At 41.5% G+C, this 115,343-nt stretch carries 92 protein-coding genes, 2 tRNA genes and 1 pseudogene (1 of these 95 running past the window's edge); 7 read left to right on the forward strand and 88 right to left on the reverse strand.

From position 1 onward, the window contains the following. Positions 1–170: 170 nt before the first annotated feature. The 6 genes from radA to purM all read right to left on the reverse strand — a co-directional run bounded on the left by radA (position 171) and on the right by purM (position 7,808). A complete protein-coding gene (radA, locus tag DWX57_RS10470; protein ID WP_022216879.1) occupies positions 171–1,532 on the reverse strand; it encodes a DNA repair protein RadA in 1,362 nt (453 codons plus the stop codon). A 23-nt stretch (positions 1,533–1,555) separates the two neighbouring features. Then, complete coding sequence (locus tag DWX57_RS10475; RefSeq protein WP_022216880.1) at positions 1,556–1,972, reverse strand: hypothetical protein; 417 nt, start codon at positions 1,970–1,972, stop codon at positions 1,556–1,558. Between the two features lie 235 nt (positions 1,973–2,207). Further along, entirely contained in the window at positions 2,208–4,691 is a 2,484-nt protein-coding gene (locus DWX57_RS10480) for an ATP-dependent Clp protease ATP-binding subunit (RefSeq protein ID WP_120124070.1), read from the reverse strand. A 188-nt stretch (positions 4,692–4,879) separates the two neighbouring features. Next, positions 4,880–6,151: a phosphoribosylamine--glycine ligase gene (gene purD / locus DWX57_RS10485; RefSeq protein ID WP_120124072.1), complete on the reverse strand. Its 1,272-nt coding sequence runs from the start codon at positions 6,149–6,151 to the stop codon at positions 4,880–4,882. A gap of 11 nt (positions 6,152–6,162) precedes the next feature. Further along, the gene (gene purN, locus DWX57_RS10490; protein ID WP_022216883.1) at positions 6,163–6,789 is read right to left on the reverse strand and encodes a phosphoribosylglycinamide formyltransferase; all 627 of its coding nucleotides are present in this window, start codon (positions 6,787–6,789) and stop codon (positions 6,163–6,165) included. After that, complete coding sequence (purM, locus tag DWX57_RS10495) at positions 6,783–7,808, reverse strand: phosphoribosylformylglycinamidine cyclo-ligase (RefSeq protein ID WP_120124074.1); 1,026 nt, start codon at positions 7,806–7,808, stop codon at positions 6,783–6,785. Before purM ends, purN begins: the two co-directional genes overlap by 7 nt. Before the next feature lie 225 nt (positions 7,809–8,033). On the opposite strand from purM, the gene DWX57_RS10500 reads away from it, so the two are divergent. Beyond that, positions 8,034–10,343 (forward strand): diguanylate cyclase, encoded by a 2,310-nt coding sequence (locus DWX57_RS10500; protein WP_120124077.1) that lies wholly within the window; start codon positions 8,034–8,036, stop codon positions 10,341–10,343. Between the two features lie 91 nt (positions 10,344–10,434). On the opposite strand, the gene DWX57_RS10505 is transcribed toward DWX57_RS10500, so the two are convergent. From DWX57_RS10505 to DWX57_RS10570, 14 genes are all read right to left on the reverse strand, one after another. Next, the gene (locus DWX57_RS10505) at positions 10,435–12,540 is read right to left on the reverse strand and encodes an aminopeptidase (protein WP_120124079.1); all 2,106 of its coding nucleotides are present in this window, start codon (positions 12,538–12,540) and stop codon (positions 10,435–10,437) included. Between the two features lie 12 nt (positions 12,541–12,552). Beyond that, a complete protein-coding gene (locus DWX57_RS10510; RefSeq protein WP_015535076.1) occupies positions 12,553–12,867 on the reverse strand; it encodes a hypothetical protein in 315 nt (104 codons plus the stop codon). Beyond that, positions 12,854–13,318, reverse strand: coding sequence for a VanZ family protein (locus DWX57_RS10515; protein WP_022216887.1), 465 nt, complete (start codon positions 13,316–13,318; stop codon positions 12,854–12,856). Before DWX57_RS10515 ends, DWX57_RS10510 begins: the two co-directional genes overlap by 14 nt. 13 nt (positions 13,319–13,331) lie before the next feature. Beyond that, entirely contained in the window at positions 13,332–14,552 is a 1,221-nt protein-coding gene (gene coaBC, locus DWX57_RS10520; RefSeq protein ID WP_055223400.1) for a bifunctional phosphopantothenoylcysteine decarboxylase/phosphopantothenate--cysteine ligase CoaBC, read from the reverse strand. A 35-nt stretch (positions 14,553–14,587) separates the two neighbouring features. Then, positions 14,588–15,433 carry a pantoate--beta-alanine ligase gene (gene panC / locus DWX57_RS10525; RefSeq protein WP_120124082.1) on the reverse strand — a complete coding sequence of 282 codons (846 nt, stop codon included), beginning with the start codon at positions 15,431–15,433 and terminating at the stop codon, positions 14,588–14,590. Positions 15,434–15,447: 14 nt separating this feature from the next. Next, the gene (panB, locus tag DWX57_RS10530; protein WP_015535079.1) at positions 15,448–16,275 is read right to left on the reverse strand and encodes a 3-methyl-2-oxobutanoate hydroxymethyltransferase; all 828 of its coding nucleotides are present in this window, start codon (positions 16,273–16,275) and stop codon (positions 15,448–15,450) included. Further along, entirely contained in the window at positions 16,202–17,167 is a 966-nt protein-coding gene (locus tag DWX57_RS10535) for a Rossmann-like and DUF2520 domain-containing protein (RefSeq protein ID WP_120124084.1), read from the reverse strand. Before DWX57_RS10535 ends, panB begins: the two co-directional genes overlap by 74 nt. 127 nt (positions 17,168–17,294) lie before the next feature. Beyond that, a complete protein-coding gene (gene purE / locus DWX57_RS10540; protein WP_015535082.1) occupies positions 17,295–17,786 on the reverse strand; it encodes a 5-(carboxyamino)imidazole ribonucleotide mutase in 492 nt (163 codons plus the stop codon). Positions 17,787–17,859: 73 nt separating this feature from the next. Continuing rightward, positions 17,860–22,170 (reverse strand): hybrid sensor histidine kinase/response regulator, encoded by a 4,311-nt coding sequence (locus tag DWX57_RS10545; protein WP_120124087.1) that lies wholly within the window; start codon positions 22,168–22,170, stop codon positions 17,860–17,862. 26 nt (positions 22,171–22,196) lie between these two features. Next, entirely contained in the window at positions 22,197–23,576 is a 1,380-nt protein-coding gene (locus DWX57_RS10550) for an aminopeptidase (RefSeq protein ID WP_022216893.1), read from the reverse strand. A 15-nt stretch (positions 23,577–23,591) separates the two neighbouring features. After that, a complete protein-coding gene (locus tag DWX57_RS10555) occupies positions 23,592–25,262 on the reverse strand; it encodes a hypothetical protein (RefSeq protein WP_055223398.1) in 1,671 nt (556 codons plus the stop codon). Beyond that, positions 25,249–25,974: an ABC transporter ATP-binding protein gene (locus DWX57_RS10560; RefSeq protein ID WP_022216895.1), complete on the reverse strand. Its 726-nt coding sequence runs from the start codon at positions 25,972–25,974 to the stop codon at positions 25,249–25,251. Before DWX57_RS10560 ends, DWX57_RS10555 begins: the two co-directional genes overlap by 14 nt. 68 nt (positions 25,975–26,042) lie before the next feature. Beyond that, complete coding sequence (gene addA / locus DWX57_RS10565; RefSeq protein ID WP_120124300.1) at positions 26,043–29,885, reverse strand: helicase-exonuclease AddAB subunit AddA; 3,843 nt, start codon at positions 29,883–29,885, stop codon at positions 26,043–26,045. 4 nt (positions 29,886–29,889) lie between these two features. Next, positions 29,890–33,594, reverse strand: a complete 3,705-nt coding sequence (locus DWX57_RS10570; protein WP_120124090.1) for a PD-(D/E)XK nuclease family protein — start codon at positions 33,592–33,594, stop codon at positions 29,890–29,892. Positions 33,595–33,713: 119 nt separating this feature from the next. On the opposite strand from DWX57_RS10570, the gene DWX57_RS10575 reads away from it, so the two are divergent. Then, positions 33,714–34,196 carry a hypothetical protein gene (locus DWX57_RS10575; RefSeq protein ID WP_055146811.1) on the forward strand — a complete coding sequence of 161 codons (483 nt, stop codon included), beginning with the start codon at positions 33,714–33,716 and terminating at the stop codon, positions 34,194–34,196. A gap of 104 nt (positions 34,197–34,300) precedes the next feature. Here the strand turns inward: DWX57_RS10575 and DWX57_RS10580 are convergent, their stop codons facing one another. From DWX57_RS10580 to DWX57_RS10660, 17 genes and pseudogenes are all read right to left on the reverse strand, one after another. Continuing rightward, positions 34,301–34,990 carry a UDP-N-acetylglucosamine pyrophosphorylase gene (locus tag DWX57_RS10580; RefSeq protein ID WP_120124092.1) on the reverse strand — a complete coding sequence of 230 codons (690 nt, stop codon included), beginning with the start codon at positions 34,988–34,990 and terminating at the stop codon, positions 34,301–34,303. Between the two features lie 75 nt (positions 34,991–35,065). Then, positions 35,066–37,114, reverse strand: a complete 2,049-nt coding sequence (locus tag DWX57_RS10585; RefSeq protein ID WP_243106219.1) for a DNA topoisomerase — start codon at positions 37,112–37,114, stop codon at positions 35,066–35,068. A gap of 246 nt (positions 37,115–37,360) precedes the next feature. Next, positions 37,361–39,469 (reverse strand): glutamine synthetase III family protein, encoded by a 2,109-nt coding sequence (locus DWX57_RS10590; protein ID WP_120124095.1) that lies wholly within the window; start codon positions 39,467–39,469, stop codon positions 37,361–37,363. 168 nt (positions 39,470–39,637) lie between these two features. Beyond that, positions 39,638–40,321, reverse strand: a complete 684-nt coding sequence (locus tag DWX57_RS10595; protein WP_243106220.1) for a metallophosphoesterase — start codon at positions 40,319–40,321, stop codon at positions 39,638–39,640. Positions 40,322–40,383: 62 nt separating this feature from the next. Beyond that, positions 40,384–40,893, reverse strand: coding sequence for a CinA family protein (locus DWX57_RS10600; protein ID WP_055146826.1), 510 nt, complete (start codon positions 40,891–40,893; stop codon positions 40,384–40,386). A gap of 249 nt (positions 40,894–41,142) precedes the next feature. Then, positions 41,143–42,093 (reverse strand): DUF3137 domain-containing protein, encoded by a 951-nt coding sequence (locus DWX57_RS10605; protein WP_055146829.1) that lies wholly within the window; start codon positions 42,091–42,093, stop codon positions 41,143–41,145. A gap of 58 nt (positions 42,094–42,151) precedes the next feature. Next, positions 42,152–43,273: a hypothetical protein gene (locus tag DWX57_RS10610; RefSeq protein WP_118018070.1), complete on the reverse strand. Its 1,122-nt coding sequence runs from the start codon at positions 43,271–43,273 to the stop codon at positions 42,152–42,154. Between the two features lie 108 nt (positions 43,274–43,381). Then, positions 43,382–43,516: pseudogene (locus tag DWX57_RS14735) on the reverse strand (AAA family ATPase); the annotation flags it as partial. Between the two features lie 23 nt (positions 43,517–43,539). Next, entirely contained in the window at positions 43,540–44,067 is a 528-nt protein-coding gene (locus tag DWX57_RS10620; protein WP_207666519.1) for a CinA family protein, read from the reverse strand. An 86-nt stretch (positions 44,068–44,153) separates the two neighbouring features. Next, positions 44,154–44,276, reverse strand: coding sequence for a hypothetical protein (locus DWX57_RS14560; RefSeq protein ID WP_278321131.1), 123 nt, complete (start codon positions 44,274–44,276; stop codon positions 44,154–44,156). A gap of 39 nt (positions 44,277–44,315) precedes the next feature. Further along, positions 44,316–45,950, reverse strand: a complete 1,635-nt coding sequence (locus DWX57_RS10625; protein ID WP_120124099.1) for a hypothetical protein — start codon at positions 45,948–45,950, stop codon at positions 44,316–44,318. 153 nt (positions 45,951–46,103) lie between these two features. Further along, on the reverse strand, positions 46,104–46,346 hold the full coding sequence (locus DWX57_RS10630) for a hypothetical protein (RefSeq protein WP_120124101.1): 243 nt from the start codon (positions 46,344–46,346) through the stop codon (positions 46,104–46,106). Positions 46,347–46,521: 175 nt separating this feature from the next. After that, positions 46,522–47,346, reverse strand: a complete 825-nt coding sequence (locus DWX57_RS14245) for a transposase (RefSeq protein ID WP_207666520.1) — start codon at positions 47,344–47,346, stop codon at positions 46,522–46,524. Positions 47,347–47,726: 380 nt separating this feature from the next. Next, the gene (locus DWX57_RS10645) at positions 47,727–48,533 is read right to left on the reverse strand and encodes a gamma-glutamylcyclotransferase (protein WP_120124103.1); all 807 of its coding nucleotides are present in this window, start codon (positions 48,531–48,533) and stop codon (positions 47,727–47,729) included. 1 nt (position 48,534) lies between these two features. Then, entirely contained in the window at positions 48,535–50,085 is a 1,551-nt protein-coding gene (locus DWX57_RS10650) for an amidoligase family protein (RefSeq protein ID WP_120124106.1), read from the reverse strand. A gap of 74 nt (positions 50,086–50,159) precedes the next feature. Continuing rightward, positions 50,160–51,926, reverse strand: coding sequence for a type IV secretory system conjugative DNA transfer family protein (locus DWX57_RS10655; protein WP_120124108.1), 1,767 nt, complete (start codon positions 51,924–51,926; stop codon positions 50,160–50,162). 25 nt (positions 51,927–51,951) lie between these two features. Further along, positions 51,952–52,815, reverse strand: a complete 864-nt coding sequence (locus tag DWX57_RS10660) for a hypothetical protein (protein ID WP_120124110.1) — start codon at positions 52,813–52,815, stop codon at positions 51,952–51,954. A 163-nt stretch (positions 52,816–52,978) separates the two neighbouring features. Here DWX57_RS10660 and DWX57_RS10665 point away from each other — a divergent pair, with 163 nt between their 5' ends. Continuing rightward, the gene (locus tag DWX57_RS10665) at positions 52,979–53,599 is read left to right on the forward strand and encodes a Type 1 glutamine amidotransferase-like domain-containing protein (protein ID WP_120124113.1); all 621 of its coding nucleotides are present in this window, start codon (positions 52,979–52,981) and stop codon (positions 53,597–53,599) included. A gap of 83 nt (positions 53,600–53,682) precedes the next feature. Here DWX57_RS10665 and DWX57_RS10670 read toward each other — a convergent pair whose 3' ends face one another. After that, positions 53,683–56,433: a tetratricopeptide repeat protein gene (locus DWX57_RS10670; RefSeq protein WP_120124115.1), complete on the reverse strand. Its 2,751-nt coding sequence runs from the start codon at positions 56,431–56,433 to the stop codon at positions 53,683–53,685. Positions 56,434–56,647: 214 nt separating this feature from the next. On the opposite strand from DWX57_RS10670, the gene DWX57_RS10675 reads away from it, so the two are divergent. Both DWX57_RS10675 and DWX57_RS10685 read left to right on the forward strand, forming a co-directional pair. Then, the gene (locus DWX57_RS10675) at positions 56,648–57,628 is read left to right on the forward strand and encodes a hypothetical protein (RefSeq protein WP_120124118.1); all 981 of its coding nucleotides are present in this window, start codon (positions 56,648–56,650) and stop codon (positions 57,626–57,628) included. Between the two features lie 681 nt (positions 57,629–58,309). Further along, positions 58,310–59,101: a sigma-70 family RNA polymerase sigma factor gene (locus DWX57_RS10685; RefSeq protein WP_120124123.1), complete on the forward strand. Its 792-nt coding sequence runs from the start codon at positions 58,310–58,312 to the stop codon at positions 59,099–59,101. Between the two features lie 67 nt (positions 59,102–59,168). Here DWX57_RS10685 and DWX57_RS10690 read toward each other — a convergent pair whose 3' ends face one another. From DWX57_RS10690 to DWX57_RS10825, 29 genes are all read right to left on the reverse strand, one after another. Next, positions 59,169–61,919, reverse strand: a complete 2,751-nt coding sequence (locus DWX57_RS10690) for a hypothetical protein (protein ID WP_120124125.1) — start codon at positions 61,917–61,919, stop codon at positions 59,169–59,171. Between the two features lie 125 nt (positions 61,920–62,044). Next, a complete protein-coding gene (locus DWX57_RS10695) occupies positions 62,045–62,335 on the reverse strand; it encodes a hypothetical protein (RefSeq protein WP_120124128.1) in 291 nt (96 codons plus the stop codon). A 16-nt stretch (positions 62,336–62,351) separates the two neighbouring features. Further along, positions 62,352–63,104 carry a transglutaminase-like domain-containing protein gene (locus DWX57_RS10700; protein ID WP_120124130.1) on the reverse strand — a complete coding sequence of 251 codons (753 nt, stop codon included), beginning with the start codon at positions 63,102–63,104 and terminating at the stop codon, positions 62,352–62,354. Further along, a complete protein-coding gene (locus DWX57_RS10705; RefSeq protein ID WP_120124132.1) occupies positions 63,101–64,024 on the reverse strand; it encodes a hypothetical protein in 924 nt (307 codons plus the stop codon). The genes DWX57_RS10700 and DWX57_RS10705 overlap by 4 nt, the downstream gene beginning before the upstream one ends. Positions 64,025–64,041: 17 nt before the next feature. Continuing rightward, a complete protein-coding gene (locus tag DWX57_RS10710) occupies positions 64,042–64,662 on the reverse strand; it encodes a hypothetical protein (RefSeq protein WP_120124135.1) in 621 nt (206 codons plus the stop codon). A gap of 2 nt (positions 64,663–64,664) precedes the next feature. Beyond that, positions 64,665–65,942 (reverse strand): HesA/MoeB/ThiF family protein, encoded by a 1,278-nt coding sequence (locus DWX57_RS10715; RefSeq protein ID WP_120124137.1) that lies wholly within the window; start codon positions 65,940–65,942, stop codon positions 64,665–64,667. 15 nt (positions 65,943–65,957) lie between these two features. After that, positions 65,958–66,269 carry a hypothetical protein gene (locus tag DWX57_RS10720; RefSeq protein WP_120124139.1) on the reverse strand — a complete coding sequence of 104 codons (312 nt, stop codon included), beginning with the start codon at positions 66,267–66,269 and terminating at the stop codon, positions 65,958–65,960. A 24-nt stretch (positions 66,270–66,293) separates the two neighbouring features. Next, complete coding sequence (locus DWX57_RS10725) at positions 66,294–66,629, reverse strand: hypothetical protein (protein ID WP_120124142.1); 336 nt, start codon at positions 66,627–66,629, stop codon at positions 66,294–66,296. A gap of 108 nt (positions 66,630–66,737) precedes the next feature. Next, positions 66,738–68,138 carry a tetratricopeptide repeat protein gene (locus DWX57_RS10730; protein WP_120124144.1) on the reverse strand — a complete coding sequence of 467 codons (1,401 nt, stop codon included), beginning with the start codon at positions 68,136–68,138 and terminating at the stop codon, positions 66,738–66,740. Positions 68,139–68,265: 127 nt separating this feature from the next. Then, positions 68,266–68,889: a hypothetical protein gene (locus tag DWX57_RS10735; protein WP_120124147.1), complete on the reverse strand. Its 624-nt coding sequence runs from the start codon at positions 68,887–68,889 to the stop codon at positions 68,266–68,268. A gap of 13 nt (positions 68,890–68,902) precedes the next feature. Beyond that, complete coding sequence (locus tag DWX57_RS10740) at positions 68,903–69,340, reverse strand: hypothetical protein (RefSeq protein ID WP_120124149.1); 438 nt, start codon at positions 69,338–69,340, stop codon at positions 68,903–68,905. Between the two features lie 25 nt (positions 69,341–69,365). Beyond that, positions 69,366–70,403 carry an SPFH domain-containing protein gene (locus DWX57_RS10745; protein ID WP_120124152.1) on the reverse strand — a complete coding sequence of 346 codons (1,038 nt, stop codon included), beginning with the start codon at positions 70,401–70,403 and terminating at the stop codon, positions 69,366–69,368. Positions 70,404–70,503: 100 nt separating this feature from the next. Next, complete coding sequence (locus DWX57_RS10750; RefSeq protein ID WP_120124154.1) at positions 70,504–70,782, reverse strand: hypothetical protein; 279 nt, start codon at positions 70,780–70,782, stop codon at positions 70,504–70,506. 86 nt (positions 70,783–70,868) lie between these two features. After that, on the reverse strand, positions 70,869–71,399 hold the full coding sequence (locus tag DWX57_RS10755) for a hypothetical protein (RefSeq protein ID WP_120124156.1): 531 nt from the start codon (positions 71,397–71,399) through the stop codon (positions 70,869–70,871). A gap of 194 nt (positions 71,400–71,593) precedes the next feature. Further along, positions 71,594–71,746, reverse strand: a complete 153-nt coding sequence (locus tag DWX57_RS14165) for a hypothetical protein (RefSeq protein WP_165852794.1) — start codon at positions 71,744–71,746, stop codon at positions 71,594–71,596. Positions 71,747–71,862: 116 nt separating this feature from the next. Further along, complete coding sequence (locus DWX57_RS10760) at positions 71,863–72,069, reverse strand: hypothetical protein (RefSeq protein ID WP_120124159.1); 207 nt, start codon at positions 72,067–72,069, stop codon at positions 71,863–71,865. Between the two features lie 211 nt (positions 72,070–72,280). After that, positions 72,281–72,697, reverse strand: a complete 417-nt coding sequence (locus DWX57_RS10765; protein ID WP_120124161.1) for a hypothetical protein — start codon at positions 72,695–72,697, stop codon at positions 72,281–72,283. Between the two features lie 98 nt (positions 72,698–72,795). Next, on the reverse strand, positions 72,796–74,010 hold the full coding sequence (locus DWX57_RS10770) for a nucleoside-diphosphate kinase (protein ID WP_120124163.1): 1,215 nt from the start codon (positions 74,008–74,010) through the stop codon (positions 72,796–72,798). Between the two features lie 24 nt (positions 74,011–74,034). Beyond that, positions 74,035–75,015, reverse strand: a complete 981-nt coding sequence (locus DWX57_RS10775) for a radical SAM protein (protein ID WP_120124165.1) — start codon at positions 75,013–75,015, stop codon at positions 74,035–74,037. Continuing rightward, the gene (gene wecB / locus DWX57_RS10780) at positions 75,008–76,114 is read right to left on the reverse strand and encodes a non-hydrolyzing UDP-N-acetylglucosamine 2-epimerase (protein WP_120124168.1); all 1,107 of its coding nucleotides are present in this window, start codon (positions 76,112–76,114) and stop codon (positions 75,008–75,010) included. The genes DWX57_RS10775 and wecB overlap by 8 nt, the downstream gene beginning before the upstream one ends. A 2-nt stretch (positions 76,115–76,116) precedes the next feature. Next, positions 76,117–77,316 carry a nucleotide sugar dehydrogenase gene (locus DWX57_RS10785; RefSeq protein ID WP_120124170.1) on the reverse strand — a complete coding sequence of 400 codons (1,200 nt, stop codon included), beginning with the start codon at positions 77,314–77,316 and terminating at the stop codon, positions 76,117–76,119. Positions 77,317–77,318: 2 nt separating this feature from the next. Next, positions 77,319–78,899, reverse strand: a complete 1,581-nt coding sequence (locus DWX57_RS10790) for a CocE/NonD family hydrolase (RefSeq protein ID WP_120124173.1) — start codon at positions 78,897–78,899, stop codon at positions 77,319–77,321. 9 nt (positions 78,900–78,908) lie between these two features. Beyond that, positions 78,909–80,903, reverse strand: a complete 1,995-nt coding sequence (locus DWX57_RS10795) for an HAD-IIB family hydrolase (protein WP_165852795.1) — start codon at positions 80,901–80,903, stop codon at positions 78,909–78,911. Further along, entirely contained in the window at positions 80,884–81,831 is a 948-nt protein-coding gene (locus DWX57_RS10800) for a glycosyltransferase family A protein (protein ID WP_120124177.1), read from the reverse strand. Before DWX57_RS10800 ends, DWX57_RS10795 begins: the two co-directional genes overlap by 20 nt. A gap of 5 nt (positions 81,832–81,836) precedes the next feature. Beyond that, a complete protein-coding gene (locus DWX57_RS10805) occupies positions 81,837–83,459 on the reverse strand; it encodes a carbamoyltransferase C-terminal domain-containing protein (RefSeq protein ID WP_120124179.1) in 1,623 nt (540 codons plus the stop codon). 4 nt (positions 83,460–83,463) lie between these two features. Continuing rightward, a complete protein-coding gene (locus DWX57_RS10810; protein WP_120124181.1) occupies positions 83,464–84,606 on the reverse strand; it encodes a glycosyltransferase in 1,143 nt (380 codons plus the stop codon). Between the two features lie 10 nt (positions 84,607–84,616). After that, complete coding sequence (locus tag DWX57_RS10815) at positions 84,617–85,621, reverse strand: NAD-dependent epimerase/dehydratase family protein (RefSeq protein ID WP_120124184.1); 1,005 nt, start codon at positions 85,619–85,621, stop codon at positions 84,617–84,619. A gap of 15 nt (positions 85,622–85,636) precedes the next feature. Continuing rightward, on the reverse strand, positions 85,637–86,065 hold the full coding sequence (locus DWX57_RS10820) for an acyltransferase (RefSeq protein WP_165852796.1): 429 nt from the start codon (positions 86,063–86,065) through the stop codon (positions 85,637–85,639). A gap of 123 nt (positions 86,066–86,188) precedes the next feature. Beyond that, a complete protein-coding gene (locus DWX57_RS10825; RefSeq protein ID WP_120124188.1) occupies positions 86,189–87,154 on the reverse strand; it encodes a small ribosomal subunit Rsm22 family protein in 966 nt (321 codons plus the stop codon). Positions 87,155–88,262: 1,108 nt separating this feature from the next. Between DWX57_RS10825 and DWX57_RS14450 the strand changes: the two genes are divergently transcribed. Further along, positions 88,263–88,445 (forward strand): hypothetical protein, encoded by a 183-nt coding sequence (locus DWX57_RS14450; protein WP_243106227.1) that lies wholly within the window; start codon positions 88,263–88,265, stop codon positions 88,443–88,445. A gap of 212 nt (positions 88,446–88,657) precedes the next feature. On the opposite strand, the gene DWX57_RS10840 is transcribed toward DWX57_RS14450, so the two are convergent. After that, positions 88,658–89,380 carry a LytR/AlgR family response regulator transcription factor gene (locus tag DWX57_RS10840; protein ID WP_120124191.1) on the reverse strand — a complete coding sequence of 241 codons (723 nt, stop codon included), beginning with the start codon at positions 89,378–89,380 and terminating at the stop codon, positions 88,658–88,660. A 375-nt stretch (positions 89,381–89,755) separates the two neighbouring features. On the opposite strand from DWX57_RS10840, the gene DWX57_RS10845 reads away from it, so the two are divergent. Beyond that, positions 89,756–91,774 (forward strand): hypothetical protein, encoded by a 2,019-nt coding sequence (locus tag DWX57_RS10845; protein ID WP_133300885.1) that lies wholly within the window; start codon positions 89,756–89,758, stop codon positions 91,772–91,774. A 48-nt stretch (positions 91,775–91,822) separates the two neighbouring features. Here the strand turns inward: DWX57_RS10845 and DWX57_RS10850 are convergent, their stop codons facing one another. The 20 genes from DWX57_RS10850 to DWX57_RS10945 all read right to left on the reverse strand — a co-directional run. Then, positions 91,823–93,148, reverse strand: coding sequence for an MFS transporter (locus DWX57_RS10850; protein WP_120124196.1), 1,326 nt, complete (start codon positions 93,146–93,148; stop codon positions 91,823–91,825). Next, positions 93,141–93,755: a PBECR4 domain-containing protein gene (locus DWX57_RS10855; protein ID WP_242992616.1), complete on the reverse strand. Its 615-nt coding sequence runs from the start codon at positions 93,753–93,755 to the stop codon at positions 93,141–93,143. Before DWX57_RS10855 ends, DWX57_RS10850 begins: the two co-directional genes overlap by 8 nt. A gap of 289 nt (positions 93,756–94,044) precedes the next feature. After that, positions 94,045–95,265, reverse strand: a complete 1,221-nt coding sequence (gene tyrS, locus DWX57_RS10860; RefSeq protein WP_120124198.1) for a tyrosine--tRNA ligase — start codon at positions 95,263–95,265, stop codon at positions 94,045–94,047. A gap of 146 nt (positions 95,266–95,411) precedes the next feature. Further along, complete coding sequence (locus DWX57_RS10865) at positions 95,412–97,187, reverse strand: O-antigen ligase family protein (RefSeq protein WP_120124200.1); 1,776 nt, start codon at positions 97,185–97,187, stop codon at positions 95,412–95,414. 15 nt (positions 97,188–97,202) lie between these two features. After that, entirely contained in the window at positions 97,203–98,735 is a 1,533-nt protein-coding gene (cls, locus tag DWX57_RS10870; protein ID WP_015533874.1) for a cardiolipin synthase, read from the reverse strand. Between the two features lie 13 nt (positions 98,736–98,748). Further along, positions 98,749–101,301 (reverse strand): heavy metal translocating P-type ATPase, encoded by a 2,553-nt coding sequence (locus DWX57_RS10875; protein ID WP_120124202.1) that lies wholly within the window; start codon positions 101,299–101,301, stop codon positions 98,749–98,751. Between the two features lie 65 nt (positions 101,302–101,366). Then, complete coding sequence (locus DWX57_RS10880) at positions 101,367–101,702, reverse strand: metal-sensing transcriptional repressor (RefSeq protein ID WP_243106222.1); 336 nt, start codon at positions 101,700–101,702, stop codon at positions 101,367–101,369. 323 nt (positions 101,703–102,025) lie between these two features. Next, positions 102,026–103,597: a hypothetical protein gene (locus DWX57_RS10885; protein WP_119999979.1), complete on the reverse strand. Its 1,572-nt coding sequence runs from the start codon at positions 103,595–103,597 to the stop codon at positions 102,026–102,028. 76 nt (positions 103,598–103,673) lie between these two features. After that, positions 103,674–104,792: an ABC transporter ATP-binding protein gene (locus DWX57_RS10890; protein WP_308936782.1), complete on the reverse strand. Its 1,119-nt coding sequence runs from the start codon at positions 104,790–104,792 to the stop codon at positions 103,674–103,676. After that, positions 104,782–105,462 carry an ABC transporter ATP-binding protein gene (locus DWX57_RS10895; protein ID WP_015533878.1) on the reverse strand — a complete coding sequence of 227 codons (681 nt, stop codon included), beginning with the start codon at positions 105,460–105,462 and terminating at the stop codon, positions 104,782–104,784. The genes DWX57_RS10890 and DWX57_RS10895 overlap by 11 nt, the downstream gene beginning before the upstream one ends. Before the next feature lie 3 nt (positions 105,463–105,465). Continuing rightward, the gene (locus tag DWX57_RS10900) at positions 105,466–108,297 is read right to left on the reverse strand and encodes an ABC transporter permease (RefSeq protein ID WP_119999981.1); all 2,832 of its coding nucleotides are present in this window, start codon (positions 108,295–108,297) and stop codon (positions 105,466–105,468) included. 15 nt (positions 108,298–108,312) lie between these two features. Next, a complete protein-coding gene (locus tag DWX57_RS10905; protein WP_120124205.1) occupies positions 108,313–110,763 on the reverse strand; it encodes a biotin/lipoyl-binding protein in 2,451 nt (816 codons plus the stop codon). Beyond that, a complete protein-coding gene (locus DWX57_RS10910) occupies positions 110,763–111,794 on the reverse strand; it encodes an efflux RND transporter periplasmic adaptor subunit (RefSeq protein ID WP_120124207.1) in 1,032 nt (343 codons plus the stop codon). The genes DWX57_RS10905 and DWX57_RS10910 overlap by 1 nt, the downstream gene beginning before the upstream one ends. Before the next feature lie 138 nt (positions 111,795–111,932). Next, positions 111,933–112,016 (reverse strand) — tRNA-Leu (locus DWX57_RS10915). A 71-nt stretch (positions 112,017–112,087) separates the two neighbouring features. Continuing rightward, positions 112,088–112,171, reverse strand: a tRNA-Leu gene (locus DWX57_RS10920). Between the two features lie 83 nt (positions 112,172–112,254). Beyond that, the gene (locus DWX57_RS10925) at positions 112,255–112,560 is read right to left on the reverse strand and encodes a hypothetical protein (RefSeq protein ID WP_015533881.1); all 306 of its coding nucleotides are present in this window, start codon (positions 112,558–112,560) and stop codon (positions 112,255–112,257) included. A 165-nt stretch (positions 112,561–112,725) separates the two neighbouring features. Beyond that, the gene (gene rplT / locus DWX57_RS10930; protein WP_004849136.1) at positions 112,726–113,082 is read right to left on the reverse strand and encodes a 50S ribosomal protein L20; all 357 of its coding nucleotides are present in this window, start codon (positions 113,080–113,082) and stop codon (positions 112,726–112,728) included. Positions 113,083–113,104: 22 nt separating this feature from the next. Then, complete coding sequence (gene rpmI, locus DWX57_RS10935) at positions 113,105–113,302, reverse strand: 50S ribosomal protein L35 (RefSeq protein ID WP_004849138.1); 198 nt, start codon at positions 113,300–113,302, stop codon at positions 113,105–113,107. 39 nt (positions 113,303–113,341) lie between these two features. After that, on the reverse strand, positions 113,342–113,836 hold the full coding sequence (gene infC / locus DWX57_RS10940) for a translation initiation factor IF-3 (protein ID WP_015533882.1): 495 nt from the start codon (positions 113,834–113,836) through the stop codon (positions 113,342–113,344). A gap of 296 nt (positions 113,837–114,132) precedes the next feature. Next, on the reverse strand, positions 114,133–115,343 hold the 3' portion of the coding sequence (locus tag DWX57_RS10945; RefSeq protein WP_120124210.1) for an RNA degradosome polyphosphate kinase. Its footprint extends 910 nt past the window's final position; only the last 1,211 of its 2,121 coding nucleotides appear in the window; its start codon lies beyond the right edge, outside the window — the gene reads right to left on this strand; it ends in the stop codon at positions 114,133–114,135.

Raw genomic sequence — 115,343 nt, forward strand, 5'->3', positions numbered from 1 at the left:
ATGTTTCTGACACCGTCTCACGCGACAGCTTTTATAAGATACCACCATCATTTGGCAAAGTCAAGCACTTTTATTGAATTTTACACGAAATAATTTTGGCCACAATACCAAATGATACTGTGGCCATGCTCACCGCTATTATCGTGCTTTATATGATTGAATATTTTCTTCTATATATACTCCAGTGCCTGCTGTATATTTGCGACACCTACCACCTTCATATCTCCAAGGTCTTTCATCTTCTTCACATTGTCCAGATTGGATCTCGGTATGATACAGGTCTTAAATCCCATCTTTGCGGCCTCGCGTACTCTCTGCTCAGCACCTGACACTCCACGCACTTCGCCTGAAAGTCCCATCTCTCCGAACATGACCATATCAGAAGGTATGGCACGGTTCTTGAAGCTTGATACAAGAGCAAATACTATTCCCAGATCTGCCGACGGATCATCAAGGCGCATACCTCCGGCTATATTCACATATGCATCACAGCCCGCCATAACTATGCCGCCTCTCTTCTCGAGAACAGCAAGCAAGAGATTTACCCTGTTGTAGTCGAGTCCCACACTTGTTCTTCTTGGCAGATTGAAGCTTGACTGGCACACCAGAGCCTGGATCTCAAGCAATATCGGTCTTGTTCCTTCCATTGTACATACTACTACAGACCCGGATGTGTCATCAGGTCTTCCATCCAGCATAAGCTGTGACGGATTCTTCACCTCTGCAAGTCCGGTTCCCTTCATCTCAAATACACCGATCTCATTTGTCGAGCCAAATCTGTTCTTTACTGCACGAAGGACTCTAAACCCGGCATTACGCTCGCCCTCGAAATAGAGAACTGTATCTACCATATGTTCAAGGGTTCTTGGGCCTGCCACGGTTCCCTCTTTGGTAACATGTCCTACTATGAATATGGCGATCCCTGTCTGCTTCGCCATCCTCATGAGTCTGGCTGTAACTTCCTTTACCTGGGATACACTTCCCGGTGCAGACTCCACGTCATCCGTAACTATGGTCTGTATGGAATCTATAACAATGACCTTTGGAGTGTCCTTCTTGACATACTCCTCCACATCCTCGAGATTGTTGACACAGAGAAGCAGCATGTCCTTTGTAAAATTTCCGATACGCTCTGCCCTCATCTTTATCTGTGAAAGAGACTCCTCACCTGACACATAAAGTATCTTCTGTCCCATCTCTGACATATTCCTGCACATCTGCAGCAATATGGTGGATTTACCTATACCCGGATCTCCTCCCACCAGCACAAGGGATCCGCTCACTATCCCGCCGCCTAATACTCTGTTTAATTCGCCTATTCCTGTGGTAAAACGCGTCTCGTCGGTGGTCTCCACCTCCAAAATGCTTGTAGGCGCCACGACAGCCCTTCTACCGGACTGGCTCTTGGCGCCTACTGTCACTTTCTCCTCGCAAAATGAATTCCACGCTTTACAGCCGGGACACTGCCCCATCCATTTTGTCGATTCGAATCCACATTCCTGGCAAAAAAACACCTGTTTTCCTTTTGCCATAAATATCTCCTGTGTATGCTATATTAGTCAAATGCTCTCTTAACATCAACCTTGACTGGTCTGCCCTCTTCAAGATCTACGCTTATGCTCATCTTGCCACCGAGGTTGGTCTTGTTCTTGCCGACATATACATCGTCTACGTGAACCTTGTACTCTGTCTCAGGCTCAAGCTCAAGTGTGATGGACGCATTCTCTGGTCCCTCAACTACAAATGTAACATCGTTCTCATCAGCCTTGAAACCATGTACTGCTGTTCCCGGTACTGACTCATATACGAACATTCCGTTCTTCTCAAGCTTTGTGATCTCGTTGAAAGTCTTTATCTTGTAGATATCTCCCTGGAACTCAAAACCGTCCTTCTTGGTCTTTGCTCCAAGCTCATAATTACCGAATTCCAATGACTCCCCCTGTGCATTTATCAATTCATTTACTACTGACATTGATCTTATCCTCCTGTTGTTTTTGTATGATCTGAACTCTATCGCAATAATATCCTGATATATATCAATAATCTCTGTATACTATCCGTTAGTGATTTTCATTATACAGTAATGCATCCTTTTTTTCTACAAAATTATGCATTTTCACCAATATTTCATATTAATTTCTACTGCTATTTTTCCGCACTTGGCACTACTGTATATCATGCTCACATCACAAATATCTAATCCGACATCATTCCTCTGTCTTTTGTTTCGCTGTAAGTGATATTTTCTCAGTGGTTTTTCCGTCGGCTTCCTTCTTTTTCTTCGTTGACACTGTGACTGTATCACCTTTTTTGACATCACCTCTAAGCATCGCCTCCGCAAGCACATCCTCCACATATGTCTGAATAGCCCTTTTGAGTGGTCTTGCTCCATACTTCTTGTCATAGCCTTTTCCAAAGATATATTTCTTTGCATGGTCGGTGAACTTAAGCTCAATATCCATCTGTGTCTGGACACGGTTCTTAAGTTCCTTTAACATAAGTCCGGTTATATCCTTTACATTTGCCTCGCTCAGGGCATGGAACACGATTATGTCGTCTATTCTGTTCAGGAACTCCGGCTTGAAGGTTCTCTTGAGCTCATCCATTACATTGCTCTTCATCTTCTCATGTTCCTTTGTCTCATCGCTTACCGTGACAAATCCAAGCTGCTTAGGGTCAACTATACCCTGTGCCCCTGTATTGGAGGTCATGATTATGATGGTGTTCTTGAAATCCACCTTTCTTCCCTGGGAATCCGTTATATGTCCGTCATCAAGTACCTGAAGGAGAATGTTGAACACATCGCTGTGAGCCTTCTCTATCTCGTCAAACAGCACAACAGAATACGGATTGGTCCTGACCTTCTCGCTGAGCTGTCCGCCCTCCTCAAAGCCTACATAACCCGGAGGTGAACCTATCATCTTGGACACGCTGTGCTTCTCCATGTACTCCGACATGTCAACTCTTATCAGGGCATCCTCACTTCCAAATACTATATCTGCAAGAGCCTTGGAAAGCTCTGTCTTACCGACACCTGTAGGTCCGAGGAACAGAAATGATCCCATCGGTCTCTTCGGATCCTTAAGTCCGACTCTGCTTCTCTTGATAGCACGTGATACGGCTGTAACAGCCTCCTCCTGGCCAACTACCCTCTTGTGAAGTTCACTCTCAAGGCGTTCAAGCTTCTTTGACTCCTTCTCCGTGAGCTTGCTCACAGGGATCTTGGTCCACACGGACACAACATCCGCAATATCGTTCTCCTGAACTGTGATATTTCTCCGGCTGGAAGACTGCTTTCTTGCATTCTTCTTTGCAAGCTCCTTCTGTCTCGCGCTCACCTCTGCCGCCGCCTCTATATTGCCAGCCATGAGTGCCTTCTCCAGATCGTCGTTGAGCGTTGTAAGCTCAGCCTCCACAGCCTTTTTCTTCTCATAATTATGTCTGTCCGATGAGAATCCGAGCCTCTTTCTGGAGCATGCCTCATCCATAAGATCTATGGCTTTGTCCGGCAGGAATCTGTCTGTTATATATCTGATGGACAGATCCACCGCAGCTTCAACCGCATCATCGCTTATATCGACATTGTGATGCTGCTCATAGCATGGTCTGAGTCCCTTGAGTATCTCCACTGCCTCATCCCTTGTAGGCTCATCCACGTACACCGGCTGGAATCTTCTCTCAAGGGCCGCATCCTTCTCTATATACTTCCGATATTCGTTCAGAGTCGTAGCACCTATCATCTGGATCTCGCCGCGTGACAGGGACGGCTTCAGTATATTGGACGCATCTATTGCACCCTCGGCACCGCCTGCCCCTATGAGTGTGTGAAGTTCATCCACAAACAATATGATATTGCCATCCGATATGACCTCTCCGATGACCTTCTTTATCCTGTCCTCAAACTCTCCTCTGTACTTGGAACCGGCAACCATGCTTGAAAGGTCAAGCGAAAGGAGCCTTTTACCCTTTACAGTATCCGGCACTTCATCGTGGGCTATGAGATATGCTATGCCCTCCACAACAGCAGTCTTTCCAACACCCGGCTCTCCGACCATACATGGATTGTTCTTCATTCGTCTGCTGAGTATCTGCATGACTCTCTCTATCTCTTTTGTACGTCCGATGACCGGATCCATATTGCCCATCCGTGCTTCCTGTGTCAGATCTCTGGAATACTGATCCAGTGTAGGTGTGGATGTCTTGCTCTTATTTCTCGACTTTTTCAGTGCTGCATATTCTCTCTTTGCCGTATTCGCATCGCTTCCACAGGCCAGAAGTATGTCTGTGTACACCTTCTGGATATTTACATTCTCTGATGCCATAAGCTTTACAGCTACACAGTCTGTCTCCTTTATAAGTGCCAGAAGGATATGCTCTGTTCCCACCTCCTGGGAATTGAGTCTTCTCGCCTCATACTGTGAGTCATCGAGAATCCTTCTTGCGCTCATCGTATATTTGTCTCTCTCCCCTGTGACTACTCCACCAGGTTCCAATGTATACTTCAACGCATCTATGATCTTAACTATATCCAGACCATTCTCGTTCAGAATACTGTACGCTGTTGTATCTGCTACAGATGCCAGTGCAACGATAAAATGCTCGCTTCCGACAAAATTCTGTCCAAGCTTCCTCGCCACCCTGTTTGCCTCTTTTATAACTATGTCAGATTCTTTGCTGTACGGTAATTTCATTCAGTCCACCTCAAATCTAAATAATCTAGGATTTTATGCGCTTCATTATAGCATATGTCGTCGTGCGTAAGCGCGATGACCTACGCACGCATCAGCGTGCTTCATTATAACATATATATTACAGGAATACAAAAGAGGTTTTGAGACAAATTCTCTCAAAACCTCTTCCGTAAATATATATCTATAGATTACTGCTCGTCTATAGCCTTACCTATATCATGTCTCATGTACTTGTTGTCAAATGTGATCCACTCTGTCGCAGCATATGCATTCGCACGAGCCTCGAAAAGATCCTTGCCCTTTGCTGTAACACCGAGTACACGGCCGCCATTTGTCACGATCTGATCACCGTCAAACTTTGTGCCGGCATGGAATACAAAGTACTCATCCTTGCCGTCAAACTTCTCAAGTCCATGTATAGGATAGCCCTTCTCATATGATACAGGGTATCCGTCTGATGCAAGAACTACGCACACTGCTGCGTTGTCCTCAAACTGAAGATCGACCTTGTCAAGTGTTCCGTCGATACATGCCTCCATGACATCAATAATATCATTCTTCATACGTGGAAGAACTACCTGAGCCTCAGGGTCACCAAATCTTGCATTGTACTCGAGAACCTTAACACCATTTGGAGTCATCATGAGTCCGCAGAACAGAACTCCCTTGAACTCTCTGCCCTCAGCTTTCATGGCAGCCATGGTTGGCTTGTAGATGTTCTCCATGCAATACTCGTCTATCTCTTTTGTATAGAATGGACTTGGGGAGAATGTTCCCATTCCGCCTGTGTTGAGTCCCTGATCTCCATCCTTTGCTCTCTTGTGATCCTGCGCTGAAGTCATAGGCTTGATCGTTGTTCCATCACAGAAGCAGAGAACTGATACCTCACGTCCTGTCATGAACTCCTCTATTACCATGGTATTTCCGGCTGAACCAAAGTGCTTGTCAAGCATGATCTCCTTGACGCCTGCCTTTGCCTCCTCAAGGTCGTTACAAATGAGAACTCCCTTGCCGAGTGCAAGTCCGTCGGCCTTTAAAACTATAGGGAATGTAGCTGTCTCAAGGTACTTGAGTGCTGAATCTGCATCTGTAAAGTTCTCATAAGCTGCTGTAGGTATGCCATACTTCTTCATGAGATCCTTGGAGAACGCCTTTGAGCCCTCTATGATTGCTGCATTTGCACGAGGTCCGAATGCTCTGATACCGGCTGCCTCAAATGCATCGACCGCACCTGCAACAAGCGGATCATCCGGCGCAACAACAACCAGATCGACTGCCTTATCCTTTGCAAATGCAACCAGCTTATCAAAATCCATCACACCTATATCAACGCACTCTGCAAGTGCTGCGATACCTGCGTTGCCAGGTGCACAATATATCTTGGATACTTTATCACTCTTTGAAATACTTGTAACTATAGCATGCTCTCTTCCGCCGCTTCCTACTACCAATACTTTCATGGATATTCCTCCTAATCTTCTACAACTGCAATTCCATCTTCAACATGTACTTTGCCATGGGCGATCTTGTCTATAACCGCAGGCAGAAGCTTCCACTCAGCCTGTTCCATCACACGCTGCTGCAGAGCTTTCGGTGTATCACCATTCTGTACTGCAACTGCCTTCTGCATGATGATCGGACCTGTGTCAGTGCCTTTATCTACAAAATGGACCGTAGCTCCCACTACCTTGACACCTCTTGCAAGGGCTGCCTCATGAACTTTAAGTCCATAGTAGCCTGTTCCGCAGAATGCCGGTATGAGTGATGGGTGTATGTTGACTATCTTATTCGGATATGCATCTATCACTATCTCAGGTATGACCACAAGATATCCTGCGAGAACTATAAGATCCGCTCCGGTCTCCTGAAGCTTTGCGAGAAGTGCTTCGTTGAATCGAGCTCTGTCCGCGTAATCCTTAGGGCTTACGACCTCCGCTGCTATTCCCACCTTCTTCGCCCTCTCAAGAGCAAATGCATTCTTATTGTTGCTTATGACCGCAACTATCTCCGTATCTGTTATGACTTTATTATCTATGGCATCTATGATGGCCTGAAGATTGGTTCCGCCGCCTGATACCAGAACTGCAACCTTTAGCATAAGTCTACTCCCTTTTCACCAGCTACAACTGTACCGAGAACAAATGCCTTGTCGCCGGCAGCTTCTATAGCTGCAATAGTCTTATCTGCGTCTGCAGGGTCTATAGCAAGACACATACCAACTCCCATGTTGTATGTGTTGTACATCATATGCTCATCTATATCGCCTTTCTTTGCGAGAAGCTTGAATATAGCCGGTACCTCATATGAATCCTTCTTAACCTGAGCACGAACTCCGTCTGGAAGCATTCTTGGGATATTCTCATAGAATCCACCACCTGTGATGTGACTGCATCCCTTGATCGTAATGCCTGCATCCTTCACTGACTTGAGAGCCTTTACATAGATTCTTGTAGGCTCAATAAGTGCCTCACCGAGTGTCTTGCCAAGCTCGTCGTAATATGTATCAAGAGATTCCTTTGTCATCTCGAAAACCTTTCTTACAAGTGAGAAACCGTTGCTGTGCACTCCACTTGAAGCGATACCTATAAGTGTATCTCCAGGCTTAATGCTCTCTCCTGTAATAAGATCCTTCTTCTCAACAACACCTACTGCAAATCCTGCAAGGTCGTACTCATCCTCAGGCATAAGTCCCGGATGTTCTGCTGTCTCACCACCTACGAGGGCAGCTCCTGACTGGTTGCATCCCTCTGCAACGCCGCTTACTATAGTTGCAATCTTCTCAGGATAGTTCTTGCCACATGCTATATAGTCAAGGAAGAAAAGTGGCTCTCCACCAGAGCATGCGATATCATTCACACACATTGCCACTGCGTCGATTCCGATGGTGTCATGCTTATCCATAATATAAGCGAGCTGAACCTTTGTTCCACATCCATCTGTTCCTGACAGAAGTATAGGCTCTTCCATATCCTTGATCTTAACGAGACTGAAAGCTCCTGCGAATCCACCAATTCCGCCAAGTACCTCGGGTCTCATGGTTGTCTTGATATGCTTCTTCATAAGCTCCACAGACTTGTATCCAGCTTCAATATCTACTCCGGCATTCTTGTAATCCAATTTCTTATCCTCCTGTTATCTGTTTTGTACAAGGCGCACCGGCACCTTTTCAAATATTCCAATAAATTATAGATTATATCGAATACTTTGTAAAGATTGAGATGATTACAAATTGATAATGTGGTGAACGTGTGGTATAATCACAATATATTGTGATTATAGCTATCCGCAATATATAACAGTCGATTATACTACAGCAAAAGCAGTTACTAAAGGAGCACCCGCATGACCAACAACAGATTGAACATCGGTATTTTTACGTGTCATATTGATAACGATTACGCAACAGAGGTTTGCAAAGGAGCTGAATACGCAGCAAAGGAACTTGACTGCAATCTCATCATATTTCCGGGCATGTTTCTGAATGCCTCCTTTTATGATCCTGCCAATCAACTGTATGATTACCAGTATAATTCGATTTTCTACTATGCACATCCTGAGTGTCTGGACGCACTTATCATCTCCGTCGGAGCTATATCATCTCTGTTATCGGAGAAGGACATGAATTCTTTCCTTTCCCATTTTGATGGAATACCTATCCTCACACTGGAGGAGAAGCTTCCGGGATATCCATGCATCAGAACAGACAATTCAAGAGGAATGAGGGATGCCATAGAACATCTCATAAAAGAACACAAGAGAAAGCATATATGCTTTGTTGCCGGCAAGGATGACAACACCGACAGCAATCTCAGACTCAAGATATACAGAGAGGTTCTCTCTGAGAACGGACTCAGCGTTGAGGACCGCATGATAATACACGGCGACTTCGCAGAATACTGTCAGGAGGAGACTGCACAGCTTCTGGATGTCAACCCGGATGCCGATGCCATCGTATTTGCAAATGATCGCATGGCAATAGGCGGTTATGCAGAACTCAAGTCCAGAGGAATACGCATAGGAGAAACCATGTCAGTCATCGGTTTTGACGATTCACCATCTTCCGTCAACATGGATCCCCCCCTCACCACAGTCAATATCAATTCCTGTGAACTCGGTTTCCGTGCAGTGTATGCGGCGGTGAGACTTGCCCAGACCGGCAACATGAAATCCGAGACTCTGGATTCCAGACTTATAAACAGACTGTCCTGTTGCTGTCACCTGTGCACAGAGAGCGACCTGATAGATGCCGGCAGACATTTACTGGATCTTGACATACCGGACATCATCGATATTCTCGACGGACGACTCTTCGGAGAGATTGCAGATTCTTTCTTTGCCTCCAAAGTCATGTCCGCATACAACAGGATACTCATTGATATAGTATCCGTGATCAAGAGCGACATTGATACGGAGTATCCACAGAACAAGATCATCGATGAACTCAAATGTATTCTCGAATCTGACCTGACCGATTTTTATTCTGTCCAGAAAACAGCATACATGTTCCGTGAACTGGCTTCCATCTTCTCAAGCTGTAAATTGTCTGCAGCCAAGAGTCTCCAGTTCAACAGACTTAACACGACCATAACCAACACCATATCACTCTTCATCTCGAATCAGCTTTACAACACGATATACGAGAACAAGATGATGGGCTGGTCATCAATATACATAACCCGTGACACCCTGACATACGGCGAGGATCTTGGCAAGACATACACATCCATCCTCCACAAGCTTCAGGGGCTGAATTACGAAGGAGCTTACATCTACACCTACGACGATCCTGTGCGCATCACAGACACGGGAAGCTGGATCGTTCCAAAGTCAGTCTTCCTTCAGGCTTTCTTCAACCCGAACAATTGTCAGGTGCTTTTCGGAGAGTCCAGAAGGGTTCCTTCTGTAGAAATTTTTGACAACGAATATACATACTATGACAAGCGTTTTACATCCGTCATAGTTCCTATATTTACAAACGAGGATCACCACGGAGTGTTCATATGCAACACAGATGTGGCTCACTTCAGTTCCATATATTCCACCAGCCTGCAGCTCGGTGCAGCACTGAAATATATGTCGCTGCTCCGTGAGCAGAACATCACGCAGGAACAGCTCAGGATGTCTCTGAACGAGATCCACGAGAAGAACGAGCTTCTGAACCACCTGTCGACATCAGATGAGCTGACGGGTATATATAACAGACGTGGATTTATGGAGCGGGTTGAATACTATATCAACATTCCGTCAAACTGTGGAATGAAGGCCATACTTCTCTTCGCTGATATGGATTCACTGAAAGTTGTAAATGACAAATTTGGACACAAGGACGGTGACTTCGCCCTCAAGAACATCGCGAACATCCTGTCCCAGAGCTTCGGTCCACATGATGTCATCGGTAGAATAGGCGGCGATGAGTTCGTATGCTTTGCATTTATAGACAACTCCGATTACGTCACCGAAGTGCAGCGCAAGATCAAGGATTTCTCAGCCGAGCTGAACGCAACCTGTGGCAAGCCATACTTCATAGAGATGAGCGTTGGTGTTACTGAATTTGTCTGCGATGGAGAACAGACCATCGAGGATCTACTCTCACAGGCAGACACGGCACTTTACTCAAACAAGAGATACAAGAGAATGTCCATACTGAAGTAATCTTCAGTATCAGAACAAAGATATATACATAAAGAGAGACAGATATTTATTTCGACTGAAATAGATATCTGTCTCTTTTTGTCCTATAGGTCTACTTTGCCTGATCCAGCGCTTCATTGAGCTTCTCTGTTCCCGGCAGGACAAATCTGCCCTTCTCGATGATCGGAACTTCAGTTCCATCCGGATGAACGGAATATATTCCTCCTATCTCATCATAAGGTATTGTTATGTCTGTATGGCAGTTGAAATACGCCTTTGACACATCTGTTTTTCTCAGAATAGAACACTCATTGTCCTTTGCCACGATCTCCTTGCCATCAGGATTGTGGAGCACATTTTCCTCACTCCAGCTATAGCATGTATCTCCCACAGCAAAATGCGGTCCCATCTTCTCAACTATGAGGATAGGCAGTTTATACACTATGTCATATTTGTTTGCCATGACGTATGCTGTCGTATTTGTTCCTATTGCAAACTCTCCTATAGGAAGTGTATCCCTTCCGCCCAGAAGATTCTCCTTTATATACGCCTTGTTCTTCTCCGTATCCGGATAGTTGTCACATGTATAGTCCGCTATTTTTCCATCCTCAAATGTAAGCTTGAGATTCACATATTTCAGGCCGTCCAGGAATACTTCACTTACGTTTAATATTCCGTGGGTTCCGGTGAGCTTCGGTGAAGTGAACACCTCTCCAACAGGTATATTCACATCGGCTACGCAGTTCTCAAAGTTGGTCTCCTTCGATGGATCTGTCATCTCGTGCATCATAACGGTCATATCAGTCACATTTGCTCCCTGACCGACAACCCTCACGTGTTCAGCCTTATCAAGCTCATCTATCATACTCTGATGGATCGCCCTGAACAGATCATTGTCCAGTGTGTTGATCCTGACAGTATCCCTGAATATATCTCTGTATCTATCTCCGATCTCCGGCACAGGGTATGCTATTATAGTGAAGCTGCACTGATCCTGGGCTATATATTCATTTACGATCTGTGAACTCATTGTGCGGTATGAGATCGCAGCCTCCTGCTGTTTCTTGTCGAGCACAGGATTCAGTTCACTGTTCTCCGGCTCAAATGGGTTCTCGCCGAACACCTCGACCACCGCAGGGCCCGCATATACTGAAGCCTCATAGGCCATATTCTTGTATGCCTGTCTAAGCACCTCCAGCTTTCTCTCCATGAGCTTCTTGTCCATGAAGAGTGCCTCATCCATCCTGTGATCGTACTCGAGCTGTCTGTTAGGAACGCTTGACGAATAACCTATCCTGTGTATAAGTCTCCTGTTGATCCTGTTTGCCGCATATCGGTAGCATATCGGCCTCAGACCCATCTGCTCAAACTGCAGTATCGCGGCTCTTATCATCCTCTCCTGTCCAAGGAAATATCGGATATTTACAGTTTTCTTCTTCGAGAGATCTATTCCGGCAGCCTCGAATCCCAGTCTGTAGCCCTCGGTGAATGTTCTTGCCATGGCCTCTATCTCTGAATCCGGCAGGGTACTCATGAAAATCGCCGTGTCGATCTCATTTTTTCCAACATACTCTCCATATCTGTACAGATACGTGACATCGCCCAAATCGCTGTTCATAATGATATCCGTCGCAAATGTGAGATCAGGGTCAAGCTGCTCTCTTATCCTGTACGTGATCCAGAACTCGGCATAATCGTTCTCAAAATAATACACAGCGGATTCCAGATCCTTCACGGAAAAATCATCCTGAAACATGAAATATATCTGGACAAACAGCTCCGCAAACAAAGTTATGTCAACCACTCTGCCCTCAAATGCGTACACTGTCATTCCTCTTATCTCGTTGTACACAAATCCCAGAAGCTGGGCGATGCGCTTTATCTCCTCTTTGTCACGGGTGTAATCCTTTGAAAACTCACCCATGATATATCTGTAATTTGCATAGCTTCTATTGTAGTTGTCTCCCAGTATGTCGTTGTACAGCCCATGGTTCATCGCCTGAAGCTGATCAAGGCTCCTGTCTGGCAGTGCGTCATTTTTTACCAGTTCCAGAACATCTCCTATTCTAGCTATAAATCCGGCAACATGACTGAAATAATCTCTGTACGGCTCCTTTACCAGTGATTCATGGATTATCTGTCTCACACGTTCCATGATAAGCTCATAGCGCTCTTCTATATCATCATATTCTTCTGTAAGATTCTTATAATAATTCATCGCATGCCCTTTCTATAATCCCATCAATAAAAATATAACAGACGCTCCAAGAACTATAACATTAAGTATGATCGCCATCTTCTTGTTTGTTATACCTCCGTTGTCCGCCCTGTAGCCTATGGCCGAGAATACCAGGCCTGTAAATGCCATCAGCATCGCGCTGACCATGAGGACTCCGTACACCCTCTGTACCTTTCCCTGGGTAAGTATGGATTTTATGATGGATATGACCACAAACACTCCGCCAAATCCGCCCAGAAAGTATCCAATTATGGTGTCCGTCGGCAGACCCGGTGTCGAAACTTTGAATTCCTTACTTCTTTGCATGATATCTCCTGATAAGTTTTGCTGTAACGTAATATATACAATATCCTATGACTCCACCAAGCGTATTCATGATGATGTCATCGATGTCGAACACCCCCAGTTTGGTTATGTACTGCACCGTCTCTATGGCAAGTGTAAATCCCAGAGAGTACAGGAGAGCCTGTACAAATGTCGTGTTCTTATTTCTCGCCCATCTGAGCAGCATACCAAACGGTATAAATGCGATTATATTGCCATAGAGATTCAGAAATACACTCATTGGCGACATCTGATCACCGTATGTGATAAATCGCTGTATTTCCTGCAGAGGGTGAAGATTGTATCTGCGTTCATCATATCCCCCTCTGCCAAACATATCGCTGAAAATAAGAAAGTAAACGATACAGATTATATAAAGCACAAACAACACAGAGCACACAGCCCTGAGTTTTTTTCTATCTATCTGCTTCAAAATATTACTCCTGTCAGGACAGGTCTGCAACTTTACGCATCTCCATTATTCTGTCAAGAAGCATGTCTGCACACTCTTCCTTTGACATCATCGGAAGTTCACTGATACTGTCCCTTGTAATGAGAGTGAGAACATTGGTGTCAACACCAAATCCCGCCCCTGCGACCTTTAAATTATTTGCCGCAATAAGATCTATATGCTTTGAATCTATCTTCTTCCTTGAATTCTCTATGAGATCCCTCGTCTCCATTGAGAATCCGCAGATGATCTGATCCTGTATCCCCTTTTCAATTCTCTGATTTCCAAGTGCAAGCAGAATATCCTTCGTTCTCGAAAGCTTGATGCTCATGTCTCCATCAGCCTTCTTGATCTTGTGTTCTGCCACCTCTGCAGGCCTGTAATCAGCCACCGCAGCAGCCTTGATGATCACGTCCTGCTCTGTACTTCTGTCCATGACAGCCTCATACATATCCTGAGCCGATGTTATGTCAACCACATTGACAAATCTCGGCGGTTCTATCTCCACCTTGCCTGTGACCAGGGTGACGTCCGCCCCTCTGAGCATGGCCTGTCTGGCAATGGCATATCCCATCTTGCCTGTGGAGTGATTCGTTATATATCTGACCGGGTCTATGGCCTCACGGGTAGGGCCTGCCGTAACCAGAAGTCTCACCCCGGCCATATCCTTTTCTTTCGCTATGGCCTTAAGGATATAATCCTGAAGAACCTCCGCATCAGGGAGCTTGCCCTTGCCTGTGTCTCCACATGCAAGGTATCCAGTTGCGGATTCCACTATCTCATATCCATATGACTCAAGCTTCTTTATATTGTCCTGTACTATAGGATTCTCTATCATTCCGGTATTCATGGCCGGTGCTATGATCTTAGGACATTTTGCCGGCATGATCGTTGTGCTGAGCATATCGTCTGCTATTCCCCCCGCTATCTTGCCGATTATATTGGCCGACGCAGGTGCCACCATGAACACATCCGCCCTCTTTGCCAGTGCTACGTGCTCCACGTTGAACTGGAAATTCCTGTCAAATGTATCGACCAGGCATTTGTTGCCTGTGAGCGTCTCAAATGTGATCGGATTGATAAAGTTTGTTGCGTTCTCCGTCATGATGACATGCACATCCGCATGCTTTTTCACCAGCATACTTGCCAGATTGGCTATCTTATATGCCGCAATGCTTCCTGTGACTCCGAGAACTACTGTCTTCCCTTTTAACATACTGTGTATTTTATCCTTTCTTCAAAGGCTGTATTCTATAACTCAGCTATAAAGTTGTCAATCAGTCTCGCCTTGCCGAACTTGACTGCCATTGCACAGAGTACATGTCCTTCTGCCTTCTCTATGGACTGCATGGTATCCATGTTGACCATCTCTACATAGTCGATAGTTGCAAGCGGTTCAGCAGAGATGAGCTTCTTCATCTCACCAACGATCTTCGCTGCGTCTCTCTCTCCGTCAGCTATCATGTCCTGACCAAGCTTTACGGCCTTGCTGAGAACTACTGCAGCCTTTCTCTCCTCTGGTGTGAGGTAGATGTTTCTTGAGCTCTTTGCCAGTCCGTCCGCCTCTCTTATGATCGGACAGCCGACTATCTCTATATCAAAGTTCAGATCCTTGACCATTCTCATGATGATGGCAAGCTGCTGGGCATCCTTCTGTCCAAAGTATGCTCTGTCAGGTATAACTATATTGAAGAGCTTTCCTACAACTGTACATACACCCTTGAAATGTATTGGACGTGTAAGTCCGCAGAGTGCATTTGGAAGTCCTGTCATGTTGATGAATGACACGAAGCCGTCTGCGTACATCTCCTCAGGCTCCGGATTGAATATGATGTCTGCACCTGTGCTCTCACAGAGCTTTGCATCAGCCTCAAGATCTCTTGGATAGCTCTCAAGATCCTCGTTTGGTCCAAACTGTATAGGATTTACAAATACGCTTACAACTGTTCTGTCGTTCTGCTCCACTGACTTCTTGATAAGACTCTGATGTCCCTCGTGAAGATAACCCATTGTAGGAACAAGACCAACTGTAAGTCCCTGCTTCTTCCACTCTTTAACCTGCGCTCTTACCTCATCTATCTTCTTTAAAATTACCATGATCGTTTTCTCCTTTAGTATAACTTCTCTATTACTTCATCGTCTATCTTGTATGTGTGCTCAGGGCCCGGGAATGTTCCGGCATTTATCTCATCGATATAAGCCTTAACCGCACCTCTCATAACATCGCCCACATTTGCAAACTGCTTTACGAACTTTGGAACAAAGTCTGAATACATGCCAAACATATCCTGATTTACAAGCACCTGTCCATCGCAGTAACGGCCTGCGCCTATTCCTATGGTAGGGATGCTTACTGTCTCTGTGACTATCTTCGCAAGCTTCTCCGGTACGCACTCCATTACGAGCATGAATGCGCCTGCCTCCTCAACAGCCTTTGCATCCTCTATGAGCTTCTTGGCTGCAGCCTCTGTCTTGCCCTGCACCTTGAATCCGCCAAATGCGTTGATGGACTGTGGTGTGAGTCCAAGATGTGCACATACAGGTATGCTCGCCTTGACTATGGCGCTTATCTGCGGACACATGTCCTGACCGCCCTCAAGCTTCACCGCTCCGGCACGTCCTTCCTTCATGATCCTTCCGGCATTGACAACCGCGTCATACACGCTTGTCTGATAGGACATAAATGGCATATCTGTGATAACAAGAGCATTCTTTGCGCCCCTTGCCACCGCTGCACTGTGATGTATCATATCATCAACAGTTACAGAGATCGTGTCCTCATATCCGAGGATAGTGTTGCCCAGGGAATCTCCAACAAGAATAGTGTTGACTCCTGACTCATCCACGATCTTCGCCATGGTGTAATCATACGCTGTGATCATGGATATCTTCTTGTCCGTTCCCTTCATCTGCCTGAGTGTTGCCGTCGTGTTCTTCATAATTAAATTCTCCTATTCCGTTCAGTAGACGTATCAAACCGCTATAATCTCTGTCCGGGTGCTTTCTCTCTGCCACCGGCACAAGACATCTGGACACCGCAGCATATGCGCTCCGTTCATCTCCGCTCAATGCATTCAGATGCTTTCTCACAGTTTCTGTATCGCATCTCTCAACAGGCCCTGTCAGGCTGTCAACCGGTCCCCTGTCAGCCGCAGCTTTCGCATTGCCGAGGAACAAAGGCACTATAGCCCTCTGTGCCTCCTCCGCCGAGAAGCCGCACTGTGTCAGAAGCTCCTGTGAAACCGCCAGCAGCCCTGTTACCAGATTGCTTGCAAACACCGCAGCGCCGTGATACTTCACCTTGTCGGTACCATCAATGCGCACGCAGCTATTGCCGAGGGCTCTTATGACAGAACATACCTTATCGACATATCTGTCATCTCCCTCAACTGTAAAAAATGAATTGTCCAGTTCTTTATAGGATTCGTACTTTGAACTTATTGCATACATAGGATGAATCGAATAACCAAAGGCTCCCGCCTCTGTTATACCTGAGAAAATATCTGATGTCATCGCCCCACTGGCGTGACAAATGATCCTGCCACGAATGTCAAGATCCTTTATACTCTTCCACACCTCTCCTATCTGTCCGTCAGGAACAGTGAGAAAAATAATTTCACTATACTCACACAGCTGCTCCAGGCTGTCGTACACACAGGTCTCGGTAAACTCTGCTGCAAGCTCCGCACTCTGTCTGCTGGCGCTAAAATATCCACCAACATCCAGGCACAATGCTCCATCCGTTTTCTCTCTGACAAGCTCTCTCTTCTCTGCGATATACCTGCCAAATGTGAATCCGACTTTTCCAGCTCCAATAAATCCAATCCTCATACAATCACCTGCTTAAATCTGTTGTCAGTATCCGTGTATGCGCTTCCTGTGGAAGCATGATTCAGGTACAGCTTCTTTCGAATACCATCCATCCAACATACTAACATTCCACTTTTTAATTGTAAAGTTAGTACTTAAACTTTTCTATTACTTCTTCGTTAGCTTTCATGGCAGCCTTTTCCATGTCTCTACGCTCATCCTGAAGCTTTAATCTGACTGCCTCGTTGTTGACACCGATTATCTGAAGGGCAAGATATGCAGCATTCTTGCTTCCGTTTATCGCAACTGTTGCAACAGGGATTCCTGAAGGCATCTGAACGATAGAAAGAAGTGCATCCATTCCATCAAGAGTTGCGCCTGAGAGAGGTACTCCAATAACAGGGAGAACTGTCTGTGATGCCACAACTCCAGGGAGTGCTGCCGCCATTCCTGCAGCCGCGATTATGACCTCTGTTCCGTTATTGTTAGCTTCCTCGATGAATTCTGAAAGTCCTGCGTGTGCTCTGTGTGCTGAAAGGCATCTCACATCGACCTCCACACCGTAATTCTTAAGAATTGATACTGCCGGCTCAACCTTTGGCAGATCACTTGTTGATCCCATGATAATTGCTACTCTCATTTTTTCATTTCCTCTTTTCTTGTTTATTTATATTGCAGCGCAGGCTTATTTTGCCTGCGCACTTTATATAATGTTAGATACTGTTGAGATACTGGTCTATCATCTCACTGGAGGTCTGGTAATCTCCGGTTCCCACATACTCCTTAAGTGCAGTGAAGAACTCTGTGTCTATATCTCCGTAGGAGTACCTGTCAATATCACGTATAATGTCCTCCACAGGTTCGCTGTCCCCCGCTCTCAAGAATGCCCTGAGCTCCTTGAGCTTGCTCTTGTTTATTCCATCCCGGACTTCCTTCTCAGCAGTCTCCTCCACATGATTTATCTTTGACATGTACTTGTCTATCTGCTTGAAGAAGTCGTTCATCATAGCTATAAAATCGCGGGTATTATCGCGGGCATACTGCTGGTTTCCGATATTTATCGCAGACTCCAGGTTGGCCGCCTTGCGCTCGATTCCGTAAGCCCCGATATTTGCACTGCTGCTCTTGATGTCATGGATTATATTTTTGTACTTTCTCACATCGTCGTCTATATATTTTCTGAGCTGCTGTACCTCTTCCCGGTACTCATCCCTGTAATTTCTGACAAATGTGTTAAAGGTTCTGAAGCTTCCACCCATGGCTTTGACGGAATCTTCCACGGACACAAATCTTCCAAGCAGGACTGCATCCTCCATATAGTTGATATCATCATCGGACTGGGAAAGCTCTGTGTCTCTCTCCTTTATCTTGTCCTCCGATATATAAGTCCTCAGCATGGATTCTGCCTGATCGAGCTCTATCGGCTTAACTATGACATCGTTGAAGCCCGATGTGAGTATCTCCTCTCTGGATGTCTCGACCGTGTTGGCGGACAGCGCAATGATAGGCATCTTCTTGTACTCCTCACCGTCAAGATTTCTCATCTCCCTGACGGTATCCAGTCCATCCATGACAGGCATAACAGTGTCGATAAATACCATATCGTAATTCTCCACCATGACCTTATCAAGTGCATCAAATCCCGATGTGGCTGTGTCGCACGCCAGACCATATGTATCAAATATGGTCTTCTCCACCTGTAATGCAAGCTCTGAGTCGTCCACTATAAGTATGCGGGCATCCGGCAGCCACAGATGTGAATTGGCATTTCTTCTCGCCATTTCCTTGCGCTTTCTCTCATTGTAGTTGACATAACTATAATCAAACACTGACTGCTTGATGCTGAAGCGTATGGTCGTTCCTGCGCCATATATGCTCTCTGCGCTGATGCTTCCATCCAGCATACGCACAAGCTCCTTGGCTATGGCAAGGCCAAGACTGACTCTGAACATTCCTATATCTGATCTCTCATAGGAATCATCCAGCTCAAACAATGTTCCAAGTCTCTCTTCCTTAACTCCAAGTCCTGTATCCGATATCTTGAAGTCCAGATATATCTCATCGTGATCCCTGTCAAATATTCGGGATATCTCAGTCTCCGGTTCCTCTATGAGCTCCGAGAATTCACTGACTGTGTAATCCTCGACCTCCGCCTCATCTACATCCTCGTCAGCTCTTCTGGCTATACGCCAGTCAATGTCTATGCTTATATAGCCCTCTTTTGTAGTATTTGCGGACCATGCAAATATGTTCTCAAGAATCTCTCTCACCGCCGTCATATCTCCTATGAGTCCGTTCGGTATCTTGTCCTCAATGCTGACCTTGAGATCGATGAGATCACTGTTCACCATGGACTTGAATTCGTCGGAGAGCTCATCTATGAGATCCGAGGCAAAATACTGCTTGTACTCCGGCTCTATGATGTCGTCCTTGAGGTTTGAAAGCTTCGATATTCCATCGGACATATCGAGTATCTCTCTTCCCGCAGCATACATGGCACCGTACTGTGCATACTCATCACTCTGGGTATCCTGACAGTTTCTCATGGCAAGCTCTGAGATGGCGATTATGTTATTGAGTGGAGTTCTTATCTCATGATTAAGATAGTTTACATAATCATTCTTTGCCTGATTGGACTTCTCCGCCTCCTCACTCTTCTTGCTGAGCTCTTCCACCTGCTCGTTCTGTCTTCTGAGAAGCTTGAAGATACTTCTCGCAACAGCTATTCCCACTAAGATAAGAAGAACTATAAATATCACAATGAGCATCTTTGCCAGATTCGTCTCGAAAAAACCAAGTTCCTTGTCTATGACAAATGTAAGCGGCTGTTCACACTCCACGCCGTCCGCATTTTTTGCAGTTAACATAAAACGGTAAGTACCTCCCTCAAGATTGGTGTACTCGACCTCCATCTTGTCAGTTCCCGTGAGCGTTCTCTTCTCGCTCTCAAAGCCCTCAAGGTAATACTCCACTGATATGTCAGCACGGTTTACATAACTAAGGACTGAGAACTTGATAGTTATTCTGTTGGTGTTCTTCGGCACATCTATCTGTCCGTCCAGATCTGAGAACTGATGCTCAGTTCCATCCACCTCTATGGAGGCAATACGAACCCTAGGAGCTACCTCGTTCACATACTCTGAATTGAGATTTATCCTGCACAGCCCTTCATCGCAGCACACATACACAACGCCTGTCTTTGACACATAGTTGGTTGATTTCTCTGTTATGTTGGATATTATTCCGTCGTTCTTCGTAAAGCTTATATATTCAGGTGAGGCATTGCTCAGTATATCCTTCTCATAATATCTGTATAAACCTCTGGAACCAAACATCCACAGGTATCCCTGATCGTCCATTATGAGATCGTATATACCGTTGGTGTTATCCACGGTGGTGACCTGTCTGACGGTTCCCTCCTGATAATACAGACCATTGTCCGTTCCTATCCACAAACCGCTGCTTCCGCGGACCATACTTGACACAACGCTCATCTTCTGGGTATCATCCAGCTTCATCTTGCCGACAGTATAATCCGTGTCAACTATAAACACGCCAGCGCCGTTGGAACCGGCATACAGCTCGCCGGTCTCGTCTGCGTACAGGCTGATTATGTCAGGGTTATCAAGTCCATCCAGTCTCGATATGCTCTTTACGACATCATCGCCCTCTATCACAGATATACCGTTCTCTGTTCCAACCGCCACCGTTCCCGGCTTTATCTCAGTTATACAGTTCACGGCATTGCTTATGAGTGATGACTCTCCACGGCTGTAGCTCTTGTACTGCCAGTTTCGGCCCACCTTTATTACACCATATATCTTATATGTAGCTATCCACAGATGATCGTCCGAATCCACATACAGATCTCGTATACTTATACCGCTGAGCTTTGATACGAGCTCATTGTCCGCACTCATCACAAGCTTGCCATTTGAATCTACGATATACAGACCTTCATCAGTTCCTATAAACGTGTTGCCATTGTAGCTCGTCACACAGTTCACGATGGAGCTGTCTATGCCGTACTTCATGGTGACATTCTGGAACTTGCTCCTCTCCAACTGAAGAATACCTTTTCTGTATGACGTAAACCAGTAATTGCCCTCAAAGTCTATGATCATATCGCTCATCGACTCGTTAAAGCTCAGTCCCCCGATGGCTGTCACATTACCCTTTGATGAGATATATCCAACACCGTCATCGGCAAGCGCCCAGATGTTGTCGCCATCCGAATATATCTTGTTGATTCCGTGAAGGCTGCCCGTGTTGATGATCTCATTCTTGCCGTCTGTTCCTATCTTAAGGATGCTGTATCCGGCGGATCCATAATATCTGTTGCCATTCTCGTCAACATACAGTGAGTTTATATCGTCGACCCTGTACTCTGACTTGTTGGTTATGGAGACATGTCTTTCAGGATCAACGGTTATCAAAATATCATTATTGGCTATTGCATACACATAGTCCCCATGTCCTGATATATTTCCCACGCTGAGTCCTGACACGACATCATCAGCCAGAGCTTCCGCACCGTCAGATGACAGACGAAATATTCCCGACGAGGCCGCTATCCACAGATTCTTGTTATCGTCCTCGTACATGGCGTTGATGGTTGACACACCCAGATTGTACATCTCGGAAACTCTCTGAAAGGTTCCGTTATCATACATGTAGAGTCCATAGTTGTCCGTTCCAACATACAGCTTCTCATCACTTGTGAGATAAATGCAGTTGATCGAATATTTCGTGGCATCCTCGTCACCGTCCAGTGAGAACAGTGTAAATTCACTTCCGTCATACCTGTAAAGTCCGTTGTCCGTACCTATCCATATGTATCCACTCACAGACTGGCACACACAATTTGCCTCTCCACTGTCAAACCCATCGGTATCGGAGAATGTCCTCTGGTTATAATTTGATGTAAAATCCTCATCTGCAAACACACTAAGCCGTGGCCACATCACTGTCGCCACGGCAAGTATTATCACGTATATGATAAGTTTCTTTTGATGATCTCTCATTTTTTCCTCCGAAGATATGTCCGCTCCTACGCCTCTTTGAGGAATGCAACATATCCTTTCTTGGTCTCATATATATCTGCCTTAGATGTCACTTCCCATGGTGCATGCATGTTGAGTACAGCCACGCCACAGTCTATTACCTCCATACCATACAGTGAAAGTATATATGCGATGGTTCCGCCGCCACCGACATCTACCTTGCCGAGCTCGGCTGTCTGGTATGTGATCTCCGCATCATCCATGATCTTTCTTATAGCCGCCATGTATTCTGCATTTGCGTCATTTGATCCTGACTTTCCTCTTGATCCTGTGAACTTGTTAAATACCATTCCCTCACCGAAGATAGCCGCATTCTTCTTGTCAAATGCTGACTCAAATGTAGGATCAAAGCCCGCAGATACATCCGATGACAGCATCCTTGACGATGCAAGACATCTTCTGAGTGAGATCTCTGAGAAGCCACCCATGGCGTTCATGATCTCAGCTACAGTATTCTCGAAGAAGTGTGACTGCATTCCTGTTGCTCCAACACTTCCTATCTCCTCCTTGTCAGTGAGCAGACAGCAGGTCGTCTTCTCCGGATCGTCAGCCTCAAGCATGGCGACAAGGGATGTGTATGCACACACTCTGTCGTCCTGGCCATATGCCATGATCATACTCTCGTCTATACCGCAGTTCCTTGCCTTTCCTGCAGGAACGATCTCGAGCTCTGCTGAGAGGAAATCCTCCTCCTTCATATCGTACTTCTTCTCAAGGAGCGCAAGTACAGCTTCCTTTACAGCCTCCTTCTCCTTGCCCTCAAGCGGTCTGCTTGCAAACAGTATGTCAAGCTGCTCTCCCTCTATCACTGAATCCGCTCTCTTCTTGAGCTGCTCCTGAGAGAGATGTATGAGAAGATCTGTAACACAGAATACCGGATCATTCTTGTCCTCTCCTATGTTCACTGTCATAACGTCACCATTTGTCTTTGCAACAACACCGTGTATGGCAAGTGGGAGTGTTACCCACTGATACTTCTTGATTCCGCCGTAATAGTGAGTGTCGAGATATGCAAATCCGCCCTTCTCATAAAGCGGATTCTGCTTCACATCCATTCGAGGGGAATCAATGTGTGCACCGAGTATGTTCATGCCCTTCTCAAGCTTCTTCTTTCCTATATTGAACATGGCGACCGTCTTGTTCATCCACACGGCATACACTTTATCTCCAGCTGCAAGGCTCTCCTTGTTCTTAATGATCTTCTTCAGATCTCTGTAGCCGTGATCCTCTGCCTGTCTGACGATCTCTTTAACGCATTCTCTCTCTGTCTTGCCATTGTCAAGGAATTCCCTGTAGTCCTTACACAGGCTCTCCAGTTCCTTTATCTCATCCTTCTTGTATTTGTTCCACGCATTTTTCTGTGCCATTTTCATTGCCTCCTGTTAATAACTGTACACATCAGTGTCTATATTCCACGCACTCCTGCGCATAGTAATACTGCGCAGGATAACGAGTATAGCTCCCATTATTATAAAGAAAATAATATATACTGCATATGACGGGATCATTGTAAACTTGAAAACAAGATATCCTGCCACACACAAAACAATTGCTATAACAATTGCAATAGCCATATTAAAGAATGCATTCAGATTGCCTCTGAGCGCACCGTATTCATCCTCCCAGTCAAGCTTCGGATGTGTTGAATCGAGAAGCACACCTGTGTATGTGCAAATGCCCGAGCCGAGGATTCCCAGCACAACATAATACACACTGTCTATAACACTACACTCCATATATATGCAGAGGATAACCGTGGTAACCGCGATCGTCACTCCGCTGAACAGCATGCTAACCCAGACCTTTGCGCGGATCTGGAGATCATATGTCATCGGGATGTGCTTTATAAATGATATATGGCTTCCCTCTCTGGTGAACGCCGTGGATGCGATACTGTTCATCGCTGTTGCAAAGAATGCCAGGGCGATGACCGCAACCAGCATAACCATGTCAGCCAGGAAAAGCCCTCTTCCAAATGTGTCTCTGAATGCCCTGATTGAATCCGCAGTTGCAGGTATATTGAACAATGCCACAACGAGTATCGGCCATATCAGGTTGACCACAACGCAATACTTCCTGTATGCCGGAGTCCTCACCAGTGTCTTTATCTCCTTTGCCATATATGATCTGAACGGTGTCTTTATGGCAAAGTCCTGCAGCCCGACAACTTCCTTCTGGCGGCGTCCTGACCTTCCGGTGGATGACACAAGGTATACGCCCCTGAGGTACAGCAGATTTCCAAGGAAAAACAGAAGTGCCACACAGCCAGCGTTCACAAGCACAAAGAGCAACATATACACGATGTTGTTACTGCCCAATGCCTTCAGGAACAGCGGAACCGTGAAAAATATATTGTTCATTACCTTTATGAATATATTGTCACCATTTTTAAGGCTGTCTATGTAATTATTTATATTCACAGAGTCCATCTGTGCAAATGACCATATGAAAAGGCCTGCAAACACTACAACCGCAAGTCCCACCATGAAGTCCACATTTCTGAGCAGTTTGAGTCTGCTGAAAAACGCCATGACTATCAGTGCAAATATACCACAATACACCAGCGGCAGAACCGGAAGTAAAAATACGCCAAGTAATGAGGTTATCACGGATACCGGCTTTATCTCTGCGGCTACAAAGTAACCGATAAATCCACAGAAGAGAACCATAAACTCCATGACGCTTTCGGCAAAATATGCGTGTGTAAACTTGGCGGCCACAAGCTCTGCCGGTTTCACAGGCAGCGGCAGTAAATGATCAAGATCAGATGAAAAATAAAGCAGATTGAATATGACCATTATACTGAATATAACACCGAACACCGACATGAGCTGGATAACGAGGTTGAGTCCCTCTGTACAGCCTCCCGCCTCCATGAGTGCGGCAGTCATTATGTAAACTATAAATCCCACAACGATACAGCACGGGATCATTATACAGCACATGGCGATGATTCCCATGACCTTATATGCCTTTGCCTTGTCCCCGTGCTCCGGCATCTCCATATCATTATTCCTGCTTATCATACTGAGCAATATCCTAAAATTCTTCATGCGTCATCTCCACAAATATCTCTTCAAGAGATTTGTTCCTGTGCTGTGTCTCAAGCTCATCCAGAGTTCCCTGGTATATATCCTTTCCCTTTCTTATCATGATTATCTTGTCGCAGAGCTTCTCTGCAACCTCGAGAACATGTGTTGAAAAGAATACACAGTTTCCTGCGTCGGCATGTTCACGCATCATCTTCTTGAGCTCATATGCCGCATTCGGATCAAGTCCCGTCATAGGCTCGTCGAGTATCCATACAGGTGGATTGTGCACAAGCGCAGCTATGACCATCATCTTCTGGCGCATACCGTGGGAATAGCTGACCATCTGTCTGTTCAGGCTGTCCTCCATACCAAAGCGTTCAGCCATCTGCTCTATCCTCTGCTTTCTCTCGGTGGTCGATACTCCATATATATCAGCGATGAAATTGACATACTCAAGTCCCGTAAGTCTGAGAAATATATCAGGATTGTCGGCTATATAACCCATGGACTGCTTGGCCTCCATCGGCTTTTCTCTCATGTCGAAACCATTTATCTTTACTCTGCCCTCCGTCGGCATAAGTATACCTGTCAGCATCTTGATGGTAGTTGTCTTACCCGCACCATTCTGTCCAACAAATCCTACTATCTCACCCTTGTGTATATGGAAACTGAGATCATCAACTGATACAATGTCTCCGCCATACACCTTCTTAAGATTCTCCGCTATTATCATGCGCATGTCCTTTCATCACTATATCGTTTTTGCATACCCGGTCTTATTATATCAATTCAGCGTACGGTTTACAAGTTTACCGTTGTATCAAGACAGAATGAATATATGACCTTCTCCTTAACCTTCATGCCGGTGAGCTGTTCAAGCACATCGGCGTATTTGTCGAGCTGGACATGGTATCTCTTAACCAGCTCCGACGCATCCTTCACGCTGTCTGTCTTGTAATCCAGAAGAACTATGCCGCCATCCTCCTCGAAGTAGGCATCTATGATTCCCTGTACAACTATCGTCTCGTCTCCGCAGTCCTTAAGTGAGCTCATTATTTCTCCGGGCTCCATCATCATGTAGAACTGTCTCTCACGGTACAGTCTGTCCGACTTGCCCGCAGCCGCCATGCGCTGTCCTATCTCACTGTGTATCATCTTATATATCTTCTTTGGTCTTATCCGCTCTCTGTACACCTCATCAAATAACCCAAGCTCAAACACTCTGTCGACATCCTTCTCCGCATCCGCAACAGTTTTCCCTGAGAAGTCTGCAAGCTCCATGATCTTGTGATAAATGTTTCCTATCTCATTTCCATGGACTATCCTCTCCTCACTCATGAATGCTGGGATTGGGACCTCACTTCTGGCACTGTACTCCCTGCTGGTTAGGATATCCGGTGTAATGGCATCCTCACCGTGCGCCTGAAGTCTTTTTATCTCGGTTATGGACATCTTACTCTTAAGCCCCGAATGTCTGTAGCCATACCTGAATTCCAGTCCGTTCTTCACATGGTCATACAGTTCTTTGTCGAGCTTCGCTTCAGAGGCTTCCACTGTCATATTTTCTGCTTCATCCTGATCAGTCTCAGGAGACATAAAGCTGTCGGCCTCCACCCCGATGCTCTTCACATGATCGCACTCTCCCACATATCTGAGCGCGGTATATATCCAGGCGGCATAGCCATTTGCTTTCATGATAGATGCATAATTCATCCTGTCTCCGATTATATACATATCACAGGCTGCCTTGAATTTATCTGCATCCTTCACGCACCCGGTCATGTACAACTTTTCCTTTGCCCTGGTTAACGCCACATACAGGACTCTCATCTCCTCGGCATAGGTCTCCGCAACGATATTCTTACTCATTATCCGCTTGAAAAATGTCATTCTTCTGGCTCTTGTTCTGAGGTCGACCTGGTCGCACGCCAGATAATGATCCTGGTGGACAAGCACATTTGATCTGGTGTCCATCAGATTAAACTCCTTGCCGAGCCCAGACACAAATACAACAGGGAACTCCAGTCCCTTGCTCTTGTGCATGGTCATGACTCGGACGACGTCCTCATTCTCACTGACCACATCAGCCTCTGCAAAATCCAGATCATTTGTCTTGAGCTCATCAACATATCGGATGAAGTTGAACACGCCCTTGCTGTTCTCCTCGAAATCATCCGCCTTCTTGATGAGCATGTCGATATTCGCCTGGCGTCTTCTTCCCATCGGTCTGGCACCGACAAACCAGTAAAATCCGGTGGTGTCCAGCACGTATCTTATTATGTCGCTTATGGACATATAATTTTTATTCTTCTTGAGATAGTCAAGCATGTGAAGGAATTCCCACAGTCTGTCCACAGCGTGTTTTTTCTCGCCCACATGGGTGTCCATATAATCTATGACCTTGTCATAAAGTCTGGCGTTCCAGTCCGTGCCGTTCTTCTCGTATCTGCTGCGGTATTCACCCACTATAACCGCAAGTTCCTCCTCATCAAGGCCCACCAGTGGCGACCTTAGGACAGCAGCCAGGTCGTAATCCACGTAGCTGTTGTCCACTATGGATAGCATGCCGACAAGCGTCCGTATCTCAGCAGCATCAAAGTAACCACTCTCGCTCTCAATGTAAAGAGGTATGCCCTTCTCCTGAAATACCCTGTCAAATATGGTGGATGCTGTGGACACGCTTCTAAGAAGAATGACGATATCCTTATATCTGACAGGTCTCCTGTCATCGCCACTTCCAACATACAGAGGTTCACTTCCGTCAACAATATCACGTATCTTACCGGCGATATAATTCGCCTCAACCTCAGGATTGCCATACTCCTCAGATACATCCGCTTCTCTCATATTATTGTCTATGAGTATGAACTCTGATACAGGGCCATGATCCACGTCATCCGGCTCCGTCATCCCTTCTCCGTCACTTATGGCAAATCTAGAATTGAGCTTTGCGCCCTCATCGTACTCTATGTCTCCTATCTCTCGCCTCATGAGCTGGGCAAATATTGAGTTCACCGTCTTTAACACATTTATCTCACTTCGGAAGTTTCTGGTCAGCAGTATGCTGTTGCCATCTATGTCCGGGTCCGCTATGTCAGCATCACCCAGCCTGCGGTAGCTGTCATACTTCTCTATGAACAGATCCGGTCTCGCCATTCTGAATCTGTATATGCTCTGCTTAACATCGCCGACCATGAATGTGTTGTGGATATCCTCACCGTGTCCCGACACACTTGCCAGAATGTATTCCTGCAGAAAGTTACTGTCCTGATACTCATCTATAAGTATCTCCCTGTACCGCCTTGAGACTTCCTTTCCAATCTCTGAAGGAACGGCCCTGCCATCCTCTATTCCATCGCACAATATCCTGAACGCAAACTCCTCTATGTCGTGGAACTCGAACATATTCTTGTCCATCTTGACCTTCATGAGTTCATCCATGTAAAGCCCAGTGAGCTTCAAAAGTGATGATATCACTGGCTCAGTCATGGCTGCCTGCCTCAGAATGTCATCCACATCCAGGACGACCGAAACTATGTCGTCTATGATCGACTTATACACATCCCGCCTTGATTTGACAAATTCCTTCTTCTCCGGGTCAGCTCCACCGCCCGGGTTCACAAATCTGTCAAATGCATAGCATATACTCCGGCCCTGGGCATCCTTCTCCATCTTGAGTCCCTCCGGTCTTAACGACGTTCTGTATATATCCCTGAGTTCAAACAGATCAACGTGCAGGTCGTCTTCCCCGCCACAGCTTCTGAGCATGTGTGTTATCAGCTCAGCATCCTTGTCCACACGGAGGCCGTACGCCTCAAGGCCATATGCCTCAGTTGCATATTTCTTGCACTCCCTGACCATATCATCCGCAGTTCTGAGCATCATGTACACCCTGTCCGCAAATGTTCTGACCATCGGAAGTTCCATGACAGCTCTTCTTTTCTCCCCCTCAGTGGATGATGTGTCCACGGCAAATTTCATGGCATCCGCCGCCTGCGCAAGCCATTTCTTCGGCTCCGGATAGCTGGATATAACCTTTATTATCCTCTCAACTATATCCGGCACGGCACTGTCGCTCTCATTTCTCGCAAATGTCCTTATCAGCCTGTCGAAACCGGGCACGACCGATTCATCCTCATAGCACATCTCCATGACCTGATCCATCACGTCGTGCTTTATGATCTTCATCTCCGTGTCGTCCGCTATGCCAAATGCACAGTCGAGCTCCACCCTCGCAAAGTATTCCTTCACTATCCTAAGGCAAAAGCTGTCTATGGTGCAGATGTCAGCGTGGTTGATCAACGTCATCTGCTTTATAAGGTGCTCGTCATAGTCTCCCTGCGCCATCATCTCATCTATCTTTTTCTGCAGTGCCTGTCCTATCTTCTCCTTCATCTGGGCCGCTGCCGCATTTGTAAATGTAACGACAAGGAGCTCATCCACAGACACAGGCTCGCTACCCTCTATTCTGTCACCTTGCGAATTCCTTCCGGCCACCATCTCTATGATGCGCTCCACGAGAACCGCAGTCTTACCTGAGCCCGCCGCTGCAGACACAAGAAGATTGCCCTGTCTTGTGTCGATGACATGTGCCTGCTGGTCTGTCCACTTTATTCCATTGTCAGTCTTCATATCTTTTCCCATGCCATCATTCCTCACTTATCTCTATATCAAACTTTGCAGCTCTCTTCGCTATCTGTTCAGCCTGTTCTCGCAGCTCCTCAAGATGCGCCCTCTCCTCCGCAAGCTTCCTGCCGGTGCTCTCGAGAGTCTCCCTCATCTTCTGTGTTGCCTTATCGCCGCGGTCATCGACCTTCTTCTGTGCATCATCGTACTTTTTCTTGGCGCTGTCACATGCCTTAACAGCCTTCTCCATATCCCCCCTGACCTTCCTGTAGTCAGTCCTGATATTCTTTATATCCTCAGCTTTGCGGTTGTAATTTTCCGCCTCGCCCCTATAGATCCTGGAGTATGAATTGCCTGAATACTTGCTGTCAAATGCACATATGCCCTTAAAATCACAGTATTTGCACGCATTTGCCTTGCCCTCATTGACCGGATTTATCTCGATGCTTCCCTCAGCTATACTGCCGGCAAGCCTCTCTATGTTCCTGCGGTTCGCCTCCATGAGATCTGTTATAAGAGTCTCCTCAAGGCTCTGTCCGTTCTTGAGTGTCGCTGAGCTGTTGTCCATGACCTTCAGCGCCCTGTTATCTCCATTGTACAGGCCTGAATATCTGGACTCCTCAAGTATCTTCTTCTCGAAGGTGTCCACAAGCACTCCCCCGAACACCTCGTCATCGGCCGCAAATCCCATGCCGTCATCGGTGTATCTGATCTTATCTCCCATTGCCGTCACGTCACATGCCGGATTGTCAAAGGTATAATACAGAAGTCCGCCCACATGTATACCACCAGGTCTTCCAAGCTGTGCCATCCTGCGCTTTTCAAGCTCGCAGGCTATGGCGCCGTATGTCACGAGCTGCATCTGGAGTCCTCCGAGCACCTTGTCTATATCCAGCTTCTTATCAGATGACTTGTAATCTATGATCTTGAAATAAGCATCCCTGTCATCCGTAAATTCATCTATTCTGTCTATAACTCCCTTGAGGCTCATCGTGAGTCCATTTGGAAGATTGAATATATATCTGTCTATGTTGTCTGCATTTTCCGATGTGTTGAAGCGCCGCTCAAAATTCTCCGGGTCCATCTCCCCACATCTGATAAATGTGCGGAGCGTCCTGGCTGTCCTCGACGCAACATCCGCCAGAAGCTTTTTCATGTATGCCGCTCTTGAAGAATCCTCAAAGTACAGCCCGGCTTCATCCTCCGCAGATTCATTTGCAAATTCCACCGCCTTCTGTTCCAGCTCCGCCTCGTCCAGATGTACCCAGTCGTTGTCCCTGAACATCCTGACAAATGAGAATATCTTCTCCATGGTGCTGTGAAGTATATTACCAACATTTGCAGCGCCTATCCTGTATGTCTCCCTCTCTCTGAGCGAAAGTCCGTATGTCAGGAAATACTTGAACTGGCACTCAGCATACCGCTCAAGCTTGGACACACTCTCCACCAGATTCTCTCCATATATAAGGCGTACAGTATCTGGAGACAGATTTTTTGACGAGTTAACATAATTCTGCCCGAAGTTAATCGATCTGAGCTGTCTGCCATATCCCATCTTCGAAAGCAGTTTTCTGACAGCGTCCAGCGTCTCCCCGGCCTCAGCGTCATCAGAATGTCTGATGATGTATCTGAGCGCTCCCGCCGCAGTCTCCGGCATCTGACCGTCCACATCATACTCCTCCGTCCGTATATCCGGGAATATATTCTTTATCCTGTCTATCAGGTATGACGGCTTCATGGACTTGAGATCCTCTCCGATCTTTCGGCACAGCACATAGATCATATCCGACGCCTTGGTGAGTGTGGTGTATATATAGAACTGTTCTATATACGCATTTGTCTTATCTGATGGGGCCAGCTCTATACCGTAGTCCTCAAGGCTCTGGCGGTCTGCACCGGAGAGTATCCTGCCCTTCTTGGCCGGTTTCGGAATTATGCCTTCGTTCACTCCCGCCATGAACAGCACCTTTATATGGTTGAGCCTTGATCTCGTCATATCGCCGACCACCACGCGGTCTATAGTCGGAGGCACTATACCGATCTCCATATCCGCTATGCCTGCATCCAGGATTCCCGCATATTCTTTTACGGTAAGCTTCTCATCGCCGATTATAGCCTCCATCTTCTCAAACAGGGCAACAACCTTGTCAAATATCCTTCCGTATGCATCTCCCTCATCCCATCTCTCCTGCTCATACAGCACTTTCTTATGAGCCTCAAGCTTACCACACACATCAAGCTGCGCAAGGAAGCTGTAAAGAGATTCCGTATATGTTCTCACTGTGTTCTTGGAGCCAGGGCTTGCCGGCTTCCACACATCGATACATTTGTCCGAGAAAAGCTCCATGATCTGGGCTCTTATAGACTCCATGTCTGCCGCATAGTCAGGATTCCTGTCATCGGTTATCTCCTTCGTCCAGCTCCTGTAACCCCTGAGATTCCTGAGAAGCACATAGTTCTCCATCCTCTCAATGTCGTCCTGATCCACACCGGTCATTCCTGACTTTAACAGCCTGAACACGCTGTCAAATGAGAAGTTGTCCGTCATTACACCGAGGAAAGCCCTTATGGTGTCTGAGCACGGATCTCCCTTAAGAGATATATTTGCATCTATGAACACAGGGATATCGTATTCCTCCATCGCCTGACGGTAATACCTTGCCACATCCTGCAGATCACCCGCAACCACGGCTATATCCTTATAACGGTATCCCTTGTCCCTGACAAGCTCTCGTATTCTTCCCGCTATATACTCAGCCTCGTCTGCCGCCCTGTCCACAGCGACCACATGTATGTCTCCGTCATCGCCTGTGACTCTGCCATGGGGGTATCTGAACAGATTGGCCTCAAGTCCGGCAAGCTCCTTGCTTTTCTCGAATCTGTACGGTCTGCGATCCTGACACATAACGACATTATCCAGTATGTCCACCTGCTCATCACCCGCCATTCTCACAAGCGCCTGCACAGTCTCCTTGGTGAGTCTGAACAGCTCGTACTCCTTCGGCTTTGTGAAGCCTATCTGCGACGCATCTATCGTAAATACAAATATCATGCTCTCAACGCGTGTCATGAGCTTCCTGATAAGATCCATCTGTACCGGTGTAAATCCTGTGAATCCGTCAAGATACAGATGGCTGTGTGCCAGCATATCCGACCTGTCCACGCATTCAGCCAGCAATTCAATGAGCTGCTCCGCAACTATATAGCTGCCATCCCTGTTGTACTCCTCAAATCTCTTATATATAAGCCTGATGTCATGCATTTTTCTGTATACCAGACTGTCCTTATCCAGCTTGTCCATGACTGCGTCGATCGAATCCCTGTCAACCGCATACTGAAACAGCTCAGACATCATGGATTTCATCTCATCTATAAAACCCATCTTGTTGATATAGCTTCCATACACAAGGAGCTCGTCCTGTGACTCCATAAGTATCTTCTTGATGAGCATGCTCTTTCCAAAGTCCTCAAGAACCCTTCCCGGATTCACTGACAGCTCATCGAATACCCGGTACGCAAGCCTGTTGAAGCCTATGGCATCTATGTTCATTGTTCCATGCCTCGGATGCATGGTCACTATATCTCTCTGCGCCTCCATGGAGAACTGCTCTGGAACCACGTACAAATAATTCAGGTCTCCGTGAGCCATCGACTCCTCTATCAGCTTCTTTATCACATATTCTGTTTTTCCTGAACCGGCGGGTCCCAGTACAAACTGTATTGCCATCTGTATTCTCCTTACACCTCAATATACTGTTATCTATGCTGTTTTTTCATCTGCTAATAATTTTCTCATAAAATCGCTCTCTTGTGAATAAAATATATAAAAAACAGGGAGAGCAAATAATGTCATCAACTAAACTTATCGTATTAAAATCAAAAGAACTCATATACACCGCCATACTGCTGGCACTTGTGATCGTATTTGTCATTATACTTATCACCATGTTCCGCGGCAAAGATTCGGATGACACCAGTGGTTCAGCCAGGAGCATCGCAACCTCAGCCCAGACTGATCCGTCTCCTAAGCTCGACGAGATACATTACACACCGGGGACATACTCATCTTCCCTTGTTCTGGGAGAAAACACTCTGTCCGTCATGGTCACTGTGGATGAGGACTACATCACAGATGTGTCATTCAAACAGGTGGATGAGACTGTGACCACCATGTACCCACTTCTTGAAACGGCACTCGAGGATATCAATACTCAGCTTCACTACATATCTTCCGTGGACGATATAACACCTTCCGGAGACAGCACATACACTACCAGACTTATCATAGATTCCATACGAAACGCCCTGAAGGATGCCGTGATCAACTAGCTGTCACGGTGCTTTCCGCCAAAACAAAAGGACATATGACCGTATATATTTTGCATTATATACTGTCATATGTCCTTTATTTATCTCACCGTTTTATCCGTTCGTTACTGCTTTGCAACTATGTTGTCCTTATCCTTGAAAATACTGCCTCCCGGCACATATCCCCTGACTCTTGATACAGGATAGATGTTGCTGAATCTTCCTATAACTGTTCCAGGATTGAGGACGCTATTGCAGCCAACCTCAACATTATCTCCGAGCATTGCGCCAAACTTCTTAAGTCCTGTTGCTATGTCAAAGTTCTGTCCATTCACCTTTCCCTTAACGTGAACCAGAGTCTTGTCCGACTTCACATTGGATGTGATGCTTCCAGCCCCCATATGTGACTTGAAACCGAGAACTGAATCTCCAACATAGTTGTAATGAGGGACCTGAACATTGTTGAATATGATGACATTCTTAAGCTCTGTGGAATTACCTATAACACAGTTCTCTCCAACCAGTACGCTTCCTCTGATGAATGCCCCCGGGCGGACCTCTGTGCCTGCACCTATGATGGTCGGTCCAAGGATGGTCGCTGTTCCATACACCTTACAGCTCTTATGGATCCACACATGCTCATCCACCTCTTTGTATTCATCTTTATCCAGGCTCTTTCCAAGCTCAAGCACGAAACCCTTGATGAGTGGAAGTGCCTCCCATGGATAGGTAAGCTTCTCAAGAAGTGGCTTTGCCATGGTCTGATCCAGGCTGTAGAGCTCCTTTATTGTTACAACTGACTGTATATCTTCCATAATAATAGTCTCCTTTTCTATCACATACACATATAATACATACTATGTTATACACCTTTGTATACATATGTTCAATCACTGAGTATCTGCATTCTTCTCTGACTTTGAGCTTGTTCTGGCGGGAGCCTTGGCATCCTTATTCTGGGCACCTCCGCCCTTGGCGTAGAACACCTTCGTTTTGTCGAATACCCCTGTTATTCCATTCTGGTTCTGTATCTGCTTCACAAGGTTTGTGTATTTGGTGACAAATGTAGTCATCTTATCCGTGTATTCCTGCTTGGATATCTGACCTTCAGCGACACCCTCAAGCCCCTTTTCCCAGCTCGCCGTCAGGTCCGCTCTCAGCAGACCGTTGATGGAATAATATACTATATCGTATATTATCTCCCCAAGGAATGTCGGGGTCACTATCTGTGTCTTCTTGTTCAGCGATATATATTTGTTCTTCTCCAGTTTGGTGATGATCCCGTCTCTTGTGGCACTTGTTCCGATTCCAGCTCCCTTGATCTGCTCTCTGAGCGCCTCATCCTCTATGAACTGTCCGGCATTCTCCATGGTCAGGATCAGTGATCCTGAGTTGTATCTCTTAGGCGGGGATGTCTCGCCCTCCTTTATGTCGATTCCCTGGACGCTCAGCTTGTCACCCTTCTTTATCTTCGCAAGCCTTGCTATGAATTCAGGGCTGTACTTCACGTCATCCTTCTTCTTGGAAAAGCTGTTGGCAACCACCTTGAGGTAACCATCGTTTATCAAATATTTGAAGTTGGCAAATAGCTTCTCTCCATTCTTGGAGAGTGTCATTGCAACCTTCTGGTACTCTGCAGCAGGGTAAAATATGCTGAGGAATCTTCTGCATATGATCTCATATACCTTGAGAGCTGTAGGTGCCAGACTTCTAAGTGCTCCAAAGCCCTGTCCGGTAGGTATGATGGCGTAGTGGTCGGTGATCTGCTTATCGTTCACATATTTCGTCTTTGCGATTCCCTTATATGTGCCGCTCTCCATGGCCCCCTGTGCAAATTCTGCCACAGGCTGGAAATTCTTAAGTCCCGATATGTTCCGTCCTATCTCCTTTGCCACGGCCGTTGACAGCACTCTGGCATCTGTTCTCGGATAGGTTACCAGCTTCTTCTCGTAGAGCTCCTGGACTATCTTGAGGGTATCGGACGGACTGATCTTGAAAAGTGATGAACAGTCATTCTGAAGCTCCGCCAGATTGTACAGCATCGGAGGCTGTTTCTTCTCTTTCTTGCGCTCCACAGCCTGGGCCACAGCCTCGGGCTCCCCTGCCTTCAGCTCCGCCAGAAGCTGCTCCGCTGCGGGTCTCTCTTTAAATCCATTCTCCTTATACAGAAGAGGCGACTCGAAATACTTTGTGCCCTTCACTGCCTTCCATTCTGCATCAAATGTCTGTCCTTCCTCGCCCACATTTGCAACGAGTCTGTAGAACGGAGTCTTTACAAACTCCCTGATCTCACGCTCTCTCTTCACTATTATACCGAGGACACAGGTCATGACACGGCCCACGGCTATGACACATCTGTCCATGCCGAGATACCTCTGGACTACATTTGAAAACTTCAGCGACAGCGCCCTTGAAAAGTTGATACCCATAAGGTAGTCCTCCTGGGCCCTAAGGTACGCTGCGTCGCTGAGACTGTCGTACTCTGAGAGTGGCTTCGCCTCACGGATTCCCCTGAGGATCTCCTCCTCGGTCTGTGAATCGATCCACACACGGCGTTTCTCCTTGCCGGTTACGTGAGCCATGGAATCCACAAGCCTGTATATGTATTCTCCCTCTCGTCCTGAATCCGTTGCCACATAGATACAGCCTATGTCATCGCGGGTAAGCAATCCCGCAACGATATTGAACTGTTTCTTTGTGTCAGGAAGAACTTCATATTTGTATTCAGTTGGAATAAATGGAATAGTTGAAAGGCTCCACTTCTTAAGATTCGGATCGTAGACCTCCGGGTAGCTCATGGTGACCAGATGTCCGACACACCATGTGACAACCGCTGTATCCGACTCCAGGTAACCATTTCCCGCATTGCCCTTCACCCCCAGCACGTCGGCAAACTGCCTCGCCACGCTGGGCTTCTCTGCTATATATAAATTCTTCAAATTATGCTCCTATTCTTTCAGCATCCGCCACACACATGATCCTGTTTATGCCGTGGCCGGTGCAAAAATACATCACAACACATCTGTATATAATAGCAGAATTTGAAGTAAGGGGCAAGCTCTCGCATGTGCGCGCTTGACGGGATTTTAACGCGCAAAAGCACCCCGCCTGCGACATGCGCAGACAGGATGCCTCCAAGCTATTTTATATAGAATTTAGTAGGATTAGCAAACTCAATCTATGTTTTACTGCTCGAATAACAGCTGCTCGTATGTTGGGAATGGCCAAGCTGTCTTTGGAAGTTCCTTCTCAAGCTCATCAGCTGGCTTTCTCACTGTGTCAAATGCTGCAAATACTGTGTTGTGGAAGTACTTAGCCCAAGCCTCTGTATCTCCCTCGTAATCTGCTGCCTTTGCAACCAGCTCCTCAAGGACTACTGTAGCGCTCTTGAGCTCTGTAAGCTTCTCTGAGATGGTGTTCAGAAGTGATACCTGAACTGTAGGATCAATTCCGAGAGCCTTGATCTCAGCTGCGCCCTTTGCAAGCTCTGCCTGATATTCCATAACTGCAGGAATGATCTCCTCATTAGACATCTCTATCATAGTGAGTGCCTCGATGTTGATCTTCTTTGCATAGTTCTCAAGCATTACATCAGCTCTCGCCTCAAGCTCTGCCTTATCCATAACTCCAAGGTTCTCGAAGATCTTAACGCTCTTATCTGCTGCAAGATAAGGAACAGCATCAACCATGCACTTGATATTTGGAAGACCACGCTTTGCTGCCTCCTCAACCCACTCATCTGAGTAACCATTGCCATTGAAGATGATTCTCTGATGTGCTGTGAGTTCTCTTCTGATGAGTGCCTTGCAGGCTGTCTCGAAATCGTCAGCACCCTCAAGTTCATCTGTCATCTTCTTGATCTGATCTGCAACTATTGTATTAAGTACCATCATTGGGAATGCGATGGACTGTGTTGAACCAACCATTCTGAACTCGAACTTGTTACCTGTGAATGCAAATGGTGATGTTCTGTTTCTATCTGTGGCATCCATTGTAAATGTAGGAAGTGTTGATGCACCTGATACATATGTCTTGCCCTTTGGTGACTCTGTAGCCTCACCCTTCTCGATGATCTGCTCAACGATCGACTGGAGCTGCTCTCCAAGGAATGCTGAGATGATTGCTGGAGGTGCCTCATTTGCGCCAAGTCTGTGATCATTTCCTGCTGATGATGCTGAAAGTCTCAGGAGCTCAGCGTTGTTGTCTACTGCTGCAAGAACCGCTGCCAGGAAGAACTGGAACTGAAGATTTGTCTCAGGATGCTTGCCTGGATCGATGAGGTTCTCACCCTCATCTGTTGAGATTGACCAGTTATTGTGCTTACCTGAACCATTTACCCCGGCAAATGGCTTCTCATGAAGTACACACTCAAGGTCATGCTTTGCAGCAATCTTCTTCATGGTTGCCATAACCAGATGGTTCTGATCTGTGGCGATGTTGGTTGTCGAGAAGATTGGAGCAAGCTCATGCTGTGCAGGAGCGACCTCATTGTGCTGTGTCTTTGCAAGGATGCCGTACTTCCACAGCTCCTCGTTCAGCTCTGTCATGTATGATGCGATCTTATCCTTGATCGCTGCGAAATACTGATCATCAAGCTCCTGACCCTTTGGAGGCATTGCTCCGAAAAGTGTACGACCGCAGAGCTTAAGATCTGTTCTCTTTGCAAATTTCTTCTTATCTATCAGGAAGTACTCCTGCTCAGGACCAACTGATGAAGTAACCTTCTTGGCTGTTGTGTTGCCGAACATTGCAAGAGCCTTAAGGGCTTCCTTGCTGATGGCATCCATTGAACGGAGAAGAGGTGTCTTGTAGTCAAGTGACTCTCCTGTATATGATGTGAATGCTGCCGGGATACAGAGGATGCATGTTCCCTCATCTGTTGTCTTTACAAATGCTGGTGATGTACAATCCCATGCTGTATATCCTCTTGCAGCACATGTCTCACGAAGACCGCCTGAAGGGAATGATGAAGCATCCGGCTCTGACTTGATGAGCTCCTTGCCTGTGAACTGAAGGATAACGCCGCCATCACCGACTGTGCTTACGAATGAGTCGTGCTTCTCTGCTGTTGTCTCTGTAAGTGGCTGGAACCAATGTGTATAATGTGTTGCACCAAGCTCCATTGCCCATTCCTTCATGGCTGCTGCAACTGAATCTGCGATTGATGTATCGAGAGGCTCGCCCTTGTCAATAGTCGCCTTGAGTGACTTGTAAACTGCCTTTGGAAGTCTCTCTCTCATGACCTGATCTGAGAATACGTGTGAGCCAAATACGGCTGAAATTTTGTTCATCATAATTACTACTCCTTTTCCTGATTAAAATGAATCCTTAACGTATCCTCAAAAAAAGAGAAAGGTGTCCTCCTTATTGAGAACACCTTTGTCCATTTCGTATCATCTAATTGTTGAATATAAAATACTCCATATTCTTTCAAAAATCAACCCCTAATTTTAAAAAATTTATCAAACATATATTGCACTGTTCTCATCCACACAGTAGCACGCCAGCTTTCCGCCCCTGTATCTCTCCCCATTTCCGCAGTCGAGATCCATATAGTAAGGTGTCACGTAAACGTTGTAGGAATGATCTTCATTGAGTCTGTTCGTCGTCACATGTCCGCAGAACACATACCTGTCAAATGCTTTTTTATCTGAAAAAGGAACATTGTGGATATCAGGTGAGATGAGAAATCTGTATTCATCTCTTCTCACGGCATTCGTAATAGACTCGGTAATGTTGATCGTCCTGTCAGCATTTCTGACATACGAGCCACAATGAATGCCCGGATGGGTGACAACACAAACTCCGTACTTTGGCGAATGTATCTCTGTGTAATGTGGCAGATGAGCCAGATACCCGTGCAGCTTCATCTGTTCATCCACATTGAGCCTCTTGATATCTCTGACTGTTCCACCACCGCCGAATATGATCCACTGTCTCTCTGACATGCTTCCCTCTATGTACATCTGGGCAAACAGCTCATGATTACCCTTTATGAGCTGCATCGAACCATCCACAAGATAGTCCGACATAAACTCAAGAAGAGAAATTCCCTCATCGTTCCAGTCAAATATGTCTCCCATGACTATCATGTTGTCCACGGCTGGATCAAAGCTTATCTTTTTCAACATTTTTCTGAATGACATGACATCTCCGTGGATGTCGGATATGAGATATAGCATTTATTCTTCCTTTGATAATCGTTCTATCAGTCCAGCCTCTTAATAAGCTCCTCATATATCTCCTCCGCCACAGCAAGCTTGTACGCAAGCCTTGTCGGCTGAGGTGGAAGCTCCACATAATACTCTTCCACATCGCCATCTATGTCTATGGCAAAGTATACCTGTCCCGGAATCGAAGCGTCTGGATTTGCCGGATCCACATTTCCCATGGTTCCAGTCACGCCGATCCCTATATTCGCATTATACGCCTTTCTACACACCTGCGCCATTGAACCTGCAGTTTCCTTTGAATAGACTGTATACTTGTCTATAATCTCTGCGGGAACCCCCTGCATGATCTTCGCCTCATTGCAGTAGGTGATAAATGCACCTTTCAACACTGCAGAGGAACCTTCCGTGTCGGTGATGAGGGAAGCTATCTGCCCTGATGTGGCGGATTCCATGGTGGTGATGGTTAGGTGGCGGGAGATAAGAAGTTGTGTGAGATGCCGGTAATTCATTCTGATCTTATTCTCTATATTGCATTCATTCTCCATAAAGCGTCTATTCCCCTTCTTTTCCTTTTCACTTTTAGAATAGTAACTTTCCTCAAATACGTCAAGCGGGATGATATACTATTACTGAAGCATATCCAACCCCAATCCGGTATTGCATTTTGTTTTCCCAATATGGACATATGTATAAAAAAATTGCTTCTCCTTCAACTCTCTCGGACTGTTTTCAAATATAAGTGTAACAGATTCTTTTACTAGTTTTCTATAATACATTAAATTCCGAATCATCCCTTAGCAACAATCAATCATTATATCAAGGATTGCTAAAATATCTGATAATTCTTTTCTAAACTTTTTCCTGTATAATTCGATATCGCTATTATCTTTAATTTCTCCAATTAATTCAAATGAATTTTTCTCGTTGTAGCAGGCAATCACGCCCATATTTCCAGAAAGTTGAACTCTTGTACGTTTTCCCATTTTCTTCAAGCCTGAAATAAACTGAGGGGTCAAAATAGAATACGCAAGGTCATCCCCCGATGCATTAACCTCAAACCGGTCATCAAATACGCGATCTCCCGTTTTCAAGTAGCTTGATATATTGTTTTTTTCATCTATGTATACGGCCTTTCTATTTTGCCTCATTTTCCCAGAATTACTCTTGCCCATTATCTGTACAAATCCATTCACGCTTTTACTCAACGCCATTGTCATAAACTGTCCTGAAAACTCTGTAATAGTAGTTTTCAGGTTGTTTTCATTTGCAGTATAATCCTGACTTTCTGTTTTCAATTCAAGATCACTGTATGTAAATTCTACATTTCTGTATATTCCATGAATATAATCTGAACCTGTTGCTCTATTATAAGTTGGAAGAATACTGCATTTTTTTAAAAAAGATTCATCCACATAACCACTTGGCGAATAATCAATAACCTGAATTCTCTCCTCGAGAACCCCGAGCACAATATTCTGTCCTATAAACACCCTGAGGTCTTTCATTTTTTTATTACACAGTATAGCAAGTAAGAAGCCAATAAATATGCATACTACAGGCACCACTCTAAAAACAGTATCAATAATTGGACCATATATATCAAATATTACCCCCACAAACGGAAGGAGTATTCCCACTAACGACAAATACATGGGGATTTGTATTATTTTGATATTTCTTTGTTTTGCTTTTATTATACTCTGCATTTCTTCATCATTTTTATAATTAACTATCTGCTTATTCATATATACTCCTTGTTCCGTAATAATCAATGATGCAACTGGTAAACTTTTTCATTGACATTTACACATTGAAGCAGGATTTTTCATTGTGGCTGCCATCTTCTATGAAAAACATTCTAAATCCCAATATCATAACCGGAACCACCTCGTTCATATGCAGCAAAAGTGTCACTGCCGGCTTGATAAATCCCAGTTCCGCCAATATAGCATATATGATCAGAAATGCTTCTATCATATATATTCCAAGCACAAACGTTCCACGTCTGGCAGATACCTTCATAAGCCTTGCTGCAGACAGAATGACAGCGATTGACAAAATCACAAGCAATATGAACCACAATATACACAAACCTATTCCAGCCTGATGTTCAATTATCGTAATATTATATCTTGCTCCAAAAATCCTGTCTGGCATACTTCCAGCCTGATCCAGTTCATCCATAATCGAAGAACCTGAAATCTTATTCTTACTGGTAAATACATCATCACATCCGGCAAATATAAGTATAGCTCCACAAAGCAGTGATAACAGACAAGTCACAATATTCAACCTGTGCTGAACAGCCATGTATACAATAAACATAATCGTTTCTGCGCATACGATAGCAAATGTGAGATCATCTTTGGCCGTCACAAGTTTTACACTCACAACATTTGCAAGTTCGATAAGAAACCAGAACAAAACTCCACTCCAACTTTTCTTTACAAGGTCAACGCCCTTTACCATAACCACAAAAGCTAGTATCGTTATCACCACAGCATATATTTCGTCACTTCCCGAACCGAATAATCCCCAATGTCCTCCATCATCGAGTCCACTGTCGGTATGTATTGAAAACGTCACACTTGCCCAGCAGATAACGGCATACAGAAGCGTAAGCACAAACAATGCCGCCGCATCTCTAAATTTCTTTTTATCTGTAAAAAGCGATCCACAATAACGCACTGCGCCATATGTCTTATCACATATCTTCTCAAGTGGCAAAACAAAAAGTATCGCCCCTACAAGAATACATATAAGAATGTTCCTTATCTGGCTGACTGCACCTCCGCCGCCTATGTATCCAGCCAAAAATATATTCTCCGTTCTCGTCATTATTCCCCACATGGCCGCATAACATAAAGCTGATATCACAAATGCCGGTATTGCCGTTTTTAGAATCTTCTGATCGTATTTTTTCATCTTTCTCCGCCTCCATATATCAGTTTTTCTACTTGTAAATCATCCTTTTTTTTAAGGTTTAAAAAGGCTTAATAAGGTTAAATAAGGTCACCGTATACACTGCGACATTATAAGTTCCTGCCTTATCTCCTCATTTGGCACAAATGCAGAATTACTCTTTCTCTGATAAGCCAGATATCCAGGATGGATCAGGCAAGTGAGAACATCATCCTTATTCGCAAAACTTACTATGTCATTCTGAAATAATACCTTCAAATAATTCAGTATTATACCAATCTTTTCACAAGCTCCTCATAAATCTCCTCCGCCACAGCCAGCTTGTACGCAAGCCTTGTCGGCTGAGGTGGAAGCTCCACATAATATGCTTCCACATCGCCATCTATGTCTATGGCAAAGTATACCTGCCCCGGAACTGAAGCGTTCGGATTCGCCGGATCAACATTGCCCATTGTTCCAGTCACGCCGATCCCTATATTCGCATTATATGCCTTCCTACACGCCTTCGCCATGGCACCTGCAGTTTCCTTTGAGTATACTGTATACTCATCTATGATCTCCGCCGGAACTCCCTGCATGATCTTTGCCTCATTGCAGTAGGTGACAAATGCGCCCTTAAGCACTGCCGATGAGCCTTCCGTGTCTGTGATGAGGGATGCAATCTGCCCTGAGGTGGCAGATTCCATGGTGGTGATGGTGAGTTCTTTGGCAATAAATAACCTGGTAAGTTTTCTATAGTTCTCTCTTATATCGTTTTCGCTGTACTGTTTGTACTCATTCACTTTATTATCAATCATAGATTAACGCCACCTTATTAGTTGAATATTTACAGTCTATCTAACATATCAGTGACAGTAATCTCCGCCACAAGTCTTTAGGCCTTTTATCCCGCCAAAATAAGCACTTTCTTGCCCTCAAATGCAAATCCGTAATGTACAATATGGTCTTTGTCTATCCCCTCATCCACAAGCTCTGTATCATATTCTTTCTCATTTATCTGAGTCAAAGCTGCAAGTGCTGTATCCTGAAGTGTATGTTCGTCTTCCTAGTTTTCATCCTCATCACTATCATCATCTGTATGGTCCAAATCATCAAAATCATCAAGATCCATACATTCATCATTATATTTCGCTTCCATAATCTTAAAGATCTGCTCACGTTCCTCGTTTCTGATCTTCATAAGTCTACTATATAGCTCACTATAGTTTACCGGTTCTCCCTTTTCCTTTTTCTCATCCATAAGCTTATCAGCTTTTTCTACAAAATCAAGAAAGTCGTGAAGTTCCTCTTCACCCTCATCTTTACCGTCAGGAATCACCAGTGCTTTGTGTGCCATGTCTACTTTTATATCTGTCAGCCTTGTCATTTTCACTAGAGCATTAAGCTGTTCCTGAAGGCTGAGTATCTGAATCTCCAATACTTTTCTATCATACCCGCTATCGATTATCTCCTGATCAGTATTTATGAACCTGCACTTCAGATCCGGCTGTGGCTTAATGGGAATGATCAATAGTCTGACAGCTATAAACACTGCTATCATACTACCCATGTCAAATAATGAATTACTGCTGAAACTGTTGTCCACAATTCCTGCCTTTGCACATATTCCAAATATCAGAAGTCCCAAAACACTTACATCTATCCATATCAGCATCCACATTCTTTTATGTGAATAACGTTCAACTATCTTCGAAGCACATGCCAGCAGAACGATAATAAATGCCAGCAATGCAATCATCCATATAACAACTGGCGAATTCAACGGTTCGCCCACAAACGAATAATCACCTGATACATTTCTGCGCAATCCGTTCTCGAATCTAACCAATACAGGAAGTACAACATAGCCATAAGCTATCCCCAGCATCACACTAATGATTATATAAATCAGCCATTCTACTATCAACTCGCTATTATATAATGCATATATAATAAGCACTTCCACAGCTGCACTGAACAGCACCATTAGAACCCATATGGCATATCCAGTCATCTGCCAGGCAGAAGATAATGAAGTTTCAAATAACATATCTGCTTTTGCACAAATCCGGTTTGCATATATGTATGTAATAACAACAAGATAAATTACCGATAGGATCAACCATACAATACCACTCTCAAAGAATTGCCTGCATATATAACATACTGCAAGACTCAACGCAATCACGCAAAATATGTACAAGCCTGCCCGACTAATCTTCGTATAAGGGATATAACAAAAAATGGCAATCAGCGAGGCAACCACAAGTATGGTAACTAAAAACACTCTTGATTGCCTAAGATTCGGATTTCTCTCTTTACAAATATAAAGATAAAATTTATACATGAGTTCCCACGGGATCAAAATAAATACCATGCCGATGAATAGCATCTGCCATTGATCCCTAATCCACCACGGCAGGAACTGCACATGTCCGGTTGCTTCAGCGTTAAAACTGGATACTCTCTTGAATATAATAAAGTCTTTTACCACAAATGCAGCCAAAAGCAGTACTATGATAGCTGCTGCTTTTATCTTGTAACTTCTGGATGTTATTGGCTGCTTCTTTTCTTTGTCATCTGTCTCTTCAAAAAGCCTAGTTGAGGCTTCGTCGTCCGGATCAACTTTTGTTTCATCTTTTGTCATTGAACTTGGAGTCCTGTTTAAAGTTTCGTTGTTTTTTTCTTTGGTGTTGTCCATTCTCCCTCTCCTTCTCGTTATTGAAATATTACTATTTCTAACTATATATCACCAGTGAACAAATTTCACCAACAAATTTTATTATTCTTCATCATTTATCTCTTCGTCATTTGCTTCTGCCATCTTCCTTTTCTCCTTTGCCTTCTCCGCAGTCTATTCCGCCTCAAGCTCTGCAATCTTCCTATCTATGTCAGCAATCACCTCATCTATATTATCCACATCAAAAAGATCATATTCTTCTAGTATTGCTGATTTCTTTTCACTGTCCATATCATCATTATCCTGATATGAATTTAATTCATCGATAAGGAAGTCATCAAAATCGACATCTTCTATCTCATGCTTCTCACGAAATACGATGCTTCCCCTTATCAGAAAGATGTACCGGATATTCATTTATATCTGGAAGATAGCTGGTTCATACAGCATACCGTAAGAGAACTGTATGACAACTATGAACTTATGCTTAATGCATACGAGGATGTAGCTGATAAGCTTTACGGCTAACATCCAGGGGAATGTCAATTACCACAGGCATTCCCTTATATTTGAACTAAAGTGGTAAACTTATTCAATAGCAGATGAAGGTAAACTTTTTCGTTAGCGAAGTGGTAAAGAATTTTTCATTGACATTTACACAGATCTTCGCAGGAAGAATAACGGTACCATAATGATCTGCCCAGTCAGCATAGTCATTGTTAAATTCAGGTTCGATCCAATCCTGATTTGCGATGACTGCCTGCTTACAGTTATCGCACACAACCAATGCAGGTACACCACAAAAGTAATCCAGTGCGTGATTGTTGACCTCAATCCACTGTGGCTCCTTCGTTGAGAGCATTTCTTCTGCATAGATATACTGTGAGTAAGGCAGGATAGCCACAAACACGACGATGGACACGATCTCCCCAGTAAGAGGATCTGTCATTGAGAAGGTCTGACCGGCAAAATCAACTTCCATTTTTTGTTCGATAACCGCATCAAAGTGGACTGTCTCGTAATTCTCTTCGCACCACTTATTGTAGAGTTCACAATACTGACTGTACTGATAGAAGCAGGCACCTTCTTCTTCACACTTTTTCTTATAACGATTCCAAAGAAACATGAGGGTCATGTTTTTACGCGTAGCCATAAGCTTGTCAGCCTCTTCATAATCAGGTAGCTCGATATTCTCATTTCGGCCTCCTGATCCTGGTACGGATCCATATACCTTTAGAGCAATACCATAGTTGGTGATACCTCCTGGTAATGGATAGTTCAGCTCCTCGCACTTTTTGAATGCTCTCAAGAAGTCATTGACACTAGGCTTGCTGAAACCAGTCTGACGTGTTATTTCGCTACCAGACATTGATATCGTGTAGTGTTTGATAATGATGTCCTTGTAATCTAACTGCATACATTATCCTCCTTAAAATGATCCATTTACCATCACTGAGATGGCTACCATCATTATAAGGATTGGATTACATAGACTGGCAGTAATTCATCTGTTCAGGAACAGAATGCGACCATTTTGCTCCGCAAATCCGGCCGTTTTGCTTCGCAATATACTCCAGCACGATATCGTATATTTCTGAGATCTGCAACCTTCAGTCATGATATCCATCCACCAATAACAAGATTTTCCTCTTCATCCACGCCATAATCCGAATCGCAATTCGGACCATCAGAAATTATATATATCTCCCATGGCGCTATCCATAAGACTGTCCACCTTTTTTACGATTGCAGTGAAATTATCCATAAATTCTTTGTTTTTCATTTGTTCTGCCTCCTCTATTCTCCTGAAATCTCAATTCCAACTACTCCATACTTCTCCTCATCATCCTCACTATAGTATAATCGCATTGACTCTGGTGAAAACTGATTTGCACTTGTAATCTTATTCGCAACAAGCACTTTCTTCAGATCACCAAATGTATCTGCCCTATATATGTTCTTTATGCGCACCTTTAGTCTTTCTCCAGTCTCCGTATTGGTAAACACTATAGTATCCCCTGGATTCATCAGTCTCCTTTTTTCATCCCATAACCTGTATTCTATTGTCTTTTTACCGATTGCCATATTTTCAAATGGTTTCGGTCTAAGTTTCATACTGTGTGTCATATTTCTCTCCTGTGGTATGTTTATGGTTCCTCCAGATCTCATCATGTTTTCTATCTCATGCCTTGTCTTTTCCAGCGCCCTGTATATATAGTCTCTGTCATGTTTCATATCACTATATCCCTCAACCATCACTTCAAGATACCGTCTGTCAGGCAGTTCATAAAACTGTATGTTACTATTCATAATATAAACTATCGCACACAAAATTTCATCTTCTATTTCCACATTGCAATATTCTTTACGATAGAATCCTGGATATCCCTCATAAACATCCAGATTTTTTTCACTCTCGTCATCTATGTACCAAACTGTAACAGGAACTTTTTCTCCTATACACTTCTCTATTGTCGCAAATCTTCTAAAAACAAGCGTGTAGTCTCTAAGGTAACCATGCCCTACAATTCTTGCTGTAGGGCAACGCATTTTCATCTGTCTTTTATTAAGATTACTACCATATGCTATACAATATTTACACATCCTATGCTGCGCTCCTCTCCTCATTTGTCAAATAACGCTTAACATAAACCCTCACAAATTTAAACTCGTCACCTCTGAGACCAATCTGATATAACCATGAACTCATCTCATCCCTATTTCCTAAATGTCTTGCTCGCATCATCCAAAATGGCTTTTCTTTTATATGACTAGCTGTCTTCTTGTGTGATGCAGCATAACTACACATTGCTAAAGAAAAAATTATGTTTGCCTTCACCTCATCTGTCTCCAGAGTCGAGTTGTACAACCTAAATTCAACCCCTTTTTTCTGAAAATAACTATGTAGATTGAGAATGTAATATCTGGTTAGATTATAATGACTCGTCCGCTCCGCCATGTCTCTATACCATATATCTTCTATTTTCTTAATGGTCAATTTACTTCCACATTCTTCGTTAATCATGTGCAGAAACTCTCTATCAAGCCTTGTACACCATTCTCTCCTTCTGCCATATACATTAAACGCCTTAAACAACAGCTCTTCCTTGCCAAATACAATATTAACAAGATTTCTAAGCTGTATTGCATTGTAATCTCCCACATCTACATGCACATGCATACCACAACTGTCATTTACTGACGCCCCCTTTGCTTTGAGTGCACATACAATCTTATAAACAAGATACAATTCCTTATACTGCAATATAGGACTTACCAACTCGCATTTATAATGATCATAATTCGGATCAGAATGCCAGGCTGTAACAGTTGGATAAATAGACGAATCCCTAACTATACGCCATATTCTACGAGCACTATCCCTTATTACATGAGTATGATATACGCCCCCTGCATAAAGCTTTTCTGTCCTCAAAACCTTTGCTACAGTTCTAGCTGCCTGATCTCTTGAAATTCCTGTGAATTCAAGCTCGAACCCAAATTTCCTATGTTTCATGCCATTAAAGTCCAGCTTTCTCTCATATATCTTCTTGATATTCCCTGAGATCCATCCCCTGATTCCCACTCTCTGAGAATGTAAAAATACACACGGTCTTTTAGGTCCTCCCCAATATGACTCATCAATACTGGAATTATAAAGTCCTATTGAGCCCCCAAAATCCTGCATCATATCTTCCATAATATCCTTGTAAGACATATCTGGATATCTTTTTTTTCTATTATCAAGTATGAATTCAAAATCCCACTTTGAGAATAAATGGTCCTGCGCCTCATTAAGCCAATAATCAATATTCTCTAGCTTCTCCCCACCCAATTTTCTACTATATGGCTCCAAATCTACTGCCAAGAGCAGTTCCCAGTTCAGACCATGCTTATTGATTGTTGTAGCCCGCATACATCTATAATGAATTCTCCAATAGTCACACCATGCATAATCAACATATATGGAGGTATCTAGCTTCTGATTAGCATATTTCATCCCACCGGGCGGGTACTCTATTTCACCATTTATTGCTTTATCTTTAACTATCTTCCTGCCTGTAAGAGTATCAACATAAGAACCATTTTTACAAAGTATCGGCACCTGTATCTGAGTATACATAGCCAACAGCTTCTCTTCTATTATCTGCAACATAATACACCTCCTGACTTTCTCTATGCATTGTATATCTGCTAAAAAAATCAAAAGTTGTATATTTTACTTGTTAATTAATTATTTTTTTCTGTTTTATTCTTATCTTTATTATTTTTTCTTTTTTTGCCTGTTTTGCTCTCCTCTTTTTTCATTTTTTCCCGTTCCTTCTTTACTCCTTTTTCAATTCTTTCTGCTACATTTTTTGTCTCCTCTGCAAGTTTTTCTGCAGCCTCTTCAGCTTCAATTTCCGCAATTTTTTTATCTATTTCTGCAATCATCTTGTCAATATCCATCATCTCACCTGTTGGTCCTGGAAAAACTTCTTTATTTTTTTTACGTCTATTGTCAAATGGTATCGCCTCATTTACCTCTTCCTGCAGGACACTATCGAAATCGACGACTTGAACTTCCTGTTTATCCCTGTATCCTATACTGCTTTTATCTGAAAGTTTTATTGGATAAGCACTTATGTCTGGAAGATAACTGACAAAAGGAGACATCCTTTCAAGCAACATAAGGCACTCTCCTTTCATCTTATCAAAACTACGCAGTTTACTTATAGGGAGCAACGGTTCGCCTAATACACCATATGAATTCCTATTATTTCCACATAAATGAGATATATAGTCAAGCAACTCCTTATCATTTGAATACATGTACACAAGATTTCCAGCACCATTTCCAATAATTATATTGGCCACTTCCTTACCATATACAAGAATCAACTGTTGTAACGATTGCACAACCGTAAGCCATCTTATATTACGTGAACGTCCTGCAGTAAGCTTTCGTTGTATCATATCTATAGCTGGAAGGTTACCGAACTCATCTAATATAAACTCTATTCGTCGTTTAAGTCTTCCATTTTCCCCATCTTCCTCTGCTATATCTATCAAATACTGATATATCTGATTGATAATCGTTGATATCAATCTGTCATACACAGATCCTTCATCCCTCGTTATAAAAAATAGTGCAGTCTTACTGTCTACTAAATCTCTTATATCAAATGTGGATCCAGAAGTCTGATCAATCAGATTATCATTAAGAACAAAGTCTCCAAGCGTTGATGTAAACACAGCTGTTATACCACCTCTGGTTTCATTTGGAGCTGTTACTGTTGGGCATAACAGTTTCCAATAGTTTTTCTTTTTTCTGTCATTCGTCTCGAAAAACCTTTTCATCCTTTTTTCTTTTTTCCTTCCCCAGCCATCATCATGTATTACTATTTCATCTTCTCCCTGAATATGTATATTAAATATATTATCTAATGTACATAGCTTTTCATCAAAATTCTCGCTAACAAGTTCAGCAAGTCCCACAAAGTATTGCGATGCTGTAAGTGGCCAAAATGGATCCTTTTCACTCTTAACTGCACCAAATATTGTTTTGCTTATATCTGTGAATAACTCTGCCGCCCTGCTTGTATTTCCTTGTTTATATAATCTTGCTGGATGCTCCAATGGATTATATCTATCCCCTCTTAACGGATTTCTATAATCAAGAACTATTATCTTGTACTCTTCCTTACATAAAATATCATACATATGTGTATAGATCTCACCTTTTGGATCATTAATTATAAGACTCGATCCTTCTTTGATACATGAATATGTATATGGCAGAAGTACCCTTCTTGTTTTTCCTGAACCAGTAGCGCCAACGACCATTGTCGATGCCTCCGTATCATGAATATAACTTACCTGACCATTTGATATTACATTTATTCCTGACCCTCCTGACCAGTTTTCAGCACTGTAATTAACCTTACTACACATTCCAGTAACCGCTTCCTCACTTGCGAAGCTATTTTCATTTCTCTTTATGTATGTTTTATTCATCGATATATGTTCTCCCTTCTATTATCTACACACGAAATCCAATACTGGACTTGCTACTATTTGGTTTAGATGCCCACTCTATCATCTTATCCATAACATCATTAAATATTCTGTCTTCATTCTTTTCTTCTGTAACAATGCATCTCTTAACTTCAGCCCATTCATATTGAAATCTCCTTGCCAATACATCCATCGTTCTGTATCCTCTAAACCCCTCATTACCGCACGCTTTTACAATAAATTTATCTTTTACAACATCAGTCCATACCTCTTTCCATTTTATCCCTGTATTATTATTCAATATCTCATGAACAAAATATGCAGTTAAAACTTCACAATCTGGTTCTCCAAATTCTATTTTTTTTATGTCAACAAGTTGTCCTAAGATCTTCCCCAATTCATCTACCCGGTCAAATTCTGGAGTGACATGAAAAACAAAACTTATATTATCCTTGTTTTCCAACACAAAACTACATAATCTGTCAAATGGAATACTTTCCAATAAATTTTTTTTATCGTATCTCTCAAATGATATGACAAAAGTTCCCCAAAACTTATTCTGAGTCTCCGATATAACTCTTGGTGAATCAAAAAACTTACTGTACTCTAATTCACTTACTGCATATGGGAAATCAAGTTCAAGGAATGTATTTACTCCTCTGATTTTATATTTTCCCGAACAGTCTATTATTTCCGAATATATATGTGAAAATGAAGTCAGTCCCACTCCCGGCGGAGCTACTATCAACACATTTGGAATACTATTTGCTGCTTCTTCACCCATATCACCTAAATAAAGCGCCGTTTCCAACATTTTCTTTGCATCAACTGAAACATTCAGTTCCGCTATCTGCTTTCGAATATTATCCATAATTTCTTTTCTGATCATACATCTACCTCCTTGGCTATTTTACTTATTCAATGACTATATCTAGGATTTTTTTGAAATATTGCACATCTATTATCAAAATAAAAATTTATTATAGACACAATTTATGATAATTTCTGCAGATATCATATACAAATTCAAAAATACGAATGGAGGGATTTGAATGACAAAATTTATTTTATCTTCATCGGATCTAGGGAACAAAAATTCGACATTAGAAATGTATATTATTTTCAAGAAATTCCATTTAAAAGATAAAAATATATTATATATTTCTTGTGATGCATCAAATACAGATAAAATAGCCCAAATATACTGCTCTTCTGTATTAGGCTTTACAAATGAAAATATATATTCAATTGAGAATGGAATACCTACAATTATTCCTGATTATGTATTATTATATGGGAAAAATTCGTTTGAACTCCTTGCCTTTCTTAAGGAAAGAAAACTTTTTGACTATATAAAACATATAGTTAATAATGGATGTACATATATAGGCTTTGGAGCAGGAGCTGCTCTTGTTGGAAATGACATCGCTACAATCAACTATTGCTATAGCAACTACTGTTTCTTAAAAGATCTTACTGCATTTAATTTTGTAGATGGATGCGTGTTGCCCCACGTAAACGATATCAACCGCTTCTTACTTATAGCCAAACAGGTTGCTGACAAATACCCTTGCTTTTATGCTGTACCCGATAACACCATTATTCAGATTGATAGCTATGGAGAGGTTTTAAATAACAGTATCTATATGTATAGACCACATATCACTAATTAATATACATAATACAAATAAACAATATTAAAAATAGTAATACAGGGGCTCCCTGCATTACTATTTTATAATACATCGTTATTTTATTATTTATTTTTTGTGTTAATATCAACTTTGGATATCAATCCCTGTATCTCTGATATTTCCTTTGAATAATCATTATCATCATTTATTGAATTGTATAAATTTAAAGCTTCCTCAAGCAAATCATATTGAGTCTTTTTTTCTGAATCCATATGACATAGCAATTTTGAGTACAGCACCAAAGTTCTAGCATTATCATTCGTTGCTGTTCCTGGAGCCTCACTCTCTAACACTCTATATATATCCATTGCATTTTTTATATACTTTTCAGCTTCTTCATATCTATTTTCATCCATGAGATAAACAGCAATATTAAAACTAGTCCACGCAACTTCTGATGAACTATTATCTGATCTTGCACTAGCTAACGATTCTCGAATCTGCAATGCTTCTTTCAGTAAGCTTTCACAATCCTGTTTCATCTGCAATATGTCTTCGCGTGTAATATATGTAATATCATCCTTCTTAGCATTAGTTTCAAAATGTATGTCTTCCAGTTTAATTGCAGAATAAAAAGCCCCTAAATTATCCAGACTCCATGCATAATCATGCAGCAATCTAAATTTCGTTGAATTTTTTTCACATAACACTCTTCTCAACTCTACAGCCTCCGTCAATATATAATCAGTCTCCGTAAGTCTGTGTATATCATTTGTCATTGATGCATACAAAATATATCCAAGATGATCAAGGCTTGAAGCTATCAACTGTAAATTAAAATCGTTATATAAACCATGACAATATATATATTCTGCCGCATCAAGTGCTTCTCGAATAAATGATTCAGCCTGTAAACATCCATTTTTTGAATATGATAGCAGGTATCCATAGTAATATGTACTTTTCCAATAATTGAACATTGATGCTCTATCATCACTGCACTTATTATCATTCCAAGCACATTTTAATTTATCGTATGCCTTTTTGTAATATTGCATTGCAGTATTGATAACCCCACTTTTTCGTGAATAATCTGCAATATATATCCAGTCATCAACATCAATACATTCTCCATTATAAGTTAAAGAATCTGCGAAAATTAGCTTTCTTAACATTATATCTACCCTGTCATTCTCAGCGAAATATTTTTTTCTCTCCAACAAAACTAGCAAATTATTAGATAAACATCCATTTTTAATGTACTGTTTCTTTATTTTCCAATAATCATTCCAATCTTCCTGTGAACAAAAAACGGCTTGTCGAACAAATGGATGAATGAAATAAAAATCTCCTTCGTTTTTTAGCCATCCTTCTTCCACCAAAGGAAAAATATCCCTTTTGGAGAATCCCATAATTGTTTGCAGTTCTTCTTGTGATACCTTAAAATTTTCTGGAAGGTAATGAAAATCCCACAAAATCAATTGTTCGATTGCTTTTTTGTGTCGTATATTAAATAGTTTATACAACTGACTTGCTACTGTTTCTTCTCCTATAGTATAGTAGTTATTGCCATCTTCAGTTTTTATCCTTGTATAGTCATGATATGTCAATACGGCTGAATCACTTGGAATTTCGAAAGGCTGTCTACATAATTCATAAAACTCCTCAAGAGATCCATCGAAATTCATACTTCCTTTTGCCAAAATCTCAATTACCAAAGTGTTGTATCCGGCAAAACGACACAGTTTTTTTACTGTATCTTCATTTTGTCCATCTTTTAAACGAGTATTATAATAATAAAATAGTTTAACACATTTATCGTAGTTATCTTCATCTCCAAGATTATCAACAAGTAAGATATTATTAAATCCTGGCAAATTTGTCATTCTTGAAGTAACAATAACTGTCGTATTTGTCCAATTACTTACACCCAATAATTCTCTATCTACTACAGGATTCTGAATTCTGTCAATGATATCTACATTGTCAATAATCAACAACTTGGATTTCTTTGAATTCGTCATTTTTGTGTAAATATTTAACCATTGGCTTTCTATATCATTACAATCAATTTTATTTCTATTATTATCTTTAATACAAAATTCTGAAACACAGCTATTCTTAAAACTTTTTATATAGTCTATCCAACCACAACAATCATAATCATCTTTTATATAACTATATATAAGTCTTGCAATAGTTGTTTTTCCTCTCCCCCTCATTCCTGTAATCCATAATCTATTCGTCTTTTCTAGTTTTTCTAAAGCCGCATCATACTCATCTTCCCGGAACAAAACTTCCTCTTTTGTACACTTAAACTCTGTATTTGTCAGTTCATGTGGTAATTGATCATCAACTTGTCCACATCCTGTTTTCACTGGATTTTCCAAACAAAAGGATTTATATATTTGGTGTGCGTTTTTAGGGAAAAATGTCAATACAATAACCCATAAGAGCAACTCACTTATATCGTCCAAACCTATGTTGAACAAAAATTCCGTCTCATGTTCACCTTTAGGGAAAGAATGTTTAATGAACTCTACAAAAGCTTCTCTATTACAGGAGTCTAATTTTACCAACTCTATTAATTTTTCTTTTATTTTCTTTATAACATTAGAATCACAACGAAAGAGTGTCTCAAATCTCTGCCAAAATTTTTTTTCTTTATTTAGTTGTCTTTTTATAATATAACCAACACGTCCATCATATCTAAAAATACCAATAAATTCTCTAGTTATTGATCCATCTAAAATATATCGATAAAACTTTGGTGGGGTGGTGATGTCAACTTTACATACATACATAATCTGCTCATTAACACCTTTTTTATCAAACAATTCTATATAGAGTTCCCGAGGCGTTATAATTTCCATCCGATGTATTTACTCCTTATTTTAAAAATTTTGAACTTACTTTTAATATATTTTTAATATTCTCAAATGATACGCTTGCCTTAATAAATAGTATAACATCTATCATTCACTATTAAAACATTACCGTATCATTTTTATTTACAAAGGAGGATATCTTATAAAAAACAGTAATTATACCACTTATACCTCGTTCGCTGAGGTTAACATCGGAAGCATGATTGCCTATGACGCTTACATAAGACTGAATTCATCTGAAGAGATGCTTGATGAAGCAACAATTAGGGAATTGACTAATATATTGTATAAATTTATATTGGATTATTCATATAATCACATACACAATTCATTTCCTAAATTATCGAGCTACCTTGATGCCGAAGACATTGCGATTGATGTAGCAACATCACTCATAACTTCACCTAGTTTTATGAAATCTGATCTTCCTAATAACGGCTCGCTTGTTTTATATATTAAAAAAGCTTGTGGATTTCGCTATTACGATTTTATAAAGAAATCTTCCTTTAAACATTATATATCCGACGAGGAATATTCTGATATAAAAAAAAGTGATTCACCAGTAAAGTTGGACATAATAAAACGTATCAAAACTGATAAAAATGGACACTACTTTTATAAATTTAATAACAACACGTCTCTTGATGCGCCATGCGATTCCAATGGTCTCTCTTCATCGCCATCATCTTCAACGATATATGACTATATCTCTTGCGATGATAAAATTAATATTGACAAAATTATTGAAGTTAAAAATGATGTCAAGGAAAGGTTCGAGGAGTTAATGAAAAAAGATGCTAAAACTTTTAAGAAGAAAATTATCAGAGCTGTTACTTTCATGACTTATATGAACGATGCCGTATGCGCACCTATATATGATGGTATTGATTTCTTATCCAACAATAATGAAGAGTATATTTACTTGAGTGAAATTGATCTATTTTGCAGTTTCTACAAATTTTTAAAAACAATTAAGCATAATCTTAGGTGCATTGACTTTTCCCTCAACGAAATATCAAGTATTCTTGCAATAGAAGATATAGATAATATTAGTGTTGTAGATTTCAAGTTCTCCAAAAAGTCACTTAAGGAAGCCGTTTCAAGAGATAGAGCCTATATCCGTCATCACTATACCAAATCCCCTGATGACACCCCTGACTCACTAACTTTGACTCGGTAATTTCCACACAAGTACCAATATATATATCAATTGAATCTCTTATATATAATAAGCAGTAAAAAAGCTCAAATGAGCGGCTTTACTGCTTATTGTTTCATGATTTATTTAGAATCATAAATAATCTATCAAGATCTCTTCACAAATCGATAAATAATTAGTAACGAATATTTCTCTCCAAAGTCCATATAATATTCATCAAATATTCCTGATCAATGGAGATAATCGTGATTTTTAACAGATTTAACAGATGTATTCAATTATTGAAAATAAAGATTACTGGTAATCAAACAATCAGTGATGTTCAATACCAAAAAATTTTCAACAGACTTAATGCCAACGGAACCTTTAAAAAAATTGACATAATTATGTCCAACAAAATAGACAATCGATTTATAAGATCTCGAAAACTTCTACAGATATTAGACACAACACATAGTCCTGATCGCGAAGTATGTCTTGTGTATATATTAAAATCATACGGTCAGCACTTTTATTAAAATATTTCCCGTCCGATAACATAATATTTTGAATATGTCAAGACTTTTTTTCAAGAAAATGAAACAAAAAAACGGCATGAAAACCTAAGATTTTCATATCTGAAATTAATTGAAATTGTCTTGTAACCTTTTTGAAATTTTCTCCCATTACAATAGCCTCATCAAATATAAGGAGGGAATTTTTATGAATACAAATGATAACCTTTTCAAATCCGCCGGAGATGTCTATAACAAACTCCGCGCTATCGATTCCTGCTCTTTCAACTACACAAATTGCTCAATAGACGAGCGTCATGCTATTGATGATATTATGAATTATGTCCTAAAATACTCTACAGAGTACTTACATAACAAGGTTGCTTCATCATCAGTAGAAGATTTGGCGCAGATATGTACCACATCCGTTTTCAAGTCTTTATCCAAACACAAGTACTCATTTGACAGTCCTGGCAGATTCATTTCCTTTATAAAAAATATATGTAAGGGGCGTCTTTGCGATTATTACAACTGCAACAACAAAGTTAATAACAAGACCTCTAAAATTCGTGCTATAGAGTCATTGGAGGGTCATCAGAACACTGGACATGATACCGAATCGCCTGACAATGTGGACAAGCTGCTTTTACATACAGAAGAGTTAATATATTGCTTAAAAGCCATTTTTTGCACTGGCAATGATATTACCATTCAGCTTGCGTATGTCAATGCATTCTGTAACCGTTTCAACAATCATAACACGATGTTTGATATGGAGACTCTTAAGCGTCAGGATTCCTTACTTAAAGCAATATCATATACGTTACATAATATCAATGACACGTTTAACACAGACCTCTCATTTAAGACCTTGATATATATCATCAACACTCCTTTGAACTACGATGTAGCATGGGAGATATCACTTGAAAACCTGCCACCTAAGTTGTCGCGTCTCAAGCATAAGGTTAAAGAGTCCTTTCACTCGTTATATATGTAATACTCGTAAATAATTAATCATCCCCCCTTCATCTCTTTACATCTTTCTGATGAAGGGGGGAAACATATTATGATTCAAGATAATATTTTTCTACTTCAGGTAATGAGGTAGTAGTTATATAAAGCTCAACATACTTCCGATCTATATCTTGAGCCAGCGCTATCACTTCTGCATCTATTTCCTCATCACGCAATCCATTTACTCCATATTTCTTATATGCGTCAATAAATTCCTTTATGACATCCGCCACCCTTTCTATCTGTAGTCTCATTTTATACCTTGAATATAGATATAAAGCATCTTCTTCCATGCGAATTATGTTCAATAAATCTTTCTGAGTATATTTATCACTGTTTTCTCTGTAATCAGCCACCTTGCTTCGAACAAGATATGATAATGTGCGCGGTTTTGTGCTCTCTTTAGAAACCCATTTCCTTGACAACTCATAGTAACTAATCGATTTCTGATAGTTCTTCTCATGATATTCATCAGTTCCCAATGCTAACAAAGAAATATCAAATCGATCTCTTGCATTTTCCACCTCATCCTTATTTTCATGATATCGTGAATAATAATAGAATGCATAATCATACAAACAATACTTATACAGAGCTCCCACTACGTGATAATCATGTGCATTTTTCATAAAAGTGTTCACACCATCACTAGAATCAATATTATTCTCCACAGATAAGTAATACTTTGTAAGATAAAGCAATCCCCTATTACCGCATATTCGCGAATATAGTTCAAGATATTTTTTATTCTCTCCACTTTTTATGTCCAGTGTCATAGCGAGTCTTTCACTCATAAATTCAAAATATTTTATAACTTCTTCTGGTGACATATTATCTATATCTGGTATTTCTCTAATATCCAATTCATAAACATTTGGATACAACCGTTCAAGCATATTATCTGCTTTCTTTAGCAGTTTCTCTGCTCTCTCCGCAATCTCTTTTCCGTCTAATTTCTTACTAATATCCTGTATCTTCAAAAGGGTACATGCCACCCCATTTAAAGTATTAGCAATATCAAACTGATCAAAGTCTGATGAGAATTCATCTACCATCAACTCGTAATTTGCATACTCTATCACCTTATCTGTAAAACCAAGATCATCAGAATAGTATATTATATTACGTATCATGGTATATATATATATATTCTTAGCCACTTCTTCTACTAAATTATGCTTAACTAATTCAGTAAAATATAATGCAATAGTAAAGGCTGAATAATTATTTTTTTCAAAAACCTCTGGGTATTTAAATACATCCATAAATTTGGCAATATACTCTTTATAGTATTTTTCTTCACTGAATCTCTTAAGTACCTCTAGACCTTTAGCCACAAAAAAATCTCTAAAATGCTCATGTCTCCAATGAAAATCTTCATTCACTGACTGCTGCAACATTGCCAGTTTACTACACACAACTACATTGAAATATCTATAAGTCTCTCTCAAAGATATGTCACAGTCCCATACATCATATCCATATGCCGCAATATTATCCTTGATATCACTATCATTTAAAATTATCAATGTCTTATCTAAGGCTGCTTTTTTATCAACCACCGATAAACTTACTCTCTGTCCGATCATATCATAAAGAATCAACGCAAACACAGGTAGAAGCCAATCCAACACAGGATTAAAGTTATTTTTGCCTATTACCTCAAACTGTCTATTTATCCAGGCATCCATAATACTTGCCTGACTACAAGCATCTGTCCTTACACGGGTATCAGTCATACTCTCAACAAACATTCTAAGGAACATAGGACTGGTCAATACCGATTGATCATAAATAAAATCTGCTGGTATATCTATGTTTTTACTTGCTATATAATCTCGTATTTTTTCATAACTAAGACCCTGTAAAGATAAAATCTTATAACCTGTCCAATTCAGATGTGTCATTGCATTTGTTGTATTTCTTGAAGTTACAATAATTGAACAATTATCTATTCCATCAAGCTTACCTATATCGCTTATACCTTTTTCCTGTTCCTCATTGATTCCATCTAATATAATAACAATACGCTGTTTAGTATTTGCAAGATATGAATTCAGTCTTATAAGAAATTCACCTTTATTGATGGTCGTGTTGTTTTCACCAAATAAATTTGCATATTTTAAGCACATATAATCTAATATAGGCGAATCATTATCTGCTATGAGATATTTTACCGGAATAAAGATAGGTACTATACCCACATTCTTACCAAGTATATAATCAGAAAAGTTAACAAGACTATATGTTTTTCCTGATCCTCCAGCTGCATATATGTATATCTTGATCTTATCATTATTAATAATCTCTGCATATAAATCTATAACAGCCCCCGTCTCAGACTTAATATCCCCAAACAATTTCGGATCTATATTACCCATACTTACTTTATATTCGGCTAACAAATTTCTTGATTTATCAGCCAGCTTTTGATCATACTTTTTCCCATTTTCTATATAATGCTCTACTTTAGCATTTAAACGTAATCTACCATTATCTAATTCTATCAATGAACTAAATTCAGGATCTTTATTTCCTATTCTTGATATATATATTCTACATGTACGCTTTGCATCCTTCGCAGCCGCAGATACAAGAGCCTCACATGTACACCATTTACCGTTCGCAGCCGTCATTCCCTGAATAACCGTAAACGGAGCCTTTGAGTATCTAATCATTTCAGGTTTTTCATTGTTATCAATATACTTTCTAACATAATTCTTGTTACCCGGTATAGCTTCATCTTCTACTCGCCAAAACATATTGGGGTATTTTACTGATTTTATCTCGAAATATGACATAACCTTCTCCTCCTCACTTCTAAATTTAAATGACTTATTACAACTAGTAAAGATATTTTTGCTTTATTTATAGTCACTTTTCAGGGTAATGATTAGCCACCATTTATTCACTAGTTTATTTAATATCAGCTGTATTGATATTTTCCATATGCTTTAAGCGTGTATGCAAGAAATACATCTCTCTCCTCAGAATCAAGCTGATCAGCTATCTGAAATATTCTGTGTGTTCTCTGAACCCTGTCATATTTCTGATCCAGCATCAGCTGATCTATAAACCTAAATATACCTCTTTGCTCAAGCTGTCTATATATACATCCATATCTCACATCCGTCATATTTCCATTGAATGTAGGTTTACTATTTAATCTTTTATATAAGAATTTTGCATTGCTTTTATTTACAATAATTTTCACCATTTATCCCTTCTTATATTTATTTTGTTATAAATATTTTCTCTCTCCCATACATCTCCCTATCTTTAAGCATCTCTGTCTCTGTCAGATTAAAATATTTATATATGATTATACTATCAAGATCAAAAGTAACATCCAGGTGGTACGGCACTCTATTTATGTATGATTTTCTCTTTACCCAGGCCATATTCCAACAATGCTCAGTATCTGAGCCAGAGATTCTACCCTCCACAGTTATTGCAGGGATATTAACTTCTCGAAGTGCTATGCACAACATCTGAGCTAGAGATTCACATACACCGGTTCTATATACTATAAGTCCCGATACATCGTTAGAGTATGGGCTTTTCTCATATGAGTATTTTGATATGATTCTTTTATATATCTCCTTTTCCTTTTTTATATCAGCCATATCAGCAGTATTCTCTATAAGAGAATTCACCTCATTGCGAAAAAGCGAATTGATTTTTCTGATCTGATCATTTGTAAATCTTTTCTCTGCTGATATTTCAAGTGTTGATGGATATCTATATTTAACACTGACAGCACGGTTAAGAAAGAAAAACTCCGGATGATCCCTTCTGATTGCCTTGTATGCATTTATTGAGTTTCTGATATCGTCAGCTTTATAATTTCCATATAACGTAATACGACCCGTAGCTGCCAGTTTACCTATATTGCACATAATTAAATCATAGATATGACTTGCTCGCGTTGACAACATGCATTTGTAATAGTTACTCATCATCATATTTATAGTGTAGTCAGTCATTCACGCATCACCATTTCATCATTTAAACTGCCTTTTAACTTAATTTTCAAGGTATACTTATCATCTCTCTTTTTTGAAGAAATTTTTCCCTTTGTTCCCCTCTCACTCATCAGTATTCTTATCCCCTCTTCCACATCAGCAATAGCCTTATCATGTGTATTTTCAATTACCGGATCCGATTCCAACTTCGTTTCTTCAACATGTCTTTCGCTATCGTATTCCCACATGATTATATCCGCATATGACTCTTCTATTCCAACCATTGCCAGCAGTTCTTTGTTAATGGGATCGGCAACAAATGTCACAGCTGGGAGCCTCGGACATGCCATTGAACTTTTTCTATCTGGCTCAGAAAAGAAAACATGCAGACCTGGATGTGTATGTCCCAATAAGATAGTATAACTGGCCTCATCTACAAACGGATCAAACATGAACCCATCACTTGTCATATTACATATTTTAGAGTTTTTTCTGTAAATGTCTCTCTCAAGATCTATGTACTCCATAATTCCTACTCGTTCTGGTGTCTTCTTCTGTGCGGACACCTGATTTCTCTCTGCCGCATATACATACATAACATGTGAGATAACTATAATTCTCCTGCCAGACTCATCTACAAACACATGCCCCATACCCATATATAACTGCTCGTAATTGTTGATAGGTGTTCGTTCACCCCAGTATATAATGTTGTACAGTTCTCTACTGGCAACGGGAAGAAATATTACCAAGTCATTTACCGAGCTATTTTTATTAATATTAGGCTTATAAATTTTAAAAACAACATTTCCGCATTTATTCTTTATCATGTCCATGACCATTTCGTACGAAATGTATGAAAAACTCAGTTCTTCGTCTATTGCTTTCTCATCCTGTTTTGGAAGTGGAGGAGGCATATTATTCTTTCTATTGTTTATCAACTCAAATCACGTCCTCTCTACCGCCTTGTTCCTGGCATTGGTACGATGTGTTTTGCCGCTGATCTCGGCATAGGTGTAACACCCTTTTCTTTCTTGTTATTTTCCATAAGTTCCCTCTCTGTTTTAATAATGCCATCAGATGCTTTACACGTAGGAAGTAATCCCTTCTCATTCATGGTTCTCTGCCAACTACAAAGACTTGAATTGGCCTGCGAATTAAAGTTACTAACACTCGGTTCATGTATGATGTCTAGCAGTGTTTTCTTCACGACTCCCTTTACAGAAGAGTTGCCCCCTGAATGAGTGTCGTCATAATACCAGGTGTCTATACACTGGGTTCCCGACCTATACACATTGATGCTGGCAAGCATTTTATCAGTCGGATAATATACCTTCGGGGCTGTTTTAGGGAAACCATTTGGTAGCTCCATATAAAAAACCATATTATTTGTCCTCTTTGGATCAACATCATCCTTACTACTTATATAATAAGAAGGTGCATTTACATTGAATTTCCATTTGCACAGAAGTCCTTCTCCATGGGCAACAGGTAAACGTTCAACCTTTACCCGGTGACCGAGCATGTTTATCATGTCTCTGTATTCATTCTTGATAGCTAGTAATGTATCCTTATCCATATCTAGTCCTCCATTTCTGTAACCACATCTAATAACCTAACATCCCCACCACAGCAATATGTATATATATTTATATCCCTGTCCATAGCATCCGTTCCTGGTCCCATACACTTCACTGTAATATAGCTACCAATGCCAAAACCTATATCATATAAAGTCCGACATTTGAGTTCTTCATCACAATCAATTGTAAATGCCATTATACATTCAGCATCTTTCTTTTTCGTAATATCACCTACAATTTTATTTTCATTCCGGCAATGATCACATAAAAGCTGTGAGTACCTAATACTAAATTCATGCTTATAAATTCCATGCAACTTCGTTCCACAACATGCGCAATAATCAGACTTTATTATATTCTTATACTCTACATTAGCAAATTCCTTAATCGGAGCGCAAATCTCATATTCTAAGCTTCCCAAATCAGACGTAACTTCATCTAGCAAGTCTCCGACTGTACTATGAAATACATCCAAATTCCCAAGCACACGGACATCATTTATAGGATGATAGTGTATACAGTCATAGCATATTTTTTTGTTTACTTGTGTAGTTATTCGGATTTGCAATGAATTATAGACTATATCTTTATTAATTAAGTCATAATTCTTATTAAGGATATAATTTTTACAAGCATCTACCATCATCACAGCGCACGTCATGGAAGCCAGTACCGAAGTTCTTATATGCTCGCTAATAATATATCCTGGTTTATAATTTATACCTGTACAACTTGCTCTGATAAGCGGATTCTTTAACAGTTCTTCATTAACCGTATCCCTTAAGCAGATACTACTTCCATCTATACCGTAGCACTGTGCTATATCTTTAAACGTTCCACCGAACACTAGTAACGGTCTGTCTTTATCTGGAATAGTCTTCCATATCTGATTCACATAAATCTTTGCTGCATAATTATCCAGGGCCAATATGATGACATCAAAGGATGCCAGTACACCAGGTCCAAAATTGGTCACGGAAGAGGCTATTCCATGAATCTCCATGCCAAATATGCTGTTGATCCTGTCTGCCAAAACTATAGCCTTATTCTTTCCAGCATCACATTCTATATCATATATCGATGAGCTTTTATATATATTCTCTTTTTCAAAGTTATCAAAATCAATCAGATACAGTTTCTTAATGCCTATCTTTACAAGCAGTTCTACAACTATACTCCCAACTGCACCGCAACCTATCACACAAACTCTTTTCTGACCGACCTCAGCAAAGTACTTGGGGAGTTTATCCAAATTACATATATCTTCATTATTCACACCACCCGAACCTCCTTATATATCATATCTGTGTCCATTGACGCATCTCCACCTTGTTCCATCTCGAAATACCATCTGTTTGCTACCATATATATTATGGCATCTGCATATTGGACACTTTGGATATGATGTAATATCAGTACATGTAAGCTTCTTTTTCCCATCCTGTTTTGGCAAAGCTGGAGGGCGCAAGGGAGTATCTATACCTTTATCCTCTGCAACATGCCGTGTCCTTTCAATTGTATCCGGATCACTACCTCTTATAATATAAAGCAGTATACATCCCACAAGAGAAATAACTCCTATAATAGTTGCTATCTGAGCCATAGACTCCCTCACCTCCTACTCTTCTTATAAGATTGCTGCTACGCCAGCGGCAGGATCTATTATAAGCATCTTGTTTGCTGTAATTCCAAGTTCCTTCATGGTTGTATTATAATCTGCTGAAGTGAGACCATCCTCAGATGTAAAGCTTGGTCCCTTAATTTCTATGATGCCCAAAGGCTCTCTCATTGTCTCAAGAATCTGACCACAGGTGTTGCCTCCAAAAACTTTTACACTATTCTTCATCTCGTTCTGACAATTCTTAACATATATCTCATACTCTTTCTCTTCGTTGTACTGTGTCATCGATGCATCTACCTCGTCCAGCATATCATCCAGATTCTCATAATCATTATTATTCATTATTTTCTTTTCTCCTTCTTTAATATAATTTAACATCAAGTTTTCCCCCCCTGTCTGTCCTCCTTTCTATGCCAGGGGTATCATATAAATAATGTAAATACATATCAGCTATTTTATCAGAGCCAATTCTCCCACGGCGCCATAGTAATAGTTATCTACGAACGTTCCCGTATATCCATCAAAATATATAACTATGTCATCAATTCCACTCACATCAATAGAAAAACTCTTTGGTTCATACCCTGATACTAACGTTTGTTTATAAATGTCATTGCCATTGCCATCTCTTACCAACAAAAACACTGGATCATCACTAGTCGCCTGACAGTCCTCCTGAACAAACATAGTTCCTGTTAACAGTTCATACTGACCGCCTATATGGTAAGCCAGACTACATCCACCACCAATTAATGTATTACTGTGTGTGTGCCCGGTATCATCTGTAACACCATCCGCAAAATCCAATCCCATGTTGGACCACCCTATATCTGCTAATTTATCAGTCATTTGCCACTCCCCCTCTTCATATGGAGTGAGGCTGCTCAGATAAACTGGTGAATGAGCATTCAGAATACTTGTTGCTGCAGCTGAGTCAAACAGCTCATTTATCGAATCGTTTATGTAACTTTTGAACTCCCCATATCCATTGTTATAAAGTAAGTCTAGGGATTTCTTTTCCACTTTTTCTGTATACTCATCCCTATATTTATCCCTAATCTGAATCACCTTTTCATAACCAGCCGGATATTCTGCCCTTTCATCACACTTTTCTATTGCCTGGACAAGACCTTCATAGTCCCCATTCTTATACAGTGTTGGCATCCTCTTATAATAATAATCTCCAATTGCATTCAAAAAGTCTCTTGCATTTGAATAATCTGATATCTTCATAAAAGAGCTCTGGGCCGAGCTATAATCACCTGATTTATACGCTTCATACGCCGAATCATATATGTCCGCGTTTTTCTGATTCTCAGCCAGCTCTGCAATATCACTAATCGCCTGCTGTGCTTTGTCGTAAACACCTACTCCGCTAGGTATCTGAGATAACTCATTTAATGCCTCATCATATTTTTCTGAGTTAGCATCATCAACAGCTTTCGAATATAATGCCGCCGCTACCTTCTCAAGTTTATCCTCTGAGTCTTTAAAATCTCCTAATTCACTATATATATCAATTGCTTTTGCATAGTCACCTGAATCCCTATAAGTCTCCGCGTTATTATAATTGTCTACATTCGCTATTGTATTATCAATTTGTGAAAGATATATATCGGAATCTTTATACCCCTGTACTTCAGAAAAACCTGATCTCGAATTCTCCAATGCTGTTACATCGCTCTTGTCTATGCCTTCCTCATATGTCTTTACGGCTTTTTTATAGCAAGAACTCCGTTTCATATTTGTAACAAGTCTTGAGCCTCCTGCAATTGCAAATGATATAAGGCTTATAGCCATCAAGACAATGATTATTGCGTCACCTTTTCCTGCATTATTTGTTCTAATCATCTTTATTCTCCTTTCCGCCTTCTAGGATTTTCTTGTTATACTTAATATCGCAGGAAACTAGCATATATTGCGCCTACAAGTTATTTTTTTACTTTTTCTTCAAATCCAACATTTATATATCCAAGCATTACTCTCTGTACCCAAACGGATTGTTAAGTTTTGTTTTCTGATAATATCTGTGCCTCCTCACAGCCTTAACTGGTTCTTTCTCTATCAACATACATATAAGGACAAAATCAACTACGATAAAAATAATCCCCACTACCACAGATAACTTGAACGCAACTGGTGTAATAACTAACATAAGTAAGAATAGGACAACATAACACACACTCGAAAAAGCCTTATTTTCTGCTTCCTCCCGCATATACTTTTCCTGTTTATTTCTATACATTAAAAGTTCTCTGCTAATCTTATTTAATCTATGTAACTTATCCCAGCATGCAGCTGCCTCTGTTTTATTATAATCACTTGGCATGATTGTATAATTCTCTGTATAAGCTTTTATCAGTGTCTGATATGCTCTGGGATCAGATGGTCTACTATCACACAAATGTCGAACTGAACTAATCGCCTGGCTCCAGTTGCCCACAATAAGATGCTCCTCCGCCTTAAGCAAAGCTTTGTCATAAGCTATAGTCTCACTATTTATATCTTCATTATCTATTGCGCCACATTGATCACATTTATACCCAGCAATTCTGGGAATATAACGCATATATCTATATCCGCATCTGGTACACGATGGCATATCCGTCACTCCTTTACTTATCAATGTAATTATTCGATTCCAAGTTATCTGTTCCATGTGTTTCGTCTATCCAACCTATAGGATCTGCGACCATACCCATTGACGCATACATTATAAGGGTTCCAATCAGATATACAAAAAACACTATTATTAAACTAAATGCAGCTGTTTTCACTGAAACATCAAAACCAATCAGAACAGCTGACAAAACCATATATATAATCCATATAACCGAACCAACAAGAATAGTTCCCGCTGAGTTTCTGATACCTTTTGTAACAGATAACATATATGTCATTACCAAATGAATAATAGAAAGTACAGTTACAAATGCATAAACAACAAGAAAGCACTCAACATCAGGCGCAAGCCAGAAGAAGAGCATCTGGGTTATTGCAAACACACAAAATATTGGCACTATCATAATTATATTTTCATTACTTTTCTTCATCTTCTAAACCTCCTCAATACACACATTAATTATCTTCATCATTCCGCTGACCAGGCATCGGAGGCGGCACCGGTCTATTAACTGCTGCTCCTGGCATCGGAGGCACCCTATGCGCGTCATCATTACGTCTAGTATCATGTGATGTATCCGGATGTCTTTCTGTCAGGCCCTCAAGTACGCCATTTAAAGCTTTGCCAGCCATACGTATCTGAGCATACATATTAGCAATATTATTTCCATTATTTACTACTGCTGCTCCAGCTCCCCTAACCGATGATGTCAGCATTTCTTCCTCTATTCGTTTATCAATGTTGCCTCCATATATAGTAGTTAAGGCATAGCGTTCGGCATCCGTCTGGGCAATATTGGTAACGTATGTTTCTTCAATACGCTCATAGCGTTCGAGTGACTCACGATCAATATTTATGCCCTGAATTTCAATGGCCTTTAACGTTATTCCCGCATCATGAAGCCTTGAATTCAATGGATAAAACATAGAATTGGAAATTACATCCAGGTTATTATTGATATCAGTAATATCACAGTTGCCTAATTCTCTACTTACAGTCTGTCTCACTATTGGAAATGCAAATGAGTTAACAAATGCTTCTACATCCCCCACATCAGGCGTATCCCTCGCATACATTCCAACAACTCTTGAAAGAAGCTTTGATGGATCATCGTAACAATAAGCAATCCTCACAGACCCCATTGCTCTCATAGTAATTTGGGTCCCACCACGTCTGATACTAAATGGTATCTCGCCAATTCCTATGGTTGTCCAATTGTATATATCCTTTGCAACAAAGAATACAGACACTTCTATTCCAGTATCACCCCCAGTCATAAAATTGCTTACACGCCTGAAAAACGGCTTGACCCCAGTTTTGAGATCATACCGCCCCGGTAATATCTCATCACTTACATGCCCATTAATAACCACAAATGCTGTACATCCAGCAGGAACAAGCAAAACACTGCCATCAGCAGGCTGAATATTCCCTACGATTCTTATAGCTTCATTTCCTTCGGGTGCTCTTATCACATCCAAAAACTGTCTCATATTTTTCTACCTCCTTTGATCATTTGTTCTACATTTTTTAAATCATTTATAAAATAGAAATTTTGCATCTCTATAGGATTTTTTACATTGTGTTATCATTCTAAGCAGTACCTCTACAAAATATCTCAAGTGTCAGCACACTGCCCTCATGAACTCCAAACTCCCCAAGAGTAACGTCCAAACTACTGGAGATTTTCCCATATTCATTTTCAAAAAATACTGCTTCCACGTTTATTTCAGGCCAAGTTTCTTCTTTCAATAATTCAAACACCTGATGCAATGTATTGTCTCGCACCGCTCTCATGCCTATTTTTTCTTCATTCAATGAATTTCGAACTACAAATTCAAATATTTCACTATTTTCTTCTAATATACTCATCTCTCACATCCTCCTTTGTACATCTACGTCACATTTACAATCACGCTATTCTATACCCGTTATGAATTCTTTTCACTTAGAGATGTCTAAATAACATCTATAAGCTTAGGGGCGTATTTCTTTTTATAAGTTGAGTATCTAAGCACCTCCCCATCCTCCATATCAATCTTTTCGTGACGAATACGGCGATTTGTTATTTTCCCAAGATTATGATCCTTACTTTCGATACCATAAAGACTTCCGTCATACCACCACTCAACTCTTCCCCTGAACTGCTCTATATGTCCTCTTGGGGTCATGTAAAGATGATTTACATGATTTAAGCAATAGCAACGACCATCAATTGAAGCCTCAGGCCTCAAATAAATTGCATTACTTGTTTGTTCCATTGGAAAGCACTCCTCTGGAGTCATATCTGGTTTTACTGAAAGGAATTTCTTCATAAGCTTCTTTCGATATCTTTTCTTCTTAACCCAGGAATTCTCTCTAATTTTCTTTGGCTTACACTTTTCAAATGACTCTGAAATATCACTAATATCATCCTGATATGCTTTTTCAACATATTCATCAATTCTTGCTAATTCCTCATCCGTGATTCTCTCTAACCATCTCTCCATGTACCTACTCTCCTTTTCTTTATTTTTATTATATATATCGTTGAAATTTGTAATTTTTTGCTATTTTTTAGTCAAACTATAAGAAATTCTTATTTTTAATACCAATTTTATATAAGCCTTGAACATTCAATATGATGAAATCCATAAAAAAACAAGAGATGGAAATATTCTTCCATCTCTTGCATGTCCTATCATTATTCATCTTCATTTAAAGTTTCGTTTACTAATTCTTCCGGAATACCTAATCGCATGTACTCTTCTGTCAATTTCTGTAATTCCCATCCTTTGGTAATTCCATAAAACATCAATGCTCGTATTAAATTTTGTATAATTTCCTTTTCATCCATATTTGTTCCTCATTTGCTTTATAATTATTTTTTTGCTTTCTCTCAGATTTTTCATTGTTCATATATTACATGTATATCATAAATCAACAAAGAACATCACAAATTTATTTTATTAGCTAACAAAATCTTAAGTAATACCGAATCTTATTTGCCGCATTATATTCTTCTGAAGCCATACATATACTTATTGCATCATTAAGTGATTCTCTTGCCTCTGAATACTTCTCAGATTCATAGTAATCCTGAGCCTTCTCTATATAATATCCACACAGTTTCCACTCCTGGGCATCCAACTCCCTATAAAGGTTATCTAAAATACTCATCTCTATCTCCTCCTATTTACTAAATCAATCTTTATACCGCCTTGTTTAAGTACTATGAGATTATAGTATGTGATAAATATTTTTGTGATGTTCTTTTGTTTGTAGATTATATCGGTGATTATTCTAGCATTTTGCAATAAATGTATAAAATGGTCTCATTTTATAATTCTAAAAAAACAGAATTAATTATAGTGGTTCCACTATGTAACATTTATGCAATCCTCATCAAATAGCCCATCGGAGCAGCCATCTCAATCCATCCCATCTCTCCATAATCAGGGGCCTCAACACAAAACGAATAAGTAAGAATAGAGTCTCCATCTAATAACTCATTTTGCCACTCTTCTCTATAATCACTCACAAACAAAAATGATAGAAGTGTATCCCCATTACTAAGCTTTGCTTCAATTGCATGATACACATACACCTCGTTTTCACTTTCGAAATCCTTTACCGCTTGTGCATATCGATCATCATAATTTATTGTATCCATTGAATATGCATACGAATAATACAATTTATCTTCCATTAAGTAGTTAACCAATTTATCTCCAAGATGGAAATGATCAACTATTGTACTCATCCTCTTAAGTGCCTCTTCTTTTTTCTCTTTCATAGAAACATGCATATACTCATCCTCCTTTTGATCCAGGATTTTGTCCGCACCCTCCTTGAATCACTTTTTCATTGACATTTTCAACTGTATTACCTAGCTGAATAGATAACTTAATCATTCTTTGTATTCAACGGGATATAATTATTATTTTGATATTTTAATTTCTCATAATAGACATTCATAAAAGTCTCATAATCCATTCTTGTTGGAAACCAAATAACTGTATTCACATATTTAAAAAAATTTCTTTTATACATTTCATATCGATGCGCTCCATCGTACAATTCAAATTCCATATTACAAAAACGTAAAAGTAATGGTGGAAAATCTGCTCCATTTACTAAGTCTCGTGAAAATGAATGCACTTTTGTTTCAAACAGCTTTCGAGATTCATAGTAATGCATTTCTTTCTCTGGACCACAACATCGTTTAAACAAACAAATCGGCAAATAAACTACTCCCAACAGATACCCGCCAATTTCTAAAAATTCATCTGCAATAACATTAGCTCCCTCATTTTTCAAATACTGAAACAACCATTTATCAATCATTCCACTATTCCCAAATTTTGTAGCAACAACGCCGTTTTTTGCATATTCCAAATTTATATCTCTCTCCGTAACAATCTCTGTACTTATCCCTTTAGAAGACAATACATATTGTATCTTTTTTAGTTTTTCCAAGCAGTTCTCGGCCAAAACTAATGACCTAGTTTTAGAGTGACCCAAAGACAATACTGTATAATAGGCATCGGAAATTGACATCAAGCCTAAATCTCTTGAAAGGATTTCTACCAAACCACTTATAGAATAGTCATCTCTATTTATTAATTCTAAACCATACTTATTATCTATATTTAGTGTTCTTTGCGTTAAAAGTCTTTCATATATTAATTTTGCTTCCTGAGAGATTTTAATACAATTAGTTTTACTTTCTCTCGAAGAAGATAGTATTTCAATATCTCTAACTGATTCTTCATAGGAATTAGGTGCATGGAGTATATTTCTTATCGCATCGCTTGCATATCGTTCTCTAAATCTCCCATTAATTCTTCGTACTTTTTCTATGGCATCCTCACCACTTATATATAGCACTGTAACCTGCTTATTTTGAAGGTATAGCCACATTAGTTCTTTAAGAATAAAGCTTTGTTCAAAAACAGTTGCCCACATTTTCTCAATGAGATTTGGGGTAGTTCTTATTTGCTCTTGTTTATCAATATGAAGTCCCACTTTTTCTATATCCAGACAAAGCTCATGGTAAATGTTAAAATAATCAGCTTCCTGATTTCCAATCTTAAACATAATTATGCTGTTTTCACTCATTGTTACAAAATCATCTCTCTTAATTTATCGATTTGAGCACACTACGCCATATCCCTCTGCACAGTATTTGCAAATGTCCTGAGCTTCCTTTGATTGCAGACATTTATGGAATTCGATGCATTTCCCACTATTCCATATTTCTTTAATATCCATTTTAAATATATTGCCAAAGCGAACAATCTGTCCATGGGTATATCCCCCCAAAAAATAAAATGGAATCTTTTGTGCAAGCATTACACATGGATTAACATTGCCATCACCGTCAATACACAGTATTTTATTCCATTCACACCCAACAAACTCAGGGGTTAACAGCGGGAGCTGGACTTGTATTCCTAATTTGTCTCCTATTTTTTTTGCATTCTCGAATATCATCTCCACTTGGTCATTCCCCTCATTTGAATAAAGGGCATATTTTTGGAGCTTTTCATCATAACAGAACAGGCCGTTAACATCAATTGCATCTATCCCAAGTTCCTTGCAGAAATATATATAATTTGGTAATGTGTTAATATTTTCTGTATTGGAAACAAACACCGTTCTAATTATACAAGATTTTGGCATCAATGCTCTAAGCACTTTCAGATTATTAATTACGGTAGAAAATGAAGTTCCTTTTTTTAAGAATGCTAACTGCTTCTCGTTTATTCCATCAAGCGCAACAGAAATCCATGGCACGTTTCTTTTGCGTAGTTCTCTTACTATCTCTTCGTTTAAAAACATCCCATTCGTTTGTATCGGAAATTCCATTTGAGAATTAATTGATGAAACATAATCCATCATGCTAAACAACTCAGGATGCAATAATGGCTCAACACTAGAAAACATGAATTCATTTGCATGAATAATAAACTCTCTTATTCGGTCAGCGTATTTAATAAAATCTTCTAATGACATCCACTTATTGTTTGCCTCCGTTGTTTGGTGCTGTAATTTGCAATGAATACACTTCAAATTGCACCTCGACATTATTTCTAGGTTTATGATTTCTGGATATCTATTCATTGCACAGTTCTCCTTCTAATATATTGGAAATATACTCAGCTGCACAACCGTCTCCATATGGGCTTTTAGCAGTACTCATAGCAGAGTAAAGATTATAATCTGAAAGTAATTGTTCCACGTTCATTAACACATTTTCATAATCCGTCCCCACTAATTTAAGGGTTCCCGCCTCAATCCCTTCAGGGCGTTCAGTTGTATTTCTAAGTACCAACACTGGTTTTCCGAAAGTAGATGCCTCCTCCTGAATTCCACCTGAATCTGTTACGATAAGATAGCTCCTACTTATGAAATTATGAAAATCTACAACATCTAACGGTTCAATCAAATGAATTCGCTCATGGTCACCTAAAATATTGTCTGCCAGATATCTAATCGAAGGATTCATATGAACCGGATAGATAATTTTCACATCAGCATGTCTTTCTATAACTGTTTTCATTGCTCGGAAAATATTTTCCATCGGTTTCCCAATATTTTCTCTACGATGAGCCGTCATAAGAACTAATTTAGAACCATCTGCCCATTTTAATTCTTCATGAAAATACTTATTTGAAACTGTAATTTTCATAGCATCGATTACGGTATTCCCTGTAACAAATATACTATTTTCACTTTTACCTTCCATAAGCAAATTGTTTTTAGCATGCTCTGTAGGGGCAAAATGATACTTGGTAATAATAGAAACAGCTTGTCTATTAAATTCCTCTGGAAAAGGTTCTCGTAAATTATGAGTTCTCAATCCAGCCTCAACATGTGCGACGGGTATTTGTTTGTAAAATGCACATAAAGCACTTGCGAAAGAAGTTGTCGTATCGCCATGTACAAGAACCATATTGGGACGATAATTCTCTAACACACTGCTAAATCTATCTAAAATACGAATTGTAATGTCAAAAAGTGTCTGCTTTTCTTGCATAATATTTAAATCATAATCTGGGACGACATCGAATACTTTTAATACAGTATCTAACATCTCTCTATGCTGACCAGTAACACACACTCTGACATCAAATTTTTTTCTTCTCTTTAATTCTAGTACAAGAGGGCACATTTTTATTGCTTCCGGTCTTGTACCAAACACAATCAAAATCTTTTTCATATTTAAAACCAATCCCTCGTATACACTTTTTCGCAGACATCAAGAAGGTCGTTCGACATTCGATTGGCAACAATAATAGAACAGGTCTTTTTAAATTCCTCTAAATCATCTAAAACTGTAAACAAATAGTTATCAAATGACTTCCGTAACGGTTCAAATACCACTACTTTGTATCCCTCGTCCATAAGAATAGCAATGATATCTAAAACTGCAGCCTCTCTGAAATTATCAGAATCGCGCTTCATATTAAGTCTGTATATACCAATCAACGGATTAGAAGCCTTTATTTGTTCTATCCGTCTAATTATTGTTTCCGCAATGTACCTCTTCCTTGTCACATTGGCCTGTACCAGGGAAGGAATAATATCAGCAGGAAGCTTTTTATAAATATATAGCAATTCCCTAGTATCTTTTGGCAGGCAATATCCCCCATATCCGAATGATGGTACATTATAGAAATTACCAATTCTAGGATCCAAAGAAACCCCCTCAATAATCCTCCTTGAATCAAGATTTTCTATTTCTGCATATGTATCTATTTCGTTAAAAAAAACCACTCTCAACGCAAGAAAAGCATTGGAATATAGTTTTATCAATTCAGCTTCTTTACCGCAAGTAATCAATACTGGAATATCGTCATATGTTTGAGTATCCAAGAACAAGCTTCTTATATCTTTTACATGATATGATTGAAAATCATTCGTTCCTATTATCAAACGAGTCAAATTTCTTTCATCCTTTACAGCACTACCTTCTCTGAGAAATTCCGGTACATAAAAAATTGAAAGAGCTTTATACTTGTGCCTAAGATAATCCATAGTACCTAATGGTAATGTCGATTTTATTATAATAATAGGTGGCTTATTACTATTTTTTATCTGTTCAATAACATCGCATAATGCAGTAACATCTAAACTATGGTTATCTTGATTCCAGTTTGTCGGTACAGCTATCACAACATAATCAGCCTTGTCAAATATACCTTCACTATCATTCGTAATAGTATAACAATTATTATCTTTTACAGACTTGAAAAATTCACACATATCATCATCGTTGATTGGGGAAATACCAGATTTCATCAATTCAACTTTATTATAGTCAATATCATAAAGAATGATATCGTTATTGTCCGAGAAGACTATTGAAACAGCTATTCCAACATAACCTGCTCCAACAACCACAATTTTCCGTTTTTTCATAATCACTCCAACCTTACAACAGGTAGGTCAATATATGTAGATCCATTCAAATAAACTGTATTATCTCCACTTTTATCGATCAACCAATCTTGAACATTCAATCTTGGAAAATTGGAAGAACTTATGTGGCAGCGTATTCTATGTTCCTTAACAAAACAATGACCAACCGTTCCTATCGAAAAACAGTAGGTTTTCTCTTTATCAGCATCACAAACTATTCTCACCCCAGAATCTAGTATATTCACTGAATTTCCATCCTGATCAACATCACACAGCTTTATCATATAATCCATTCTATCCAAAGATGAACTACATGCCAGAGAGAACTTAACTTCTCCAATAATGACGACATCTTTCTCTAACTCTTTAGATGTATATACCAAGACATCATCTCTTTCCTCAACAAGGCGTTGATTCTTTGGTCCACCTAAAGCTTCTGGAATAGCATCTATGCATCTTCCTCCACATGTAGGCACCAATTGAGAATAGTCAAATATAAAAGTGTCTACCTCTTTTATCTCAAAAATCCCATCCCCATCAACTAGTCTGTTCTCACCCTTTTTAACCAAGAAATATCGTTGTTCCTGTGCTTCTGGTATTTTTTCAAAATGATACCATCTATTCCTTCCCATTATATACAATGAAATATCCGTCCTCTTTGCAATACCAGTTTCCACTTTTTCAAACCAATCAAGGATATCCATTGGCGAATATTTTTCCAGAGAATAAATTCCAAAATCAACATCACCAACAACAGACCCAAACAATTCTGTATGAGACCAAGGGCCTATAACTAGCCTATGATGTCCTGACACACGTTCAACATTTTCATAATACTGCTTTATTGTTCCCTCACAAAAAATATCATACCACCCAGAAATATAGTATGTATCTGCATTCATATATCCGCTTGTTGCATTTCCTACTTTTTCCCAGTACAAAGTATCCTTTTCATCAATCCAGGACCGATAATAACTTAAGTAACGTGAAGCGGGGAAATTATCCATATGGCCATAGTATAACTTCTTAATATTACTAGCCAATTGCTGCACAATATCTATTTCTCTGTAATCTAAAAGATTTCCATTATCAGTAAACGCAAAGCTATGAGACCATGACTGTACAAATCCTTGTTTAATAAAGTGATTTTCAAAAAACCAATCACGAAAAATATTGGATGTACTCATAATAGGCGCAACCGCCATGGTATTCTTGTTTTCTCCTAGCAAAATTGCAGTCATTCCCTCGTAGGAAACACCCAATGCATAAATATGTTTATTGCACCAGTTTTGATTACACAACCATTCAATAGTAGCGTCTCCATCCGTTTTTTCATTAAGAAATGGATCAAAAATACCAGTCGACTCAAATCGTCCTCTCACATTTTGAACTAATAATGCAAAACCTTTCCTGGCTATTTCAAGAGGGTTAAATACAGCATTAATATTATGTTTTCCATACGGAGTTCTCATTATAATTACTGGCAATTGTCCCTCTGTTTGTGGGAGATATAAGTCTCCATTAAGAAACACACCTCTCCCGGTGGGAACTGTGCATTCAGTGATTAAAATACTAGAGTTCATATCTTGTTCCTATCTATATTCATCTCTAATTCTCTGAAACGCAGACAATACAACATCCGATCCATAGAGGTCAACCAGCCCCATTACTTTTTCAAGATACGGATTGATTACTTCTGCCAACGGCGGGCAGACATTCCTAAACTGTTTCTTTGAGGAAACCAGTTCGTCCCATTTTAATTTCTTTTTCTCATATGCTTCTTCAAAAGATGTATTGCTGATATTACCAAACGATGGACAACCATTTAACGTTTGGTAATCACAAGGATATATATCTCCATCTGAACCTATCGTGCAAAAGAAATACCTGTAATAACATCCTTTATGACAATCCCACCTGTTCTTTGCTTTATCAGGTGCCTCATCATGCATAATAAGGACTTTAAAATCTGCTGAATGATACTTTCGATAGCACTCATCAATCTTTCTTTTACAATCACGGAATGATACTAATTCTTCATTTCCGGTAATATCATATTTGATGCATATTGAGTCTGCCCCAATGTTAATTAAATCTTGAATAGTAGACTCTAACTCTCCTATATTTTCCTGCGTTACTGTATATCCAGTATTAATATCAGTAGAACTACACCTATTATTTCTGTATTCAACCAGGCCCTTGATATTTTGTATAACTACCGAATAGTCTACGTTCACGTTTCTAGGTCGTTTAATTATTTTCCAGGTAGTAGTTCCCCCATCTATGCTAATATGAACGGATTCTATATCAGTCAAAGTTCCCCAGGTTTTCTCGTTCATAAGTGTTCCATTTGTAAATATTCCTATCCGGACACCATAAGATCTTAATACCTCAATTGCGTGCTGCAAAAGGTTCCAATGGATAAGTGGTTCACCCGTAAAACCAGAAAACTGAACCGTTTCAATCGAGATTCCAGAAACACAGAGTTGTGCAATTTGTTCTGCTATCGAATCTACCCTTTCCAAATTCATATTATCAGCCAACACCGATAATTCATTAACATTGTTTACACTTTGACCTACGCACCATCTGCAATGTAAGTTGCAAGAACTACTCAATTGCCAATCAACCTGAATTGGTGGAATAGGTTCTTGCTTTATAAACAAATCAAACCACTTTGCCTTTTCAAAAATCAGAAAACGTTCAAACCCTAGTATCCCGTCTGTAGAAATATCTGAAAAGGACACAATCTGGTTATATACATCATTCATTAAAATAATTTTTTCGCAGGCAATTGCCATGCCATCCTGTTCGTAATGCTCTGTTACATAAGAAGCTACATCCTTAACTACATCTGGGGCATTCCCCATAGCTATTGAAAAATCAACATTCTTAAACATGGAAATGTCTGCGATTCCGTCACCAAGTGCCCAAGAAGTTATAGTTTGGTCTTTTTTCTGAATGGCACGAATCAACTCTGTAACGGCTACACCTTTATTTCGGCCATTTGCTGTAATTTCAAATTCAACAAGATTACCTTCATCGTCCCAACCAGCTGTAATCTCACAACCAAAAGTAGACTGTATATAGGTAAATAATTCTTGCATATCATATGGATTTAGCCGGCTTTTTCCGACCTTAACACAAATCTTGTTGATATGTATGTTTTCACAGTATTGTGACAACGGAGCGTAATCATTTTTTATATGCTCGAAAATAACATCAAACCAGGGGTCTATATCAGAATTTAGTGTTAGTGGATTGAAATAAATATTATTCTTTCCACATAATATTGTCGTCAAAGCATGCTTTTCCAAAGCAGACATCAGTCTCGTTACTGATTCATAAGGAATCCAGTAGTCAGCCACATATTCCTGCGCCTGTATACATGCACCGCCAGATGTAATATATGCATCAAAACCAAGGCATCTAATATCTTCAGTCACGAATGGCATACTTCTGCTTGTGCATAATACGGTATAGTAGCCTGCCTTTTTCAAGTGAGAAAATGCTTCTCTATTCTTTTTAGAAACCCCATTTCGCAAATGGCAAATTGTACCATCCGCATCAAAAAACACTATCTTCATGGACATTCTCCTTATAAGCATTCCAAATCTCTTTCATATGCTTAACAGATTCAAAGTCTAGTACATTTGATACCGAATACTTTATAGCAGGAGGAGTTCTCATTCCATTTAACTTTCTCCCAACATTACCGCAATTCTCTAATAGATACCAAAAAACAATTTTAAGAAATAGCCATTTGGATAAACAGCTATTTCTACGAAAAATCGCAAAATGATCATACATCAATGTACCCAAACCAACTGAATTAGTTATAGTATCACCGCTTAATTCTTTTATAATCATAGGTACCGCGGTAAAAACCATTTGCTTCTCTTTACATAAAGAAAGCATGCGGACTGTATAATCAAGATCCTCACCATAACCTATTTTTTCATAATAACAATAACCATCTTTGTCCCATATTTTTCTAAGTAGCTTAAGGGAGACTAGCGTGGAATGATGAGGGTAGGCATACGCAGCACCTTTACGTAGTTCTGATACACTACAATATCTCTTCTCCTGACAATACTCTTGTGCGTATCCTATATTTGTGTTGATAAATATCATGCTTCCGCTTAATAGAACACAGCCGCTTGCATTGCTCTGCATAACTCTATACAACGTATATTCATTTGCTAGAACATCATCTGCATCCAACCTCATTACCCAATCAGAATCACTTGCATGTTCAAGAACATATTTCATCCCGTTATTCAAAGGTCTAGAAGCAGATCTAACTTCATTAGAAATCCTAGTCAAGCCTATTATACTAATATTTGAAAACTGTTCGTAATTCTGTTCGACATATTTATATGTTCCGTCTTTCGATCCATGATCTACAAGGACAACATGAACATCAACTTTTTTCTGCGAAATAGCACTCTTTATAGCCGAATCTATGCTTTTAATCGCATTGTACATAGGGATTACAACATATATTTTTCCCAACTATCTTATCCTCTCTCAACAAAGTATTTCCCGTTCATACACAAAATATCTACCGGAACTTCTAAAAACGTATGAACCGCATTCATTGGTGTTTCAACAATTGGCTCACGACAGTTGAAGGATGTATTTAAAATCGAATACCCTCCGTCCAAATCCTTTAGACATCTAATGATTTTTCCCATAGGATTATCATCATTTACTGTCTGAACTCGTGCACTTCCATCAATATGTACTGCTGAAGGATTCATTCTTTGAAAATCTGCGCTTGTTGAAACGATATGCATCATAAAAGGACTTCTTTCGATGTCACTAGAACAGCGTTTCATATCTGTCTCTAATACGACCGGAGCTATCGGTCTAAATGATTCCCGGAATTTAATAGTATTGTTTAATCTGTCCTTCATTCCAAGTACTCTTGGATCTGCTAGGAAACTACGATGACCTAATGCTCGCGGACCATGTTCGCTTTTACCTTCATACCAAGCAACGATTTTCCCTTTTCTTAATTGCTCAGCTGCATACAAATGCATTTCCTTTGAATCTATAACCCGCCAATCCAAACCAGCCTTTCTCAATGCATGAACACAAGCATCATCAGAATAATCTAAACCATTAAAAACCAACTCATCTTCACTAATCTTTTGAGTAGGGACTCCAAGAATATTATTTAGAGTAAACATAACTGCCCCAATTGATAAACCGCCATCATGAACAGAAGGTGGGACAAAAATCTTTTCAAAAGGAGTATTCTTTGACAACTCTGTATTAAGATAGCCATTCAAAGCACAACCGCCACCTAAACATAATTTTTTGCTTTCGGAAACAGAATATGCTCTGTTAGCGAGTTCAATGCCCGCTTTGATTGTAATATTTTGAATTGCGTAAGCAATATTAGCGGCATCTGTAAGTTCCCAATGATTCGCATTGCCGAACATCGGATAATCCTCATCAGGCCAACAGTTTTTGATAGAAAAAGCAGGGGATAGTGTTCCTCTTACTGGTCGTAAAGCATAATCAGAAAACACTTTAACCAAAGAATCGTCTCCTGTAGCAGCTAATCCCATCAATTTTCCAGCAGCGAAAGGATTCTGGAATATCACTTTTGAATAAATGTGCCATAATGACCCTAAATCACTATTACCAATCCGCTCAAACCACTGAAGTTTTTTCCCTTTCCAATACGAAATGCTTGTAGAAGTATATGCATTTGTTGTGTAGAAATCTCCACCACCATCCCAGGTCAACACTATACTTTCATCTTCATTACTTGCATAAAATGAATAAGCCGCATGACACAAATGGTGAGGTACCGCAAAACAAGGAATTATCCTTCCGTGATATTCTACCTGCATATCAATCCACTGATCAGGTTCATCGTATATTCTTTTGTTTATATAATGCAATCCCGGATCTGTGCCTTTAAAATTTGCTTCACTAGTCGCAATCAAAGAAACTTCATCAAGAGAGATACCCAACTTTTCGAGTGTCTTATCAACAAGATCCATAACATAACCTTCGTCATGTCTAATTCTAGAAAAACGTTCTTTTTCAAATGCCCCTACCAGTTTTCCATCCTTAAAGACGCACCAATTTGCATCATGCCCCCCACAAATACCGAGAACAACCATATAACTACTCTCCTTGCGAAATCATATCTAATGCAATATCTTCCAATGCATTGCTTCTTGCTTTCCATGTATTATCATCAACAAACGTTTTCATTTCCACATATTGTTCTTCTGTTATTCCACGTTGAATCAATGAATCTACTAACTCCAAAAATTCTTCTTTGCTATGTGCAGTGAACACCATTGGGTAATCTTTAATTTCAGGAAGTGCAGTAGTAACAACCGGCAGTGAAGCACCCAAATACTCAAAACATTTTAAAGGTGAACAAGCTTCAGTTACATCATTTACAACAAACGGAATAATAGAAACATTACTTCTTTGCAAGTGAGGAATCAGCTCCATGTGTGAAATTTGTCCTAAAAAAGTGACATTATCAAATGCTTTTAATCTAGCAACAATCTCTTTAACATTACGACCATCATCTTCATCGGAACTTGGATTATACGCACCAATCATGAGAAAGTCGTATTGAGGTCTCCTCTCAATCAGATACGACATAACATCCCAATCAAACCATTCAGGCCAGATAGCTCCAGAATACACCACGGTTTTTCTTTTCCTTATATTTCTTTGTTCCACTTCACTATATGTAACAAACAATTCTTCAGCAAAATTCTCTTTAATTGCATTTGGAATCATTGCGAATGGTTTTGTTGTTTTAAGAGAATTCTTCTCCACCAACCAATTGCTGATGGTAGTATTACTAACCGCAAAATCTATATAAGCATCTTCAGTACACTCTCCCCAAGGTTGCACTGGAAATCCATCCCAATAATCCATTTGATCATATAAATGAGGGATATTCTTTTCCTTACATCTTTTGAGCAATTCAATATAACTTCCAACAGGATTATGCGATCTAATGTAATCGGGTTTCCACACATCTAATAAATAATCTTCAGAAACAATGCCTTGTGCCTGGACATTCATTGCTTCAAAAGCACCGCTGTATTTATCTCTTCTAACAAGCTTAAGATTCGGATTGTTATATAATCCAAAACTAGGCATACACTCAGTCTCAGCTGAACTCTCAAATATAAAGACAACCTCGTGTCCCTTTTTCAAATCCTCTTCTAAAAAACAAACCGGACGATGCCCACCGCCACTAATCCAAGGATTATAGTAACTTAACACTACTACTTTCATCTCAATACTCCTATATCAAACGATCAACCCATGTTTTTGGTGTCTTATCGTTAACTATCTCTATGTCATAGTGATAATCGAACTCCACAGGTCCTTTCTTTTTTCTTTCTTCGACCATACGTCGAATACCCTCTTCCAGGGTTACTTTGGTAGAATATCCCAAAAGTTTTCGAGCCTTATCAGATGAGCAGGTTGCGTATTTTACCTCATTTGGTCTCTGAGGAACATATATCGGATTCAGTTCAAAATCTAACGCATCTGCAATTGTTCTCGCCAAAGTATTAATCGTAACAAACTCTTCATCCGGCCCGATATTGAAAATCTCTCTATTTAAATCGGATCTATATATCAATTGCTCAATACAAAAAACAACGTCTTCTATATCAGAAAAACATCTTTTTTGTTCTCCATCGCCGTAAATCACAGGTTGCTTTCCTTGTAACATTCTATTAATCATAATAGCTGCAACATTGCGGAAAGGATCATTTGCGCACTGACGAGGACCAATGATATTATGAGGAACTATAATATTAAAATATACATTGTTCAAATCGCAAATCTGTTGAACCACCAACTCGGCTGCGTATTTTGCTGCCCCATATGGAACCCTTGGTTTGCAAAGCATATCTTCGGTAAATGGCAAAATTTCTTGTTCGCCATATCGTGACATGCTAGAACAATAAATAAACTTTGAAATCTTGTTTTGTATTGCTGCACTAAGTACACTCATGGTAATCTGAAAAGTATTCTTAGTTATATAATACGGAGAAAATAACGAAAAGCCATCATGTGCAGTGCATGCAGCATGGAATACAACATCGCAACCTTTCATGTGCTCAACCATCTTTTCCAAGTTGTCGCAATCTTCGTTATAAAACTCTACTTTGGGATTTACGTTGTCAATGTCACCTCCGATAAGATTATCAACACCAACAACATAATCACCATTTTCTATTATACGATCTGCCAAATGGCTTCCCATAAATCCCGCCACGCCAGTTATAAAAACTTTCATATTTTGATTCCTCTTTTATCTAAAATGGGGATGAAAATCAATTGCATATTTTTTATCAAGATTCCTTTTCTTCATCTTCTTGGCAGGATTACCATAATAAATGTACCCTTTCTCTGTTACACCTTTAAAACAACTATTAGCTCCAATAACCGAGAATTCGTTTAACACCGTACCATCAAGAATCATTGCATTAGCAGCTATCCAAACATTATCTTTAATTTCTACCGGATTTGTGATGTATTCAAAAATGGGGGAATCTGTTTTGTGTGAACATGAATATATTTTACTAAAAGCAGATATGGAAACGTCTTCTCTGATGAGAACCCCACCACTACCATCGATAAAACAATTGTCATTAATCACACTACGTCTTCCAATACTTATCCCTCTTGGCGAAACAATAATTGTATTAATACCAATCCTTGCAGTTTCATGAATCTTCATGCCGCAAGATCTGTAAAAGAAACGCCTGACATGCCAAGATGGAAGCTTACACACAAATCTATTTAGAAAGATATATTGAAAATCTTTTTTCAAAAAAGGCCAATTCATTTCCATTTACTCCACTTACTTAATATCAATGCTGTCTCCGTGCTTTGCTTTTCTTGCAATCTTAAACAGACTACCATCCTTTTTCTTTACGACTACACTTCTATTATCATTTTTCGTGCATATTTCTAAGCTAATTTGACCCTTATCTATATACGGATGTCTTAGAATTCTAGCAGATGCACAAGTACACTCTTCTTTAACAAATGCCATATATGAATACTTCTCATCTTCATATGGAACATCTGCATTTTTCAACATCTTGTGGATTTTGCTTCGCTGAACCCTACATGTAAAATGACACCAGTCATCTTCAGCCAATCTACATGCAAACTCATGAGGACATGGTGCAACAATGTGGGCGCCTTTAGACAATAGATACTCTCTACTATCTCTTAGCACAGAAAAACCTGCGGGTGTTCCAGGTTCAACAATAAGAAGCATTTTTTCTGTAGCGTTCCAAAGACTATCCAGAACAAACTGGCGATCCTTTTTAGTCATTTCGTTCATTACATACGATGAAACAACTAAATCCGCAGAATTTGTTATTTTTGATGTTGTTAAATCAGAACTAATCCATCTAACACTTGCCAGAGTATGGTTTCCTTCTTTCATAAGTGTTTCACCAACTCTTCTCATAGCACCTTCTCTCTCGATGCAAGTAACTCTTTCGAGATCAACTAAATTACTCACAGCCCAAGTTGCAGCACCGCTTCCGGCTCCAACATCCAGCAAAGAGTTAATTCTTCCATCAAAATACTCCAATGCGTATCTTAACGCATCGGACACAGCTCCATATGTGGCTGGCATTCTAACCAAGGCATAAACAGCCGCCTCAATATCTTTTGAAAGCAACACCTTTCCAGCACCACTTTCATTTCGATATCTGTCACTCAAGTCTTGTGCAATTTTCTTTAGCTGAGCCTGTTTATACCCAACTACCAACTTTTCAGAAGCTGCTTTCAGTTCAATAGGTAAATCCATAGTATATTCTCCTTTTGAAATGTGAATAAATCTTAAAGGGTTAAAACTGGTAATGCTGATTAGAAATGCAAATCATGCTACCATTTTTCAAGTAATAGACCTGTTCAAACCTCGCACCTACAGCATTGCCTATTAAGATTAATTCTTCCGTGCTAATCGTATCTCGCTTCAATTTTTTATTAAAATTTTGAGGCGTTTGTCCAATTCTCCTGCATTGACCAAATATACTATTATATTATAAACCAAACGGTTGTCATTTTCAATTGTAGGGTTACAATTGATGTGACACCTTCCCTCTATACAAAAACGGTTAAGTACTTTAGAATTTTAATCGCCAAAACCAAATTCCTAGAAAAGGAGTACTTAACCGCCATGAATACAATAACACACTCACAACGATATTTGCCACATGACATTCCAACTAAATATTATGCCGACAAACTTTATCGTATCGACGTTGGAGTTTAATTCGTTTGCCGAAGATATCACATATCTAAATCTTCCATCATGCATTGGAACAAAAATTCGCTGGTACTTAAGCTTCCTTGCTTGATAAACTCCACAGGCCTCACTCTAAACATCCCAATGTACACACAGATGAAGACTTGAAACAGATACAATATTATCACAGCCCCCCTAAAATATTTGTTTGTGAATTATATGGCAAACTCCACACCGCCAAAGGTTATACCCAGCACACTAGCTCTCTGTACTGCATTTTTTCGTAAGTTAGTTATTCAAGTTCAGCTTCTTTCACAAATAACTGGAGAAAGGAAAAGTCTTACGACACTCCTTTACAGATTGGAGTTTAGTGGCAAACGGACATTAAATATGTCCCAATTGCCTTTTATTCTGGCTCTTACAGCAAAAATTCTATCAGTAACCAATAATTGATGAAGCATCCAGAAAATGTTTCATCTTTCCTTACATGGAGCCAAGCAGCTACTCAACAGTGGAAGCCTTTTTAAAACGTGCCATTCTTTACTTTGGTTACCAACTTGAAACCATTCAAATTAACAATAGCGCTAAATTCACTCATGTATAAAAGCCAAATCGTAAACATCCTCTTGATATTCTGTGTAGCCAGCTAAAGATCAGTCATAAACTGATCCGTCCGCGTACACCTCGCCACAACGGCAAGGTAGAACGCAGTCATAGAATTGATCAGGAACGCTTTTATAATCATATGTCTTTCTATAATTGCACCGACTTGTTGGTACAGATGAAACGTTATCTCAACCGTTCAAACAAGATACCTATGCAGGTTTCTAGTTTTGAAATCACCACTTGAAAAACGACATGAATTAAGCATCAACCATTAAATTATGACGAAATGTACCATAGTACCGCACCGTTTCTTTTTATTAAAACCGGTATCACATCATTAACTAATGTACAAACTATATATACATAATATACTGTTTCTGCTTACAACTATCTCAATGGAGATAAGATTTTGAGCACTTATAAATTGATTTATACTACTAGTATCTTTAATATATTTTAGGAAATTACCAACACCACATCACCATACCGTCTTCCAATCTTTATCACCGCACCATCCATCATTGTGACAGTCTGATGATTATATTGCTTTATATGATTCTTATTAACCACAGCTGATGCGGAACATCTCACGAAATTATCCGGCAATTCTTTAATTATCTCACTTAATGGTCTGTATTCACAGAACACTCTATTTTCATTCTCTTCAGTCCTTGCGGTATAGAATTTGGTTACTCGATTTTCTATCTTTATATACATTATCTCCTGGCAATCCAATATAATAATATTTCTGTCAAATCTGATCTTGATAAAAGCCTTACTCTTCTCACTCATTAAAGTTTCAATTAGTCTACCGGTAGTCATAACCAACCTGCCATCATGACGACCTTTGAGCATACAGTTCACATGTCTGCTTTCGTATATATCAAGTTCATTAGGGATTTTATTTGTATAAAAAATGATATTGCAGGATGGTGCTGCTTTATTGATACGTTTTGCAAGCTCTACGCCATTTCTGCCGTTATAGAATGACAATTCAGTTATAAATATGTCATAATCAAATTTCTGATCGTCCAGATCTAACATTACCGACTCAAGGGAATGTGAAACGATCGTCACATTATCCTTATCAATAACGCCATTTCTCATTTGAGATTCCAAAAGATACACTGTTCGACGTGTTTCGTCCTCATTCACGTCACACACTCCGATTTTCACCATATTGAATTTTCTCTCCCCTCATTTATCTATGCGGTTCTCGCCTCATTACTATCTAAATGTATCGGATTATGGGAATATATTCAATTATTACCATACATTATAAAGTCTGAAGTAATATTCGATTTAGTCATTCAAACAGGTATAGCAATCAGTGCATTGTCTATTATTTGTTTTTCAGTGTCTATTCTGCATTAGGGGGTTTTCCGTTAAATTAATGGATAAAAACCAGATTTTTTATGACCAAATCTCGTCTTCTTCTGTTGAATCCGACAAATATTTATTATATATTCATATATAATTGGTAAATTATTCTATAATAACTGGAATCGCAGTTTAACTATCACGCCTAAATAAACACCTGAGGGGGAATGCAATATGAATTACCGTACCAGACCAGCTGAAAACGTATATTCTTTAGAGGAATTATTTATAAAATATCTTGGTCTTGATATACCAATCGTCCCACAGACATCTTCATATTCGAATAAGCACACATTTAGCCAACTATTTTTCACACGTAATCCTAATCAATCTGACGATATTGATGTTATCCTGTCGTATTCTGTGTTTAAAGCGTCGTCCATTGATGAGCTTAAAAAGGTTGCCTCATCACCAAAACTGCCTCTTTACTATCTCATCCACCCAAATGAGAGTTATCCTACTGGGCAAAAGCTTGGATCGTTTTTTTCTAATCTTGCTACTAAGAATTACAATGGAAGCATGCAGCCGATTCCTATACGTGAACTTCTAACTTCCATAGACTATGATAAATTATGTGACCATTTGGATACTATGATCGAAAAAAGATGTGACATAGATGACTCTTTCATAACCAAACTTCAGACCTACCTGAGTAATGTCATATCAACAGACAGTCATCTGCCACATTACTGTACTGTGTTCAAATGCACATCACCATCAGAATATCTGGCCACCATACTGCTATATTCCCTGTTTGATGATGTAAACTTCCCTGCATATGCTTCAGAAATCGCCCTCACAAGAAAAGATTTTACCGACAAACGGGTCAAAGAAAATGACCTCAACAACCCACACTTCCAAAAACTGATGAACGATGCCAGCAGAGTAAACAAACTCCAGGCATTTGCCACATACACGCTCATAGTGTTTTACTCGGTCCAGATGCTGGCAACCATATTCTCATCAGTGTGGATAAGTAACTATGATGAGACGAGCTTTAAGGGGACTCTGTTCAGTATCGTGATGCTCTGCGCCTCCATCATCCTGACGGCGCTGAGATTTATCCCTTTCTCGCTCCACAAGAAATATTCCGACCTGAGTCTCGTACTGGAGCATTCCGTGCTGGATGAGAAGAATAATACTTACAGCATTACATATAACCATTTTCAGAACTGTTCGGAATCATTCAATGCCATACAGAGAAATCGCAGACTGATCATCACTCTATTTTGCATAGCGGGCGTACTTTTTGTCGTGATATCATTTGTGTTCAACAGCTTCCCGCTTCTGGTTGCTCTGGTCAGCGCATCATTTGGCGGGGTGATGCTCATAGACAGCATGCTGTATGACCACATTGCATACAGGAAATACGATTCCTACTTTTCCGATCAGGCCTCCGGACACACGCCGTCATCTGGATATGGGGTGGCGCGCATGTGCTCGTGGGATTACGATCCCAAACTGGATTCATTCAGACATACCGGATACAACAGGCTCACCAATTACAGTGAGGACTGCATACGACATATATACGACCAGGTATCCGATTGCTCCAGATATAGCTGGGCGACCTTGACCGCATTTATCATCACACTGTCGTCCCTGGGTGTGATCGCGGAGATATTGCAGCTTGTGAAACCGGATTTTGGGTACTTTCGTATGCCAACAGCCTCCATGCTGTATTCAGTGTCCATGATCCTGATTCTGTTAAATGGTATCCTGAACATACTGATCCTTCTGAGGGCCAGAACCCACTATCAGAAAATGGCTGATTTCTCGTTCTATGCGGGCAATCCGGATTCTGATAACCTTGCCGTGAGCCAGCTGTTCAGGCATCACCTATACGCGGGTAATATCTCAGATCTGGCGATCGCAAGGGGTATATATAACTATAACTTCTGCAAATTTGAAGAGGGCGTATGCACTTCAGACATACAGCCTCCGGATGACAGATATCACCCGATGTACATTGTAAATCAGAAGATCCATCTCATCACGGATGTGGCTCTATGTATATTTGTGGCATATTTCAGCGTAGCTGTGTGGCATACCAACAAGCTGTCGAACATTATCGCACTGCCATTTCTGGCTGGCATCTATGTCATATGGGCATTTCTCCTGTATCCGCTGCTCAAATACAGGAAGATAAAGAAAAAAATCAGAAAACTTTTAAATGAACAGAAACAGGCATAATAAAACTCCCGGAACGGCACATTCATCTGTACCATTCCCGGGAGTTTTTCACGCCTGACGGTCTGATCTGATTTTCAGATGTCTATTTATCACTATCATCGCTGCCACGAGCGGTATGCCGAGGAACATCAGTTTTGTCCACCGCATTCCGGCTATCCCCACCACAATGCTGATGGTAAATATTCCAAGCTGATCTCCTATTCCATAGGCAAATGTGGATATAGCCGAGGCTCTACCCCTTACCTCCGGAGCAGCACTCTCCATCACCATCATATTGATGAGCTCCTCTGAGGAGTAATAAGATCCGCTCATACTTCCCCACAGGATTCCCATCAGAACAGGGGATGCTATATGACCTGCTCCAATTATGAATACGCAGCCTGACACAAGGCTCAATGTGATTCCGGCTGCAACCACGTATTCGCGGCGTGTTCTGTCAGCCGCTATTCCTGTGATAACATTCACCGCGAGCGCTGTCATCGGCTGCCACACCAGGACTAGATTGACATTTTTCTCAATCATTCCGCCAAATGCCAGAAGTGGCTCATTGTAATACTGTATGCCAGCCGTGGCAAGTCCGACAGCACAAATAGATATCAGCAACGCCTTAGTTCTATTTTGTTTACATAACGCTCCAAGTGTCTGTATAAAATGAATATTTCCATCTTTTACAGATTCCCTTTTTATGAATGTTTCGTTTGTGGCCGTTTCATTTTCTTGTATTTCATCACCGCCGCAACTGCCTTGTCCCGCTGCAGATCTCACCACCATGTATATTCCCATGCACGCAAGTATTACAACACCACCGGCAATTCCCACAACATATATCTCCTGCCAGCCATGCCCGGATCTATTGGCAACCAAAGATCTCATCAGCGGAATACACATGGCCGCTGCCATGGCTGTTCCACCGCATATTCCCCTCACTGTGGCACGCCTGTTTGCGGGCAGCATATCCACTATGTATATCATATGTATATCCAATGAGTAGCCGAGTATCAGTATTCCATTTCCAAGGAGATAGATTATAAGGCTGTCCGCCAGCATACATATGACACTGCCCACCGCCAGAAGTGCAACATTTATGAACAGCATCACCTTTCTTCCAACTATGTCCGCGTAAGATCTCACAAATGGCGTGAGCATCCCGATAAGATAAAATGGTAGCATCATCCTGCTCATGTAAGCCACACCTTCATCCGCACTCATTTCACGGGCATCTATGAGGAATGTAGTAACCGACAGTGACTGCGTTCTACCGAATATCTCTGTGCAGTAGGAGTCTATGAACTGGACTAGTATTATTAAGGCGGCAACTGCAATAGCAGTTCTCCCCAGATTTTTCTTATTGCAATCTACTGTACTGTTATTCATCCAACTCTAGTTTCTCCTGTATCTCATCTTTAAGATATTTCAAGTTGCCTATATCACCATAAGTCAATATATGATATTTTTTCTCACCTGTTTTCTTTTTCAACACATGTGATACTGAATATATCTTATCTGATTTACTGTTTTCTATTCCCTCAACTCTGAACGAATACGGGACTTTACAATTACCCTGTATCTCGCCTTGCGAATTTTTGTCATCCCCTAAACATACTGTAAACTCCAGATTTGCAACTCCTAACTTATAAGAAAACGTCTTTGTCTCTATATCCATGACCACACTGGAATCTTTAATGGTAATATCACCCAATCCAATAAGAATACTAGTTTTCTTATCTGCAAGGTCGTATGGATGATCTTCATTAAAAAATATCTCTCCCGGTCGTAGACCTCTCTCAGTCAATGCATGATTATAAAAATCATCCGCCTTTAGGCATGATGCCACTCCTGTTAAATGCATAAATGAAGATTTCTTAAACATAACCTCAACATAATCATTATTGAATACAAACATATATGTATTTCCAACAAATATTTCTTTATATTTTAATGCCGACCTATGTATTCTCCGTATTATCTGTGACTTCCCCAATATTTTCCTCCTTATAGTACATAAAAAGGGAAGCTCATCGCTTCCCTTTTTTGAATAACCACTGGCCGTTCGCCTTGATATCACTCAAAGCATCAGCGTATGACCTAATCCTCATACTGGATATGATATTGTACTCTAAGTACTTCGTATCACTCGAATCATTATATTGATATAATCGCAATAATATAGCCACGGATCTTTGTTGCTCCGTGTGCAACCCAGTGCTTTCTTATCTATTATATTATACTAAACATTTGTATATGTCAACCTATATACTTTTCTCGCGTGCTTACTTACTAACCTTCCTGAAGTTCTTCTTACCACGTCTCACAACAACTCCCTCGCCGTCAAACTTCTCCTCAGGGATTGCAGCGGAAACCTCAGTCACTTTCTCGCCGTCCACGGCAACGCCTCCCTGCTCTACGGCACGTCTGCCCTCGTTACGTGATGTTACAAGTCCTGACTTTACGAGAACTGACACGATATCGATGGCACCGTCCTTGAAATCATCTGCTGCAAGTGTTACTGATGGCATGTCTGCTGCAACGCCCTTTGAGAACAGTGCTCTTGCGCTCTCCTGTGCCTTAGCAGCCTCCTCCTCGCCGTGTACAAGCTTTGTGAGCTCGTATGCAAGGATCTCCTTTGCCTGGTTGAGCTGGCTGCCCTCCCAGCTATCCATCTTATCTATCTCCTCAAGTGGAAGGAATGTGAGCATACGGATGCACTTCAGAACATCTGCATCTGCCACATTTCTCCAGTACTGGTAGAACTCAAATGGTGATGTCTTGTTAGGATCAAGCCATACAGCACCCTTCTGTGTCTTACCCATCTTCTTGCCCTCTGAGTTGAGGAGAAGTGTGATGGTCATGGCGTATGCATCCTTGCCAAGCTTTCTTCTGATAAGCTCTGTACCACCGAGCATATTGCTCCACTGGTCATCGCCGCCGAACTGCATGTTGCAGCCGTACTTCTGGTACAGTGCGTAGAAATCGTAACTCTGCATGATCATGTAGTTGAACTCAAGGAAGCTGAGTCCCTTCTCCATACGCTGCTTGTAGCACTCTGCACGAAGCATGTTGTTGACTGAGAAGCATGCTCCAACATCGCGGAGAACATCTACATAGTTCAGGTCGAGAAGCCAGTCTGCATTGTTGACGAGAAGCGCCTTGTCCTCTGAGAAGTCTATGAACTTGCTCATCTGCTTCTTGAAGCAGTCAACGTTGTGCTGGATAGTCTCCTTTGTCATCATCTGTCTCATATCTGTACGGCCTGATGGATCACCGATCATGGCTGTACCTCCACCTATCAGCGCGATAGGCTTGTTGCCTGCCATCTGAAGTCTCTTCATCAGACAGAGCGCCATGAAGTGGCCTACATGCAGGCTGTCAGCAGTCGGATCAAAGCCAATATAGAATACTGCCTTACCATTATTTACTAAATCTCTAATTTCATCTTCATCTGTTGTCTGCGCTATAAGCCCTCTGGCTACAAGCTCGTCATAAATCTGCATGTCCCTCTAGACCTCCTGTATTTATTTATTCAATGTGCGGTTCACTAGCACCACACAGGCAAATATTATAACATTTTGCTATGTACTGTGGCAAGTATATACACACAATTCCCTGTATTATTTTCTTATAAATCATATTTCATACATCATTTTCTGCCGCCGATTCCTGATCGACACCTGTATCTGCGGCACAGTCCTCCTGCCATTGCTATGAGCAGGAATATGTATGGCGTTGTGAGCGACTGGTTAAGATTGACAAATGCCTGAACAGCATACCCGGTTATCCCGAACAGCACAGCTATCATACCGCCCTCATCCGCAACGTACCCAAGCAGGCACTCCAAGCCAGTCCTTGAATCTCTTGCAGCCCTTGAATCTCTCGAGGTCTTCTTCTCCTTTGATCTTCTTTCTGCGTATCGACTGCTCGTGCTTTCATTCTCATTCATCACAGCTCCTGATACCGCGGTTCTCACAAGAGCACCACCTGTAGTAACCAACAGCCCCACGTAACTCACTGCACCGAATATTCCTGTGGTTATCAGATACTGCAGATACTCATTGTGAGCATTATCATATATAACACCCACCGTATTCATCATATCGTCATAGTACCTGTCCGTCATGATCGACTTCACCGATTCATTTCCATAACCGAACAGCTTCTGTGGAACACTGAAATCCCCGTACGCCTCCATGAGTCTTCTCCACACGAACCCCCTGTAATTCCCCCAGGAATCCTCAAATGGAAATATACCCATGTGGTTGTGCACCGCATATATCACTGCAGCCACGATGCCTGCAAGCGATACGCCGACCGATACAGCAAGTGCTGCCTTTCCGCGGAACTTCACAGTCCACTTTGAAGCCAGCCTTATGGCCGCCCATACAACGAGAACGACCACGAACACTATCCACACCATCCGGCTGTCACTCACAAAGCAGCTCAGTCCGTCAAGCTCCGAATATCCACTGTCCGTCTGTCCCAGCATAATACTGATCGCCAGGACTCCGCACGCCATGACCAGGCATACATCCGCAAATTCTTTTATCTTTCCTCGGTATGACGCCCATATCCACGCAGCTATCATGGCACCGCCCACACCTGCGTATGCAAGGTTTGCATTGGATATGATCACCGCACCTGTTCCTGTGAGCACAGCGATGACTGCTGTTATCCGTATCACTATGCTCTCTTTTCCCTCCGAGCTGATATACGCCCCGGCTGCCATCGGAACCAGCACGCACAGGAAGCTTGCAAATATGTCGATATTGCCCAATGTGGATATGTATACATTTCTTATGCTCTGCATCAGCCCTTCCCTGAGTCCAAGGAAATCATATCCCATGAACTGGCATATGCCGACAATTCCCACAAATGAGCCTGCAAGCATGAATATGACCACCACATACCGCCTTATCCTGCAATATCTCGCCATACACACATACAGGAAAAATGCCAGCAGCACGAACTGAAGTCCGCACCTTCTGCCCTCCTCGCCTGTATATGCTGCTGCCTTATTCCCTGACATAAAGAATGCCAGAACATTTGCCAGAACAAATCCTGCCATTAATATATCCATGGCCATGATATTATGCATATCCATAAAATGTCTCAGGCGTCCGATAAATCCGTTACCGTGTGCCGCCCCTTCAGAGACATCCACGTTGCCACCGGAGCTCCGCTGTCCATGCCCTGTGCTGACATTTCGTCCAAGCACATCCACCAACACCGCAAGCACCATAAGCACCGCATAAATGCACAGTGCAATATAAAACGCCCTGTACTTGGTTACTGTTATATCAAAATATCTGTCATGAATTATCAGGGGATACGCAGCCCCCATATATATAAGAAATAACGTGGTTATTCCGTTCTGAAGTTCCCGCCTGCCGTCTCCTGCAATGTTGTCTTTTCTGCCCATACGGCTATACTCCTTTTATAAAAGCGGTGACAATAATCTGAGTATCGCACCAAGTATATTCACCCTGCTTATGTTATTTCTGCACCACGGAATATCTATCTCCTCCGATTCGGCAAATGTATCCATCATATCCTTCTTCACATCTTCTATGGCCTTGCAGTCATACAGAAGAGTTCCGCACTCAAAGTGGTGATAGAAGCTCCTGTTATCCAGATTGATAGAGCCCACAGATGCAAGCTTGCCGTCCATGAGCAGTGTCTTTGAATGTATAAATCCAGGCGTGTACTGATATATCTTCACACCCGCCAGAAGCAGCTCCTTGTAGCTGAACTGGGTCATCTTGTATATATATTTCTTGTCCGGGATGGCCGGCGTAACAATACGCACATCCACGCCCCTCTTGGCTGCCAGCTTCAGTGCCATCATGAGCTCGTTACACACGATAAGATATGGGGTAAATATATAAATGTACTCCTGTGCATCATTTATCATCTGCATGTACAGATTCTCACCCACATTCTCTCCGCTCAGAGGACTGGACTTGTACGGCTGAACATATCCGTCACTTACGCCACTATAGTCGATTTCCGCCGGTCTATAGTTGTTGTAGCTTCCCTCTGAATATCTGAAGCTGTTCCACATCTGAAGGAACATAACAGTGAAGCTCCAGGCGCCCTCGCCCTCAAGTCTCACTCCACTGTCCTTCCATTTGCCGTACTTCTCTATCTTGTTGATATACTCGTCAGCCATGTTGTAACCGCCAGTGTGAGCTATCTTGCCATCAATAACAGTGATCTTCCTGTGATCCCTGTTATTGAAGATAGTGGCAAAGAATGGAACCACCTGATTGAACGCCATACATTTGATACCGTAGGATTCAAGTTCCTTCCAGTAATACTTCGGCACATTGAACACAGATCCGATGTCATCATACATGAACCTGACATCAAGTCCCTCTGCAGCCTTGCGCTTCAGTATCTCCAGTATGGTATCCCACATATATCCCTTGTCCACGATGAAATATTCCATGAATATATACTTCTCCGCACTCTCCAGGTCTCTGATGAGATCATCCATCACATCATCGCCTATGGCATAATACTTTACACTGGTATGCTTGTACAGAGGCGCCTCAGCCACATTCTCCATATAATTACATATCCTGTATGTAGGCTCCGACTTTAAATTCTCCGCTGGGACCCAGTTGTCCCCCTTGACGTTCTCATATACCTCCTGCTGGAGAACCCGCAGAAAATTCTTTCTGAGTTTTTTAGGTATCAGCACATGTCCATAGAGCACATACATGAGACCTCCCAGCACCGGGAATATGAGTATCGGCACCATCCATGCCATCTTTACCATAGGGTTAGTATCCTTTGTTATAAGATACATTACAACTATTACGCTGAGCAGCTTGAGAGCACCCGATATATAGATATATCTGTCCTGAAGAAAAACAACCCCCAGTATCATGATCGCCAACTGGACGACCACAAGAAAGCACGTTATTACCATTCTGCTTAGCAATCTGTTCAGTATCTTCTTCATATATTTCCTGCCTTTACTGAATTGATGTCACCTTATAATCCTGATCCTCTACTGTCTTCTTGAGCACGCTGTCATCAACGTCTGCCTTGAGAGTGACAACCGCTGTTCCTGTCTCATGGCTGACTACAGCCTCCTGCACCTGGTCAAGGGCCTCAAGACTCTTCTTGACTCTGGCTTCACAATGTCCACACATCATACCTTCGATCTTCATTGTCTTTGTCATAACTTTGTCCTCCTTGATTCTATATCTTTTATTTTTATCATAAATGTCTGTCAAATTCAACCTCAGCGCATTTGTAACAACACAAAAACTTGACAGGCTCATGGCAAACGCTCCGAACATAGGATTGAGCGTCCAGCCAAATATCGGGATCCACACGCCGGCGGCAAGTGGTATTCCAATTATATTATATATAAATGCCCAGAAAAGATTCTCTTTTATGTTCTTAACTGTTGCCCTGCTGAGTCTTATGGCCGCCGGAACATCTGTGAGCTCACTCTTCATGAGAACAACATCCGCAGCATCTATGGCTATATCAGTACCTGCACCTATGGCTATTCCTATATTTGCCCTTGTGAGTGCAGGGGCATCATTTATTCCATCACCAACCATGATCACATGCCCCTTCTGCATGAGATCGCGCACAACGCTCTCCTTGCCGTCCGGACGCACGCCCGCTATTACTCTGTCCACGCCGACCTGCTCTCCTATGGCTTTTGCGGTTCTCTCATTATCACCGGTTAACATAACTACTGAAAGTCCCATTGACTGAAGCTGGCTTATGGCCTCAGCGCTGTCCTCCTTCACAGTATCCGCCACGGCTATTATTCCAAGGACTCTGTAATCTCCGTCAGCCTCCTCGGCAAAGAACATAGGTGTCTTTCCCTGCTGTGATACCTTCTCCGCACTGTCCTTCATCGTCTCAGGTACATCTGCATATCCCTTTATATAATCCATATTTCCGCCGATGATCTTTCTGCCGTTCAAACTTCCCATCAGACCGTTGCCCGCAACAGCCTTGAAATCGGATACCTCATAATTTTTATCCTTCTGTGCATCACCTGTCTGGTAATTCTCACTGTAGTATCCAACCACAGCTCTTGCCAGAGGATGCTCTGACAGCTTCTCCAGAGCCGCAGCCTTCTGCATCAGCTCGTCACCACTGACATTCTCGGCTGCCAGTACATCCGTCACTACAGGCTCTCCCTTTGTGATCGTTCCGGTCTTGTCCATGACCACTATGCTGCTCTTTCCTGTCTCCTCAAGAGCAGTCGCAGTCTTGAACAGTATTCCGTGCTTGGCACCTATTCCATTTCCCACCATGATCGCAACAGGTGTGGCAAGTCCAAGTGCACATGGGCAGCTTATAACAAGTACCGATATTCCTCTCGCCAGCACATAACCGGCATCCTTACCCACTATTATCCACACTATCATCGTGATAAATGCTATCAGTATGACAACAGGTACAAACACTCCCGAAACCTTATCAGCAAGCTTTGCTATTGGAGCTTTGGTAGCCGCCGCATCACTTACCATATCTATTATCTTGGACAGTGCGGTATCCGCACCTACCTGTGTAGCACGACATTTCAGATAACCCGACTGGTTGATCGTCGCCGCAGACACACGGCTTCCTGCAGTTTTATCCACAGGTATGCTCTCACCCGAGAGAGCTGACTCGTCCACGGCGGAATCCCCCTCAAGGACTACTCCGTCCACAGGAACGCTCTCACCCGGTCTAACGGCAAATATATCTCCAACCGCAACTTCGTCTATATCCACGGTGACCTCCTCACCATCCCTGATGAGAACGGCTGTCTTCGGGGCAAGATCCATCAGACCTTTGAGTGCGTCCGTGGTTCTTCCCTTTGAATATGCTTCAAGCGTCTTGCCGACTGTTATAAGCGCCAGTATCATGGCCGCAGATTCAAAATAAAAATCATGCATGAGCGTCATGACACGCTCACCGTCACCTGCTGTCTGCGCCGCTGTCATGGCATAGAGCACGTACACGCTGTATATGAATGAGGCACCTGAGCCCATGGCAACAAGTGTATCCATATTAGGCGAGCCGTGTATAGCTCCCTTAAATCCACTCACAAAGAATCTCTGATTTATCACCATCACAATTATGGTTAGCAGCATCTGCGTGAGTCCCATCGCCACATGATTGCCGTCAAAGAAGCTTGGCAGCGGCCAGTTCCACATCATATGTCCCATTGATATATACATGAGGGGAATAAGAATTATAACTGATGCCACCAGTCTCTTCTTCATTTTTCCAAATTCTTTGTCCGCCTCACTCTCACCGGAACCGCTGCTCTTCCCACCTGAATGTGAAGTATTTCCACCAGCGGATCTTCCACCCGCCAGACTCGCACCGTATCCTGCCTTCTCAACTGCAGCCACTATAGTTCCGCTGTCGGCTGTTCCATCCACCATCATGGAGTTGGTCAGGAGATTCACCTGACACGAGGTAACTCCCTCAACATTGGATACGGCCTTCTCGACTCTTGCACTGCATGCACTGCATGTCATTCCTGTCACATTGTACTTGTCCATATATTTCACCTTCCTTTATCAAGCATCAGTCAGTTCGTAACTGCACTTGCCAATAACTGACATATCTATTTCATAAGTCTGGTAACCGTATTTACCAGATCCTCTATAGTATCATCCTTGCCATTTCTTATATCGTCTGCAACACAGATCCTGATATGTTCGGCAAGGAGCTGTCTGTTGAAGCTGTTGAGTGCCGCATTGATCGCCGACACTTGGAGCACGATGTCTGTGCAATAGGCATCATTTTCCAGCATACTCTTCACGCCTCTTATCTGCCCCTCTATCCTGTTCAGTCTGTTGAGAAGCTTCTTATACTCCTCGTCTGTCCTTGTCCTCACCCTGGCTTCCACATCGCTTATCTCTCCGCCATGATGACAGCAGCAATTCTTATGTTCTTCCATATATCTTTCCTCCATCCTTATTGAACTCCAGCCATGCAAAATTTGCCTTCGGCAAATGGCTGGAGCTACATGTCAAGTTTTCATAGAAAACTTGACACATCCCTTGTACATCAGCCATTTCTGTTCACATTTCAAATGACTCTGCATATATGCCATCTGTTTATTATCTGCACATTACGGCTGTTAAATTCTCTTTTCATCCACGGATTATATACCCCCTAGGGGTATGTGTCAACAATAAAAAATCCTCATAGACCAATATTTATACCACTTTATCAGTCTATGAGGGTTTTTCTCCTTTAACCTATATGTCTGAGTTTTATTTACTCTGTTGTATCCTGATCGCCCATGTCAATATCAGCATCTCCGATATCAATCGCATCTGCGCTTGACTCATCACTGCTGTCTGCATCGTCAGTATCAGTTATATCAGTCTCATCAATGAGGCTGTCGTCACTTATATCAAAATCTGAATCACTGTCAATAACAGAATCAACTACAGATGAATCATATGTCTGCTGGTTCAGGACATCCTTAAGATCTATCATATCTCCTGTGGTAGCATCTAACATGATGAGCTGTATTGGATAATCCTTATCGAGGCTTCCATCCTCCATCTTGTCGCACTGTGCAAATACCCATACAGGGCTGTATGTGTACTTATCTCCATCCTTGAGCTTGTAGTATGTAAGTCTTACATCGTTGAACTCAATGGTGCTGTACTGTGTCTTGTTGTCTGTGTAATACTTATTTACAGCCTCCGGAAGCTTCTTGAGTGCATCATCCCAGCTTATAAGATCAACATTGTCCTTCTTGTCTCCTGTTGCTCTGAAGGAATCAAGGCAATATGCTGAGATAAGTCCATTGTCATCAATGCCGAGCTGGAATGTCTCATCCATGGTGTCATACCACGTTTCATCACTTGTTGCGAGTGTGTCAAGGCCGTATACATTAGGTGTATATGGAGCCACACCGTCCACAGAACGCTTATATGTTACCATGTAACCATTCTTCTCTGCGGCAACTGTGCTGTTTGATGCATCGCTGTAATCCCACAGCAGATCAAAATTACTTGTTTCTATGACATCTGAGATTCCACATGATGCAAGGAAATCTGTTCCCTTCTGCTCAGCATCTGCCGCACTGATAGAAGCTGTGTTTGCGGAAGCCTCCTCGTCAGAATATTCACTGCTGTAGCAGTATACACTTGTTGCGCCATCCTTAGGTCTGTACTGTATAAGCTGATCCGATGGATAGTAATCCAGTGAGAATCCACCGCCTGTGGACATGTCATCGCCACTTCCATAGAATGTTACAATGAACTCGTTGTCCCCTACAGATCCGACGAATGTGTCTCCACTGTAATCTCCGGCACCCTCTCTCGTATCAGACGCTGTCTTGAGCTGATCCTTGAGGGTCTTCATGTAATCCTCATAATAGCTCTTGTCATCATCCGATGTTGCCTGATCCATCATAGCCTGAAGTGAATCTATCTCTCTCTGTACATCCTCCTTGTATGGCTTATCCCAGTTATATACATATACACCGGCGCTCACGTCAAATATATTCTCGCACACACGCTTCTTATAGTCATTGTCTACATTGTTACGCTCATAGTAAAGCACTGACATCTTATCTGTGTCAGGCACCTCTATCTCTGTGGCATTTATGGATACATCTGTGAGACCTGTATCTGCATTGATACCCTCAAGCTTGCCATTGTATGACTCCGGTACGTCGAGTCTTGATGCCAGCTTACCGCCGCCACCGCCGTTCTCGTCGTCTCCCATGTTGTAATCCACCTTCTTCTTGCCACATCCTGTGAGCGCAGTTCCTGCCACAAGTGATGTCACCAAAAGCAGCGCCGCCGCTTTTTTGTAACCCGCTTTTCTCATATAAAATACCAACCTTTCCTTACTTAATTGAAGTAATTATAATATATTTTCCCCGCTGACACAACACCATCTGCTATCACTCTTTTGTGATGATGACCTTGCCGTCAACAACCTGAACCTTGACCTTATTGCTGTCGATTCCGGCAGCAGCCAGCATATCAGGGCTTATCTGTACACGATTTGCCTTATCGAGTATCGAGAACTCCTCATGTGAATCATCAGATGAGAAGCCATCTGTCGTCAGCTCGTTCATTCTGTCCTTGTAAGATTCCTTCATGATCTTCTCTGTGCTAATCTTGCCGTCCGCAATCATAACCACACGTCCCACCTTATTTGCAAGACTTATATCATGTGTAACTATGATTATCGTTATCCCGAGCTCTTCGTTCAGCTTTCTGAACAGATCCTGTATCATGTTGGATGTCTTGCTGTCCACGGCTCCTGTAGGCTCATCCGCAAGAAGTATCTTCGGATTATTCGCAAGGGCTATGGCTATGGCAACTCTCTGCTGCTCACCACCTGACATCTGGGATGGATATGAATTTATCTTGTCCTCAAGTCCCACTCTGCAGAGCAGATCATGGGCTCTTGCATACTTGTCTTCCTTGTTGCTCTTATCGAAGTACATAGGTACCTGAACATTCTCTATGGCTGTCATATATGGCAGAAGGTTTCTGGAGTTTTTCTGCCACACAAATCCTACAGTGTGCTTTCTGTACTCCACAAGCTCCTTATCCGTCATCGCAAACAGATCCTTGCCGTCGACATACAGCTTTCCGGCCGTAGGTCTCTCAAGTCCTCCGATCATATTGAGGAGTGTGGACTTTCCTGATCCCGACTTTCCGATGACCGCCATGAGCTCGCCGTATTTGATGTTGAGCTCCAGGCCCTGAAGAGCCATGACCTCCACATCGTCAGTCTTGTATATCTTGACAAGGCTGTCACACTCTATGATATTCTCCTCAGAACCAAGGCGTTCCCCGCCGGCTTCTTTATCTGTGCCAGCCTCAGGATCTGCTTCCACGGCTTTCCCGCTGTCAGTGCCCTCGTCTTCCTGAAGATCCATGCCGTACACGAACTCCTGCGTCTCCTGGCCATCCGTGTTCTCCATGTCCTGTGTCTCCACATCCGGTGCTATAGTTTCAGGCTCCACAGCATCGTTCTTCTTTTTTCTGAATAAATGCTTATCGCTCAACTATCTCACCATCCTCTATCTCATATACTACATCACCGAGCTCCATAAGCTTCGGATCATGTGTCGTCATGACTATCGTTATTCCTTCCTTGTACACCAGCTCCTGGAACAGCTTCATGACTGCAAGTCCCGAAGCCGTATCAAGGGCTCCTGTAGGCTCATCCGCAAATATTACCTTTGGCTTATGAGCCACCGCTCTGGCTATGGCAACTCTCTGCTGCTCACCACCTGACATCTGATTTGGGAAATGCGTCATTCTGGATGACAGTCCCACCAGATCGAGTACCTCTTTTATACGGGCATCCCTGTTGCCCTCATATTCCGCAAGTCTGAGTCCGAAATCGACGTTCTCATACGCACTCATAATCGGGATCAGGGCAACCGACTGGAATACAAATCCTATATTGTATCTTCTCAGCTTCTCCTTTTCCTTCTCGTTCATCTCGCTGTACACGTGGCCGCCGACTATCACTTCGCCCTCAGTAGGCTCATCCAGCGCGCTCAGGATATTGAGCAGTGTCGTCTTACCCGATCCTGAACGACCTTTGAGTATAGTGAGCTTTCCAGCCGGGACTGTTATATCTATTCCCTTGAGTGCATAGAAATCTTCTCCGCTTCCAAGTCTGAAACAGCGTTTGATTCCATGTGCCTCTATCATAATTTCATCCATAGATTAATCCTCCCCCAGCTTTAATGCCTGTGTTATATTCATCTTCTTCAATATAGTTCTTATGACTACGAAACATACAACAAACATAAATACAACAACCGCTGTGAGCTTTATGATGTCGTAAGGATCCACAGCTATCGATATCGCTATGTTGTGTGATTCCGGCAGATAAACCACGGCAACCAGCTTGACGAAAAGCGCCGTAGCCGCAGCACCAACTCCGTATCCCGCCAGACTGGCAAGTACCGAGCTGAATATCTGCTCATTTATGAGCATCTTGTTGATTTCACGCATGCTCATACCCATAGCTCTGTAGATACCAAACAGAAGTTCTCTCTGTTTGATGGATGTTATCCAGTATATCAGGAATCCCACCGTACAAAGTATGATCGCTATGATAAATGACAGTGAGAACAGACCATTTGTTATGAGCACCAGAGGTGACTCCTGCATCTCTGACACATCCTTATCCACACTCTCATACTGCACTATATTGACATCCTCATCACTGAGTGCCTGAAGTACATCCTTGTAGTCCACACCATCCTTGAGATGCATCCATACCTGGTATGGTGTCTGACTGAATGCACCAACAACATATGCATAGTTGGCAACTACGAGGTATCTCTCCACCTCCTGCATCTCTCCCTCGGAATCCTTCTCATACACATACTGTTGGAATCCTGGGAATGCATCCACTATGGCACATACCGTTCCGCTAGGAGATGCGATCTCCTCCTTCTCCTTGCTTGCAATAGGACTGTATCTCGCATAGTTTATGGAATCTCCAACCTTTATATTGTACTTCTTTGCAAGGTTTGATGAAATGATGACTCCATTCGACACTGTTGCAAGATCATTCAGGTAATTGTACCAGTGCTCCTTGTTGAGTCCGCTCTGCAGTCTGGCCGTCTCACCGAACTCCTTGGTGTTGATACCCATGAGTACGCTGCCCGCCAACTCCTCGCCGCCCGCTTTTATGACGGTATTGTCGTCGTATATGACTCTTGTCACCTTGTCGCACAGGCTGTCCTCGAGCTTTGTAAATCTCTCAAAATCCTGCTCTGTGTAATACCAGTGGGTCTTCTTGTCTTTGTCTATGTATGTTCCTCTGGTCCACTGCTCCTGTACCACAAGATCCGTTCCCAGATTGTAATCTATTCGCTGTGTCTTGTTCTTATTTATGGTTCTTGCCATGTTCGAGTTGAACATACCCATGGCTATTGTCATTACAAGGAACACCGATATGAATCCCTGCTTCTTGACCGTACGTGTGATCTGCAGGAATGATGCGTACACAGCCGGTGACCATCTCTTTCTTCCGATCCTGTATATCAGTCTTATCAGGTATTTGATGAGTCTGAGCACCAGAAGTCCCACTGCAAATATAAAGAGTGAGGAGTTCAGGAAGATGACCGGATCAGGTCTTGAACCCGCAAGTATATCGAGTGCTATCGTCGATTTCTGCTTGTTGTAATTGTACAGGAGGTATATTGAAAGTGCCACAAGGATGACGTCCACAAAGAACTTCTCCCAGAATGGCTTGTAATTTACCTTTCCTGTTCTGCTCTTCTGCTCTACTATGGAGTTCTTGGCGTATTTGAACACCGGAAGTGTCACAAATAATATAGCTATAACAGCGGCAGCCAGACTGTATACTATCATCCACGGATCTACTCCATAGAAATGTGTATCCTTAAATCCAAACTGCAGGAACGAATCCGTGCTTGCCGCAAGCTTACACAGAAGATATCCTATAGGGATTCCTATCACTATGGCTATCGCCGACAGTATCGCCGACTGTCCAAGGTATATTCCGAGAACCTGCTTCGTGCTGGTACCACGGCTCTTGAGCATGGCGATCTCTCCATCCTCCATCTCAAGTATCTGACTTGATACCATGTAAATGAATGCCAGAAGCAGAACCAGTATTGGGAGCTCCAGAACCCATATGATTATACCGATGGTTCTTGCATCGCCTTTATAATCTATGAGCACACTGCTGAAATTCTGCTCAAAATATTTATCTGACTTCTCAAATGACTGGAGATAATACAGCGTGTCCATGGCATTCTTGTGTGTTATCTGTGAGTAGTCAAGCATGACGTGATCCACGTAGTATATTGTGAGGAAGCCGTACTTGCCTATCATGTCGTTGAAGTCATCCTTCTTCACATATACCTCGCTGTCGAGATCTGCAAGCTGGTCATACCAGAAGCTGTCTGAGTAATCCTTCTCCTCAAATACACCTACGATCTGATACTTCATAGGATTGCCCTGTGAGTCAACGGCATCGCTGAGTCCGGTATCTATGCTGAATACCTCTCCAACGACAAGGCCGTATTTGTCAAGGTTTCTCTGTGAGATGATACAAGGATACACACCATCCTCTGTCTTGGCATCCTCGAGTGACGTCCCATATGTTATGTTCACATGATCCTCTATCTGTGGCATATATGTCATGTTGAAGCTGGTCCTGTGATTCAGGTTGCTCTGGGTGTAACCCGCCTGAAGTGACAGGCTGGTCTGCTTCTGCAGAGCATCTATCTCCATGTAGTAGTTCCACATGTCCTCATATTTGCCGATCCTGCCAAGCACTGCATCGGCATCGGCATAATCGTCTACCGCGCATGAGCCTGATCTGCCGATAGTTGCCGGATACTTGTTCTGCTCTACCATCGCCGCGTCAAACTTGGACGACATGAGCATATCCAGCGCTCCGTTTTTGAACATTGGGTTGCACGATGCAACAGCCACCAGCAATATGATTCCAAGCAGGAGACATGCATTTAACCACTTCTTGTTCAATAATTTATGTGATAAAAATTTAAACATTATATCTCCTCTCTGCTACTCTGCTGTTGTCGCATCTCCGCCAGATGAATCCGATCCGCCATCCGACTGGCTGTCTGCGCCTGACTTTGAATTATCGGAACCATCTGATGAACTCGATGAGCCACCGGTGGATGTTGCTCCTGATTCCTTAGCTATGACATCGCCCTCTGAAAGACCTGACAGTATAACCGTCTTGGTCTTGTCTGCCTCGCCGAGAGTGACATACTGCTTTATGATCTCATCATCCTTGATGAGCCATACATAGTCATACTCATTTGAATTGTTCTTGCTCGTCTCATGATAGATCATGTTGTTAGGTATCATGACTACGTTCTCATAGGACTTTGTCGGGTAGCTGACCTGATATGACTTCGGCTTCTTGTAAAAGCTTGCATCATCAACCTTTATATAATACTTCAGTTCATCACTGCCTGAACACTTGGTTACGTGAACCCCGCCCTCTGAATCAGTACTGATATATGACTTGGAGCTGTCTCCGGTGCTTCCGACACACACTCCGCTTATCTTCTTACCGCTGTTGTTCTTATTTGATATTGAAACCTTCTGGTTTACAGCAAGTTTTCCCTCTGATATGGATATCGCCAGGATCACATTGTCGTTGCTTCCGACTGTGAGTACATTTGCACCTTCCTTGACAGCCACATCAGTCTTCGCGCCAACCGAGAGGACTGTTCCCGCCTGGTCAGCGTAGACAGTTATCTTTCCGCTTCCATCATTGTTCTTGTTGAGCTTTTCTCTCTGTGCGTTTAAGCTCTTGATGGTTGCATTGTGTGTATATATCCTAAGATCCTTGTTGTATGTAACAACATTTCTCTGGCACACGAGCTGCTCCGCCATGTAGAGAGTGTTCTCTGCATCCGTCGGCGTTGCCACCTTACCCTTCTGGTATCTCGTAATCTCATTTGTAAGCTCATTTATCTGATCATCAAAATCCTTGAGATCCGAACTGTAAGTCTGGTTCTCCTCGCTGATCTGGTTATCTATATCCTTGACCGCCGCTGTTCCGCCGCCACTGTCAATGACAAACAGCACATCCCCCTTCTTAACCTTCTGGCCCTTCTTGACGTTGAGTGACGTGAAACGTCCATCGCATGGTGCAGTGTAGCTGACACTGTTGAGGTCCTCCACCGAGAACGAATCGCTCTTCACCGTTGCTGTCTTCGTATATGAATCGAGTGCCACCGTGTATTCTGTGTAATCACTAGGCATGACCGCATCTGAAGCGTAGTAGACAAGATCGCCTTCCTTGAGTCCGCTGACTACCTCTGTGTAGTTATTGTCGCTGGCACCGGTCTCTATATCCCTGCGCTCCTTCTCACTGGAATCTGTCTTGACATATACAAATTTCTGGTTGTTCTCCTCGTATATGGAATCATTTCCCACTGTGAGTACGTCCTTTGCATCGGATGTACTGAAATACAGTGACACCGTGTTGCCCACGCTGAGGATCTTATCTGCATCCTTCACACCCTTGAGCTTAAATCTTGTGTATGGAAGACTTGACTTGCTCTGTGCCACAGCTATCTCCTGATTGGTGTAGTTGTATGGCACTATGTCATACTGCTTTCCATTTATCACAGTGTACATGTTCTTATACATGCTGTATGTATTCTTCTTGAAGCTCTCACCGGTTATCTCTATATATGGATCACTGTAATCTGAAACCACGACCACGTTCTCACCGCCGCCGACAGTATTCTCACTGCCGCTTATCTTCTTGGCGTATGTTACCGTGCCCGGACGGTCTGCCTTGAGCGTTCCGCTCTGCTTGACCTTGTCCTCATCCTCGTCCTGCTGTGTGAGCTTTTTCTGCTCATACTCATATAAAAGATTATCGTACCTGTTGTTCTCCTCATTTATGGCTTTTTCTGTTCTGGCCTCTGCAGCGCCCTTTGAATCACCGATCTCTTCGCACGCCTTTATCTTCCAGTCCAGCTCAGCCTGATTCTGCTCATATATCTTCTGCTTGATCTCATGTGAATACTTCTTCACATCCTGGGAATCAGCTCCCGAGCTGTCGTCCCCATCCATCGATGTTGAAGAATCACCCACTATTGAGCCTGAATCTGTATCACTGCCATCGTCTCCCGATGCTGTGGATGCATTGCTGTCGGTCTCTGCAAGAACCGTGTCCTTCTTGACCTCATCGCCCACATTCACATACACCTTTGACAGAGTCACAGATGTGTCATAGTAATAACAATAGTCAGTTGGGACTATCGTTCCGGTCTTGATGACCTTTTTGCCTATATCTCCATATGTGACCGGTCTGTATGCCTCGTTTGTACTTACTGGTTCAACGAGCTCAGGAACCTTCTCGCTGTTCTCCTTGCCACAGCCCGCCATTCCTCCTGCCATGACAAATGACATTATCAGGCATGCTATTCTGGCGGTCATATTCTTTTTTGTCCGTGTGCTGCCTTTATGCATAATATTCTGTCTCATCAATTTATCACCACCTGCTCTCCGGCCTTCAGTCCTGATTTGATAACTGTATAATCATCCACCGTATCTCCAACGGTAACTTCTACCGCATTCCTGTATCCGTCCTCATTTACAGTGTACACATACTTCTTCTCATCCGAGCCGTCAAACACAGCCTTTTTATTCACATATACAACGTTCTTTACAACCGGCTTATCTATGACCATCTTGAGGGTATCCGCTTCGGTCACTCCGGTCATATCACTGACAGGCTGAAATGTAAGTTTCTGCATCTCCTCTCCGGTGGCAGAGCTTGTATACTTCTCACACTTCGTGAGCTTCAGTGTAAATGTTGCCTCCTGAAAATCAGCATCGTAGGTCTGCCCCTCCTTGAATTCGTATGAATCCGCAGTCTCTGATACATAATCAGACGAACCCGAATCCACCGTTATGAGCGTATCACCCGCTGTGACATATCCATACTGCAGATCTGAGTTGACATAAGTCACTGTTCCGTTCTTGTCTGCAATGACCTGATACTCCTTCATTCTCTCGTTCTGCTCTTTGATGTATGTATCCGCCAGATCCATATCCTCCTTCGCCGCGGATATGTCACTGGAGTAATCCTGGCTGCTGTCTATGCTCGCCAGCCTGTTGTAATGGTCTATAAGAAGCTGATCCCGCTCCTTCTGATCCGTATACTGATCTATGGTCTTCTGGATATCCTTGGCCTCAAACTGGATCATCACATCGCCTTTGGCCACCTTATCGCCCTCTTTTACCTTGACCTCCTGAACCTTGTAGTCAGACTGCTGTATCGAGTAATCATTGCTGCTGTAACCATCAGGCTTGAGCTCCAATGTTAATGAGGACTGGATATCTCCGCTCTTAACCTGATCCGTATTGAATTCCACCTTGCTATACGGCTCTATATTTATTCTGGAACTTCCTGTCTGTCCACCGGTACTGCCTCCGCAACCAACCAGCGACACGGACATCAGACCGGCAATCGCTGCCGCCAGAACCTTCTTATTGAATATCGCTTTTGACACGCTATATTCCTCCTGTTTTTATGAATATATTTGATTCTACCCCCTGTCAGCCCATATATCAAGGAAATCTCCCGGGAGTTAATATTAGTTAAAAAAAAGAGAAAGCTTATGTTTTAAGCTTTCTCTCGAAATAAAAAATGCGGGAGATGGGACTTGAACCCACACGCCGTTTCCAGCACTAGATCCTTAGTCTAGCCTGTCTGCCAATTCCAGCACTCCCGCATATTCTATATGTAATTGATAACCGTCCATTCTCTCACATCCGAAATTCCATAGGACTTTCAAAATAAAAATGCGGGAGATGGGACTTGAACCCACACGCCGTTTCCAGCACTAGATCCTTAGTCTAGCCTGTCTGCCAATTCCAGCACTCCCGCATATTTATGTGATGTCGACTTCTGTGCTCGTCACCAACGAATAAGATAATACCATCTATCGAATACAAAGTCAACAACTTTTTTCAGATTTTTATCATATTAGTGAGCTTTCTGTCCACATCCTTCATAAGGTACTCCTTGAACGCTGTGTAATACTCATGTGTGAACTGTGTATACAGAAACTTATTCCAAAGATTACTGCAGTATGTACTGTCAAAATCATAATATGAATCAGTATATACCAGACCATTGCTGAACCTGGTCACATCCAGATACGGTTCCTTTCCTGCATAGTTAAGTCTCATAACGAGGTTCTTCTGCTCACTACAGCAAGCAAAAGTCTCAAGAAACATCTTCATCTGATCCTTTGTTATTCTCTCTACGAACATATGTGCCTCCTACTCTGTGTCTTTACTCTCATTGGTCATCCCCTTAACCTCTATAATTATAGCATACGCCTCCGAATTATAAAACCTTTTCGCGCAACAAAAGAACCGGATGTGTAAGTTTATACCACATCCGGTTCTTTTTACTTATATATAGAAGATTCTATATTATGATAACTGTGCCTTTGCAACCTCAACAAGCTTTGCAAATCCCTCAGCATCGCTGATAGCCATCTCTGAGAGCATCTTTCTGTTGATGTCAACACCTGCCAGTTTAAGACCATGCATAAGCTTGCTGTATGAGATGTCGTTCATTCTTGCTGCTGCGTTGATACGAGCGATCCAGAGCTGTCTGAACTGTCTCTTTCTCTGCTTTCTGCCAGCGTATGAAGATGTAAGTGCTCTCATAACTGACTGCTTTGCTACTCTATACTGCTTGCTTCTTGCTCCTCTGTAGCCCTTTGCAAGCTTTAATACCTTATTGTGCTTCTGCTTTGCGTTCATTCCGCCTTTAACTCTTGCCATTGGTTTTCTTCCTCCTGATCTATTAGATATAAGGTAATATCTTCTTCATTACCTTCTCGTTTGTTGCGTCTGTCATTGTAGCCTTTCTAAGATTTCTCTTTCTCTTAGTGGTCTTCTTTGTTAAGATATGACTCTTATAAGCTTTAGATCTCTTTAAACCGCCGTTAGCTGTTTTCTTGAAACGCTTAGCTGCTGCTCTTTTTGTCTTTAATTTAGCCATTTTACTTACTTCCTCCTTGAATTATATGTCTATAATAATTTAACGCTTTTGTGTTAAAAACATTATCATGCTTCTTCCTTCAAACTTAGCAGGCTTATCGATAACTGCTATCTCTGCAAGCTTCTCAGCAAAGTTGTCAAGAATAACCTTTGACTGCTCTACATGCGCAAGCTCTCTTCCCCTGAATCGCAGTGTAACCTTAACCTTATCGCCATGCTCAAGGAATTTTCTTGCCTGATTGATCTTGGTATTAAGGTCATTCGCATCGATGTTCGGTGAAAGTCTGACTTCCTTGACTTCCATGGTCTTCTGCTTCTTCTTGGCCTCTTTCTCTTTTCTGGCCTGCTCATAACGATACTTACCATAGTCAACTATCTTGCACACCGGTGGCTGTGCCTTAGGTGCTATCTTCACAAGATCAAGTCCTGCATCCTGAGCCATCTTGTATGCATCCCTGGATGACATTATTCCAACAAGCTGACCATCTTCTCCGATGAGTCGTACCTCTCTGTCTCTAATCTGTTCGTTGATCATTAAATCGCTAATGACTCTCTACCTCCACACTTTTAAAATTCAATTCTCTGACATAAGAAAAGTGGATAGAACCATCTATCCACTTTCTTAATACAAAGCATATTCAAGCTCAGGGAAACCCTGTAAATCTTCTAAGCTAAATATTAACCCGAGTCATGTCAGACCATGCTGAGGTGAGAGTGGATACTCTGCTTCTATGTTCACTGTTTCACACAGCAATGGTAGAATACCACATCGCCAGCCGTGTGTCAACTGTTATTTTTCTTTTGTCGATATGCCTCTGTGCTGCCTTTATATCACTCATTATCGCCGTGGGATTCAACCGGGATGAACACCCTGTCATTGTCCTCTTCCTTCACCGGCTTCTGACTCTCCTGCGCAAGCTTCACAAAATACATCTGTGAATCAAGCTTTGCCTTGCCCCTGAGATCCTGCTTCGCATATGAGCCGTCAGGCTGCATGATGTGAGCCTTGAGTGTATCCTCAAGCTGTATCTTAAGGATATTCTTTATCTTCTTCTTAAGCTCCGGATCCTCTACAGGGAACGTTATCTCAACTCGCTTGTCCAGATTTCTAGGCATCCAGTCCGCACTTCCCATGTATATATCCTCAAATCCGTCATTGTAGAAATAGAATATTCTCGAGTGCTCAAGATAATTTCCAACTATGGATCTTACTGATATATTATCTGAAAGCCCCGGAACTCCTGCCTTGATACAGCATATTCCCCTGACGATGAGTTCGATCTTTACGCCTGCCTTTGAGGCATCGTAGAGCGCATTCATGATCACCGAATCACAGAGACTGTTCATCTTGGCAACTATCCTTGCCTTTTTGCCCTGTCTCGCATTCTCTGCCTCACGGCCTATCAGCATGAGGAATTTGTCCTTCAGCCAGATTGGGGCAACTGCAAGCTTGTTCCACTTCTTCGGCTCTGAATATCCTGACAGCATGTTGAACACCGCCGTCGCGTCCTCTCCTATGGCATCGCTGCAGGTGAGAAGTCCCATGTCAGTGTAAAGCTTTGCGGTCTGATCATTGTAATTTCCTGTTCCCAGATGCACATATCTTCTGATTCCGTCCTCCTCGCGTCTGACAACCAGTGCGATCTTGGAATGTGTCTTAAGACCCACAAGGCCATAGATAACATGACAGCCCGCCTGCTCCAGCTTCTTGGCCCACGCTATATTGTTCTCCTCGTCAAATCTTGCCTTGAGCTCGACGAGAACAGTTACCTGCTTGCCATTTTCGGCAGCCTGTGCAAGTGCCGCGATGATAGGTGAATTGCCGCTGACACGGTAAAGTGTCTGCTTGATTGCCAGGACATCAGGATCATTTGCCGCCTGTTTTATGAACTCAATGACCGGAGTGAACTCATAATATGGATGGAACAGAAGGATGTCTCCCTTCTTTATCCTGTCAAATATATGGCTGTAATCACCCATTCCAGGTACAGGCTGCGGTTTGTACTTAGGATACTTCAGATGGTCAAAACCATCTATGCCGT

The organism is Coprococcus sp. AF19-8AC (assembly GCF_003603115.1).
In the GTDB taxonomy this organism is placed as follows: domain Bacteria; phylum Bacillota; class Clostridia; order Lachnospirales; family Lachnospiraceae; genus Coprococcus; species Coprococcus aceti.

Bases quoted from the DNA above. Each gene is read 5' to 3' on its own strand.
- radA (WP_022216879.1), bottom strand. From the start codon at position 1,532: ATGGCAAAAGGAAAACAGGTGTTTTTTTGCCAGGAATGTGGATTCGAA.
- DWX57_RS10475 (WP_022216880.1), bottom strand. From the start codon at position 1,972: ATGTCAGTAGTAAATGAATTGATAAATGCACAGGGGGAGTCATTGGAA.
- DWX57_RS10480 (WP_120124070.1), bottom strand. From the start codon at position 4,691: ATGAAATTACCGTACAGCAAAGAATCTGACATAGTTATAAAAGAGGCA.
- purD (WP_120124072.1), bottom strand. From the start codon at position 6,151: ATGAAAGTATTGGTAGTAGGAAGCGGCGGAAGAGAGCATGCTATAGTT.
- purN (WP_022216883.1), bottom strand. From the start codon at position 6,789: ATGCTAAAGGTTGCAGTTCTGGTATCAGGCGGCGGAACCAATCTTCAG.
- DWX57_RS10500 (WP_120124077.1), top strand. From the start codon at position 8,034: ATGACCAACAACAGATTGAACATCGGTATTTTTACGTGTCATATTGAT.
- DWX57_RS10505 (WP_120124079.1), bottom strand. From the start codon at position 12,540: ATGAATTATTATAAGAATCTTACAGAAGAATATGATGATATAGAAGAG.
- DWX57_RS10510 (WP_015535076.1), bottom strand. From the start codon at position 12,867: ATGCAAAGAAGTAAGGAATTCAAAGTTTCGACACCGGGTCTGCCGACG.
- coaBC (WP_055223400.1), bottom strand. From the start codon at position 14,552: ATGTTAAAAGGGAAGACAGTAGTTCTCGGAGTCACAGGAAGCATTGCG.
- panC (WP_120124082.1), bottom strand. From the start codon at position 15,433: ATGGTAATTTTAAAGAAGATAGATGAGGTAAGAGCGCAGGTTAAAGAG.
- panB (WP_015535079.1), bottom strand. From the start codon at position 16,275: ATGAAGAACACGACGGCAACACTCAGGCAGATGAAGGGAACGGACAAG.
- DWX57_RS10535 (WP_120124084.1), bottom strand. From the start codon at position 17,167: ATGAGGATTGGATTTATTGGAGCTGGAAAAGTCGGATTCACATTTGGC.
- purE (WP_015535082.1), bottom strand. From the start codon at position 17,786: ATGAGAGTAGCAATTATCATGGGATCAACAAGTGATCTGCCAAAGGTT.
- DWX57_RS10545 (WP_120124087.1), bottom strand. From the start codon at position 22,170: ATGAGAGATCATCAAAAGAAACTTATCATATACGTGATAATACTTGCC.
- DWX57_RS10550 (WP_022216893.1), bottom strand. From the start codon at position 23,576: ATGGCACAGAAAAATGCGTGGAACAAATACAAGAAGGATGAGATAAAG.
- DWX57_RS10555 (WP_055223398.1), bottom strand. From the start codon at position 25,262: ATGAAGAATTTTAGGATATTGCTCAGTATGATAAGCAGGAATAATGAT.
- DWX57_RS10560 (WP_022216895.1), bottom strand. From the start codon at position 25,974: ATGATAATAGCGGAGAATCTTAAGAAGGTGTATGGCGGAGACATTGTA.
- addA (WP_120124300.1), bottom strand. From the start codon at position 29,885: ATGGGAAAAGATATGAAGACTGACAATGGAATAAAGTGGACAGACCAG.
- DWX57_RS10570 (WP_120124090.1), bottom strand. From the start codon at position 33,594: ATGGCAATACAGTTTGTACTGGGACCCGCCGGTTCAGGAAAAACAGAA.
- DWX57_RS10575 (WP_055146811.1), top strand. From the start codon at position 33,714: ATGTCATCAACTAAACTTATCGTATTAAAATCAAAAGAACTCATATAC.
- DWX57_RS10580 (WP_120124092.1), bottom strand. From the start codon at position 34,990: ATGGAAGATATACAGTCAGTTGTAACAATAAAGGAGCTCTACAGCCTG.
- DWX57_RS10590 (WP_120124095.1), bottom strand. From the start codon at position 39,469: ATGATGAACAAAATTTCAGCCGTATTTGGCTCACACGTATTCTCAGAT.
- DWX57_RS10595 (WP_243106220.1), bottom strand. From the start codon at position 40,321: ATGTCATTCAGAAAAATGTTGAAAAAGATAAGCTTTGATCCAGCCGTG.
- DWX57_RS10600 (WP_055146826.1), bottom strand. From the start codon at position 40,893: ATGGAGAATGAATGCAATATAGAGAATAAGATCAGAATGAATTACCGG.
- DWX57_RS10605 (WP_055146829.1), bottom strand. From the start codon at position 42,093: ATGAATAAGCAGATAGTTAATTATAAAAATGATGAAGAAATGCAGAGT.
- DWX57_RS10610 (WP_118018070.1), bottom strand. From the start codon at position 43,273: ATGAAAAAATACGATCAGAAGATTCTAAAAACGGCAATACCGGCATTT.
- DWX57_RS10620 (WP_207666519.1), bottom strand. From the start codon at position 44,067: ATGATTGATAATAAAGTGAATGAGTACAAACAGTACAGCGAAAACGAT.
- DWX57_RS10625 (WP_120124099.1), bottom strand. From the start codon at position 45,950: ATGGACAACACCAAAGAAAAAAACAACGAAACTTTAAACAGGACTCCA.
- DWX57_RS10630 (WP_120124101.1), bottom strand. From the start codon at position 46,346: ATGAATATCCGGTACATCTTTCTGATAAGGGGAAGCATCGTATTTCGT.
- DWX57_RS14245 (WP_207666520.1), bottom strand. From the start codon at position 47,346: ATGCAGTTAGATTACAAGGACATCATTATCAAACACTACACGATATCA.
- DWX57_RS10645 (WP_120124103.1), bottom strand. From the start codon at position 48,533: ATGTGTAAATATTGTATAGCATATGGTAGTAATCTTAATAAAAGACAG.
- DWX57_RS10650 (WP_120124106.1), bottom strand. From the start codon at position 50,085: ATGTTGCAGATAATAGAAGAGAAGCTGTTGGCTATGTATACTCAGATA.
- DWX57_RS10655 (WP_120124108.1), bottom strand. From the start codon at position 51,926: ATGAATAAAACATACATAAAGAGAAATGAAAATAGCTTCGCAAGTGAG.
- DWX57_RS10660 (WP_120124110.1), bottom strand. From the start codon at position 52,815: ATGATCAGAAAAGAAATTATGGATAATATTCGAAAGCAGATAGCGGAA.
- DWX57_RS10665 (WP_120124113.1), top strand. From the start codon at position 52,979: ATGACAAAATTTATTTTATCTTCATCGGATCTAGGGAACAAAAATTCG.
- DWX57_RS10670 (WP_120124115.1), bottom strand. From the start codon at position 56,433: ATGGAAATTATAACGCCTCGGGAACTCTATATAGAATTGTTTGATAAA.
- DWX57_RS10675 (WP_120124118.1), top strand. From the start codon at position 56,648: ATGATTGCCTATGACGCTTACATAAGACTGAATTCATCTGAAGAGATG.
- DWX57_RS10685 (WP_120124123.1), top strand. From the start codon at position 58,310: ATGAATACAAATGATAACCTTTTCAAATCCGCCGGAGATGTCTATAAC.
- DWX57_RS10690 (WP_120124125.1), bottom strand. From the start codon at position 61,919: ATGTCATATTTCGAGATAAAATCAGTAAAATACCCCAATATGTTTTGG.
- DWX57_RS10695 (WP_120124128.1), bottom strand. From the start codon at position 62,335: ATGGTGAAAATTATTGTAAATAAAAGCAATGCAAAATTCTTATATAAA.
- DWX57_RS10700 (WP_120124130.1), bottom strand. From the start codon at position 63,104: ATGACTGACTACACTATAAATATGATGATGAGTAACTATTACAAATGC.
- DWX57_RS10710 (WP_120124135.1), bottom strand. From the start codon at position 64,662: ATGGATAAGGATACATTACTAGCTATCAAGAATGAATACAGAGACATG.
- DWX57_RS10720 (WP_120124139.1), bottom strand. From the start codon at position 66,269: ATGGCTCAGATAGCAACTATTATAGGAGTTATTTCTCTTGTGGGATGT.
- DWX57_RS10725 (WP_120124142.1), bottom strand. From the start codon at position 66,629: ATGAATAATAATGATTATGAGAATCTGGATGATATGCTGGACGAGGTA.
- DWX57_RS10730 (WP_120124144.1), bottom strand. From the start codon at position 68,138: ATGATTAGAACAAATAATGCAGGAAAAGGTGACGCAATAATCATTGTC.
- DWX57_RS10735 (WP_120124147.1), bottom strand. From the start codon at position 68,889: ATGCCATCGTGTACCAGATGCGGATATAGATATATGCGTTATATTCCC.
- DWX57_RS10740 (WP_120124149.1), bottom strand. From the start codon at position 69,340: ATGAAGAAAAGTAATGAAAATATAATTATGATAGTGCCAATATTTTGT.
- DWX57_RS10745 (WP_120124152.1), bottom strand. From the start codon at position 70,403: ATGAGACAGTTTTTGGATGTGATAAGAGCACCCGAAGGAAATGAAGCT.
- DWX57_RS10750 (WP_120124154.1), bottom strand. From the start codon at position 70,782: ATGAGTATATTAGAAGAAAATAGTGAAATATTTGAATTTGTAGTTCGA.
- DWX57_RS10755 (WP_120124156.1), bottom strand. From the start codon at position 71,399: ATGGAGAGATGGTTAGAGAGAATCACGGATGAGGAATTAGCAAGAATT.
- DWX57_RS14165 (WP_165852794.1), bottom strand. From the start codon at position 71,746: ATGGATGAAAAGGAAATTATACAAAATTTAATACGAGCATTGATGTTT.
- DWX57_RS10760 (WP_120124159.1), bottom strand. From the start codon at position 72,069: ATGAGTATTTTAGATAACCTTTATAGGGAGTTGGATGCCCAGGAGTGG.
- DWX57_RS10765 (WP_120124161.1), bottom strand. From the start codon at position 72,697: ATGCATGTTTCTATGAAAGAGAAAAAAGAAGAGGCACTTAAGAGGATG.
- DWX57_RS10770 (WP_120124163.1), bottom strand. From the start codon at position 74,010: ATGAGTGAAAACAGCATAATTATGTTTAAGATTGGAAATCAGGAAGCT.
- DWX57_RS10775 (WP_120124165.1), bottom strand. From the start codon at position 75,015: ATGAATAGATATCCAGAAATCATAAACCTAGAAATAATGTCGAGGTGC.
- wecB (WP_120124168.1), bottom strand. From the start codon at position 76,114: ATGAAAAAGATTTTGATTGTGTTTGGTACAAGACCGGAAGCAATAAAA.
- DWX57_RS10785 (WP_120124170.1), bottom strand. From the start codon at position 77,316: ATGAAAAAACGGAAAATTGTGGTTGTTGGAGCAGGTTATGTTGGAATA.
- DWX57_RS10790 (WP_120124173.1), bottom strand. From the start codon at position 78,899: ATGAACTCTAGTATTTTAATCACTGAATGCACAGTTCCCACCGGGAGA.
- DWX57_RS10795 (WP_165852795.1), bottom strand. From the start codon at position 80,903: ATGAAGATAGTGTTTTTTGATGCGGATGGTACAATTTGCCATTTGCGA.
- DWX57_RS10805 (WP_120124179.1), bottom strand. From the start codon at position 83,459: ATGGTTGTTCTCGGTATTTGTGGGGGGCATGATGCAAATTGGTGCGTC.
- DWX57_RS10810 (WP_120124181.1), bottom strand. From the start codon at position 84,606: ATGAAAGTAGTAGTGTTAAGTTACTATAATCCTTGGATTAGTGGCGGT.
- DWX57_RS10815 (WP_120124184.1), bottom strand. From the start codon at position 85,621: ATGAAAGTTTTTATAACTGGCGTGGCGGGATTTATGGGAAGCCATTTG.
- DWX57_RS10820 (WP_165852796.1), bottom strand. From the start codon at position 86,065: ATGAAGATTCATGAAACTGCAAGGATTGGTATTAATACAATTATTGTT.
- DWX57_RS10825 (WP_120124188.1), bottom strand. From the start codon at position 87,154: ATGGATTTACCTATTGAACTGAAAGCAGCTTCTGAAAAGTTGGTAGTT.
- DWX57_RS10840 (WP_120124191.1), bottom strand. From the start codon at position 89,380: ATGGTGAAAATCGGAGTGTGTGACGTGAATGAGGACGAAACACGTCGA.
- DWX57_RS10845 (WP_133300885.1), top strand. From the start codon at position 89,756: ATGAATTACCGTACCAGACCAGCTGAAAACGTATATTCTTTAGAGGAA.
- DWX57_RS10850 (WP_120124196.1), bottom strand. From the start codon at position 93,148: ATGAATAACAGTACAGTAGATTGCAATAAGAAAAATCTGGGGAGAACT.
- tyrS (WP_120124198.1), bottom strand. From the start codon at position 95,265: ATGCAGATTTATGACGAGCTTGTAGCCAGAGGGCTTATAGCGCAGACA.
- DWX57_RS10865 (WP_120124200.1), bottom strand. From the start codon at position 97,187: ATGGGCAGAAAAGACAACATTGCAGGAGACGGCAGGCGGGAACTTCAG.
- cls (WP_015533874.1), bottom strand. From the start codon at position 98,735: ATGAAGAAGATACTGAACAGATTGCTAAGCAGAATGGTAATAACGTGC.
- DWX57_RS10875 (WP_120124202.1), bottom strand. From the start codon at position 101,301: ATGGACAAGTACAATGTGACAGGAATGACATGCAGTGCATGCAGTGCA.
- DWX57_RS10880 (WP_243106222.1), bottom strand. From the start codon at position 101,702: ATGGAAGAACATAAGAATTGCTGCTGTCATCATGGCGGAGAGATAAGC.
- DWX57_RS10885 (WP_119999979.1), bottom strand. From the start codon at position 103,597: ATGAGAAAAGCGGGTTACAAAAAAGCGGCGGCGCTGCTTTTGGTGACA.
- DWX57_RS10895 (WP_015533878.1), bottom strand. From the start codon at position 105,462: ATGGATGAAATTATGATAGAGGCACATGGAATCAAACGCTGTTTCAGA.
- DWX57_RS10900 (WP_119999981.1), bottom strand. From the start codon at position 108,297: ATGTTTAAATTTTTATCACATAAATTATTGAACAAGAAGTGGTTAAAT.
- DWX57_RS10905 (WP_120124205.1), bottom strand. From the start codon at position 110,763: ATGAGACAGAATATTATGCATAAAGGCAGCACACGGACAAAAAAGAAT.
- DWX57_RS10925 (WP_015533881.1), bottom strand. From the start codon at position 112,560: ATGTTCGTAGAGAGAATAACAAAGGATCAGATGAAGATGTTTCTTGAG.
- rplT (WP_004849136.1), bottom strand. From the start codon at position 113,082: ATGGCAAGAGTTAAAGGCGGAATGAACGCAAAGCAGAAGCACAATAAG.
- rpmI (WP_004849138.1), bottom strand. From the start codon at position 113,302: ATGGCTAAATTAAAGACAAAAAGAGCAGCAGCTAAGCGTTTCAAGAAA.
- infC (WP_015533882.1), bottom strand. From the start codon at position 113,836: ATGATCAACGAACAGATTAGAGACAGAGAGGTACGACTCATCGGAGAA.